The organism is Streptomyces sp. NBC_01296 (assembly GCF_035984415.1).
Taxonomy (GTDB): Bacteria; Actinomycetota; Actinomycetes; order Streptomycetales; family Streptomycetaceae; genus Streptomyces.
The window spans coordinates 1-114,160 of sequence record NZ_CP130721.1 but is presented as its reverse complement, the minus strand read 5'-3'; the positions used below and the strand labels follow the sequence as shown (position 1 = coordinate 114,160).

Genomic DNA, 114,160 nt, shown 5'->3' with positions numbered 1-114,160 from the left:
CCGCCTCGCCGCGCAGGACCTTCGCCACCGACCAGCCGGTCCAGGGCGCGAGCGCGGCGTCACACTCCTCGACGGCCTTACGGAACACCTCGCTCTGCTCGAGCAGTTCGCGGCCCATGCCGGGCCACTGCGAGCCCTGGCCGGGGAAGACGAAGACGGCGCTGCCGCGCTCGCGGGCGGTCGCGGAGGTCAGGCAGGGGTGGGGCCGGCCCTCGGCGAGTGCGCGGAGCGCCTCGGCGGCCTCCCGGGGTCCGGCCGCGACGACCGCGGCGCGGAACTCCATCGGGGTGCGGTGCAGGGCGGCGGTACGCAGGACGTCCGGCCAGTGGGCTTCGGGGTGCTCGGTGATCCAGCGGGCCCAGCGGGCGGCCTGTGCGCGCAGCGCGGCGGCGTCGGAGCCGGAGACGAGCAGCGGGCGGGGGACGGCGGACCAGGGGGTCTGCGCCGTCGTCGCGGCCGGAGCCGCCGCGGGTTCGGGGGTCTCGGCGGGCGCCTCGGCCGGGGCTTCCTCGACGATGACGTGGGCGTTGGTGCCGCTGATGCCGAACGAGGAGACGCCGGCCCGGCGCACCCGCTCGCCGCGCTGCCACGGCGTGTTCGCCTGCAGGAGCCGCAGGCCGCTGCTGTCCCAGGCGACGTGCGGGCTGGCCTCGGCGGCGTGCAGGGTGGCGGGCAGCTCCTCGTGCTGGAGCGCCAGGATCATCTTCATCACGCCGACGACGCCGGCGGCGGCCTGGGTGTGGCCGAGGTTCGACTTGGACGAGCCGAGCCACACGGGCTGTGCGGCGTCCCGCCCGGGTCCGAAGACCTCGGCCAGCGCGCCGGCCTCGATACGGTCGCCGAGCGGGGTGCCGGTGCCGTGGGCGTCGATCGCGTCGATGTCGGCGGGGGTCAGGCGGCAGGAGGCGAGCGCGTCGCGGATCACGCGCTGCTGCGCGGGCCCGTTGGGAGCGGTCAGGCCCTGGCTGCGGCCGTCCTGGTTGACGGCGGAACCGCGGACCACGGCGAGGACCCGGTCGCCGTCGCGGCGTGCGGCCGAGAGCTTCTTCAGGACGAGGATGCCGACGCCCTCGGACCAGATCGCGCCGTCGGCCCCGGCGGAGAAGCTCTTGCAGCGGCCGTCCGGGGCCATCGCGCCGAGGCGGCTGGACTCGACGAACATGGCGGGCGAGCTCATCACGGTGACGCCGCCGGCCAGGGCCAGTTCGCAGTCGCCGCCGCGCAGGGCCGCGACCGCCGAGTGGATGGCGACCAGCGAGGAGGAGCAGGCGGTGTCGATGGTCAGGGCCGGGCCCTGGAGGCCGAGGGCGTAGCTGATGCGGCCGGAGACCACGCTGCCGGAGATGCCGGTGCCCTGGTAGCCGTCGAGGACCTCCAGGGGAGCGTTGCCGGTGTCGTAGTCGGAGCGCATGGCGCCCAGGTAGACGCCGGTGCGGCTGCCGGCCAGCGCGTCGGGGCGCAGGCCGGCCCGCTCCAGGGCCTCCCAGGAGGCCTCCAGGACCAGCCGCTGCTGCGGGTCCATGGAGACGGCCTCACGGCGGGAGATGCCGAAGAAGTCGGCGTCGAACTCCTCGAGCCCGTCGAGGAATCCGCCTTCCTGCGCGTAGCTCTTGCCGACCGCCGCGGGGTCGGCGTCGTACAGGTCGAGACCGGCCCACCGCGCCGGTAGCGGGCCGATGGCATCGCGGCCGCCGGCCAGCAGCTCCCAGTACTCCTCGGGCGTGGTGACTCCGCCGGGAAGCCGGCAGGCCATGGCGATGACCGCCACCGGCTCGTGCCGCTCGTTCTCCAGCTCGGCGTTGCGCTGCTGCAGCTGGATCACTGCAGCCATGGCCCGCCGAAGCCGGTCCTCGTTCGCCTGGGCGCTCATGTTGGCCATCCGTCTCGTTCTGTGGCGCTGCTGGGAAGGGTCTCGAGGGGGGGCGGGTCAGCCCCCGAGGGTGACGTCCATGTACGGGGGGAACTCCGGGATCCGGGAGAAGTCGTTCTCCAGGACCGAGATGTCGCCCTTCTTGGCGATCTCGCGGAAGCCGGCAAACTTGTAGGTGATGTACATGGTCCGGTTGCGGTCGGTCGGCACGAACTCGGCGCGCAGCCGCACCCCGGCCCGGTGGGCCTCGCGGATCAGGTGGCCGAGCAGCACGGAGCCGACGCCGCGGGACATGACCCGGCAGGACATCAGCAGCAGCTTGACGGTCCACACGCCCTCGCCGCGCTCGACGAGGGAGAGGCCGATCTTGCCGTAGGTGCCGTACTTGTCCTCGAGACCGGCGACCAGCAGGTCGTGGTCCGCGGAGCGGCGGAACGCGTCCAGCTCCTCGTACGAGTACGTGTAGCCCGTGGCGTTGAGCTGGTTCGTACGGACCGTCAGCTCCTCGGCGCGCTGGAGGTCGCGCTCCTCGGCGGGGCTGATGGTGAAGCTCATGCCGAGCGAGGCGAGAAACTCCTCGGAGGTGCCCTCGTGGGACTCCTCGGCGGCGTTGCGCTGTGCGTCGGCGCGGTAGAGGTGGCGGCGTTCGCGGGAGTCCGCGGTGACGAACCGGGGGTGCATCTCGGGGAGCTGCGGGATGTCCGCGGCGTCGAGGGCGTCGATGCAGCGCACCTGCGGGTGGGCGAAGGCGACCTCGTCGCGCTCGAAGGGCTGGTCGTCGACGAAGGCGAGGGTGTCGATGCCGATGTTGACGGCCTTGGCGACGGCCTGCACGGAGTCGGACTTGTTGCCCCAGTTGATCTGGGGGTAGAGGAAGTACTCGGCGATGCCGAACTCCGTCAGCTTGGCCATGGCCGCGTCGTGGTCGTTGCGGCTGGCGATGGAGTGCAGGATGCCGCGCTCGTCCAGGACGCGCAGGGTCTCCACGACCTCGGGGCGCAGGGTGACCTCGGCGTCCTCGAGGAGGACGCCGTCCCAGACGGTGTTGTCGAGGTCCCACACCACGCACTTGACTGTGGTCACGACGGGGGTCTCGGTGGTCGTCGTCATCGGTCACTCACTTCCACGGTCTGCGGCGAGGGGGTGCGGCGGAGCAGGGCGCGCTCCTGGAAGGCGTACTCGGCGAGGCCCACCTGGTGGAGCTGGGAGCTGCCCTCGATGACCTCCATGACCTTGGTGTCGCCGAGGAGCCGCTGTACGGGGTAGTCGGGGCCGCAGCCGTTGGCGCCGTGGATCTGCACGGCGTCGGTGGCGGCGCGGGCGGCGGCAGAGGAGGCGAAGTACTTGGCCGTCGAGGTGGCGGCGAGCGCCCCGGGGTCGCGTGCGTCGCGCAGCCGGCCCGCCTCCAGGCACAGCAGCCGGGCGGCCCGGGAAGAGGTGTACATGTCGGTGATCATGCGGCGGACCAGCTGGTGCTCCCGGATGGGGACGCCGAACTGGACGCGGTCCGCCGCGTAGTCGGTGGCGGCCTCGAGGCAGGCGTCGAGGATGCCGACGCAGCCCCAGCCGACGGTGTACCGGCCGAGGTCGAGGGCCGCGCCGGTCACGTGCGAGACGCCGAGGCCCGGCCGGGCCAGCAGGTTCGCGCCGGGGACGCGGCAGTGGTCGAAGTACACGTTCGCGGTCATCGAGGCGCGGATGCCGATCATGTCCTCGATCAGCTCGGTGCGCAGGCCGGGGGTGTCCCGTTCGACGAGCAGGGCGGTGGGTCCCTGCTCGCTGCGGCCGACGACGAGGAACAGGTCGGCGCTCTCGCCGTACGTGATCCACTTCTTGTGTCCGTCGAGGATCCAGTCGTCGCCGTCCGGGGTGATCCGGGTGGTGACGGAGGAGGCGTCGCTGCCGGTGCCCGGCTCGGACACGGCGAGCGCGCCGATGCGCTCTCCGCGGGCGAGCCGGGGCAGCCAGGTGTCCTTCTGGGCGCGGGTGCCCCAGCGGGCGACGGCGTGCGCCACCATCGTGTGGACGGTGAGCAGACTGCGCAGCGAGGAGCAGGCGCGGCCGAGCTCCGCGGCCAGCAGTCCGAGCGTCACCGCGTCGCAGCCTCCGCCGCCGTACTCGGCCGGGACCGGCAGCCCGAGCAGGCCCTCGTCGGCGAGCAGCCGGATGGCCTCGGGAGGGGTGCGCTGGGCGCGGTGCCGGGCATCCGCGTACGGGGCGACACGGAGGTCGGCGAAGGCCCGGAACTCCTTCTGGGCCTGCGCCTGCTCCGCGGTGAGCGTCGTCGTCATCTGGGGTCGGCTCCGCTCGCGCTACGGGGCGACCGGCGCGGCCAGCTTGCGGCTGACGAACGCGTCGAGTGCGTTGATGGAGCGGAAGTACTCCAGCTCCAGGTCCTCGTTCTCGACGGTGATGCCGAACTCGTGCTCCACGAAGGAGACGAGCTGCATCGCGAACATCGAGCTGACGAAGCTGAGCTCGAAGATGTCCTGGTCGTCCTTGAGGTCCTGCACCGGGATGAAGCGGGAGAGGTACTCCGCGATCCTGGCCTTGTTGTCCGTGCTCATCTCGATCCGTCCTGTCGTCTTCGGTGCGGTGTACGGCTCGGTCAGCGGTACGTGTGGAATCCCTGGCCGCTCTTCCGGCCGAGCAGGCCGGCGGCGACCATCTTCTTGAGCAGGGGCGCCGGCCGGTACTTGTCGTCGTTGAAGCTCTCGTAGAGCACTTCGACGGATTTCAGGATGGTGTCGAGACCGATGAGGTCGGCGGTCTCCAGAGGGCCCATCTTGTGGTCGAAGCAGGTCTTGAAGATGCGGTCGACGTCGGCTGCGGGGGCCACGCCGTCCTGGACCAGGAAGACGGCCTCGTTGATGGTGAGCATCAGGACGCGGTTGGAGACGAACCCCGGCACGTCCTCGACGACGATGCACTCCTTGCCCAGCTCGGCCAGGAAGCGGCGTGCGGTGTCGATGGTCTCGGGGGTGGTGTGGTAGCCGCGGATGACCTCGACCATCGGCTTGAGCGGCACCGGGTTCATGAAGTGCATGCCGACGACGCGCTCGGGACGGCTGGTGACCGAGCCGACGCGGGTGATGGAGATGGCCGAGGTGTTGACGGCGAAGACGACCTCGGGCCGGCAGATCCGGTCGAGCTCCTTGTAGACCTTCTCCTTGATCGCCCATTCCTCGGTCACGTTCTCGACGACGAAGTCCGCCTTGGCGAGCTGCTCGTAGTCGGTCGTGAACTCGATCTTCTCGAAGATCTCGGCGGGGTCGACCGCGGCCTTGCGGTTGAACATCGCGAACGCGCGGAGGCTGTTGCGGAGCTCCTTGCGGGCGTTGTCGAGGATCTCCTCGGAGAGGTCGACCAGAACGACGCGGTGGCCGGTCTGGGCGAGGTTCTGTGCGACTCCGACGCCCATGACGCCGGCTCCGACGACTCCTGCTGTCGTGAATTCCATGACTGGTCGACTCCGTTAGCGTGCGCCGCGTACGGCGTAGATGTTGTAGATGTCCGTGCCGGCGTAGAGCTCGTCCTGTTCGGCCTCGGCGTGGAACCCGCGGCTCTCCAGGAGCGCGACCAGACGGGCCACCTCACCGTCGGCGTCGTGCGCCTCCAGCACCATCTGCTGGATCTTGGGCCAGTCCTCGTCGGCGATGCCGTCGATGACCTGGCGCTCGCTCTTCTGCACGTCGATCTTGATGAGGTCGATGCGCTCGATGTTCTGCTCGCGGATGATCGCGCTCAGCGGGCGCAGCCTGGCGGTGAACTCGATCGCCTCGAAGCGCACGTCCATCAGCTCTTCGGTGTACCCGGCGAGCTCGTCGGCCGCCTCGTCCCCGCCGGCCTCGCGCTGGTTCGCGATGATGGTGCGCAGGTTGTGCTTCTCCTCCGCCTCGTCCGGGTGGAACGAGGACATGCCGGAGCTGCGGGGGTAGAAGGTGAGGTTCGCCTCGGACTCCTCGTCGGAAATGCCGATGTTGAACAGCGTGGCGTCGGCGCCGTGCTCGGCGACGTTGCGGCCCAGGAGCTCGAACAGCGGCGGGGCCGGCTCGAACGTGTAGATCTTCACGTTCTTGGCCTCGTAGTGCGCGAAGAGCGTGAAGAGGCCGATGTTGCCGCCGACGTCGACGACGGTGGCGCCGTCGGAGAGGGTGATCCCGTTCTTGCCGTAGACGCGGTGGTCGAAAATGTCCTCGTAGAAGTGGCGGGTCTCCGCCTCGTTCTGGTGGGAGACCATCATGCCGTTGGGCAGCTCGAAGCGGGCGAGCGAGCTGCCGGTGTGCGAGGAGCCCGAGGTGTCGCCGTCCAGCTCGGCCTGCGGGTCGCGGCCGGCGCGCAGCGCGTCGATGGCCTTCGCCATCCGGGCCAGCGTCGCCCATTCGTACACCTGGCGCAGGGTCGGCTCGGTACCGAAGGCGCGGGTGATGCGCAGGATCAGGCGGGTGGCCAGCAGCGAGTTGCCGCCGAGCTCGAAGAAGGAGACGTCCCGGGGGAGTTCCTCGGTCTTCAGCAGCCGGGCCCACAGGGCGTGCAGCTCCTGCTCGGTGGCGCTCGGCCCGTCCTCGGCGGCGGGCGCCAGGGCGCCGGCCGGGGCGGCGCCGTCGACCGCGAGGGCCTCGGCGGGGAAGGCCGTCCAGTCCACCGCGCCGCCGGCCAGCCACAGCCGGCCGAGCGCCTTGAGGGCGACGGAGGTGTCGGAGCGGCGCTCCAGCGGGTGGCGCATCGAGGCGACGACGGTACCGGTGCCGGCTCCGCGGACCTCGGCGGCCAGGCTGCTCAGCGTCTGGCCGGGGCCGGCCTCGAGCAGGGCGTGGTCCGCGCCGATGGCGCGCAGGCCGTCGGCGAAGCGGACCGGGCTGACCAGGTGGCGGGCCCAGTAGCCGGGGTCGGTGGCCTGCTCGTCGGTGATGAGCTGCCCGGTGACGTTCGAGATGTACGGGATGCTCGGGCGCTTGAGGGTCAGCGTCCTCGCGAGCTCGGTGACCTGGTCCGCGATCGGCTCCATCATGGTGGAGTGGAAGGCGTGCGTGGTGGTCACGCGGCGGTTGATGACGTCGCGGGCGCGCAGCGAGGCCTCCAGCGCCGCGATGTCCTCCTCCGGTCCCGCGACCACGCAGAACGAGTCCCCGTTGACGGCGGACAGGGAGAGGTTCGGTCCGAGCTCGGCGGACACGTCCGGCTCCGGCAGCATGACGGCGAGCATCGCGCCCTGCGGCAGCGTGTCGATGAGCGCGGCGCGCCGGGCGACCAGGGTCAGGGCGTCCTTGAGGGAGAGCACGCCGGCCAGCGTCGCGGCGACGTACTCGCCGAGGCTGTAGCCGGTCAGGACGGCGGGGCGGGCGCCCCAGCTGCGCCACAGGCCGGCGAGCGCGTACTCGATGACGAAGAGGACGGGCTGCGCCAGCTTCGTGGCGTTCAGCCGGCGCTCCTCGGCGCTGACGGGTGCACTGTCGCGGCCGAGCATGCGGCGCAGGTCCATGGCCGGGGCCCGGTCCGCGTCGGCGGTCTCGTCGGCGGTGGCCGGGAAGACGACCTCGCGGATGTCCAGGCCGAGTTCGGGGGCCAGCAGCTCGGCGCAGCGGTCGACCTCGGCGCGGAAGACCGGGAAGTCGCGGTACAGGTCGCGGCCCATGCCGAGGTAGTGGTCACCCAGGCCCGGGAAGAGGAAGGCCAGCGGCGCCTCGGTGGCGTCCTGCTCCTTGGCGCCCAGCTCGACCGGGCCCTCGGGGCCGGTCAGCACGGCGCCGCGGTGCGTCGCGGAGCCCGCGCCGACGGTGCGGCGGGTCACCGGGGAGGCGGCCGCGGGGGCACCGGCGGGGGCGTTCTTGAGTGCGGCGAGACCGGCGTCAAGGGAGGCGCCGTTGGCCCCGCTGACCAGGGCGAGGTGCCACGGGAGCGGACCGGCCGGCGGACCGGCCGCTTCGTGCCTCTCCTCGGCGATGATCGTGTTGGGGGTCATACCTCTCCTTGGGTGTGTCGGAAGTTCCTGCGCGGCCCGTGTGGGGCCGGGGCTGTGGTCAGGGCGTCGCTGGGGGACGCACGCAAAGCAACCCCGGTCTGGAGGACCGGGGCTGCACATGTGTGGAGGAGAGCCCGCGTGCCGCCCTGGTGTGTCCGAGGGTTCCGTCGCCGTTCAGCCTGGTCAGAGCTGCTTGAGCGGAGCCGGAGCAGCGGTGGACACGACGGGTCAGGCCGCCCGGGCTCCGTCCCGGCTCTGCTCCCCGGTGGCGGACTCGGCATGTGCCTTGGCGAGATTGAGGGTCGCCGTGCTGTTGCGGCCGAGCGCTTCACGGACGTAGCGGCGGCATTCGGCGATCCCGGCCTGGGGACCCAGGACGCGGGTGATGTTCTCCTCGCGCAGCACGACGCTGTGCTGCGAGGTGACGGTCACGCCGGTCTCGTCCTCGACGAGCGACCACTCGCCGGTGTGCGCCGACATCAGCAGGGGCGTCGCCGTCTGCTTGTAGACGATGCGGCGGGCGTGCGGGAAGCAGACCCGGACCGACTCGGTCGTGTGGGAGCTGCCGTCGGCGGTCAGGGTGTCCATGGACATCACCTGGACGCCCGGCTCCGGCTCGGTGACGTCGAGGCGGGAGACGTGCGGGACCAGCGTCGGCCAGTCCTGGACGCGGTGGAGGAAGGAGTAGACGCGCTCGGCCGGGCCCTCGACGCGCACGGAGTCCTCGAAGGACATCACGAGGTCGTCGAGGCGCTCCCAGCCCTCGGCGAGCTGCTTGATGTTGCCGAGCTCGGCCCGGCTGTTGGTGTCGGTGGCGCGCTCGACCCACGCGACGTTCTCGGCGTTGTCGCCGGCGACCGTGAAGTCGTGCAGCAGGACCAGCCGGCAGGAGGCGGCACCGCGCGGCTCGACGATCCAGGTGCCGCCCATCGACTCCAGCGGGGAGGCCGGGACCTCCTGGCGGAATGCGATGCGGCGCTGCGCCACGTCCAGGGTGCGCTTCGAGGTCCAGGACTTGATCCGGCCGTTGGCGGTGGCCCACATGCGCAGCCGCTCGTGCGTCCCGTCGAACTCCAGGCGTTCGACGTGGACGTTGGGCGGGAAGTACAGCGGCCACTGGACAGCGTCGGAGATCAGGCCGTAGACCACCCCGGCGGGTGCGGCGACGGTGACGTCGTGCGTCGTGCGGTGCACACGCTCAGCGGACATCGTGGGGAATCCCTGCTTTCCGGATCAGAAGTTGCCGAGGCCGCCGCAGACGTTGAGCGCCTGCGAGGTGATGGACGAGGCCACGTCGGTGGTCAGGTAGCCGACCAGGCCGGCCACCTCCTCGGGGGTGGAGTAGCGGCCGAGCGGGATCTTCGCGGTGAACTTCTGCTTGATCTGCTCCTCGGAGGTGTCGTACGCGGCCGCGTAGCCGGAGCGCACGCGCTGGGCCATCGGGGTCTCGACGTATCCGGGGCAGACCGCGTTGACGGTGATGCCGGTGGGGGCGAGCTCGTTGCCGAGCGCCTTGGTGAAGCCGACGACACCGTGCTTGGAGGCCGAGTAGGGGGCGCCCAGCACCACGCCCTGCTTGCCGGCGGTGGAGGCGATGTTGATGATCCGCCCGTAGGAGGCGCCCTCGAGCCCGCCGTACTTGAGCACCTCGCGGGTCAGCAGGAAGACGCTGTTCAGGTTGGTGTCGATGACGTCGTACCAGAGCTCGTCCGTGAGGTCGGCGGTCGGGCCGCCGCCGCTGCGGCCGGCGTTGTTCACGAGGATCGAGACGGGGCCGAAGGCCTCGACCGCGGCGGCGACCAGCGCCTTGACGGATGCGGGGTCACGGACGTCTGCGGCGGAACCCTCGACCTCGAGGCCTTCGGCCCGCAGGTCCTCCACGGTCTGCTTGACCTGCTGCTCGGTGCGGGCGCAGAGGAAGACGCGGTGGCCGCGGCGGGCGAGGTCGCGGACCACGGCCAGTCCGATCCCGCTCGTGCCCCCGGTGACCAGGGCCACTGGCTTCGTCTCTGGCTTCATCGGTGTACCTCCAGAACGGCATTGATGTCCTGACCATGTCCCGCTCACCTCGACGGCCGCACGAACGCGACTCGAGAACCGGCAGGGGCCGGTCCGGCGACGGGTTCGAGGGGTCTTCGAAGCCCGCTCGACCCGGAGGGACGAAGGTGGCGCCATCCACCAGAACGGAGCACTCCATGACCCTCCAGGCCGGCACGGGACCACAGGCGGCCGCGGCCTTCGGTGCCCTGTACGCCGAGGTCCAGCAGTTCTACGCCCACCAGATGCAGCTGCTGGACCTCGGTGAGTCGCAGCGCTGGGCCGAGACGTTCACCGAGGACGCCGTCTTCGACGTGCCGACGCTGCCGCAGCCGGTGCGCGGACGGGCGGGCCTGGTCACGGCGACCAGCCGCAGCGCCGCGCAGCTGGCCGAGGCCGGCCAGCGCCACCGGCACTTCATGGGCATGTTCGACGTCTGCGAGCGCCCGGACGGCGCCGTCGGCGTCCGTTCGTACGCGATCGTCTACGCCTCGCAGATCGGCGGCGAGTCCCGGGTGCACCGCGTGTGCGTCTGCGAGGACGTGCTGGTCCGTGTCGAGGGCGCCCTGCGGGTCGCGACCCGCCGTGTCACCCGCGACGACCTGGTCTGACCGGGCGGGCACGGCCCACAGACGGGCCGGAGCCGCCGCTACGGCTCCGGCCCGTCCGGCGCTCCCGTGGCGCGGGACGGTGGCCAGACGGATCCCATCAGGCAGAACGGGGCCGCGCCCGTTCCCGCCGGTGACCGGGCCCGCGTTGTTCAGGCACCGGCCGCCGTCGCTCTGGACGCAGGCGTACACCCCGTCCGCGATCTCGGTGGTGGCGTCCGCCACGGCGGCGGCCTCCGCCTGCAGCCGGGAAGCGTCCGTATCAACGCGTCGATCGCCGCGGCCGAGCGGAAGAACTACGGGTCCAGGACGAACTCGTCGGTGTTGATGTGGTGTTCGTCCTCCAGCCACATGATCACCTTGAGCAGGGCGAGGCTGTCGACGGCGCCCGCCGCCGGGAAGCCGAAGTCCGCGTCCAGCTCGTCGGCGGAAACGTCCGGCAGGAACTCGCGGAGCATGAACTCTCTGATGGCCGTGCGGGTGGGCCGGTCGTCGGCCGGGAGGCTCAGGCGGTGACGCGGACGGAGAGCGCCCGGTTGACGAGCTCGAGGTACTTCCGGGGGGTCTCGGCCTCGTCCATGGCCTCCTCGTCGAGCGTGATGTCGTACTCGCGCTCGATGAGCCCGGTGGTCTGCAGGAGCGCCAGCGAGTCGTAGCCGAGCTCGAAGAAGAGCATGTCGAGGACGTCTGCGCCGTCCAGGTCCACGCCCTCGTCTTCGCCGGCGCACTCGCGCAGCAGGCGGGTCAGGTCGGTCAGCTCCATGTGCTCCATCGGGATCTCCTCTTGGCGGTTCACGGTGTCGGGGGAAGAAGGCGGGGCTCGCCGGATCAGGCTGCGCGGACCACGGCGGCGGCGTTGAAGCCGCCCCGTCCGCGGGCCAGCACCAGGGCGTTGCGCAGCGTGGTCCCGGTCCGCGGGACGTCGGTGACCAGGTCGATCGGGCAGTCGTCGGCGGGGGTCGCGGTGCCGGTGGTCGGCGGGATCACCTGGTCCCGCAGGCTGAAGAGGGCGGCCGCGAGGTCGAGGGAGGCGCCGCCGGACAGCAGGCGTCCGGTCATCGTCTTGGGGGCGGTGACCGGTACCCCGTGCGGCCCGAACAAGGCGGTGATCGCCTCGGCTTCGGCGCGGTCGGCGGCGCGTTCGCCCGCGGCGTCGGCGAAGACGACGTCGATGTCGCCGGGGGCCAGGCCCGCGTCGGCCAGCGCGAGCCGGGCGGCGTCGGCGAGGCGGGGGGTGTCCGGGCCGTCGAAGGTGGCCGCGTAGCCGGCGAAGGAGCCGTAGACGCGGGCGCCGCGCTCGCGGGCCGCCCCGGCGTCCTCCAGGACGAGCAGGGCACCGCCCTCGCCCACGATGTGGCCCGAGGCGTCGGCGTCGAAGGGGAGATAGGCGCGGGCCGGGTCCGCGACGGGGCTCATCCCGCCGTCGGCGAGGTGCGCGGCCCAGCCCCAGGGGCAGATCCCGGCGTCGACGGCGCCGGTGACCATCAGGGTGGCGCCCTTGCGCAGCTGGCGCCGGGCCTGTGCGACGGCGTCCAGGCCGCCCGCGCCCTCGGTGACGATGACGCCGCTGGGGCCGCGCAGCCCGTGCCGGATAGAGATCTGGCCCGAGTTGACGGCGTAGAACCAGGCGAAGGACTGGTATGCGCTGACGTACTGGCCGCCCTTGCTCCACAGGGCTTCCAGTTCGCGCTGGCCGAACTCGAAGCCGCCCGCCGAGGAGGCGGTCACCACGCCCGCGCCGAACTCGGGCAGCTGCGCGGGGTCGGCGCCCGCGTCGTCGAGGGCCTCCTTGGCGGCGGCGAGCGAGAGCCGGGTGACGCGGTCGGTCTGCGGCAGCAGCCGGCTGGGGACGTGGTCCGCGTCGACGAAGCCGGGGACCTCGCCGGCCAGGCGTACGGGGTAGCCGCTCGCGTCGAAGCGGCTCACCGGGCGGATGCCGCTCTCGCCGCGCAGCACGGCGTCCCACCAGGCCTGGGCGCCCAGTCCGTTGGGGGCGGTGACGCCGACGCCGGTGAAGACGGCGGTGGCGGTCTTCACGGCGGCGCCGGACTGGTCGAGTGTGGCGGCGGTCATGCTGCTTCTTTCAGACTCGGGCGGTTGAGGACCATGGCGCTCTGGAAGCCGCCGAAGCCGCTGCCGACGCTGATCACGGCGTCGGTGCGCTGTTCGCGGGCCGTGAGCGGGGTGTAGTCCAGGTCGCAGTCCGGGTCCGCCTCGTGCAGGTTCGCGGTGGGCGGCACGGTGTTGTGCGCGATGGCCAGGGCGCTGGCGGCCACTTCCAGGGCGCCGATGGCCCCAAGCGAGTGCCCGATCATCGACTTGATGGAGCTGACGGGCACCTCGTAGGCGCGCTGTCCCAGGCTCCGCTTGAAGGCCGCCGTCTCGTGCTTGTCGTTCTGCTTGGTGCCCGAGCCGTGGGCGCTGATGTAGTCGACGGCGGACGCGTCGAGGCGGGCCTCGGCGAGCGCGGCGGTGATGGCCTCGGCCATCTCGGCGCCGTCGGGGCGCAGTCCGGTCATGTGGTACGCGTTGCTGCGGCTGGCGAAACCGGAGATCTCGGCATAGATCCGGGCGCCGCGGCGGCGGGCCCTCTCCAGTTCCTCGACGACCAGGACGGCCGAGCCCTCGCCGAGGACGAACCCGTTGCGGGTGCGGTCGAAGGGGCGCGAGGCGGTCGCCGGGTCGTCGTTGCGGGTCGAGGTGGCGCGGATCGCGTCGAAGCAGGCCACGGTGATCGGGGAGATCGGCGCCTCGGTGGCGCCGGTGACCATCACGTCGGCGGTGCCCTCGCGGACCAGGTCGACGGCGTGTCCGATGGCGTCGAGGCCGGAGGTGCAGCCGGTGGAGACGAGCGAGACCGGCCCCTGTGCGCCGCTGTCGCGGGCGACTTCGGCGGCCAGCGAGCTGGGGGTGAAGTAGTCGTACAGGTGGGAGACGGCCCGGGTGTGGTCCACGTTCCAGAGCCGCCCCGTGTCGCTGACGGCCGCGTACTCGTTGTCGAGGCCGCTGGTGCAGCCCACGGCGCTGCCGAGGCTGACACCGGTGCGCAGCGGGTCGATCCCGTCGGCGACGCCGCTGTCGGCGATCGCCTCTCGGGCGCCGGTCAGCGCGAAGAGGGCTGCGCGGTCGAGGCGGGCGGCCTCCTCGGCACCGAACCCGTGGGCGTCGGGTCGGAAGTCGACCTCGGCGGCGATGCGCGAGCGGAAGGAGGACGCGTCGAACAGGGTGATGGCCCGGGTGGCCGTACGTCCGGCCGTGAGCAGCTCCCAGTACGCCTTGGTGCCCACTCCTCCTGGGGCGACGACCCCGATACCGGTGATGACCACCCGTCTCATCGATTGTCCCTCACTGTTTTCCTCCGGACCTGTGGCCCGCGGGCTCGCACCGCAGAACGGCTTCCGTGGTGCGAGCCTCCCCGCTCCGTCTGGAGCACCGCTAGAAGATCCGTCCACGGGGCGTCAGCCGGACACTCCTCCCCAGCGCATCAGAGCGGTACCCACCGTCATTCCGCCGCCGAAGCCGGCGAGCAGGACCAGGTCCCCCTCGGCCGGGCCGCCGTCGGCACGGACGGCGTGGTCCAGGGCGAGCGGGATGGAGGCGGCGCCGGTGTTGCCGTGCCGCTCGACGGGCAGGTGGAGGACGGCCCGGGTCAGGCCGAGCGATCCGGCCAGGGAACGCAGCATCTCCCCGTTGGCCTGGTGGGGGACGAAGTGCGCGATCTCGTCCGGGTGCACGTCGAAGGCGGTCAGCGTCTGCGCGATCGCGCCGGGCAGTTCCCGTACGACGAACTCCCGTACGTCGCGGCCGCGCATGGTGAACCAGTGGTCACCGCGGGCCACGGTCTTGGGCGTGGCCGGCATCCGGCTGCCGCCCGCGGTGACCCCGATCAGGTCGTGCAGCCGGCCGTCGGTGCGCAGGCCGGTACCGAGCAGCCCGTACCCCTCCTGCACCGGGCCGAGGACCACCGCCCCCGCGCCGTCGCCGAACAGCGGGGCGGTCCTGCGGTCGGCGGGGTCGATGATGCGGGAGTAGACGTCGGCCCCGATGATCAGGGCGCGCCGGCGCCGGCCGTCGGCCTCGGGCGCGGCGAGCAGCCGGGCGCCGGTGTGCAGGGCGACGGCGAAGCCGCTGCACACGGCGTTCACGTCGAAGGCCGCCGCCCGGTAGGCGCCGAGCCGGTGCTGGACCAGGGCGGCCGTGGCGGGCTGGGAGTGGTCGGGGGTCGAGGTGGCGACCACGATCCAGGCGAGGTCCTCGGGGGCGGTGCCCGAGTTCTCGAGTGCCCGGACCGCGGCCTCGGCCGCCAGGTCGGAGGCGGCCTCGTGCGGGGCCGCGTACCGGCGTTCGCGGATGCCCGTCTTGCGCTCGATCCAGGCGGGGGTGACTCCGGTACGGGCGGCGATCGTCTCGTTGGGCACGATCCGCTCGGGCAGGTAGGAGCCGGTGCCGAGGATGCCGATGGGGCCGAGGACCGGCGAGTGGACGCTCACGCGGCCACCGCTGAGGGGTGCGGGAGGCGGTCGGTGACGATGGCGGCGACCTCGTCGAGCCGGTCGGCCAGGAAGAAGTGGCCGCCCGGCAGCACGTGCAGCTCGAAGTCGCCGTCGGTGTGCTCGCGCCAGAAGTCCGCCTTCGCGGGGGCGCACATGTGGTCGTCGTCGCCGGTGAGTGCCGTGACGGAGGTGCGCAGCGGCGGCCCCGGCCGGTGGTGGTGGGTGCGCACGGCCTGGTAGTCGGCGCGCAGGGCGGGCAGGAACATCAGCTGCACCTCGGGGTCGTCGAGCAGCCCGGCAGAGGTGGCATCCAGGGCCCGCAGCTCCTCGATGATCTCCTCGTCGGTGAGCGGCAGCCAGTCGTCGGCGCGGTCCCGGCAGGGAGCCTGGCGGCCGGAGACGAACAGGGCGGCCGGGCCGGGGCCCGCCGACTCGGTGCGCCGGGCCACCTCGAAGGCGAGCATGGCGCCCATGCTGTGCCCGAACAGTGCGTACGGACGCCCGTCCTGCCGGGCGAGCACGGCTTCGGCGATCCGGTCGGCGAGCCGCGCCAGATCCGTCTCGTTGGGTTCGGTGCGGCGGTCCTGGCGGCCCGGGTACTGGACGGCGTGCACGTCCACCGCGGGCGAGAGCGCCGCGGCCATGGGGACGAAGAAACTGGCGGACCCGCCCGCGTGCGGCAGGGCGAACAGCCGCACCGGCGCTTGGGGGGCCGGCCGGAAGTTCCTGAACCAGGGGGTGGCGCCGGTCGCTTGCGTCATTGTCTCTCCTCGCTCGGCTCGCTCCACCCGGCGCTCCTTCGGCCGTTCTCCGGCCGTCCCCGAGCAGAGCTCCAACCCCAGCCTGCGGGCGGCGGGGCCTGCGCCGGATCCCCTGGCACACCCCTGACCGGGCGGGCGGGGAGTAGGGGTGCAACTGGGGTGCCCGGCGGAGCGTGAGCTTTCTACGTTTGGCTGAGGCGCTCCTCGACTTCAAGGGACATCACGTGGACGAGATCATCAGTGCTCTTCTCTCCGAGGACGCGACACCCGGTGACTTCCGGCACCTTCGGCTGCCGGAGAGCTACCGCGGCAACGTGGTCCGCAAGGAAGACACCGGCATGTTCGACGGCATGGCGACGGCGGACAAGGACCCCCGCAAGTCACTGCACCTCCAGGACGTGCCGACCCCCGAGCCGGGGCCGGGCGAGGCCCTGATCGCGGTGATGGCCAGCTCCATCAACTACAACACGGTGTGGTCGTCGATCTTCGAACCGCTTGCGACCTTCGGCTTCCTGGAGCGCTACGGCCGGCTCAGCGAGCTGACGAAGCGTCACGACCTGCCGTACCACGTGCTCGGGTCCGACCTGTGCGGCGTGGTCCTGCGCACCGGCCCCGGCGTGAACCGCTGGCAGGTCGGCGACCGGGTGGTGGCCCACTGCCTGTCCGTGGAGCTGGAGTCGGCCGACGGGCACGGGGACACGATGCTCGACCCAGAGCAGCGGATCTGGGGCTTCGAGACCAACTTCGGCGGCCTGGCTGAGTTCGCCCTCGTCAAGTCGAACCAGCTGATGCCCAAGCCCGAGCACCTGACCTGGGAGGAGGCCGCCTCCCCGGGCCTGGTCAACTCCACGGCGTACCGGCAGCTCGTCTCCCGCAACGGCGCGGGGATGAAGCAGGGCGACAACGTGCTGATCTGGGGCGCGGGCGGCGGTCTCGGCTCGTACGCCACCCAGCTGGCCCTGGCCGGCGGCGCCAACCCGATCTGCGTGGTGTCCAGTCCGCAGAAAGCCGACATCTGCCGCTCCATGGGCGCCGAGGCGATCATCGACCGCACGGCGGAAGGCTTCCGGTTCTGGAAGGACGAGCACACCCAGGACCCGCGGGAATGGAAGCGCTTCGGCTCGCGCATCCGCGAGCTGACCGGCGGCGAGGACGTGGACATCGTCTTCGAGCACCCGGGCCGCGAGACCTTCGGCGCCTCCGTGTACGTGGCCCGCAAGGGCGGAACGATCGTCACCTGCGCCTCGACCTCCGGGTACCGGCACGAGTTCGACAACCGCTACCTGTGGATGTCGCTCAAGCGGATCGTCGGCTCGCACTTCGCCAACTACCGCGAGGCCTGGGAGGCCAACCGCCTGATCGCCAAGGGCAAGATCCACCCCACGCTCTCGAAGGTCTACTCCCTGGAGGAGACCGGCCAGGCCGCCTACGAGGTCCACCAGAACCACCACCACGGCAAGGTGGGCGTGCTCGCGCTCGCCCCCGGCGAGGGCCTGGGCGTGCGCAAGCACGAGCTGCGCGCCCGGCACCTCGACGCCATCAACAGGTTCCGTACCGAGGAGGCCGGCCAGTGACCACCGAGCACACGGAGACCGCCCCCACGACCGTCGGAACGCTCGGCATCGTCGGGCTGGGCACGGTCGGCGAGGCGCTGCTGCACCTCGCGCACGACGCAGGGCTCGAGGTCATCGCGGTCGACACCGACCTGGACGCGCTGGACCGAGCTGCCTGCCGGCTCAAGGCCGCGGCCCAGGCACGGGCACACGACCGGGGCGAGGGGCAGGGCGGCCCGCAGCGGGCCGCCGTCACCCTGACCGGCGACCCGGCCGCCCTGTCCGGGGCACAGCTGGTGATCGAGGCCGTCACCGAGGACGCGGACGTCAAGACGGCGGTGCTGCGCGAGATCACCGCCCGGTGCGCGCCGGACGTCCCCGTGCTGACCACCACCACCACGCTTTCGGTGCCCCGGCTGGCCATCGCCTCCGGCCGCCCCGAATCCCTCGCCGGGCTGCGGTTCCTCGCCCCGCCCGCCCCCGGCGGGCCCGTGGCCCCGGTACGCCCCCCGCTGGCCTCGCCCGGGACGGCGGCCGCGCTCTACGCCCTGGTCGCGGCGCTCGGACTGCGCCCGGTGGCGATCGCCGCCCGTCCGGCCGCGGACGCGGACGACCTGGTGCTGGCCTACCTCAACCGGGCGGCGATCCTCTGCGACGAGGGCTACGCGAGCGCCGGGGATATCGACACCGCCATGCGGCTGGGCTGCGGACTGCCGCGGGGTCCCCTCGAAACGCTGGACCTCATGGGCATCGACTCGGTGCACTCCGCGCTGCTCTCCCGCTGGCGGCGCACCGGCGACTGTGCGTTCGAACCCTCGCCGCTGCTCAGCCGGATGGTCACGGCCGGCCTGCTGGGCCGCAAGAACGGCGAGGGCTTCGCCCGGTACGACGAGCAGGGCGCCGTCGTCGCCCCCGCCGGCCGGGACGCCGGTGCGGGCACGCCCCGGCCCGTCACCCGGGTCGGCGTGGTCGGCTCGGGCGCCATGGCCTGCGGCATCGCCGAGGTCGTGGCCGTGGCCGGGCTGCCCACCGTACTCGTCGCGCGCGGCGCGGAGCAGGCCGCGCGGGCCCTGGCGAACGTCGGCGACTCGCTGACCCGCCGGGTGCGGCGGGGCCGGATCACTCCCGCAGAGCGGGAGGCCGCGCTCGGCCGCCTGGAGACCTCCGTGGACCTCGCGGTCCTCGGCGGCTGCGAGGTGGTCGTGGAGGCGATCGTCGAGGATCTCGACGCGAAGCAGGCACTGTTCGGCCGTCTCGGGGAGGTCTGCGCCCCGGGCACCGTCCTGGCCACCAGCACCTCGAGCCTGTCCGTCGCCGCCTGTGCCCGGGCGGCCGGCCGGCCCGCCGACGTGATCGGCCTGCACTTCTTCAACCCGGCCCCGGTGATGCGGCTGGTGGAGCTGGTGCACACGCCCGAGGCGCACGAGGACGTGCTGGCCACGGCCCGGCAGCTCTGCCGCGACCTGGGCAAGACCGCCGTGGAGTGCCCGGACCGCACCGGGTTCATCGTCAACCGGCTGCTGTTCCCGTACCTCGGGGACGCGCTGGCGCTGCTGGAGGACGCCGACACGGACATCGCGGCGACGGACGCGGCCGTCGAGCAGGGCCACGGCTACCCGATGGGGCCGTTCGCCCTGCTGGACACGATCGGCCTCGACGTCTCCCTCGCCATCCAGGAGCGGCTCTTCGACGACTTCCGGCTGCCGGAACTGACCCCGTCCACCGCACTGGCCGAGCTGGTCGCGGCGGGTGCCCTGGGCCGCAAGAACAAGCGGGGGTTCCGTACGCACGAACGCCGCGCCTGACACCCCGCCGGCCGGGGTGGCGGCGGTCGCCGCTCAGCGGGCGCTCAACCGCACGGGACGGGGCCGAGCAGGGCGGCCAGGTCCGTGCGGGAGGTGAGCCGGAGTTTGCGGTAGACCTTCGTCAGGTGCTGCTCCACCGTGCTCGCGGTCACGAACAGCCGGCTCGCGATGTGCTGGTTGGTGCAGCCCTGCGCCGCGAGCACCGCCACCCGCCGTTCGGCCCGGCTGAGCACCCCGATGGGGTCCGGCGCCGCCCCGCCCGCGCCGGCCCCGCGCGCCTGCGCCGCGGGGGTGCTCCAGTCCAGGGCCGTGCCCGGGGCGATGTCCCAGCCGGCCAGCAGGTCCCGGCAGGCGTGCAGATCGCCGAGGGCGGCCACCGGCTGCCCCGCGGCGAGCCGGAACCGGCCGCGGGCGAGCAGGTAGTGGGCGGCCGCTCGGGTGCGGAACATCGCCTCCGGCACCGGCGTGCGCAGCAGCCGGGCCGCCCGCTCGTGGTCGCCGAGCCCGGTGGCAGCGAGCACCGCGGCGGACAGCGGCATGCCCAGCGCCACGCCCCAGGCCTCGGGCGCCAGCAGGCCCAGCGCCCGCTCCGCCGCCTCCGAAGCCTCCGCGTGCCGGCCCAGCCGGGCCTGCACCACGGCCGTGGCCGCCGCCGTCACGGCCCGGCGGGCCGGGGTGTCCAGGGCGCCCGGCACCGGCTGTGTCTCCCGCAGCAGTGCCTGCCACTGCTCGGCCCGGTCGCTCTCCCCCAGGTACAGCAGGGCGCACAGCGCCGCCGCGACGCCGGGCGCCGGGTGCTGGCGCGAGGCCACGGCCCGCGCGGCCCGTTCCCCGACCGCCGGGTCCTGCGGCAGGCCCGGTCGGGGGTAGGCGTACTGCTCCGGGGCCCTCAGCCGCGCCGCCTCCTCCGCGGCTCCGGCCTCGCCGAGGGTCTGCAGGGCGCGGGAGGCCGCGTCGGGACGGCCGTGCCACAGCAGCAGCCCGAGCGGAACGCCGGCCCGCACCGGGTCGAACCGGCCGGCGCACAGGTCCTGTTCGAGCGCCGGCAGATGGCGGACCACTGCTGCCGGGTCGCTCTCCCATTCGGCCGCGGCCAGCGAGCCGAGCAGGGCGGCCCTGCGCGCCGGGTCCGGGCACCTGTCGTGCGCGGCGGCGAGGAAGCCCGCGGCGGGCCTGGGCCGTCCGGCCCGCAGGGCGTGTTCCGCGGCCTCGGCGAGGACGTCGACGGCCCACGGTCCTGCGGAGGCCGGGTCCGCCGGATCGGTCGCGACCAGGTGCCGGGCGACGGTCTCGGCGCCGGCGCCCTCGGCACGCAGCAGCGCGACGGCCTCGCCGTGCAGCCGGGCGCATTCGCGCGGCGGCAGTTCCTCCAGTACGGCGGCCCGCGCCGCCTCGTTCCGGAACCGCCCGGAGGCGAGCAGTCCGGTGTCGGCCAGCGAATCCATCAGCGGTCCCACGGCCCGTTCGTGGACGCCGAGCAGCCGGGCGACGACGGTCAGGGTGGCGGAGCGGCCGAGTACGGCGAGCGCCCGGGCCGTGTCCCGGGTCCCGTCGGCGCGCAGGCAGCCGGTGACGGCCCGTTTGAAGGCGGTGCCGGCGACCGGGCGGGCCGAGCGCAGCGGGCCGAACTGGAGCCGGTCCTCGGCCAGGGCGTGCAGCAGCCGGGGGTTGCCGCCGGTGGCCCCGTGCCAGGCGGGGGCGAGCCGCCGGGCCTCGGCCCGCTCCATGGCGCCGCCGTACGGTGCGTGCAGGAACGCTTCGACGGCGTCCTCGTCGAGGGTGGTCAGCGCGACGGCCAGGCACCGCGGATGGCGGACGAGTTCGGCGACCGGCAGCGCGGAGCCCGCCGGATGCGGTGCCGGGTAGGGGGAGCCTGCGCCGAGCAGCATGATGCGGGCGGCGCCGATCCGGCCGCACAGGTAGAGCAGACAGCGTGCCGAGAGCTCGTCGGTGTACTCGATGTCGTCGACGGCGACGACGACCGGCGCGGCGGCGGACAGCCCGACGAGGACGTCCCGTACCGCTCGCAGGGCGTCGGCGGGTTCGGGTTCGGGACCGGTGAATCCGGGCACGGCGCTCAGCAGCTGACCGGCGACCCCGAGCGGCAGGCCCTGCTCGGCGGGGGAGGCGGACGCGTGCAGGACGACGGCACCGGCTCGCGCGGCCTCGTCGCCGAAGGCCCGGATCAGCGCGGTCTTCCCCGTGCCGGGGCTGCCGGTGACAAGGGCGGCGCCGCCCTCGCCGCGCCGGGTCGCCGCCAGCAGTCCGCGGAGCATGGCGAGCTCTCCGTCCCGCCGCACCAGTTCCAGCGGCCTCGGCATCATCGGCCCTCCCCCTGCCCTCGTTCCCGGGAAGTCTGCCGGGGCGCGGGGAAGAGCCGCTGGTGGCGGGCCTGAGGCTCGCTGGAGCGGCCGGGGACGGGCAGGGCGGCGGCCCGGGGCGGCCCGGCGGGGATTCGCCGCGCCGGACGAGCCGCGGGCCGAACCGGGCGCGGACGCCGCGGGGCAGCAGCACTGTGGCGGCCCTGCGGTCCACCGGCGGCCCGGGAACGGCCGCGGCCGCGCACGCCGGGCGTGATGCGCCGGGTGCGGGCGCGGAAACGAAGGAGCCGGGACGGGTGATCCCCGTCCCGGCTCCCCGGTTTTGTGCCCGCCGGATTCCCTCCCCGTCCTACATGGGGAGGTTCCCGTGCTTGCGGCTGGGCTGCGGCGCGTTCTTGGCGTGCAGCATCCCGAGCGTGGCGATCAGCCGGGACCGGGTTTCGGCCGGGTCGACGACATCGTCCACCAGGCCGCGCTCCGCCGCGTAGTACGGATGCATCAGCTCCGACTGGTACTCCTTGATCTTCTGCGCCCGGGTCGCCTCCGGATCTGCGGAGGCGGCGATCTCCCGGCGGAAGATGACGTTCGCCGCACCCTCCGCGCCCATGACCGCGATCTCGTTCGACGGCCAGGCCAGCGCGACGTCCGCGCCGATCGACCGCGAGTCCATCACGATGTACGCACCGCCGTACGCCTTGCGCAGGACCAGGCTGATCCGCGGCACCGTGGCGTTGCAGTAGGCGTACAGGAGCTTCGCACCGTGGCGGATGATCCCCTGGTGTTCCTGGTCCACGCCCGGCAGGAAACCCGGCACGTCGATCAGGGTGACCAGCGGGATGGAGAACGCGTCGCAGAACTGCACGAACCGCGCGGCCTTCTCCGAGGCCTCGATGTCCAGGACGCCGGCCAGGTGCGCGGGCTGGTTCGCCACCAGGCCCACGAGGCGGCCGCCGAGTCGCGCCAGCGCGCACACGACGTTCTGCGCCCACTGGCCGTGGACCTCGAAGTAGTCGCCGTGGTCGACGATCTCCTCGATGACGTCGCGGATGTCGTAGCCCTGCGTCGGACGGGACGGGACCAGGTCCAGCAGCGCGTCGTTGCGGCGGTCCGCCGGGTCCTCGAGGTCGCCGGCCGGGGCCAGTTCGCGGTTGTTGGACGGCAGCAGGGACAGCAGGTGCCGGACGTCCTCCAGGCAGCTGCGTTCGTCGTCGTGGACGAACGAGGCGACGCCGGACACGGCCCCGTGGCTGTCCGCGCCGCCGAGGTGTTCCATGGTCACCGCTTCGCCGGTGACGGCCTGGACCACGTCCGGGCCCGTGATGAACATCTGTGAGGTGCCGCGGACCATGAAGACGAAGTCCGTCAGCGCCGGCGAGTACGCGGCGCCGCCGGCGCACGGTCCCAGGATCACCGAGATCTGCGGGATCACACCCGAGTTGCGGACGTTGCGGCGGAAGATGCCGCCGTATCCGGCGAGCGCCGTCACCCCTTCCTGGATGCGGGCGCCGGCGCCGTCGCACAGGCCCACGATCGGGGCGCCCGCGGCCTCCGCCAGGTCCATCAGCTTGTGGATCTTCTCGGCGTGCGCCTCGCCGAGCGCGCCGCCGAAGATGCGGAAGTCGTGCGCGTAGGCGAAGACCGTGCGGCCGTGGACCCGGCCCCAGCCCGTCACGACGCCGTCGGTGTAGGGCTTCTTGTCCTCCAGGCCGAAGCCGGTCGCACGGTGCCTGCGCAGTCCTTCGACCTCGCAGAACGAGCCGTCGTCGAAGAGTAGTCCGATCCGCTCGCGAGCCGTCAGTTTGCCCTTGGCGTGCTGCGCCGCCGTCTCCCGTTCGCCGGGCCCGGCGACCGCCAGGGCCCGTATCGCCGCGAGTTCGGTGGCGCACTCTCGCAGACTCTCCAACTGACTCTCCTCGGCGTTCTCAGGCGGCCCATTTCAGACATCCCAGCATCGAACCGGGCCCTCAAGCCCGGCTCGAATGCGGGTGTCCGCCGCGAGGAGCGGTCAGTAGCGGTAGTGGTCCGGCTTGTACGGGCCCTCGATCTTGACGCCGATGTAGTCGGCCTGCTCGGGGCGGAGCGTGGTGAGCTTGACGCCGAGGGCGTCGAGGTGGAGGCGGGCGACCTTCTCGTCGAGGTGCTTGGGCAGCACGTAGACGTCGGTCGGGTACTCCTGCGGCTTGGTGAAGAGCTCGATCTGCGCCAGGGTCTGGTCCGCGAACGAGTTCGACATCACGAACGACGGGTGGCCGGTCGCGTTGCCCAGGTTCAGCAGACGGCCCTCGGAGAGCACGATCAGGACCTTGCCGTCGGGGAACTTCCAGGTGTGGACCTGCGGCTTGACCTCGTCCTTGACGATGCCCTCGATCTTGGCCAGGCCGGCCATGTCGATCTCGTTGTCGAAGTGGCCGATGTTGCCCACGATCGCCTGGTGCTTCATCTTGTCCATGTCCGAGGCCATGATGATGTCCTTGTTGCCCGTGGTCGTGATGAAGATGTCCGCCGTCTCGACGACGTCATCCAGCGTCGCGACCTGGAATCCGTCCATCGCCGCCTGCAGCGCGCAGATCGGGTCGATCTCGGTGACGATGACGCGCGCACCCTGGCCGCGCAGCGACTCGGCGCAGCCCTTGCCGACGTCGCCGTAGCCGAACACGACCGCGACCTTGCCGCCGATGAGGACGTCGGTGGCGCGGTTGATGCCGTCGATGAGCGAGTGGCGGCAGCCGTACTTGTTGTCGAACTTCGACTTCGTCACGGCGTCGTTCACGTTGATCGCCGGGAACAGCAGCGCGCCCTCGGACATCATCTCGTACAGGCGGTGGACACCCGTGGTGGTCTCCTCGGTGACACCGCGGATCTCGGACGCGAGCTTGACCCAGTCGATGCCGCTGCGCTGCAGCAGGCCTAGGACGACGGCCAGTTCCTCGTTCTCGGCGGTGGACGGGTCCGGGACGGAACCGGCCTTCTGGTACTCGACACCCTTGTGGACCAGGAGGGTGGCGTCCCCGCCGTCGTCCAGGATCATGTTGGGGCCGTCGGCACCGGGCCAGGTCAGCGCCTGCTCCGTGCACCACCAGTACTCCTCCAGCGTCTCGCCCTTCCAGGCGAAGACGGGGACGCCGGCGGCGGCGATGGCGGCGGCCGCGTGGTCCTGCGTGGAGAAGATGTTGCAGGAGACCCAGCGGACCTCCGCACCGAGGGCGACCAGGGTCTCGATCAGGACGGCCGTCTGCACGGTCATGTGCAGGGAGCCGGTGATACGGGCGCCGGCCAGCGGCTGGGCCTCGGCGTACTCCCGGCGGATCGACATCAGGCCGGGCATCTCGTGCTCGGCCAGGGTGATCTCCTTGCGGCCGAATTCCGCGAGGCCGATGTCGGCGACCTTGAAGTCGGTGAAATCGGCAGGGGTCTTGCTGGTCATGGTGACTCCGTTGGTGGATGGAGGGCTAGGGGGTGTCTGACGGAGGTCTGTGGGGACGCCGCGGACCTCCGTCAGACACCCCTAGACGCCCAGGTTCTGGTGGATCTCGAGCGTCGCGGTGGAGCGGTTGAGGGTGATGTAGTGGAGGCCGGGGGCCCCTTCAGCCAGCAGGCGTTCGGCCATCGCGGTCGCGTACTCGACGCCCACCCGGTGTCCGTCGGCCGGGTCGTCCTGCGCGGCCTCCAGACGGCCGGCCAGAGCGGCCGGGAAGCGGGCGTTGCTCAGTGCGGCGAAACGCTGGATCTGACGGAAGTCGGTCGCCGGCATGATCTCGGGAATGATCGGGGTCAGGCAGCCCACCGCGGCCAGCCGGTCACGCAGCCGCAGGTAGTCATTGACGTGGAAGAACATCTGCGTGATCGCGTAGTCCGCGCCCGCCTTGCACTTGGCGGCGAAGTGGCGGATGTCGTCGGTCCATCCGGGGGAGCGGGGGTGCCGTTCGGGGAACGCGGCCACGCCCACGCTGAAGTCGCCCAGCTGCCGGATCATGCTGACCAGCTCGTGGGCGTGCGCGAAGCCCTGCGGATGCGGGGTCCAGGCGCCCTTCGGGTCGCCCGGCGGGTCCCCGCGCAGGGCGAGGACGTCCCGGATCCCGGCGTCTGCGTACTGCCCGATGATGTGGCGCAGCTCGGCCCGGGAGTGGCCGACCGCCGTCAGGTGCGCGACCGGGCGCAGGGTCGTCTCGGCCGCGATCTTCTTGGTGACCTCGACGGTGCGGTCGCGGGAGGAGCCGCCGGCCCCGTAGGTGACGGACACGAACGAGGGGGCGAACGCCTCGATCCGGCGGATCGCGTTCCACAGGGTGCGCTCGCCCGCCTCGGTCTTGGGAGGGAAGAACTCGAACGAGTACGAGCGCCGGCCGGTGGCCAGCAGCTCGCGCACGCCGGGGCGCGTGGCGGGCTTGAGGCGGACGAGGGTCGGGCGTTCTGCGACGACGGCTGCCAAGGGATCGTTCCTTCCGGTGTCAGCGTGCGTTGAAGTACGTGGCCGCGGGATGGTGGATGACGAGCGCGTCGGTGGACTGCTCCGGGTGGAGCTGGAACTCCTCGGAGAGGTGGACGCCGATCCGTTCCGGCCGGAGGAGGTCGGCGATCTTGGCGCGGTCCTCCAGGTCGGGGCAGGCGGGGTAGCCGAGGGAGTAGCGGCAGCCTTGGTACTCGGTGCGGAACATGCCGTCCATGGAGGCCGGGTCGGACCCGGCGATGCCCAGTTCGCCACGGACGCGGGCGTGCCAGTACTCGGCGAGGGCCTCGGCCAGCTGAACGGAGAGGCCGTGCAGTTCCATGTACTCCCGGTAGGCGTCGGCGGCGAAGAGCCGGGCCGTCTCCTCCCCGATGCGGCTTCCGACGGTGACCACTTGGAGGCCGACCACGTCGGTCTCGCCGGACTCCTCCGGGCGGAAGAAGTCGGCGAGGCACAGGCGGCGGCCGCGGCGCTGGCGCGGGAAGGTGAAGCGGGTCCGCTCTCCGCCGAACTCGTCGAGGATGATCAGGTCCTCGCCCTTGGACACGCACGGGAAGTAGCCGTGCACGACGGCCGCTTCGAGCAGCCCGTCGGTGTGCAGCCGGTCGAGCCAGGCGCGCAGCCGGGGCCGACCGTCGGTTTCGATCGTCTCGGCGTCCTTCAGGCCCCACTGGCCCTTGAACAGGGCGCCCTCGTCCAGCCAGGAGGAGTAGTCCTTGAGCGGGATGCCCTTGACGACGCGGGTGCCCCAGAACGGCGGGACCGGGACCGGGTTGTCGACGGCGACGTCGGAACGGCCGCCCTCCTCGGGTTCCGCCACCAGGAGAGGTGTGTCCCGCTTGGGCACGCGGCGCTGCTTCAGGGGCGGGAGCTCGGCTCCGGGTACTCCGCGCTTGACCCCCATCAGGGCGTCCATGAGGCGCAGGCCTTCGAAGGCGTCGCGGGCGTAGCGGACTTCGCCCTCGTAGATCTCGTGGAGGTCCTGTTCGACGTAGGCGCGGGTCAGGGCGGCACCGCCGAGGATGACCGGGTAGTCGGCCGCCAGCTTGCGCTGGTTGAGCTCCTCCAGGTTCTCCTTCATGATCACGGTCGACTTCACGAGCAGGCCGGACATGCCGATGACGTCGGCCTTGTGCTCCTGCGCGGCCTCCAGGATCGCGGAGACCGGCTGCTTGATGCCGATGTTGACGACGTTGTACCCGTTGTTGGTGAGGATGATGTCGACGAGGTTCTTGCCGATGTCGTGGACGTCTCCGCGGACGGTGGCGAGGACGATGGTGCCCTTGCCCTCGTCGTCGGTCTTCTCCATGTGCGGTTCGAGGAAGGCGACCGCCGTCTTCATGACCTCGGCGGACTGCAGGACGAACGGCAGCTGCATCTGGCCGGAGCCGAACAGTTCACCGACGACCTTCATGCCCTCCAGCAGGGTGTCGTTGACGATGTCCAGGGCCGGACGGGTCTGCAGGGCCTCGTCGAGGTCGGCCTCCAGGCCGTTCTTCTCACCGTCGATGATCCGGCGCTGGAGCCGCTCGTCGAGGGGCAGCGCCATGAGCTCCTCTGCGCGGCCGGCCTTCAGCGACTTGGTGTTGACGCCCTCGAAGAGGGCCATCAGCTTCTGCAGCGGGTCGTAGCCCTCGGCGCGGCGGTCGTAGATCAGGTCGAGGGCGGTGCCGACCTGCTCGTCGTCGAACCGGGCGATGGGCAGGATCTTCGATGCGTGGACGATCGCCGAGTCCAGGCCCGCCTTGACGCACTCGTCGAGGAAGACCGAGTTCAGCAGCACGCGGGCGGCCGGGTTCAGGCCGAAGGAGATGTTCGACAGGCCGAGCGTGGTCTGGACGTCGGGGTGGCGGCGCTTGAGCTCGCGGATCGCCTCGATCGTGGCGGTGCCGTCGCCCCGGGACTCCTCCTGACCGGTGCAGATCGTGAAGGTCAGGGTGTCGATGAGGATGTCCGACTCGTTGATGCCCCAGTTGCCGGTCAGGTCGTCGATCAGCCGTTCGGCGATGGCGACCTTGTGCTCGGCGGTGCGGGCCTGGCCCTCCTCGTCGATGGTGAGCGCGATCAGCGCGGCGCCGTGCTCCTGGGCCAGCCGGGTGACCTTGGCGAAACGGGACTCCGGGCCGTCGCCGTCCTCGTAGTTGACGGAGTTGATGACGGCGCGGCCGCCGAGCTTCTCCAGGCCGGCCTGGAGAACGGGAACCTCGGTGGAGTCCAGGACGATCGGCAGCGTCGAGGCCGTCGCGAACCGGCCGGCGAGCTCCTTCATGTCGGCGACGCCGTCGCGGCCCACGTAGTCCACGCAGAGGTCGAGCATGTGCGCGCCCTCGCGGATCTGGTCGCGGGCCATCTCGACGCAGTCGTCCCAGCGGGCCTCGAGCATGGCCTCGCGGAACTTCTTCGACCCGTTCGCGTTCGTCCGCTCGCCGATCGCCATGTACGCGGTGTCCTGGCGGAACGGGACCGTCTGGTAGAGGGAGGACGCGCCGGGCTCCGGCCGGGGCTCGCGGACGGCCGGGCTCAGGGCGCGGACCCGCTCGACGACCTGGCGCAGGTGCTCCGGGGTCGTACCGCAGCAGCCGCCGACGAGGGAGAGCCCGTACTCGCGGACGAAGGTCTCCTGGGCGTCGGCGAGCTCCGGGGCGGACAGCGGGTAGTGGGCGCCGTTCTTGCCGAGGACGGGCAGGCCGGCGTTCGGCATGCAGGAGAGCGGGATGCGCGAGTGCCGCGCCAGGTAGCGCAGGTGCTCGCTCATCTCGGCGGGGCCGGTGGCGCAGTTCAGGCCGATCATGTCGATGCCGAGCGGCTCCAGCGCGGTGAGCGCGGCGCCGATCTCGGAGCCCAGCAGCATGGTGCCGGTGGTCTCGACGGTCACGGAGCAGATCAGCGGGACGGAGACGCCGAGCGCCTCCATCGCGCGCCGGGCGCCGATGATCGAGGACTTGGTCTGCAGGAGGTCCTGGGTGGTCTCCACGAGCAGGGCGTCGGCCCCGCCGGAGATCAGGCCCTCGGCGTTGACCTGGTAGGCGTCGCGGATCGTCGCGTAGTCGATGTGTCCGAGGGTGGGCAGCTTGGTGCCGGGGCCCATGGAGCCGAGGACCCAGCGCTGCTGCCCGCTCTTCGCGGTGTACTCGTCGGCGACCTCGCGGGCGATCCGGGCGCCGGACTCCGACAGCTCGAAATTGCGTTCGGGGATGTCGTACTCGGCGAGTGCCGCGAAGTTCGCACCGAAGGTGTTGGTCTCGACGCAGTCCACGCCCACCGCGAAGTACGCGTCGTGCACCGTGCGCACGATGTCGGGGCGGGTGACGTTGAGGACCTCGTTGCAGCCCTCCAGCTGCTGGAAGTCCTCCATCGAAGGGTCCTGCGCCTGGAGCATCGTTCCCATGGCTCCGTCGGCGACGACCACGCGGGTCGCGAGCGCCTCTCGGAGGGCATCGGCCCTGGTCTGGCTCACGTCAGCTTCCTCAGTGCCGGGCCCAGCAGCCGGGCCGATGCGGGTCCGTACACCGATGCGACCGTCTCCAGCAGCCCCGCGCCGTCGGCCTCGTAGTCCTGCGGGCCCACGGTCTGGAGGACCAGGGCCGCCATCGCGCAGCCCAGCTGTGCGGCCGTCTCCAGCGGGAGCTGCCAGCTGACGGCGGCGAGGAAGCCGGACCGGAAGGCGTCGCCGACGCCCGTCGGGTCCTCGGTGCGGACGCCGGGGACGGCCGGCACGGTCAGCGCGGGCTCGCCCTTGCTCTGGATCCGGACGCCGTCGGCTCCCAGGGTGGTCACCCAGGTGCCGACCCGGTCGAGGATGTCCTGCTCGTCCCAGCCGGTGCGCTCGCGCAGCAGCGCGGACTCGTACGCGTTGGTGAACAGCCAGCGTGCACCCGTCACCAGCTCCCGCACCTCGTCGCCGTCGAGGCGGGCGAGCTGCTGGGAGGGGTCGGCGGCGAACTCGATGCCCAGTTGCCGGCACTGGCGGGTGTGGCGGACCATCGCGGCGGGGTCGTTGGGCGACACCAGCACCAGGTCGACGGGAGCGTCACCCGGGCCGGCGAGGGACCGCAGGTCGATCTCGACCGCCTCCGTCATGGCCCCGGCGTAGAAGGACGCGATCTGGTTGGCGTCCTGGTCGGTCATGCACATGAAGCGGGCGGTCTGGCAGGTGCCGGAGACGTACACCCCACTGGTGTCGACCCCGTGGTCCTTGAGCCAGACCTCGTACTCGTGGAAGTCCACGCCCACCGCCCCGGCGAGGACCGGGGCGAGGCCCAGCCCGCCGAGCCCGTAGGCGATGTTCGCCGCCACCCCGCCCCGCCGCACCTCGAGGGAGTCCACGAGGAAGGACAGCGAGACGTGTTCCAGCTGGTCGGGGAGCAGCTGGTCGACGAACCGGCCCGGGAAGGCCATGAGGTGATCCGTTGCGATGGATCCAGTCACCGCGATACGCACGTGGTCTCCTGATCGGGAGTGCGGCCGGTGTCCCGCTGTCGGCGGGGGCGGCGTGGGTGGCGGTCTTCAGGTGGGGTCAGCGAGCGACCGCTGCCTTGAGCTGATCGGCGCGGTCGGTGTGCTCCCAGGTGAAGTCCGGGAGCTCGCGGCCGAAGTGGCCGTAGGCGGCGGTCTGGGCGTAGATCGGGCGCAGCAGGTCCAGGTCGCGGATGATGGCGGCCGGGCGGAGGTCGAAGACCTCGGCGATGGCGCTCTCGATGAGCTCGGCGGCGACGGTGTGGGTGCCGAAGGTCTCGACGAAGAGCCCGACGGGCTCGGCCTTGCCGATGGCGTACGCGACCTGGACCTCGCAGCGCGAGGCGAGGCCGGCGGCGACCACGTTCTTGGCGACCCAGCGCATCGCGTACGCGGCGGAGCGGTCGACCTTGGACGGGTCCTTGCCGGAGAAGGCGCCGCCGCCGTGGCGGGCCATGCCGCCGTACGTGTCGATGATGATCTTGCGGCCGGTCAGGCCGGCGTCGCCCATCGGGCCGCCGATCTCGAAGCGGCCGGTCGGGTTGACCAGGAGGCGGTAGCCCCCGGTGTCGAGCTTGATGCCGTCCTCGGCCAGCTGGGCCAGGACGTACTCGACGACGTGCTCGCGGATGTCGGGGGTGAGCAGGCCCTCGAGGTCGATGTCGGAGGCGTGCTGCGAGGAGACGACGACCGTGTCGAGGCGGACGGCCTTGTCGCCGTCGTACTCGATGGTGACCTGGGTCTTGCCGTCGGGGCGCAGGTACGGGATGGTCCCGTTCTTGCGGACCTCGGACAGGCGGCGCGAGAGCCGGTGCGCGATGTGGATCGGGAGCGGCATGAGCTCGGGGGTCTCGTCGGAGGCGTAGCCGAACATGAGGCCCTGGTCGCCGGCGCCCTGCTGGTCGAGCTCGTCCTCCTTCTCGCCTTCGACCCGCTTCTCGTACGCGGTGTCGACGCCCTGCGCGATGTCCGGGGACTGCGCGCCGATGGAGATGGAGACACCGCACGAGGCTCCGTCGAAGCCCTTGGCGGAGGAGTCGTAGCCGATCTCGAGGATCTTGTCGCGGACGAGCTGCGCGATCGGCGCGTAGGCCTTCGTCGTCACCTCACCGGCGATGTGGACGAGACCGGTGGTGATGAGGGTCTCGACGGCGACGCGGGAGGTCGGGTCCTCACGCAGCAGCGCGTCGAGGATCGTGTCGCTGATCTGGTCAGCGATCTTGTCGGGGTGACCCTCGGTGACGGATTCCGAGGTGAACAGGCGGCGTGACATGGTGCTCCAGGTTGGTAGGGGCCGCTGGGCGCACGGCTGAGCGGCGGTGGAAGGCCACTGACGTCAGAAGGTGTGCCACTGAACGGCGAACAGGACGGATCCGCAGGTCAGCGGCTCATCCGCGCCTTGCGGTCGCGGAGGTGAGCGCCCGGGTGAGGGAGTCGGCGGAGTCCGGGCGGCCGTCGGGGGATCCGGCGACCGCGACGAGGGGCGGGTACCAGCCGTGTGCGGCGATCCGCTCGGCAATCTCGCAGGCGAGGGCACCCGCCCCCGAGAAGCCGCCCAGTACGAGGGGCTCCCCGGTCGCGAGCACGGGGCGCAGGGCGGTCAGGAAGTCGGCGGCGTCGGCGGGCGCGGACAGGGTGGCCAGTGCCTCCGGCCCGGGGTGCAGGCCGGCGACCCGGTCATAGCAGTCCTTCGGCGCACCGGACGGCGGGACCAGGCAGATCGTGCCGGCTCCCGGGTGGGCGCCCTCGCGCAGCATGCGCAGGGTGCCGGACGGCCGGATGGTCACCGGCGGCACCCGGGCTCCGGAGAGCAGGCCGAGTGCCTCCGCGACGGTGGTGGACGCGTCGGCGAGGAAGGGGAGTTCGCGCAGCAGCCCGGCGGTCTGGGAAAGGATCAGCGCGGCCGCGTCGTCGGAGAGCCGGGTGCGGTCGTGTACGGCAGTCAGCACCAGGGAGCCGTCCGCCTCGTGGTGGGCGGTGAGGGTGAAGGGCACGCCGGTGAGCGGGCCGACGGCCTCGGGCGGGTCCACCCGGACGCCCCCGGCGGCGAGCTCCTCGCGCTGCGCGGCTTCGCGGTGGACGGGGGAACCGGGCCGAATCCCGCCCGCGTCGACCGGAGGCTCGAAGACGATGAGGGTTTCAGTGACCCGCCCGGCGGACGGGGCATCCGCCCAGGCCTGGATCTGCCCGGCCGAGACCCACTCGTAGGCCGCGGCGTCCAGTGCCTGACCGGTCAGCTCGGCCAGCAGCCGGGGCACGGTGACGGCCGGGTCGACGACGAGGTGCACGGGCAGCGGGTTGCGCAGCGGGGCCGGCAGCCCTTCCACGCCTTCGAGGAGGATGCCGCGCCCCGAGACGGTGACGGCGAAGGCGACGGAGCGCGGTGTCGCGTCGAGGTCGGCGGCCGGCCGGTAGAGCTGGAGCGCCCAGGCGGCGTGCAGTGCGGTGCTCTCGGTGGCACCCCACAGGGCGGCCCAGTCCCGCAGTCGGACGGCCTCGAAGGCGGTGAGGACCTGCCGGGTCCGGCCGTGGCCCAGCTGGCCGGTGGTCCGGGCCGCCGGCCGGGCGGGAAGCGTCGCGGCATCGGGCGGCGGCGCGGCCTGCGACCAGAACGCGCGGGCGGCCCCCAGGTCCTGGTCGGACAGCCAGTGCAGGTGGTCGCGTACGTCGGGCCGGCGCTGCCCTCCGGGCACCCGGCCGTCGGCGAGGTAGGCGCGGTAGAACGCGGCGAGCAGGATGCGGATGCTGCGTCGGTCCAGCAGCGCCTGGTGATAGGTGATCAGGACCCGGGTGGAGGGGTCGGCGCCGTCCGTGGCCTGCGGTCCGTCCAGCAGGGCGATGCGCAGCGGCCCGGGGTGGCGCAGGTCGAAGGGGCGGGCGCGCTCGGTGGCCAGCAGGGCGTACCAGTCGGTGGAGCCGTGTTCGTGGCGCCGGACCTCCGGGACGGCATGCGGATGTACGACGATCTGCGGGCCGGCGTCCCGCACGGGCCGGGCGAGGGCGGCGCGCAGCACCGCCTCGCGGTCGGCGAGGGACTGCCAGGCCGCGGTGAACCGCTCGGTGTCCAGGGGCCCTTGCCACCGCCAGTGCAGCTGGCCGACGTGCAGCCCGGTGCCGGGGCGCGCCAGCGCGTCGAGCAGGACGTCCCGCTGGAGCGGGGCGGCGGGGACGGGGACCGCGGACGCCTCGGCCACGGATCCGCCCGGTCCGGACGTCTGCCCGTGCGGCTGCCGTTCGGGACGTTCGGGGGCGCGTCGGGGGTCGAAGACCGGGCCCTGCACCGGCGCCGCAAGGGCTCGGCCGGCCGCGGCCTGCACGGGTTCGGGCGCGGTGGCGCCGGCTTCGTCGAGCGGGCCGGCGGGTGCCCCGTACGCAGCGCCCCCGAGCGGGTGCCCTGCCAGCAGGTCCGCGAGGGAGCCGGCGGGATACGGCGGCGGCGGAAGCTGCAGGGTGTGGTGGGTCTCGGTGTGCCGCCGCAGCGTCGGGGCGCACGGCGGCAGCGCGGCGAGCGCCTCCTCCAGGGCCCGGGGGGTGAGAGGGCCGTACAGGTCGAGCGCGGGCGGCGGGCCGGGAGCGACGATCACCGTCATGGTCAGGGCCATCTGCTCCCTCCTCGGGCGGCTGCGTGCGGGCATGGAAAGGTGCACGAGTATGCGGGCAGCGGCCACGTGGCGCTGACACGACGCTGACACGGGCTGCTCATCCCGTTCATACGCCCGCCAGGCCTTCCTCGACCGCCCCCATGAAACCCTCGTCGAGCATGGTGTGGACGGCGGTGTCGCGGGCGGTGTCAAGGCCGGTGTCGTGGCAGGCCGTGCTCACGAGATAGCTGCCGCCGAGCACCGGGTACGTCGCGAAGGCCCATTCGCCCCGGGAGGCCGGGGAGCCGTCGGGTGCGAGCAGCCCGCCGCTCTCCAGGCCGAAGCCGAAAGCGGTGAAGCCGAGCCGCAGTCCCTGCCCGAGCGCCTTGGTGTAGGCCTCCTTCAGGGTCCACAGCCGCAGCAGTTCGGAGCCCTGGCGGTCCCCCGCCATCCGCGTGAGTTCGGCGTGTTCGGTGGGGGTGCACATCTGCTCGTGGAAGAGCTCGAAGGACATCTTGCGGCCGGCGGCTTCCGTGTCGACGCCGATCCGTCCGGTGCGGCTGACACCGACCACGATCAGGTCGTCGGTGTGGCTGAGGCTGACGTCGATCTGGTCGAATCCGCGGATGTACGGCCTTCCACCGATTTTGTACGCGAGGTCGAGCGCGACCGGTTCCGTCCTCAAGGCCGCGGCGGCCGTGTACTTCAGCACCATCCGGGAGGCGACGAAGCGGTAGCGCATCGCCGCGTCCTGCGTACGCCGGTAGCGCTGCCAGTCCCGGCCGAGCAGGGGGCGCAGCTCCGCGTCCGAGACGGCCGCGGTCAGCCATTCGCCCCAGGTTGCGAACACGACGGCGCTGCCGTCGCGTTCGAGGTTCGTGTACACCTCCTCCCAGGGCCCGCGGGGGCCGGAGACGTGGATGGGCGGCGCGATGGTCCGCTCGCCCGGTGCGGACTGGTCCGGCATGGAAGGGGCCCCTCTCTGGGCGCGTACGGTCAGCACCGGGGAGGCGGTTTCGGTGGTCATCAGGCGAGCTCGCTGCCGTCGAGGTCGCAGCTGCGGCCCGCCCGGTACCGGCGGACGAGTTCGTCCAGCACCTGCTGGCGCACACTGTCGGGCAGATCGGGCACGGTGATGCCGAGCCGTCCGGCGAGCCGGGACAGCGCGAGGATCGCCCAGGCCGGGTCGGCGAGGAAGGCGTCGGCGCCGTCCTGTCCCTCCCAGATGCCGAGCACGGCGGCTGCGGCCTGGATCAGGGAGTACCGGTCGCTGAGGATCACGACGGCGGGGTCCATGAGCGCGGCCCGGTCGGCGGGCAGCGCCGCGCACTGGGCGCGCAGTGCCCGCAGCTCGTTGACGAAGCCCTCGGCGAGGTCGCTGAGCAGGGCCATCTGGCCGCCGACTCCGCGACTGCCGGCCAGGCGCCCGGCCGCGCCGATGAGCGAGGCGGACAGGAAGTCCCCTCCGCTGGCGATGCCCAGCAGCCGGTAGTCGAGCACGGGCAGGGTCGCCCCGCTGCGGAACAGCTCGGGCGGCGGCTCCTCGCTCAGGAACCAGGAGCGCTCGGCGAGGCTGCGCAGCTGGGGGACGATCACGGCGTGGCAGGTGGCGTTGCCGGTGTGGCCGAGGCCTGCGACCGGCAGGTCGCGCACGAGCTTGTCGAGGGATCCGTACCGCGGGCTGCCGTGTTCGTAGCCGTGGGCGCCGAGGACGGTGGAGAGCTCCTCCAAGTCCTCGCGCAGCAGGTCCGGGACCACGTACTTGACCGCCGCGGCCAGGATGTGGGCGCGCTCGGGCAGCAGGCTGAGCGCGCGCAGCGCGACGGTGGCCATGGCGTCGCAGGCCAGGACGTCGGCGAAGACCCCGGCGAGCGGCTTGTGCCAGCGCCGGGCCACCGGTCCGGTGCGCCCGGTGGAGGCGGCGTGCACGGCCGAGCGCAGCACGGTGTCGGCCGCCGCGACGGCGACGCCCGGGATGAGGCAGCGGTTGACCTGGAAGGTGCGCAGCGCCAGGGTCACGCCTTCGCCGGGGCGTCCGACGAGTGCGTCGTCCGGGACCGGGCAGTGGGTGAACTCGAGGCCGGAGAAGAGTCCTCCGCGCATGCCGGGGGTGGGGATCCTGGGCAGTTTGCGGACGCTTTCGGCGTCCAGCGCCGCGGGGTCCAGGAGCAGGACGGAGTGGCTGCGCGGACCGCGCTCGGGCGCGGTGCGGGCGTAGACGACGTACGCGTCCGCCCGCGCCGCGTTCATGATCACGTCCTTGCGGCCGTCGAGCGTGTAGCCGCCGCCCTCGCGCGGGGTGGCGACGAGTTCGTCGCGCAGGATGGCATTGGCGTGGGCGACCTCGTGGTGGACGATCGAGGCCCGGCCGCCGCCGAGCATCAGCTGCGCGGTCCGCTCGCGCTGGCGCGCACTGCCCGCGGCCCAGACGGCGGCACTCGCGAAGAGCGAGGTGATGCCGAAGCCGAAGCCGAGGGCCAGGTCGCGGCGGAAGACCGGGCGCAGCACCTTCGCCAGCAGGTCGGCGCGGGTGAGGCGGCCGCCGAACTCGGCGGGGACGAACTCGGCGGCGAGCCCGGTCCCGGTCAGCAGCTGCTCGGTCTCGGCCGGCGGTTCGCCGCGGGAGTCCGCGGCGCACAGCGCTGCGATCCCGTGCGGGTTGGCGGGGCTCTGCGGGTCGCCGAGGAGCGCCTCCAGCCGGGCCGCGCGGCGCAGCGCCGCCGCCTCGTGGGAGGCGGCGGCGGTGGCGGGCGTGGCCGCGGAGGTGTCCGGGGCGGGCAGGGAGGTGGTCATCACGGTGTTGATCAACTCCCGGTTCAGAGGGTTCGAATGGCGGATTCCGCACGCCGCTTGGCAAGGTTGAGGACGGTGCTGCTCTGCGCGCCGAGCAGTTCCCGTACGTATGTACGGGCCTCGGCGATGCCGGTGCCCCGGCCGAGGACCGGCTCGATGGCCTCCTCGCGCAGCAGCACGTTGTGCTGGGCGACGGCCGTGACGCCCGTCTCGTCGGGGATCACCGACCATTCCCCGGTGTGCGCCTCCAGCAGGACCGGCGCAGCGGTCTGCTTGTGGACGATCCGCAAGGCGTGCGGGAAGCAGATGCGGACCGCTTCCGTGGTCTGCGCCGGGCCGGTGCCGGACACCGTGTCCATGCGGACGACCTGGACGCCGGTCTGTTCCTCGGCGACGTCGGCGCGCAGGACGTGCGGGACGCGTCCGGGCCAGTCGGCGATGCCGTACAGGAAGTCGTAGACGAGCTCGGCCGGGCCCTTCACCCGTACGGACTCCTCGAAGGACAGCAGCAGGGCGTCCAGCCGGGTCCAGCGCTCGGCGCTCTCCTTCAGCCGAGCCAGCTCGGCGCGGCTGTTGGTGTCAGTGGCACGCTCCACCCACTGAACGTCCTCGGGCCGGTCCCCGGCCACGGTGAACTCGTGGTCCAGGGTCAGCCGGGAGCTGTCGGCGCCCAGCGCCTCCACCGTCCAGCGACCCCCCAGGGAGGCGGCCGGACCGGCCGGGACCTCCTGGTGGAAGTCGATGCGGCGGGCCCGGGCGTCCAGGGTGCGCTGCGACAGCCAGGACTTGACCGTCCCGTTGGCGGTGACCCACATCTGGAACCGGTCCCGGATCCCGTCGAAGTCCAGCCGTTCGACGTGGATGCTCGGCGGTACGAACAGCGGCCACTGAGTGGTGTCCGCGATCAGTCCGTAGACCACGCCTGCCGGAGCCGCCACGTCCACCGCGTACGTACTGCGATGCACTCGCTCACCCGTCATCGGCCCTACCTCTCTTGCCCTTGCTCTCGAGACTGCCGGGATCCGCCGGAGAACCGCTTGAACACTTCTCGATCCCTCCAGGCCTTCTCGAGGAGCGCGCTTCCGGGACCCGGGAGCGACGCGGGGCCGTCGCTGTCCCGTGGGGACGGGCGACGGCCCCGGTCCTGATGCGGTGCGCCGGCCCCATTCCTGCGACCGCGTGACCCGGGCGGGGGGACGGCCGGATCGCGCGGCCGGCGGGGTACGGCGGTGTCCGCGGTCCACAGGCTCTTCCGGTCTGCCGGAGGCTGGGCGGAGACCCGGTCGAAGTCCCTTCGAGGCGGCGCCCGCCGCCCCCGGTCCCGGGTTTCGCCGAGCCGCCCCGCCCGGCACCCTGGGAGCCGGTTCATCACCAGCAGCGAGCGGAGAATTCATGAACGGGAACAGCGGCGACCCGGAGTGGTTCCGGGTTTTCAGTCCGGCCCCCGACGCGGCGGTGCGCCTGCTCTGCCTGCCGCACGCCGGCGGCTCCGCCAGCTTCTACTTCCCCCTCGCCAAGGCCCTGGCGCCCGCGGTGGAGGTGCTGGCCGTGCAGTATCCCGGCCGTCAGGACCGGCGCACGGAGCCGCTGATCGCCGACATACCGACGCTGGCCGACCTGATCACCGAGGGGCTGGCGGCATACCGGGACAAGCCCCTGGCGATCTTCGGGCACAGCATGGGCGCCGTGACCGGATTCGAGGTCACCCGGCGCCTGGAGGCGCAGGGCAACGGGCCCGTCGAACTGTTCATCTCGGGTCGCCGGGCCCCGTCGACCAGCCGCAGCGAGCGCTTGCACCTGGCGGGTGACGCCGAGCTGGTCGCCGAGATCAAGTCCCACAACGCGGCGGGCAGCGAGCTGCTCGACGACCCGGAGATGCGGTCGATGCTGCTGCCGACGATCCGCGGGGACTACCGGGCGGTGGAGACGCACGTCTACCAGCCGGGCGCGAGCGTCGGCTGCCCGGTCACGGCGTTCACCGGCGACAGCGACCCCAAGGTCACCGTCGACGAGGCGCTGGCCTGGGAGGGCCACACCACGGGCACCTTCCACTCGCAGGTCTTCACCGGCGGGCACTTCTACCTGAGCGACCACCAGGACGCGGTCCTGCGCACGGTGTCCGCGCGGCTGGCCGCACTCGTCGGCGTCTGACCGCGGCACCCGCGACACCCGCGCACCCAGGCCCCTGTGCCGCTCCGGGCACCCAGGCCGCCCGGGCCGGCTCAGCGCACCCCGGCAGCCGCCGGCTGCGGGGTCGGCACCGCGTCGCGCACGGCAGGGGCGGCCTTCAGCCCCAGCGGGGACAGGGCCCGCCGCAGCGCCTCGCCGGTCAGCGAGGCACCGCTGGCGGCGTAGTAGCCGTCGGGACGGATCAGCACCCAGCTGCCGGGCACCAGGCCCAGCGCCTGGCGCAGCCGCCCGTTCGGGTCGGCCAGCGGTCCGGGGCCCTCGCCGGGCCCGGCGCCGACCGTGCGCACCGACAGCCAGGGGGCGTGCTCGGCGGCGGCACCGGCGGCCGTCGTACGGGCCGCGCCGGGACCGCCCGCGGCGTACAGCAGCGACCAGCGGGTGTCGCGCAGCTCCGCCCGGAGCGCGTCGGTGCCCGGGTCGCCGGGGAAGCGGGCGGCAGCGGCGGCGGCACGGCCGCCCGCCGGGGTCACCGCGCCGAGGTCCGGGGTGGTCAGCGAGCTCTCCGGGTAGGCCAGGCGCAGCCCGGAGATGCCGCCGAGCACCTTGCGCTGGATGGCCCGGCGCAGCGGCGGGACGTTGCGTACGACGCTGAAGACGACCGGCAGCATCAGCCCGGCCATGGCGTTCTTGAACTGGACCAGGAAGGTGGCCTTGCGGGTGCTGTCGAGCAGCGCCTTGCCGACCGGCACGCGCTCCTCGCCGTACGTGGAGAGCAGTTCACGCCCGGCCCGGCCGTGCGCGACCTGGGCGAGCTTCCACGCCAGGTTGTACGCCTCCTGCACACCGGTGTTCATGCCCTGGCCGGAGGCGGGGCTGTGCACGTGTGCGGCGTCGCCGGCCACGAAGCAGCGGCCGTCGTGCATCCGCGGCACCATGCGCTGCTGGAAGGTGAAGACGGAGGACCACTGCGGCTCGCCCACACTCACGGGCTGCCCGAGCCCGGCGCTCAGCTTGGCGCCGAATCGGCTCGCGGGGCTGCCCCCATCGGCGCCGCCGGGCGCGGTGTCCAGCAGGCGCCAGTACCCCTCGGCGCTGTACGGCACCATCATCAGCGCCTGCCGGCCCGTGTGCACCCAGTAGATGCTGTCCTGCACGACGCCGGTGGTCAGGTGTGCGTCGGCGAGCTCCCAGGTTTCGCTGGACTCGCCGATCAGCGGCAGCCCCAGCTGCTTGCGGACCGTGCTGTGGCCGCCGTCGCAGCCGACCAGCCAGGGGACCTCGTACTCCTCGCGGGTCCCGTCAGCCCGCTCCAGCCGGGCCCGTACCCCGGTGCGGTCCTGTTCGAGGTCCGTGAGCCGGACCCCCCATTCGATGCGGACGCCGAGCCGGGCCACGGCCTCGCGCAGCACCTCCTCGGTGCGGGTCTGCTCGATGATCACCGTGTACGGGTAACGGGTGGGCATGGAGGCGTAGTCGGCCTCCAACCGGACCAGCTTGCGCCCGCGCGCGAACATCGTGAACGCGGCGTTGCGGCGTCCGGCCTCGATCACCGGGTCCACGACGCCCATCTGATCGAAGGTCTCCAGGGTGCGCGGGTGCACCGCCACCGCACGGCTGGTGCGCGCGGGTCCCTCGGCTCCGTCGATCAGCCGCACCCGCAGGCCCCGGCGGGCCAGTTCGTGGGCGGCCGTCAGGCCCACCGGCCCGGCGCCGACGACCAGCACACGGGCCTCGTGGGTGTCGCCGTGTCGGGTCGGCTTGTCGGCAAAGGTCACCACGGTGCTCGCTCCTCGGGTTGCGGGTGGGGTGGTACGGGAGGGCTGCCGGTCAGGCGGCGGCTTCGGCGGCGGCGCGCTCGTGGATGCTGCGGCGCAGGCCGCGGCGCTCCGGCTTGCCGACAGGGGTACGGGGCACGGCGTCGATGACCTCGACCCGGCGGATCTGCTCGAATGGCGCGAGCCGATCGTTGGCCTGCACCACGATCGAGTCGAGTACGTCGAGCAGCCCCGGGGCGGTCGGCTCGCACAGCACGATCCCGGCCCACACCCGGGCCCCGTGGACGGGGTCGGGCCAGCCCACGACGACGCATTCGGCGACGCGGGGGTCGTCGGCGATGATCCGCTCGACGGCGGTCGGGGAGACGAGTTCGTTGTCGTACTTGAAGACGTCGCCGAGCCGGTCCACCAGGAACAGGATCCCGTCCGGGTTGAGGTAGCCGATGTCCCCGGTGGAGAACCAGCCCCCGGCGTCCACCGGTCCCGGGCCGTCGTCGCCGAGGTATCCGGTCATCACCTGCGGCCCACGGATCTGGACCTCACCGGTGCTGTACACGTCGACCGGAACCCGGGAGGCGAGGTCGACGACCCGGCACTCGGTGCCCGGTACGGGGCCGCCGACCGAGCCGGTCAGCGGGTGCCGGGGGTCCTGGCTGTGGGCCAGCGGGGAGAGTTCGGCCATCCCGTAGCCCTGGACGACGGGGACGCCGAGCCAGTCCTGCAGCTGCCGGGTGGCGGCGGGGGACAGCGCGGTGCCGCCCGAGAGGACGGCCGTGAGCCGCAGCCCGGTTGGCGGTACGGGCCGGCCGTCGCCCTGCTCCCCGTCGGGGCGTACGGCGGCCGCGAGCCGGTGCAGCCGGGCCGGCAGCCCGTAGAAGTGCGTGGCCCCGCTGCCGGCGGCCAGGCGCAGTGCGGCCAGGGGGTCCGGGTCAGCGCACAGCACCTGGTGCGCGCCCGAGTACACGGCCGAGTTGAGGTGCATGGTGTGGTATAGCGGCAGGTGGTTCAGGGTCACGCTGTCGCTGCCGAGGCCGTGCGCGTGGGCGATCTGGGCGGCGTTGGCCACCAGGTTGCGGTGGCTGAGCCGGACCCCGCGGGGCAGGCCGGTCGTGCCCGTCGTGAACTGGATGCAGGCGTCGGCGTCCAGGTCGGTGGTGCCGCTGCCCAGTCCGGCGGGTCCCTGCGCGGTCGCGGGCACCCGGTCCAGGGCGACGGCCAGCGGCACGGTGTCCGCCGGAACCACCCCGTCGGGCGCGTCCGTCACGACGATCTCGGCGAGGTCCGGCAACCGCTCCTGCGCCTTGACGAGCAGTTCGGCCGTCTCCCCGGGCACCAGGGCCACCTCGACCCGGGCCGTGGCGCAGACATGGACCAGACCCGCCTCCTTGATCAGCGGGTTGACCAGGACGACCGTATTGCCGCTGCGGACGGTGCCGTAGTAGACGGCGGCGAACTCCGCGTCCAGCACGTTGGCGACGCCGACGCGGGCGCCCCGGCGGCCGAGCCGGTGCTCCAGGTAGGTCGCGTACCGGTCGGCCCTGTCGTCGAGTTCGGCGAAGGTGACCGAGCCGGAGGCCGTGCGGACGGCGCAGCCGCCCGGGTCACGGACGGCGGCGCGGCGCAGCAGGGCGTCCAGCGGGAGTTCTGGATACGTGAAACGCGGCACGGCTCTGTCCTCACTGGTCGGGCGGGGGCTGGCGGTCGGGCGGTGTGGGCGTGGGGCGGAAGCGGCTCCTGCGCACTACGGCGTCGGCGGCTGTGGTCGCCTATCACCCTGCGCACCGCCACTTGAAGGAAGTTCGAAGGGTGCTCAAGCCCCGCCACAGGACCGGCCGGGATGCTGCACGGGCGGTGGCCGAATGCACGGGCGCCACACTGGGGTTGGACGGGCGCTCGAGAAAACCGGCCGGTGTTTGCTGCCCGCCTGCGGTACCGGGCCAGGAGGCCCGCCCGCCGGTGGTGCTGGGGGCACTGCGGCTGACCGGACCCCTGGACGTACCGGCCCTGGCGGGGGCGTGGCAGGCGGTCGGGGAGCGGCACGAGATCCTGCGCGGCGGAGGGCTACGGGGACGAGAGCACCGAGTACTGGCTGCTCCGGCTCAACGGCGCGGAGCCAGCCTTGCTGCCCCGGGACCTGACCGCGCCGGGCGGCGCCGAGCGCACCCCAGGCACGGGGCGGTAGCTGTCGTTCCCGCTGCCGCAGGAGCTGTTCGCCAAGGTCGCGGAGGCCGCCCGGCAGGCACCGTGCGAGCGTGCCGGTGGTCGGCCTGGCCGCCTTCCAGCCGTCCGCGGGCCCGCTTCCGCTGACGGCCCGCACGGCCGGTCGACACCCCGGCGTCCCGACACCCCGGCGCCCGGCGGCCGGTGCGCCGCCGGCGTCGCGGCGGTCGGACGCCCGCCCGAAAGGCGGGCCGCGCACCGGCAGGACCGGTCTGCGGCACGGTCTGACCGGCCGGAGCCCGCCTGACCGGTCCGGACCGGTCAGGCGGGCTCCGGCCGGGTGAGCACCAGCGCGCTCTGGAACCCGCCGAAGCCGCTGCCGAGGGCGAGCACCGAACTCATGTGCTGCTCCCGGGCGGTGCCGGGGACGTAGTCGAGGTCGCACTCCGGGTCCGGCACCCGCAGGTGCGCGGTCGGCGGAACCGTCGCGTGCTCGATCGTCAGGGCCCCGGCGGCGGCCTGGAACGCTCCGATCGCGCCGAGGGGGTATCCGGTCATCGAGCTGATCGCGCTGACAGGTACGTGATAGGCGTGCCGGCCGAGCGCCCGCTTGATGGCGGCGGTCTCGTGCCGGTCGCTCTGCCGGGTGCCCGAGCCGTGCGCGCTGACGCTTTCGACTTCGGACGGGGCCATCCGGGCCTCCTCGAGCGCGGCGCCGATGGCCTCGGCCAGCTCCGCCCCGTCGGCGCTCAGCCCGGTCATGTGCGCGGCACCGGACCGGCTCGCGTACCCCGCGATCTCGGCGTAGATCTGTGCCCCGCGGCGGCGGGCCCGCTCGCGCTCCTCCAGGACCAGGACGCCCGCGCCCTCGCCGAGGACGAACCCGTCGCGGGTCCGGTCGAAGGGCCGCGCGGCGCTCGCTGGCTCGGCGTTGCGCCGCGAGGTGATCCGGATGCTGTCGCAGCAGGCCATGGTGACCGGGGAGATCGGAGCCTCGGCGGCCCCGGCGAGCACGACGTCGGCGCTGCCCTCCCGGATCAGGTCGGCACCGTGGCCGAGGGAGTCGAGGCCGGCCGTGCAGCCGCCGGCGAGGAGTGACACGGGCCCTTGCGCACCTGCGTCCCGGGCGACCTCGGCGGCCAGTGAGGCCGGCACGAAGTAGTCGTAGAGCTGGGGCACGGCCCGGGTGGGATCGACGAGCCAGCGGGCGCCGACATGGCTGGCCACGGCGTACTCCAGGCTGAGTTCGGCGGCGCAGCCGAGCGCGGTGCCGAGGGCGACCCCCGTGCGCACCGGGTCCAGGAACGGCGCGGCCCCGCTGTCGGCGAGCGCCTCGCGGGCTCCGGCCAGTGCCAGCTGTGCGACGCGGGCGAGTTCGGCGCCGTGCCGGTCGCTCAGCCCGTGCTCGCGGGGGTCGAAGTCGATTTCGGCTGCGACGCGCGAGCGCATCGGCCGGGCGTCGAAAGAGGTGACGGCGCGGGTGGCGGAGCGCCCGGACGTCAGCAGCGACCAGAAGCCCTTCGTGCCGCCACCGCCCGGGGCGACCACCCCGATGCCGGTGATGACGACCCGCCTCACCGGCCGGCCCGCCCCACGATCCGGCAGGCCCGCCCGAGCAGCTGCGGCAGTTCGCCGCCGCGTACGAAGAAGTGTCCGCCGGGCACGGTGCGCGATGCGAACCGCTCGGTGGTCCAGTCGCGCCAGCCCTCGAGCAGGGCGGCGGGCCCGACCGGGTCCTCGCTGCCGGAGACGGCCAGCAGGGGTACGGGCACCGGCCCGCCGGTGGACGGATCCAGGGCGGCGGCCCGCAGCCCGGCGGCCAGGCGCAGGTCGTCGCGCAGCACGGGGAAGACGAAGCGGTGGAACACGCTGGGGTCTGTGCCGGGCGGCACCGCGTCGAAACTCTCCAGGATGCGCAGGAGTTCGCCGTCGGGGGCGTCTGCCACGGAGGCCAGCCCTCCGGGTGCGTCGGGCGGCGGGCAGCCGCCGACGGCCAGCAGCGCGGGCAGCGGCAGTCCCTTCGCGTGCAGCGCGCAGGTGAGCGTGTAGGCGACCAGCGCGCCGAGACTGTGCCCGTACAGGACGTACGGGGTGTCCGGCTGCTCGCCGATCAGCCCGGCCAGGTCCTCCAGCAGTGCCTCGCGGGTGGTCAGGCGGGCCTCACGGCGCCGTCCGTCACGGCCTGGCAGCAGGTGGGGATCAGGGGTGACTCCCGGGCCCAGCAGTTCATTCCAGCGGTGGAAGGCCGAGGTACCGGCTCCGGCATGCGCGAAGCACACCAGCCGCACGCCCTGTTCCCGTGCCATGCCCTGTCCTTCCTCGCCCTTCGTAACCACCCCACCCTGACCACCCCCGCTCGAGGAGCGCTCGAGCGCGCCCGGGATCCCGGTCATGCCGCCGCGGACCGTGGCCAACGGCCACGGTCCGCGAGGTCGCACGGCATCTCAGGCCGCGTAGAGATCGAACGTAGAGCCCCGTCGCGGGCCCGCCACCACGTCCAGTGCCGGATCGACCGTCAGCATCGCCTGGTGGAGGCGCTGGAGCTGCGGCGAGGGTTCGACACCGAGGTCCTCGATGAGGCGCATCCGCAGCCGTCGGTAGACGTCGAGCGCGGTGGCCTGGCGGCCGCTGCGGTACAGCGCCACCATCGCCTGCGAGTGCAGCCCCTCGTGCTGCGGGTGCCGGGCGATCAGTTCGGTGAGCTCGGCGAGGACCTCGGTGTGCCGCCCCAGGCGCAGGTCCACGTCGATGCGCCGTTCGACGGTCACCAGCCGGCTCTCCTCCAGCCGCATGGTCTCGATCTCAAGGATCGGTCCCACGCGCACGTCGACGAGCGCCGGGCCCTGCCAGAGCGCGAGCGCCTGGGCCAGCTTGGAGGCCGCCCGTTCGTCGTCGCCGTCCTCGAACGCGCTCTGCCCGCCGGCGACGAGCCGGTCGTATTCGTGGACGTCCACGCTCTCCGGGGGGATCTGGAGCAGATAGCCGCCGTGCCGCGTGGCCAGGACCTCCTTGGCCCCTCCCGGGTCGCCCGGTCCCATGGCCGTACCGAGCCTTCTGCGCAACTGCAGTATGTAGGTCTGCAAGGTGGTGAGCGCGCTCTGCGGCAGGTCGGTGCCCCAGACTTCCTCCATCAGGGTCGGTACGGGCATCACCCGCCCCGGGTAGAGCGCGAGCAACGCCAGTATCTGGCGCGGCTTGCCGGCCGTCGGAACAATCGAGCCCCCGTTGACTTCGGCACTCAACGGACCCAGAACCTGAATCTTCACGGTTTCCTCCGCATTTCGTCGAGTTCCCATCGATTTTCAGCCTTCGACTCCGGCACGGTAGCGGGGTCTAGGGCGGTGTCCCCGAATTCTTGAGCAAGGGTCGAGCGACCCTCCGTCCCACATGGTTGCAGGCTGAATACAAGGTGGTAGATTCCGCTCAGGGGATTAAAACCGGCACATTGTTCTTTCGCCCGCCGGTCTTCGTGCCTTTCCCCAGGTCCCACCGGATCGCCGGGAGGAGACACCATGGATTTCGGCGCACACGACGCATTCGGCGCACGCCGCGCCCGAAGCACGGACGGCGACACCGGGGTGGACTTCCGCATCCTGGGCCCGGTGGAGGTGTTCGACCGGCGTACGGGCGCGCACATCGTGCCCTCCGGCGCCAAGCAGCGGGCACTGCTCGGCGCCCTGGTGGTCCGGGCAGGCATCGTGCTGTCCGCGGAGCGGCTCATCCACGAGCTGTGGGGCGACCGGCCGCCCGTGAGCGCGGCCAACGCGCTGCAGGCCCATGTGGCCCGGCTGCGCCGGCTGCTGCAGGGCGGGGCCCCGGACACGGGCGGCCACGAGTGGATCGCCACCCGCTCGATGGGCTACCTGCTGCGGCCGGGCCGGGCCACCACCGACGCCCAGCGCTTCCACCGGCTGTCCGCCGAGGGCCGGTCGGCGCTCGGCTCCGACCCCGTGCACGCGGCCGAACTGCTGCGCGGGGCCCTCGCCCTGTGGCGCGGCCCGGCGCTCGAGGGCAGTACGCAGGGACCCATCTGCACGGTGGAGGCGGACCGGCTGGAGGAGCTTCGGCTGACCACGCTGGAAACGCTGCACGACGCGAATCTGCGCAGCGGGCGGCACGCCGAGATCACCCGGGACCTGGAGCGGCTGACGGCCAGCCACCCCATGCGCGAGCGGCTCTACGACCTCCAGATGCTGGCCCTGTACCGGTGCGGCCGGCAGACGGAGGCGCTGGGCGTCTACGAGCGGGCCCGCCGGCGGCTGGCGGACGAGCTCGGCGTCGAGCCCGGCCCGGCCCTGCGCGAGCGGATGGAGGCGATCCTGCACCACGCGCCGTCCCTCGCGGTCCCCCGGCCCGCACTGCCCGTCCCGCCGGCCCCGTCTGTCCTGCTGGCCCCGTCTGTCCTGCTGGCCCCGTCTGTCCCGCTGGCCCCGCTCGCCCCGGCCGCCTCGCCGGACCCTCATGCGGCACTGCTCGAACTCGGCCGTGAGATCGCCCGGCTCGGCGACCGGATCGAGTCGCTCAGCCGGGAGCAGGAGGAGCTGATCCGGCGTTTCAACCTGCTGGCCGCCGTGCCGGTGCCGGGCGGGCAGCTCGTCTGACCCTCACGGGCGTCCGTACGCGAAGACCGGTGCACGAGGACCCGTACGCGAAGACCCCCTGCCAGCTGCTTCTGCGGCAGGGGGTCTTCGCGTCGGCTCAGGCGAGGCACTCCGAGGGGCGGCCGTGGTACGCGGTCATTTCCTGGAAGAGGGCTCCGACGTCCAGCGGCGATCCCTCGGGCAGGCCTTGTTCCTCGGCGTATCCGCGGTGGAGGTTGGGCAGCAGGCGCTCGGTGTCCAGCAGGTCGGCGTAGGGGCCGAGGTCGGTGGCGCGGGCCAGCTCGAGCGGGGTCGCGCCGGCCGCGGCGCCCTCCTGGGCCAGGCGCTGGATCCAGCGCAGGTAGGCCTCGCTGGCGTCGAGGAGCTCCGGACCGCCGACCGGGCCGTGGCCGGGGACGACCGTGGTGGCGCCCAGTGCGCGCAGCCGGTCCAGCGCGCGCAGCGAGCCCGCCACGGAGCCCATGACGCAGAACGGCGTGACCCCGTTCATCACGAGGTCGCCGGTGAACAGCACGCGCTGGTCGGGCAGCCAGACGATCGTGTCGTCGGTGGTGTGGGCCGCCGGGCCGATGTGCACGAGCTCGGCCCGGATACCGCCCACGTGGAGCGTCGTGCGGTCCCGGAAGGTCAGTTCGGGCGGGGTGATCTCGATGTCGCCCCAGCAGACGTCCGGCCACAGCCCGGCCATGTGCAGCCCTGCCGCCTGGACCATGGCCCGGGTCCGCTCGTGGCCGATGGTCAGGGCCTCGGGGAAGACGAAGTTGCCGTAGGTGTGGTCGCCGTGGAAGTGCGTGTTGACCACGGCGCGCGGCGGCCGCGGGGCCAGGCGCAGCGCGGCCCGGCGCAGCTGCCGGGCCCGGCTCTCGGTGGCGGCGGTGTCGACGAGCGCGCTGTGGCCGCCGTCGGTGAGGATGCCGGCGTTGTTCAGGCACCAGCCGCCCTCGGGCTGCACGTACGCGTGGACGCCCTCGGCCACCTCGATGACGGCGCTCTTGGCGTCCACGGGCCACCTCTTTCTACGAAGATCCGGAATAGGAATTCTCGGTCTCCGCGCCACCGCCCCGCTCGATTCTCCCTTGATTTCCCGTTGATATCCCGTCGGATTCCGGACTCCGGTTCATTTCCCTCCACCCGTCTCGATCGAATGTCGAGCGGATTTCCAAGGAAACCATTTCCGCCGCCCCCGATGCGTCACGCGGGCCGCGGGTCCTTCAGACCCCGGCGGGTTCCGGCAGGACCAGGCGGCGGGGCGCGGCGCGCCCCCACGGAAATCCGTGGTGCAGATGGACGGCCGGCGGCCGGGTGTCGTCGACCTCGACCGCCACCGCCGCCAGCACGTCGGGCACCGGCTCGACCTCCAGGAACCGCCAGCGCGCCGCCGCGTCCTCGGCGGGCGGCCGGAAGGACAGCACGCCCCGGTCCTCGGCCAGGGTGAACACGAAGGAGTCGAAGGGCAGGCCGAGTCCCAGCCCGCGGGCCTTGGAGTACGCCTCCTTCAGCGTCCACAGGCGCAGGACGCGCCGGTCGCGCGGCCGCCCGGGGGCGGCGCGGGCGATCCACTCCTGCTCCTCGCGGGAGAACGTCGCGATGATGCTCTCCAGACCGCGCTCACCGCGGTCGAGCCGCTCGACGTCGACTCCGATGCGCAGGCCCCGGGAGACGCCCAGCAGGTTGTAGGCGTTGGCGTGCGAGAGGTTGAAGTCCAGCGTGTCGGCGCCGCGCGGCAGGCCTCCGGCGGGCGTCTGGAGGAACGGCCGCCCGCGCGAGGAGCGCCAGATGATCGCCTCGGCCTCGGGGATGCCGGTCTCCAGAGCCAGCACCCGGCGCACCAGGGCGTGGGCGACGAGGTACTGGCGGCGGTCGCGTTCGAAGAGGAAGCGGCCGGCCACCTGCTGCTCGTTCTCGTCGAGCCAGTGCGAGGCCAGGGTGGCGGCGATCCCGGGCGCGAGGTCCTCGTTGGGGCAGAACCACAGGTTGACCGGGGCCGGCTCGTTCTCCCCCTGCCCCGCCGGGTCGAAGGACAGCGTGGTCATGCCGAACCCTCCTCGCCGCCCAGCCACAGCGGTATGCGCAGGAACGCGGATGCGGGCAGCGGTACGGCCACGGTGGCTTCCCCGTGGGCCGGTTCGAGCGCGGTCCAGTCGACGTCGAGCCCGGCCAGCCACAGGCCGCGGAGCTGGTGCAGGTGCCCGGCCTGCCAGAGCGCGGCAAGGTACCCGTCCGTCTCCGCTACGCCGCCCAGCCCCAGCGGGTCGGCGCCGCCGTCCCGCAGATCGGCGCAGGGAGCACCCTCCCGTACGAACCGCTCAAGGACCCGCACCAGTTCGCCGGTGTCGGCGACGACGGCCGCGAACCGGCAGTCCATGGCGGCCCGGCCGGTGCGCAGGGCGCGGGCGAGCGCCCCGAGCGGGGGCAGCGGGCCCGGTCCGCCGAGCAGCTCGGCGAACCGCCGTGCGGTGGCGGCCAGATGGGCGGGCGTGGGGGCGGACAGCACGAACAGCTCGTCGGCCGCGGGAGCCCGGTCCGCCGCCGATCCGGCGGCCGGGGCGGGTACGTACTCCTCCAGGACCACCTGCGCGTCCGCGCCGCCGGCGCCCCGCACACCGACACAGATCCGGCGGGGCGCGCTCTCCCCGGCCTCCCCGCTGCCCCATGCCTCTGCCTCGCCTCGCCCGGGGCCGGGTACCAGGATCCGGTGGCGCAGCTGGAGCACGGCCCGGGTCAGGGCGGCGGCCCCGGTCGCGGGGCCCGCGTCGCCGACGAGGGCGCGTACGGATCCGGCGTCCTCGCGGACCGCAACGGCCGAAGCATCCACCGCGGCCGCGCGCAGGGCTTCGCGCAGCACCCGCTGCGCGGGGGCGTCCGCCGGGGCCGCGGGCTGCGTACCGCGATCGGCGCAGGACGCGCGCAGGGCCGCGGCGGCGCGCGCGGCGGCTCCCTTGCGCGCGTCGGCGGCCCGGGACCTGCGGCCGGGGCCGGCTGCCGAAGGGTCGGGGGCGGTGTGGCCGACCGCGCTGCCGCGGACCACACAGTGGACACTGTCCCCGTCGGCCAGGGCCCGCTCCAGGGGCTTGAGCAGCAGCGCGCCGACGCCTTCGCCCGCGCCGGGGAGCCGGCTGGACGGGTGCAGCAGCAGCCGGACCCCGCCGACGAGCGCGGCGGCACATTCCCCGCGGTGCAGGGCGGCGACGGCGAGATGGAGGGCGACGAGCACGGAGGACTCGGCGGTGTCGACCGACTGGCTGGGGCCGGTCAGGCCGAGCAGGGCGGAAAGCCGGTTGGGCAGGCTCCACTGGCCGCCCGCGGGCATCGGGCGGGGCCGCTCGGGCGTCCACGTCCGGGCCGCGAGCAGCAGGTAGTCACCGCTGCCGGCGCCGGTGAACACCCCGACGCTGCGCGGCGTCCCGTCGCGCGCGGTCAGGGCGTCCAGGCGGCCGCCGGTGCAGCCGGCGTCCTCGAGGGCCTCCCACGCGGTCTCCAGGAACAGCCGCTCCTGGGGGTCGATCAGGGCGGCCTCGTGCGCGTCGATCCCGAAGAACTCCGGGTCGAAGTCCTGCACGCGCTCCAGGTAGTGGCCCCGCTCGTCGCCGGGCCGGCCGACCGGCGGCTCGGAGGCGCTGTCGTGCCCGCCGCGCGCGTTCCGCCAGAAGGAGGCGAGGTCGGGGGCGCCCGGGTAGCGGCCGGCCATCCCGACGACCGCGATCGGCCCGGCGCCCGGCCCCGCGGGCGCGAGGGGCTCTGCGGGCGCGGAATCCGCGCTGCGGCCGGGAGCCGGGTGCGCTGCGGCCGGGGAGGGCTCTTCGGCGTCCTGCTCCGGCCAGGCGTCCGGCAGTGTGAAGACCACGGGTCCCGAACCGGTGGCACCGCCGGCGGCGCCGGACAGCAGAGCGGCCACCTGGGCCCGGTCCAGATGGCCGTTCTTGAACCGGGTCAGGACTTCCTTCTCGTCCATCTGGACGTGCTCCTTCTAGGGGGTGTCTTGTGGATCAGGCCGGATCAGGGAGCGGCGTCCGGTGCCGTGGATCGCAAGGCCGAGGAGGGAGCCAATGCGGTGGGGGTACCTCCCAGCGGTAGCTGGGGGACATTGGCGACCGACGAGAACGCGGCGAGGCGCGGCACCGGACGCCGCCCGCCCGGTCTGATCCACAAGACACCCCCCCCAGGGGGTGTCCGGCGGGTCGGGGTCGGATGGGCCGGATCGTCTGGTGCCGTGGACGGCGAGGCGGAGGAGGAGGCGACGCGGCGGGGCGCCTCCCGGCGGTGGCCGGGGAACGTCGGCGAGCGACGACGACGCGGCACGGCGCGGTGCCGGACGAGCCGGGCCGGGCCCTGGTCCGCCGGACATCCCCTGGGGGTGGAGCTCCTTCAGCCGCGGCGGGCGAGCAGCAGGAGTGCCTCGTCCACGGTGAGCCGGTCGTCGCGGATCGCGTCCAGCAGGACGTCGAGATCGCCGCCCGGCAGCGGCCGTGCGGCAGGGCCAGCGGCGGCGGGAGCGGCGGACGCCGGCCCGGTGGCCGCCGGGCGGAACGCCGGCTCCGGCGCCTGGGCAGAGCTCCTGGGGGCCGCCGGGGCAGGGGCGAGGTCCTGCGCGGCCGCGCCGGTGCGGGCCGCGATGTATGCGGCCATGGCTGCGAGGTTGGGGTGCTCGTAGAGCAGCACCGACCGCTCCTGGAGACCGAAGGTGCGGTTGACGACGGCGATGAACTCCGCGCCCACGATCGAGTCCACACCGAGCACGTTGAACGCGGCGGTGGTGTCGATGTCCCAGGGGTCGCAGCACAGGATCCCGGCGAGCTGCTCCCGCAGCACCTCCGCGATCCGGGTCGCCGCCGCGGCCGGCGGCACCTGCCGCTCGAGGCCCGTGGCCGGGGCCGGGGCGGCAGCGGCGGGGCGGGGGGCAGCGGCAGCAGCCGCGACCGCCGCCGCGGAGACGGCGTAGGGAACGGGGGCGGAGACGGGCGCGGCGGCCGCGCTGCGCGCCGCCCGCGCGACCTCGCGTGCGAAGGAGGCCGGCGTCGGGAAGTCGTACAGGTCGGTCGCCAGCACCCGCAGCCCGTACCGGGTGTTGACCACGGCGACGAACTCCACGACCAGCAGGGAGTCGAGCCCCATGGACTGGAAGGTCTGCTCGGGGTCGATCTTCTCCGGCTTGACCCGCAGCACGTCACCGAGCACCCCGATGAGGTCCGTCAGTACGTCCGCAGGATGTTCATTCGTCATCGCAGGCTCCTCCAAGTCGTCGGTGGCACACGGTCACGCGGTGCTGCCCGAGAACACCGGCCGGGACCGGCGGGCCGTGGGTTCGTCCGGGGCGCCGACCAAGGCGTCGCCCACGAGGCGGGGCGCGGGATCGGTACCCGGCATCCCGACGCGGAAGTTCTTCTCCGCGCCCTCGGGCACCAGGCAGGGCAGCAGCAGCGACCACACCCCGGCCACCCGGCGCTGGAGCTCGGCGTACGGCATTCCGGTGCCGGCCAGCGACTCGATCCCGCAGCTCGCCGCGGCGACCAGCGACTCGATGCTCTCCCAGCGGCCCTCGGCGCGCAGTTCACCCGCGTCGCGGGCCTGGCGCAGCAGTCCGCAGACCTCTGCGAGCCAGATCCGGTGGAAGTCGGTGGCGAGCGCGGGCAGTCCCGCGCATTCCTTGGTGATGCGGAAGCTGGCCGGGATCGCCGGCTCCTCGCGCAGGTTGAGCGCGAGCCAGTGCGTCGTGCTGATCAGCGTCTGGAGCGGAGAGAGACCGGATGCGCGCAGTTCGCGCACCGACTCGTGCAGCAGCTCGCAGCCTCGCCGCTGGACCGCCTCCGCCAGTTCGTCTTTGGAGGCGAAGTGGAAGTACAGCGCCCCCTTGGTCACTCCGGCGAACGCGGCGATCTCGCCGAGCGTCGCGTTCGCATAGCCGTTGCGGTGGAACATCTCGGCCCCCGCATGGACGAGCTTCCTGCGGGTCCGCTCCGACCTGTCCTGCATCACGCTGCCTCCTCGGCCCGTGGTCCGGGCGCGCGTCCGGCCCGGCGAGCCGATCGCGGCCGCGTTCCTCGTATCGCGTACGGCCATCTCAGCCCACGCGTACGAGTCGCTCGCTGTTCGTGTCCGTGGCCACCGGACTCTCGGGGCTGGCCATCAGGATCGAGCGCTGCAGCCGGCGCAGGGCGGCCGACGGCTCGAGCCCGAGTTCGCGCACCAGGGTGGCGCGCAGCCGCTGGTAGACGTCGAGGGCCTCGCCTCGGCGGCCAGAGCGGTGCAGGGCCAGCATGAACTGGCCGTGCAGGTTCTCGTGGGTGCGGTACCGACTGGCCAGCACGGTCAGCTCGGCGAGCAGCTCGCGGTGCCGCCCGAGCCGCAGATCGGCCTCGATGCGCTGGTCGAGCGCGCAGAGCCGGGTCTCCTCGAGCCGCCGCGCCTCCATGTCCAGCTGGATCCCGCCGTGCACGTCGGCGAAGGCCGGCCCCGACCACAGGGCCAGCGCCTCGCGCAGCTGCCGGGCCGCGCCCGGGAAGTCGCCCGCGTCCATCGCCCGGTAGCCGATGCCGGCGAGCCGGTCGAACTCGCGGACGTCGCTGGTGCCGCCGCCGCTGTTGAGCAGGTAGCCGCCGGGCAGCGTGACGAGCACGTCCTTGGCGGTGCGTCGACCTGCGGCGCCCGCGACACCTTCGCCGCCTTCCGCGGCGGCCGCGCCCTGCTCCAGTGCACTCGCGATGAGGGCCCGCAGCTGCAGCACGTAGGTCTGCAGCGTGGTGCGTGCGCTGCGCGGCGGTGCACCCGCCCACAGCTCCTCGATCAGAGCCGACACCGGGACGACCTGATCGGCATGGAGCGCGAGCAGCGCCAGCACCTGTCGCGGCTTGGGGGCTGTCGGCGTTACGGAGACTCCATGCTCCCGAACCGCCAGTGTGCCCAGTACTTCGATGTCCACGCGTACTCCCCTGTCCGTGGATGAGCCTCACTCAGTAAAAAACAGGACTGGCGGTTTGTCAATATGAAACCGACCGTGCTGTTTTTATTTCTTAGCTCACCTAACGAACCCTCAAGCATCGCCTTGACCTGCATAAATACAGGACAGGCCGCAGCGGGTCCGCCCCATGAGTCGCTCCATCTCCCCTCTAGGGCTGACCGAGAGGCGAGTCAAACAAACTAAGAGGTCTGGAACATGGGGAAGCCCCGGTCTTCGTGCGCATCCACGAAGACCGGGGCTCAGGGGCAACTACAGCGGGCCGGTCCCCTTGGAGTCGAGGTCCGCGAGAAGGGCCGCCGACACGACCGTCGGCAGCAGCAGGCGCCAGAACCGGGTGATGGTGGAGGCCGAAAGCCACGCCGCCTCCCGCGCCCCCAGCACCTCGAACCCCACGGTGGCGGCCACGACAGCGCTCACCACGTCCGAAGCAGTGACATCCGGGCGCAACTCACCCTCGGAGTCGGCCTGTCTGAGCGTCTCCGCGACCCAGCGCCGCCACCACTCGCGCAGGTCGATATGCGGCGGGCGGGACATCTCACCGCTCAGCTCGAACCCGGCCCGCAGCACCACGTCCCCGCGCAGCGCAGTCGCCAGCCGATGGGTCACGTCGACCAGGAGCTGTATACGGCTTGCCCCGAGCGGGAGCCCGGCTTCGGTGACGGCCAGCAGCCGGGCCAGCGCCGCCTCCTCGACCGCGTCGGTCAGCGCGGCCTTGCTGGTGAAGTGGTGGTGCAGCGCGCCGTTGCTCACCCCGGCCAGCGTACTGATCGCGGTGAGTGACGCCACCGCGAACCCCTCCCGGTCGAAGATCTCGGCCGCGGACCGGATCAGGGTGTCGCGCGTTCGCACCGCGCGTTCCTGTTTGACCATCAACTACTCCGTCACTGCAAGGGGTTGCCACGCCTGCGGAGGGCAGGCGGCCAGGGAAGCTGCGACGAAGCCGGCCGGGGAGCTGGACTCGCCGGCGCCCCCGGCACCACCGCTCACAGTCACACCAGGCCGCTCCCCACGATGCAGCGAGCCCCACTACCCGAGAGTCTAACAAACCGCTTGCGCGGTTTTAATAGTATTGCGGAGCTGAACGCATCACTACCGGCAGCGGTGCGCCGAGTTCAGACAGGTGTATGCGAACGGGCTGCGCCGACGACACGCCCGACCCGGGCGACACATGACACACAGGCAAGATCTTCATCACGATCAACGGACCGTTCCACCACGTGCGACAGACGGATCGTGAAGCAGGACGGGACGGCAACGGCTCTACAGCCTGGCTGAGAACAAGCGGGACACCAGGGCCGCGATCAGGCCCCTCCGCCGCCGCACAGGGATCTGCGATAGGTGCCGGGGGTGGTGGTTTCCGACCACGCTCCGCCCCCTGCGGGGCCGTCCACCGGCAGATGACTCCACCCATTCGGCATACGATCCGACTTCAACAAACCGCTAGTGCGGTTTCTGTGCACGGTCGAAGGACGCCCGTCGAATCCACGGGGAGAAGGAGCGGCGAAGGCTCCCTGCCTACCGTCCGGACACAACAGAAAGGCTCCGCGGCCGAGTTCGCCGCGGAGCCTGTGGCTCTGTCCGGTACGCCGTGTCCGGCACCCGCTCAAGCCTGGCGCAGCACCACCGGCAGAGCCGCATAGCCGTTCAGTATGAAGGTGGGCAGCGGCTCCAGGTCCTGTTCCGGGCAGCCGAGGGCCACGTCCGGGTAGCGGTCGAAGAACGCCGCGAGGGCGGTGGTGGCCTCCAGTACGGCCAGTGGGGCGCCCAGGCAGCGGTGCACGCCGTGGCCGAATCCGAAGGTGTCGCGGTCGGTGCGCAGCAGATCGAACTCCGCGGCGTCCGCCCCGTACCGCTCCGGGTCGCGGCCGCCGCCCGCGAAGGAGACGAGGATGGCGTCGCCCTGCCGGATCTTGACCCCGTCCAGGTCGATGTCCTCCACCGCGAAGCGCATGGGCGAGTAGCTCACGGGGCCGTGGACCCGCAGCGTCTCGGCGACCACGTCCTCCCAGCCGGCCCGGCCCTCCCGTACGTGCGCCAGCTGCCCGGGATGGGACAGCAGCGCGCCCAGGGCGTTGGTGATCAGCCCGGACGTGGTGTCCTGGCCCGCCGCGATCAGCAGGAAAAGGGAGCCGAGCAATTCGGCCTCGGTGAGCGCGTCGCCGTTGTCCCGGGCCTCGATCAGCGAGGACGTCAGGTCGTCGCCTGGATCGGCCCGCTTGGCCGCCACGTGCTCGGCCAGCAGCCCGAAGGCCGTCATGCGCGCGGCTTCCATCTCGTCCGCCGAGACCGTCGTGCTGAACACGGTGTGCAGGGCGGCCGCCAGCGCCTCCCGCCCGGCGCCCCGCTCGACTCCGAACAGCTCGCATATCACCCGCAGGGGCAGCAGTTCCGCGAACGCGGAACGCAGGTCGACGGGCTGGCCGGCCGGCACGGAGTCCAGTCCGTCGAGCAGCTCGGCGGTCAGCTCCTCGACCCGGGGCCGCAGGGCCGCGGACCGCCGCGCCGTGAACGCCCCTGCGACAAGGCGGCGCAGCCGACTGTGTTCCTGGCCGTAGGCGAACAGCATGTTCTCGTTGGCCACCCAGGGATAGAGCGGCCACTCGGGCGTTATTCGCCCGTCGATGAACTCCGGCCAGTGCCGTCGGGCGTCCTTGGAGACCCGCGGGTCGAGCAGCAGGCGCTCGACGTGCTGCTGGCCCACCACGGCCCAGGCGCGGACCCCGCCCGGGAGCTCCACCTCGACCGCCGGTGCCTGCTTCCGGAGCATCGCGACCTCACCCGCGATGTCCCGCCCCGCCACGTCCAGCGCGTACGGGCAAGCAGCCATGTCCATCTGTGCACTCCATTCGGTTGGTCGTTGCGTTTCCGTGCGCCATCACACTCACGCGCACCGAGGAGAACATCGCGCCCCCTCCCCCGTTCCGTTCGACGGCGCTAGGCCGCCTCGGACGCCGCCTCGGCCTTCGCGGCGCGCAGCCTGACGGCCGCTTCGTACACGCGCTCCGCGCGGTCCGCGGCGAAGTCGAGGCGCACCAGCACCCCGGGCATGGCGATCGCGGTCAGCAGCGTCCGCATCAGGTCGGTCACCCGTTCCACCATGTCCGCGTGCCCGGTCATGATCTTCGAGAGAACCTGGACGCCGGTGAAGCTGCCGGTGAACATCTTGGCGGTGGCCTCGATGTCGACGTGCGGAAGGAGTTCCCCGCACTCCTTCGCACGGGTGAGCAGCGCCGTATTGTGGTCGTTCCAGCCCTGCATGGGGATGCGGCGGTCCAGGCCGTCGACCGGGGTGCCCTGGTCCACAGTGAGCCGCACGCTCCCCCGTACCAATGGGTCGCCCTTGTGCAGCAGGTGGGCGAGGACCAGTGCCTCGTCCAAGCTCTGCTGCAGGAACAGTTCCGACTCCGGTACCGGCGGCAGGGCTCCCACCTGCCCGGCCAGCACTGCCTGGGCGAGCTCTTCCTTCGAGGTGAAGTGGAAGTAGAGCGCTCCCTTGGTCACCCCGGATTTCTTGAGCACTTCGGAGATCGTCGCGGACTCGTAGCCGACCTCGTCGAACAGCTCCGCCGCCGCGACCAGGATCTTCTGCCGTGTACGAATGGCTCGCTCTTGCCGCGCCATACATCCTCCGCTACCACTCGGGACAAGAACAAACCGCCAGGTTTGCACTCTCCCCCGTGCTCACGCGGCGTGTTCACCGCGCTACCGTCCGATATCACCCCTGGTCAGCCGAAATGCCAACCAAGCCATCCTCGACTATATCCGCCTTCCGAGAAAAAAACCAGGGCACCGGTTTTTCATGTCAGGTCTTGAAAACAAAACCGGTTAGTTCGTATCTTTGGGCTCTGCGTAACTTGTACTTCGGTTCCTAACGGGGGGATGGTCCGATGTTGGCACTGACGCGTGAGTATGCGGAGACCTATCGACGCAGCGGGAATGGTGTGGTTGACCGCCACCCCGCCCCGATCAGCGTTTTGCCTGCTCAGCGGGGCTCGACCAAGCCTCGCCCCAGATCTGCCACCCAAGAGCTGACCCACCTGCTCTTCGACCGCGACGACCGCGAGCGGGTCCACGGGGGCTGGCGGCGACTCCTCGCCGGCAAGGCCTTCTCCTACCTTCCGGAGCTGACTCCGGACGAGCGGACGGCGGTTTCCTACGAGCGTCTGCGTCTGGTCAACAGCACGGTCGACGATCCGGCGGCGCTGGCGCACGACGCCCGGCTGCTGGCCGGGCTCCACGAGTGGACCGGGTTCGTGGACGGGGGCCTGTGCACCATGGCGAGCATCCACTACAACCTCTTCATGGGGAGCCTGCTCGACCACGATTTCTACGGACGGGAACTGTCCGCCTTCACCTCGATGCAGCGCATCGGGACCTTCCTGTGCACCGAGCTGGCACACGGCAACGATGTCGCCTCACTGCAGACCGTCGCCGTCTTCGACCGGGCGACGGACGGCTTCATCCTGAACACACCCAATCCGGGTGCGCGCAAGTTCATGCCCAACACCAGCCTCATCGGCGGTCCGAAGAGCGCCGTGGTCGCGGCTCGGCTCCTGGTCGACGGCGAGGACCAGGGCATCTTCCTGTTCCTGACCCCGCTGAGCGACCACGCCGGGCACCTGCCCGGGGTCACCGTCCGCCAGCTGCCGCACCGCACGGGAACGCCGGTCGACCACTGCCTCACGTCCTTCGACCACGTATGGCTGCCGCGTGAGGCCATGCTGGAGGCCGACCACGGCCGGCTGGACGAGGACGGCACGCTGACCAGCGCGCTGGGAAACCGGCGCAAGCGCTTCCTGCGCTCCGTCAACCGCGTCACCGCGGGCAAGCTCTGCATGAGCGCCGGCACGTTGGGCATGGCACGGGCCGCGCTGGCCATAGCGGTGCGCTATGCGCACCACCGGCACGTCGGCGGCCCGAAGACCGGCCAACGCATCCCGGTAGTCCGCCACCGCAGCCACCACGGCCGGCTGCTGCACTCCCTCGCGAACGCCTACGCCATGACCTTTCTGCACCGGACGGTGATGGACCGCTTCGTCGCGCACCAGGAAGCGGAGCGTGAAGAGGTGGAGCGCCTGGTCGCCGTCGCCAAGGGCTGGATCACCTGGCAGGCGCGGGAGATCACGACCGAGTCCCGCGAACGGTGCGGCGCGCAGGGTCTGTTCCCCGCCAACAGGATCTCGGACCTGCCCGGGAACATCGAGGGCGGGATCACTGCAGAGGGCGACAACCTGGTGATATGGGTGAAGGCCGCCGCCGAGATGGTCTTCGGGCACCAGGTGGGCCCCATCAGCTCGGACACCCGGCCGGCCGCCGAACGCGACCTGACGGACCTGCGCTTCCTGCGCGACTTGCTCGCCTCCGTCGAACGGACCTGGCAGGCACGCGCCCGCATCGCACTGCGCCAGGGCCCCTCCGGGGACCCGGTCGGCCGCTGGAACGAGTCCTCCGGCGCCGCGCTGGAGATGGTCTCGGCCCATGCAAGCAGGCTGGCGGCCGACGCCTTCCTAGAGGCGGCGGGGCAGGCGACCGACCCCACGACCCGCAAGCTGCTCTCGAACCTGTGCAGGCTGTTCCTGCTCCAGCAGCTGCGCCAGCACACCGGTGACCTGCTCGCAGAGCAGCGGCTGACGGTGCAGCACGTACTCGGTCTGCACCAGACGATCGACGCAGTCCTCGCGGAGCTCGCCCCGCACATGATGACGCTCGTGGACGCCTTCGACCTGCCGGACGAGTACCTCGCCGAGGTCCCCATCGCCAACGCGGGCTACCTCGACCACTACCAGGAGAGCGCCGCCTTCTGACCCGGCCGCCGCGAGTCGCGCCGCCGACTCGCCGCTCGCGGCGCACGGGTGTCAGTGAAGGGAACGGGACGGCGCTGCCTCATGGGGTGACTGCGTCCGCGTCGGCCCGATCAGGACGATCACGAAGCGAACCACCCCGTACCGCGCACCTTCCCCGACCACCTTGTGCAGTTCCCTGTCGTCCAGTGCGAAGACGAGCCCCCTGCCCCGCCGCGGGCGGCACCGTCTGGCCGGTCTACGGCCGCAGTTCGCGCATCGCCGAGGACATGGGGCCGCCCTCCGAGCGCTCGGTCTTGCGGCCCTTGATGCCCGGCCCCAGCGTCCGGGCGTCCACGGCCTCGGCCGGCGCCCCCCGCGCGTACAGCCCGTCGGGGGCGGTGTCCCGGTCGTGCGGAAGCAGCCAGAACACCCGCCGCCGGAAGGTGCCGGAGGAGCGCGACGGCTTGGCCTTCGGCCCCAGCAGGGCGTACCCGACCATCCGGCCGTCGCGGTGGTACGCGGGCCTGCCCCGCCGCGTCGGCAGCCGGTCGAGGCTCTGGCGGACGTAGTCGAGCCGGCTGATGTCCTCGAGCCAGACGAGGTCCACTTCGTGGACGATCTCGTCCTCTGCGATGAGGGCGCTCATGCTGTCTCCTCGTCCGCGAGCAGGCCGATGCCCGGGTAGTACTTGCGCTGGTTGGACAGGATCATCTCCTTGGGCGACGCCAGCCCCACCACCTCGCGGACGCGTGCCGCGAAGGCCCGGGAAGAGATCGCCGGGGCCCCCTCATTCTGGCACCAGCTCCTGTAGGCCGCGTAGAGCCGGGCCTGCTCCGCCCGCAGGTCGGGTTCGAGCCGGCAGGTCTCGCCGATGAAGCGCCCGGTGTGGTCCTCGGTCTCGGCGTACGCCGTGGTCGCGATGCGGACCCGCTCGGGGCCCGTGAGGTCCTTGTCGCCGCCGAGGTACCGACGGGCCCCCTCTATCAGCCAGTTGAGGATGCCCGGACCCTCCTGGGTGACGAGGATGTCCGCCAGGTTGTCGATCTTGCGGTCGTCGGAGACGACCCGCTCGAACGGGATCAGCCGCATGCGCCGCCAGAACGCGAAGCCGCCGGTGCCCACTTCGGGGCGGTGGTTGCCGAGCAGCCACAGCTTGTGCGTCGGCTCGAAGCTGAAGAAGTCCTGCCGCATCCGGCGCGCCTTGATGCGGTCGCCGCCGGTGAGCAGCTTGACGCGGGCCTCGTCGAAACGGTCGCCCGGCTTGACCTCGCTGCACACGATCACCCGTCGGCCGTGCAGCTCCGCGAGGTCGGTCGGGTGGCCCTCGTACGGGCGGGCCATCAGGAACCCGGGGGGCGCCGCGTCCGCGTAGTCGCCGAGCAGCTTCATCAGGACGTCCAGCAGTACGGACTTGCCGTTCTTGCCGGAGCCGAACAGGAACGGCATGACCTGCGCACCCACGTCGCCGGTGACGGAGTAGCCGAGGAGCAGTTGCAGGAAGTCGATCATCTGCGCACCTTCGGCCCCCTCGCCGAAGGTGTCGGTCAGGAAGCGATTCCAGCGCGGGGTGGGCATCGGCCGGGGCGCCGCCGAGGTGGAGCGCGAGTGGAAGTCTTTCGTGGGCTCGGCAAGGCGTATGTGCCCGGTGCGTAGGTCCACGACGCCCGCGGGGGTGCACAGCGCGTACGGGTCGGCGTCCAGCCGGGCCGCGTTGAGCACCATGCCCGGGGCGGACTTCGCCTGGGTGAGCATCGCGTTCATCCCGCTGGTGCTGAGCGCACGGCGGCGGTGCTGCTGCAGCGCGGCCGAGGTGTGGATCCCGCGGGGGTCGGCGGCGGCGATGCTCTCCGCCAGGTCCCCGGCGGCCCATACGACCGTGTCGTCCTCGTCGATCTGCCAGCGGGTGCCGTCCCACCGGAACCAGCCGATGCCGGGGACGTGGCGGTAGTCGTTGTTGTAGAGCTTGACGAACAGTTTGGCGTTGCCACGGTCGCTGAGCGTGTCGGGCAGCAGTCCGTCCGCCGTCGCCTCGCCGGCGGACGCCGCGATGCCGGCGGCGCCCGCGTGGGAGCCCCGGGCATCGCCGAACTCCATGGTCTCCACGGACTCCTGGGGAGCCGGGACGGGCTGCGCGAGGATCTGCGCGGCGACGGCCTGCACGTCGAAGCCGGACAGCATGCTGTCGTTCTCCACGCTCACACGCGGCCTCCGAGCGCCAGCGGGCGCGCCAGACCCGCGCCGATGCCGCCGCTGATGATGGCGCTGCACCGACGCTGCTGCCCGGGGCGGGCCCGCTCGGCCATCTCCTGCAGGGCGCGGGCGGCCTCGGCCCCGGTGACGTACCCCGCGGCGACCAGTCCGCCCGCCGTGTAAGCGGCGCGGTTCAGCTTCTCGGAGAACGCCGCCCCCTCGGGTACGGCTGCGCAGGCGGCGACCTCGGCGAGGACCCCCGCCAGGACCCGCTCCGAAGCCCCGCGTTCGCCGCCCGCGGCGATGACGGCCTGCCGGGCGCGCGGCGGCACGGGCCGGGGCCCGGACACCGCCGGGGACGAGGGCGCCGACGGCAGGTGCCCGGTGCGCTCCAGCTCCCGGGCGAGCCAGCCCGGCAGCGGCGCGGGCACGCGCGTGGCCCCCACGGGCCGGTAGACGCCCGCCGGGGTCACGGTCCCCGGAGCCACGATGTACCCCCCGTGCGCCCGTACGTCGACCTGCCAGGCCAGGGCCCGGCTGCCGCCCGATCCCGCGGAGCACTGCCAGCGGTGGCCTCCGGCGTTGCGGTACCACACGTGCAGGCCCCCGGAGGGCGTGCGCACGCGCAGGGTCGACTCGTCGTCCGCCGGACTGGCGGCGCCCCGCAGCGCCGCCAGCACGCCCAGGGTGTGGAAGCCGTTGGCCAGCCCGGTCAGGTCGACCGTGTCGGATATCCCGACACCGGGCAGCAGCCGTTCACGGTCGGGGAGTTCGCGCGCGTGCGCGTCGATGTCGATGACGACCAGGCCTGCGGGGCCGGTGGCGACACCGACCCCGAGCTCGGGGCGGGCACCCCACCACTGCTCGATCCGTTCGAAGTCGAGCGTGGCTGCATGGAATCCATGGCACCAGCGGCCCGCCCGGAGACAGTCGCACGCCCCCCGGTTGTGGCCCGGGGCGCGGCACCCGTCGCAGTTGCCCACCGGCGTCTTGCGGCCCGAGGCAAGGGGGTGAACCGGCCACCCCTGACGCGCACACCATCTGGCAGTCGTCAAAGGCCGCGATGCGACCGTTGCAGCTCTGGTGAACTGCCGTGGGTCGCTGCGCGAAACCCGCAGCTCAGCTGCCATTCACTTCCCCCATCAGCGACTGAAGCGACTCAACGCCCAAAATCAGATTAGCGAAACCCCTGAGGGACGAGAGGCAGATGAGCCAGAACAGGTGTGCGTGTCCACAGGGGGCCCCAGCGACCGAGCGACTGAACGGTCAGCTACCGAATCTCTTTCAGTCGCTCGCCGAGCAGCTCACAGAACACCAGGTCACAGGCCTGCGCAAGACTGAACAGCGACCGAAGCGACTCAAGTCGCCTATATATGACGCACACGCGCACACACGCGCACGCACGCCAATGTCTCCATATACCTGAGCCTTCAGTCGCTTCAGTCGCTGCCGCATCCACATCAGCCCTCTGACCTGCACCTTTCCCCAACCGCTTGCAGCGACCCAGCGATCGTTCAGTCGCTCCCCTTCAGTCGCTGCCCCCGCACCCGCCCCTTCCGGGCTGCTCGAGCCCGCCTGGGCCGGGGGTCTAGCAGGAAGCAAGCGACTTGGGTCAAGGCCTCGTGGCGAGCAGGGACCGGAGCTTCTCCGCGTAGGCCCTGGGGTGCGTGGTGTTCCCGTTGTGCCCGCCGGGGAAGGTCTGTATCTCGGCGCCCAGAAGGTCCGCCAGTTCGGTGGCGCACCGCCGGTCGAACACCCTGGCCGGCGTGTCGGCGCCGACCGCGGGGACGATCCGGGTCTGCGTGCGGGTCAGTTCGGCCGGGTCGAGGGTGTCCTCGATGACCGCCGACAGGTCGTGCTCGATGAAGTAGCCGAAGTTGACCCGCCGCTGGTCGTCGATCGGCTGCGGGGTCAGGCCCGGCTCGGCGTCCTGCCGGGAGGGGTCTATGCCCACCACCCGGGCCATCTCCGGAAACACCCCGCTGAGCCCGCTCGCCCGGTACAGCTCCTGCAGCCCGGCGAGCTCCGCCTCGTGACGGTCCCGCAGCTGCGCCGGCAGCAGCCGCGGGGCCACCGGCTCGTGAGCCACCAGGGTGCTCAGCTGTCCCGGATACCGCGCGGCCACATGCAGCCCGATCAGGGCGCCCATGCTGCACCCCAGCATCAGGGCGGGCTCGTCGGTGACGACCGCCAGCAGCCGGTGCACGTCCTCGGCGTGCTCCGCGAGCGACGTGGTCCGCCCGGGCTCCTCGAGCCGGCTGCGGGAGAGACCGCGGCGGTCGTAGGTCAGGACCCTGAAGGTGTCGGTGAGATGGGGAACCATGTCGACGGTGCGGCCGGCATCCCCCTCCCCGCTCTGCGCGATGAATGGATGGAATCGAACTGTTCCTGCTGGGCCGCGCCCTGATGAAGCTCGGTGAGGAAGCCCTGCCCGAACCCCCCGGCGGATCGGGCCAGTACGCGGGCAGCACCCGCTCCGTGGTCATCGTCGCCGGGGACATCGCCGCGCACCCCGACACCACCGTCGGCGAGACGGCCCAGCGCACCGGGCTGCCCCAGAGCCAGGTCTCCACCGCCGTCGCCCGCCTCCGCGAGGCCGGTTCGGTCCGGACGGCCCCTGACCCCGCCGACCGCCGCCGCACGCTGGTCCGCCCGGCCACGACGGTCTCCGACCGCGTGGCCGCTGTCCGGGCCGCGGGCTCCTCCAAGGTCGAGGAAGCCCTCGCGAAGGCCCTCGGCAGCACCGCGGCAGCCCGGCTCCCGGAGGTGACCGAGGCCCTGGAGCTCCTGGCCCGCCACCTGGTCCGGGAACCCCGCTAGCCCGGCCCCGGCCCCGGCCCCGGCCCCGGGCTCAGGCCCCGCGCCCTCAGCCGGCCTGCGGGCCGAACTCCCCCGTCAGCAGGAGCTTCTTCTGCGGCTTGCCCATCGCGTTGCGCGGAACCGCCGGCACGAACCGCACCTCGCGCGGCCGCTTGTGCACGGACAGGTGCGCGGCGACGAACTCCGTGAGCTCGGCGCCGCTCACGCCCTCCGCGACGACGAAGGCGACGATCCGCTGCCCCAGGTCCGCATCCGGCACCCCCACCACCGCGGCCTCGCTGACCTTGGGGTGGTCCAGCAGCGCGTTCTCGATCTCCCCGGCGCCGATCCGGTAGCCGCCCGACTTGATCATGTCGATGGAGGCCCGCCCCACGATCCGGTGCACCCCGTCCGCCTCGTCCACGGCCGCGATGTCGCCCGTACGGAACCACCCGTCCTCGGTGTACGCGGCCGCCGTGGCCTCCGGACGCCCCAGGTATCCCGCGAACAACGTCGGCCCGGTCAGCTGGAGTTCCCCGATCTCGGCGCCCGGCTCGGCCGCGACCCGGGTCCGTATCCCCGGGAGCGGGGTGCCGACCGTACCGGGGCGGACCTCGCCGCCCGCACGCCCGCTGACGGTGATCAGCGTCTCCGTCATCCCGTACCGCTCCACGGGCCGCAGCCCGGTCAGCCGCTCCAGGTCCCGGAAGACCGGCGCGGGCAGCGCGGCGCTGCCCGAAACCAGCAGCCGGGCCCCGGACAGCGCGGCCGCCGCCTCCGGAGCCCCGGCGATGCGGGACCACACGGTCGGCACCCCGAAGTACAGGCTCCCGCCCGCCGCCGCATACGCCTCGGGCGTCGGCCGCCCGGTGTGCACGAGGCGGCTGCCGGTGCGCAGGGCCCCGAGCACGCCGAGCACGAGCCCGTGCACGTGGAACAGCGGCAGACCGTGCACCAGCGTGTCCTCGGCGCTCCACTGCCAGGCTTCGGCGAGCGCGTCCAGGTCGGCGGCGAGCGCCGCGCCGGTCAGCACCACGCCCTTGGGCGCGCCCGTGGTCCCGGAGGTGTACAGCACCAGCGCCGGGTCCTCCGGCGCGGCGGCGGGCCCGTTCCAGTCGGAGCGGCGGGCGAAGTCCACGTCCACGAGCACCGCCCCGGAGTCCCGCAGGATGTGCTCGCGCTCGGCGGGCCCGGCATCGGGCGGCAGCGGTACGAACGGCACCCCGGCCAGCAGCCCGCCGACCATGGCGGCGACGGTCTCCAGGGAGGCAGTCGCGGTCACCGCGAAGGCCTTCGCCCCGGCCACGTCGGCGGCCACCGCGCGCGCGGCGCCCAGCAGCTCCTCGTACGAGGCGGTCCGCCCCGCAACGCCGATCGCGTCCTTCCGGTCGCCGTACACCCCGTCCAAAGCGGTCAGCACGGTCACGTCCCCCTCGGTGTTCTCATCGCCTGGTCGGCCCCAGGCTACGGCCCGGGTCCCGCCCACCGGGCAACACCGGCCCGCCTGCGCTCGAGGCGGAGTCGAAGCCCGCTCCCGCCCGCCCAGCGGCGCCGCGCCGCGCCACACCACCCGCGCGGCGCCCCGTAAGGGGCCCGGGGCCGGAGCCCCGGGCCCCTTACGGTCAGATGACGCCCTGCGCCAGCATCGCGTCCGCGACCCGCTCGAACCCGGCGATGTTCGCGCCGGTGACGTAGTCGCCCGGGGCCCCGTACCGCTCTGCGGTCTCGTACGCGACGGCGTGGATCGAGCGCATGATGCCCGCGAGCTCCTCCTCGACCCGCTGCGCGCTCCAGGCCACCCGCCCGGCGTTCTGGCTCATCTCGAGGGCGCTGACGGCGACCCCGCCCGCGTTGGCCGCCTTGCCGGGCCCGAACGCGACCCCGGCCTCCTGCAGGATCCGTACGGCCTCGGGAGTGGTCGGCATGTTGGCGCCCTCGGAGACCGCCTTGACCCCGCCCGCGACGAGCGTACGGGCGTCCTGCGCGTCCAGTTCGTTCTGCGTGGCGGAGGGGAAGGCGACGTCCGCCGGCACCTCCCAGACCCGCCCGCCGGGCACGAACCGCGCCGAGGACCCGCGCCGGGCCGCGTACTCGCTCACGCGCCCGCGCTCGACCTCCTTGATCTGCTTGAGCAGCGCGAGGTCGATGCCCTTGTCGTCGACGACGTAGCCCTTCGAGTCCGAGCACGTCAGCGGGTTCGCGCCGAGCTGCTGGAGCTTCTCGATCGTGTACAGCGCGACATTGCCGGAGCCGGAGACCACCGCGGTCAGCCCGTCCAGCGACTCGCCCCGGACCTTCAGCATCTCGGCGGCGAACAGCACGCTGCCGTAGCCGGTCGCCTGCGGACGGATCGCGGAGCCGCCCCAGCCCTGGCCCTTGCCTGTCAGGACGCCGGCCTCCCAGCGGTTGGTGATGCGCCGGTACTGGCCGAAGAGGTAGCCGATCTCGCGGCCGCCGACGCCGATGTCCCCGGCAGGCACGTCGGTGTGCTCGCCGATGTGCCGGTGCAGCTCGGTCATGAAGGACTGGCAGAAGCGCATGACCTCGGCGTCCGACCTGCCGTGCGGGTCGAAGTCGCTGCCGCCCTTGCCGCCGCCGATGCCCAGGCCGGTCAGGGCGTTCTTGAAGATCTGCTCGAAGCCCAGGAACTTCACCACGCCGATGTCCACCGACGGGTGGAAGCGCAGGCCGCCCTTGTACGGGCCGAGCGCACTGTTGAACTCGACGCGGTAGCCGCGGTTGACGTGGACGCGGCCCCGGTCGTCCTGCCACGGGACGCGGAAGAGGATCTGCCGCTCGGGTTCCGTGAGCCGCTCCACCAGGGCCACGGCCGGGTCGGCGTACTCGGGCCGGGCGGCGAAGACGGGGGCCAGGGTCTCGAGGACCTCCCGTACCGCCTGGTGGAACTCGGGCTGCGCGGGGTTGCGGCGCTCGATCTCGGCCCGCAGGTCTTCCAGCCTGTCCTTCGAGTCCTTCACGTGTGTCCCTCCAGGGAGTGCGCGGTGCGTAGACGACGGCAGGTGCATGGTGTCCGCGGGACCGCGCGTACCGGACGCCTCCGAGCAGAGCGCGCTCCGGACACGCCTTTTCGGAAAAATGTTTCCGAAAAACGGCCCCGGCCCCCGGCGGAGGCTACCGCCCAGAGAGTCGTTCCGGGGAGGGCTTCCGTTCCCCGGACGGCGGACATCCCCGCGAATCCCCCGCGACACGCGGCCGCACTGCCCCTACCATCGGCAGCCTTGACGATTCGATGACCCGTGCATGACCGCGAACAGACCATGCGCAGGCCGCGTACGGACCACGAGCAGCGCCGAGCAGACCGCCAACAGGGGGAAACCGACGTGGACATCGCAGGGCTCGTCTCACTCATCGCCGCGACGATCACGACGGGCCTGATGGCGGGCCTGTTCTTCGCCTTCGACGTCTCGGTGATGCCGGCGCTGGGACGCTCGGACGACCGGACGTTCATCGCGGTCATGCAGCGCATCAACGTCGCCATCGTCAACGGCTGGTTCATGATCGGCTTCCTCGGCTCCCTGCTGTTCACGGGCCTCGCGCTCGCCCTGCACCTCGCCTCCGGGGCAGCCGGGGCGGCGCCGCCGCTGATCGGTGCGCTCGTCGCGTACGCCCTCCAGCTCGGTGTCACCGGCCGGGTCAACATCCCGCTCAACAACGCCCTGGACCAGGCCGGCCCCGTCGAGCGCATCGCCGATCCGGCCGCCGTCCGGCAGGCCTTCGCGTCGCGCTGGGTGCCGGCCAACCGCTGGCGGACGCTGCTGTGCACGATCGCCCTGGGCTGCCTGGCCTGGGCCCTCGTACTGCACGGCCGCCTCTGACGCCGTCGCGGCTCAGCGCGCGGCGGCCCGCCCGTACTGCACCAGCGCCCGCGCGAGGGCCGTCAGGGCCGCCGTGCAGAGCAGGGTGCGGATGATGTTCGTGGTCACCCAGGTCCCCTTGAACTTCTCCACGATCGAGAAGTCGGTCAGCTTCGCCGCGTCGCCCGCGTCGGCGAGCTCGTTGTTCAGCGGGATGTTCACGGTGAAGGTGATCACCAGCATGACGAGGTAGAGGGCGGCCGCCGCCCCCACCCACACCGCGACCCCCCGCCGGCCCTTGCGGTACTCGAGGACCGCCGAGGCGACGGCGACGAGCAGGGCCATCACGAAGACGGTGCCGAACAGCCCGTTCCCGTCGATGACCGCGTTGAAGTTCTGCATCGCGGTGACGTACGTCCGCTCGTCGCCCCGCGCCAGCCCCGGCATCACCGAGACGTCGAAGGCGAAGAACAGGCCCGCCATCAGGCCCACGAGCACGGTCGAGACCATGAGCCAGACGGTCGCTATCCGGTTGCGGCCACCTGCTGTGTTCGTCTGCGTCTGCACGAGAGGCTCCCCTCTGGTTGGTCCGGTCGATCCGGGCGTACTGCCACGGGTTCTGATCTCGTCTCGAAATTTCCGGTGCCTGCGCAGGACACGCCCTCGGTAGGGTGCGGCCATGAGCACCTCCGCACTCCGCCTGGAGCCGGTCACCGCAGCCAACTTCGACGCGGTGTGCGCGATACGGGTACGCCCCGACCAGGCCCACCTCGTCTCCCCCGTGGTCAAGTCCCTGGCCGAGGCCTACGTCCACGGGGAAACCGCCTGGCCGCGCGCCGTCGTCGACGGCGACGAGGTCGTCGGCTTCGTCATGGCCTTCGTCGACATCGCCTGGGCCCCGGAGCGGGACCCCGCCGACATCCGCTCGGGCATCTGGCGCCTGAACGTCGATGCCGCCCACCAGGCCAAGGGCTACGGCCGCTTCGCGGTCCGGGCCGTCGCCGCCGAGCTCCGGCGCCGCGGCGCCGACCGCGCGTACGTCACCTGGGAGCCCGGCCCCGGCACCCCCGAGCCGTTCTACCTGGGCCTCGGCTTCCGCCTCACCGGCGAGGCGAGCGGCAGCCAGACCGTCGGCGTACTGGACCTCCCGCCCGCCTAAGCCGTGTCCGGCAGGACCACCGTGCGCGGGGGCCCCGCGGCCGGCGGCCCGGCGGCCGGGGCGCCGGCCCCCGTACGGAACTCCTGCGGGCTGACCCCGCGGACCCGCTTGAAGGCCGTCGACAGAGCGAACGCCGAGCTGTAGCCCACCCGTCGGGCCACCGTCGCCACCGTGGCGTCCGGCTCCCGCAGCAGATCGGCCGCCAGGGCCAGGCGCCACCCCGTCAGGTAGGCCATCGGCGGCTCCCCGACCAGCTCCGCGAACCGCCGCGCCAGCGAGGCCCGGGAGACCCCGGCCTTCTGCGCGAGCTCCTCCACCGTCCAGCCGTGGGCCGGGTTCTCGTGCAGCAGCCGCAGCGCCCGCCCGACCACCGGATCGCCCTGCGCCCGGTACCAGCCCGGGGCCCCCGATCCGGGGTCCGCGAGCCACGTACGCAGCACCCCGATCAGCAGCAGGTCCAACAGCCGGTCCAGGACGAGCTCCTGGCCCGGGTCGTCCCGGGAGATCTCCGAGGCGAGCAGCCCGATCAGGGTGGCGTCCGCGGCCGCCGCCGGTCGGACCAGCACCGTCGGCAGCGCGCCCAGCAGCCGGCGGCCAATCTCGCTCGGCGCCTGGTAGGTGCCGCTCAGCATCACCGCCGACCCGGCGTCCTGGAACTCCGCGCCCCAGGTCCGCACCCCCAGCGCCATGGACTCGCTGACGTCCTCGCCCGCCTGCGTGCTGCACCGCTGGTCCGGGTCCACCGTGATCTGCACCGGCGTTCCCGGGGCGTCCGCCAGCGTGTACGGCTCGGGCCCCCGTACGACGGCCACGTCCCCGGGGCCGATCAGCACGGGCGTGCCCCCGTCGGGGAGCAGCCAGCCCGCCCCGTGCACCATCGTGACCACCGACAGCGGGGCCCTGTCCTCGATCCGCACCGCCCACGGCGGGTTGAAAACGGACTTGAGGAGGAAGGCGCCCCGGGCTTTGGGTCCTTCGAGGAGGCCGCTCAGCGTGTCCATGGGCCCATCCTCTCCCGGCGCCCTGCCCCGCGACAGGGACTCAGACGTCCCAGACACCGGTCGCCGCCGCGTCACGGGCGAACTCGGCGAAGTCCTTCGGCTTCCGGCCGAGCACCTCCTCCACCCCGTCCACCAGATGCGCGTTGCGCCCGTCCAGGATCAGCGTGAACAGGTCGGCGAACTCCTCCGGCAGGCCGTGCTCGCGGAGCACCGCCCGGTACGCCTCCTGGGAGACGGGGACGTACGTGATCGTGCGCCCCGTCGCCTTCGACAGCTCGGCGGCGACGTCGGTGAAGCTGATCAGCCGCGGTCCGGACAGCTCGTACGTCCCGCCGATGTGCCGGTCGTCGCCCAGCGCGGCCACCACCACGTCGGCGATGTCGTCGGCGTCGACGAAGGCCTCCACGGCGTCGGCGGTCGGCAGGGCGATCTCCCCGGCCCGTACGGGCTCCAGGAAGAAGCTCTCGTCGAAGTTCTGGTTGAACCAGCTGGACCTGACGACCGTCCAGTCGGCGCCGGACGCCTTCAGGCTCTCCTCGGCGCGCTGCGCGGCCTCCTCGCCCCTGCCGGACAGCAGGACCAGGCGGCGCGCCCCGGCGGCCACGGCCGCCTGCGAGAACGCGCCGATCTGCTCGGCGGCCCCCGGGAAGGCCAGGTCGGGGTAGTAGGTCACGTACACCCGGTCGACGCCCTCCAGCGCCGGGCCCCAGGTGACGGGGGCGTTCCAGTCGAAAGCAGGGGCTCCGGTACGGGAGCCGATCCGGACCGGGCGGCCCTGGAGCCGGAGCTTCTCGGCGACGCGCCGGCCGGTCTTGCCGTTGCCCCCGATGACGAGGACGGCGGGGTCGGCGGAGTTCGTGTGCTGCGGTGTCCGTGTCATGGCTCCAGTCAAGCCCGGCGCCGCGAGACGGAACATCGCCGAAAAGCTCAGCTCCATACGCGTACGTCCACGCCCTGCCCCCGCACACGGCGGCGCAGCCCCTCAGGCTCGGGCCCGCCCCGCGTCCTCGCCGAGGGTGTGCGCGACGAGGGCGTTGGCGTGGCCGTGCCCCAGTCCGTGCTCGGTCTTGAGCCAGGAGACGAGCTCCATGTGCTTGCTCAGCGGAGAGGACCGGATCAGGTCCTTCCATTGCGCGACGGGACGTCCGTACTTCTTCTCGATCGAAGGGAAGTAGCTGGCGGGGCCCTTCACCGGCTCGCTCATCTCTGCGGTGCTCCTGTCCGTACGTCGTGCGTGCTTCGCCGTCACAGAGGTAGACGCCGGCCCCGCCCGAAACTCATCGCCCGCAGCCAAAGATCTCGGAAAAGTCACCGGAACAACGATCCGCACAGCCATGCGACGTTCACCCGTATGGCCGATCGCGCCACCTCAACTATGGTCGAGATCAACTCATGTGATCACATGGCGGTATGACCCCCACGAGGACGCTCTACCTGCTCTGCTCCGCCGCCCCGCCCGTATTCGACGTGGCCCACGTCGTCGAGGACGCCCAGTCCCGCGGCTGGGACGTCTGTCTCGGCCTCACCCCGACCGCCGCGCACTGGCTCGCCGGAAGCCTCGACGGCCTTGCCGCCCTGACCGGTCACCCCGTGCGCTGGCAGTACAAGCTCCCCGGCGAGCCCGACGTATGGCCGGCCGCCGACGCCATCCTCTTCGCCCCGGCGACCTTCAACTCCCTCAACTCCTGGGCCCTCGGCCTCACCGACCGCTTCGCCATCGGCGTCGCCGCCGAGGCGATCGGCAAGGGCACCCCCGTCGTCACCATGCCCTGCACGAATGCCGCCCTCGCCGTGCACCCCCAGTTCGACCAGTCCCTGGCCACCCTGCGCGGCGCCGGCGTCACCGTCCTCTACGGCGAGGACGGCTTCGTCCCCGGCCCGGCCGGCCCCGACGCCCCGTCCCATTTCCCGTGGCCGGTGGCCCTCACCGCCCTGGACGCCGTGACCGCCCCGCGCATCCCCTGAGGGCGGCGGCTACTCCCCCGTCACGCCGTCGATCGCCTCGCGCAGCAGGTCTGCATGCCCGTTGTGCCGGGCGTACTCCTCGATCATGTGGGCCAGGATGTAGTGCAGCGAGTACGCCTCGTCGCCGTAGTGCCCCGTCACATCGAGCGACCCGGCGGCGTCCACGATCGCCCGGGAGCGCGCGCACGTCTCCTCCCAGACCTTGAGCGACTCGGCCGGGTCCGCGTCCTCGACGTGGAAGTCCGTCCACTCCCCGGCCTCGTTCTTCGGAAAGTAGCCGCGTACGTCCTCGTCGTTCAGGACGTTGCGGAACCAGCTCCGCTCGACCTCCGCCAGGTGCCGGACCAACCCGAGCAGGGACAGCCCGGACGGCGCGACGGCCTTGCGCCGCAACTGCTCGTCCGTCAGCCCCGCGCACTTCATCATCAGGGTGTCCCGCTGCCACTGCAGAACGCTGGTCAGGGTGGCGCGCTCGTCACCCACCAGCACGGGCCGGGTCCGCTGTTCGTCGATCATCAGGCGATGATCACAGCCGTACGCCGCCCCGCACGCGCCATTTCACATGCCGGACCTCACCTCCCGGACCTCACCTCCCGGACCGCAGCCCCCGGAAGAAGGCCCGGATGTCCCCGACCAGCAGCTCCGGCACCTCCATCGCGGGGAAGTGCCCGCCCCGTTCGTACGAGGTCCAGCGCACGACGGAGTCGGTGTGCGCGGCGATGTGCCGCAGCGGAACGAAATTGTCGCGGGGGAAGTCGGCCAACGCGGTCGGCGTGGCCGACACCTCGGGGGGCAGTCCGTAGTAGTCCGCATGCGCGCGCTCGTAGTAGATCCGCGCGGCGGACCCGGCGGTCCCCGTCAGCCAGTACAGCATCACGTTGGTCAGCATCTGGTCCCGGTCGATCGGGCACCCAGGATCACTCCACTCGGCGAACTTCTCCCCGATCCAGGCGAGCAGCCCGACCGGCGAGTCGTTCAGTCCGTACGCGAGGGTCTGCGGCCGGGTCGCCTGGATGTCGGCGTACCCCTGCCGCTCCCGCGCCCAGACCCGGTACCGCTCCCACGAAGCCAGCGTCCGCTCCCGCTCCGCCTCACTCAGCCCGGCCAGTTCCTCGGCCCCGGGCTTCTCGGTCGCCCCGCCGCCGGGCAACAGGTTCAGGTGCACCCCCACCACGTTCCCCGGCCTGATCCTCCCGAGCTCCCGCGACACGGCGGCCCCCCAGTCCCCGCCCTGCACCCCGTACTCCGCGTACCCGAGCCGCTCCATCAGCACCCCGAAGGCCCGCGCGACCCGCTTGAACTCCCAGCCGGTCTCCCGGGTCGGCCCGGACAGGCCGAAGCCCGGTATGTGGGGCAACACCAGATGAAAGGCATCGGCGGGATCCCCACCGTGCGCCCGCGGATCGGTCAGCGGCCCGGCCACCCGCTGGAACTCGACGAAGGATCCGGGCCAGCCATGGGTCATCAGCAGAGGCGTGGCATCCGGCTCGGGCGAGCGCACGTGCGCGAAGTGCACCTGAGCCCCATCGATGACGGTGGTGTACTGCGGCCACTCGTTCAACCGCGCCTCGGCGGCCCGCCAGTCGTACCCGGTACGCCAGTACCGCACGAGCTCCTGCAACTCCCCGAGCGGCATCCCGTAAGCCCGCCCCACCCCCGGCAACTCATCGGGCCACCGCACCCGATCCAGCCGCTCGGCCAGGTCCTCGAGCTCCCGCTCGGCCACATCAACCCGAAACGCGTGCGCCCACTCCCCAAGATCACTCATGCGGGCAGGTTAGGGGGTGCCTGACCACCGTTAACGCCGTTAATGCCGAAGGCCCACCCGGGCGGGAGCATTAACGCCGTTAACGCCGGCAACCCGACCTGTCCCAGCGAGGACCGTTGCGCCGGACGCCTGCCGGGGCCCGGACCATTAACGGCGTTAACGCCCCGGGCACCAGCCGGACGGACCGTTAACGGCGTTAACGCCGGGCGCCAACCCGGCGGCAGACCGTTGACGGCGTTAACGCCGTTAACGCCGTTAACGCCGAAGGCCGACCGCCCCCTTGGCCTCCCGCTCCCGCAACGCCCGTACCACCGGCCCGGTGACCGCCGTCGTCACCAACGCCATCAGCACCAGCGCCGTGAACAGCTCCGCCCCGATCACCCCGAGCCCGAGCGCCACGTTCAGCACCACCAGCTCCGTCACCCCGCCCACCACCATGCAGTGCCGCCGCCCAGCAGCCCCACGTCCGTCTTCAGCCCGCTCCCGACGAAGAACAGCGGCAGCAGCACAGACACCGCGAACTCCCGCATCCGCTCCGCCGCCGCCTCGCCCCGAACAGCGCGTGCACCCCCATCGCAACGAACCGCCCGACACTTCCGGCGGTCGCGGCGTTAACGCCGTTAACGCCCGCCGGAAGAAATCTCCCCCAGCCGGTCACACTCCCGCCCGCCCATCCGTCAGTGCAGTGAAGACAACGAAGCGAAGCCGACCACGCAGCAACCGCACCCACCCACGGGAGACCGCAATGACCGCACGCATGGGAAACCCCGCCCTCGTCGTCCCCGGTGCCATGGCCGGCCTGACGGCCATTGGCAAGGCCGTCGTCGCCACCGGCGTCAGCGAGCGCACCCTCGAGCTCGCCCACATCCGGGCCAGCCAGATCAACGCCTGCGGCGTATGCCTCGACATGCACCCCCGGATCGCGAAGAAACTCGGCGAGACCGACGAGCGGATCCACGCGATCGCCGGCTGGCGCGACACTCCTTACTTCACTGATGCCGAGCGCGCCGCCCTCGCCCTGGCGGAGGCCGTGACCCGCGTCGCAGACCGCAGCAACGCGGTCCCGGACGAGGTCTACGACGAGGCGGCGAAGCACTACGACGAGCAGCAGCTCGCCGCCCTCATCCTCTCCATCTCCACGGTCAACATCTGGAACCGCCTCAACCTGGCCACCCGCCAGCAGGCCGGCACCCCCTGGTCCTGATCCCGTGGTCCTGCCCCCGCCCTTGCCGACCGTTAACGGCGTTAACGCCGTTAACGGTCTCCGAGGCGGCCCGTCCTCCCAAAAAGTAATAGTTAAAACCACCCCAGGACCCTACAAACCATCACTCGCCCTCCCCTAAAAAGTACTTGTCGACTGGTTTTCTTTGCCGCCGCCCCACTAGATTGACCTTGTACGAGCCTCCGCCGCAGCGACGACCACAGCTCGCACCCCGGCAACAGACACCAACCGCCAAGCACCAGCGGGCGGCAAGCGGCAGGGAGACCACATGGCAAGGGCCCGCCAGGAACGCGCCGAGATCACCCGGCAGGCGATCCTCGACGGTGCGGCCATCGCCTTCGACCGCTTCGGCTTCGGCGGCGCCAGCCTCAGCGACGTGGTCAAGCACGCCGGGGTCACCAAGGGCGCCCTGTACTTCCACTTCCAGTCCAAGGAAGCCCTCGCCCGCGCCCTGATGGACGAGCAGTTCCAGGTCGCCGCAGGCGTCCCCGCGGTCGAGGAACCGGGTCTGCAGACCGTCATCGACCTGACGCACCAGATGGCATACGGACTGCGCGCGAACGTCCGCATCCGCGCCGGCATCCGCCTGGTCATCGAGTTCGGCTCCTTCACCAACCCGGACCCGACCCCGTACAACGCCTGGATCGACACCGCCCACGGCTGCCTGAAGCCGGCCCAGGAGCGCGGCGACATCCTCCCGTCGCTCGACGTGTACGACCTCTCGACGCTCCTCGTCGGATCGTTCACCGGAATCCAGGTCACCTCGCACGTCCGCACCGGCCGCGGAGACCTGCACACCCGGGTCGTCGACCTGTGGCACTTCCTGCTCCCGGGGATCGTGCCCGCGCACCGCATCCCCCACTTCGACCCGGCGGGCTCGCCCGCCTGCCGGGCCGAACTCGGTCTGCCTGCCCCGGAGTCCTCCGCGGTTCCGGTCGGCTGACGACGTATCCAGGGCGGCCTCGCACACGCCGTGGCGAACCACGGGGGTGCTCGCTACGGCGTGTGCGAGGCCGCCCTGTCGCGTACCCGGATCCGGCCGCGACACCCGCGCCCCCACCTGCGCCTCACCCGCGCTCACACCCACATCGTTAGCAAAACCCAAGCGTGGCGCCCACATCCGCCCGCGAACGTTAGTAAAGTCCCTCTCATGACTTCGCCCTCGTCTCAGAGCGACCGAGAGAAGGTCGTCTCCAAGCTCCCCCCGTGGCTCCGCCAGGAGTTGAAAATCCGCACCGCCCAGCTGCGGATCGACATCCAGGACGCCGTTCACCAGGGGATCGCCCACTGGAGCGCCCTCGCCTCCGCCCCCTCCCCCGTCGACACCTCGGGCGCCGAATCGTTCTCCACCTGGCTGCCCGCCGGCCAGTGGGAGTCCTTCCGCGCCGGCTCCAAGGACCGCGGTGTCTCCCTCATCCAGGGGCTGGCCCAAGCGGTCCGCCTCTGGCTGGAGATGAACCCGGCGCCCACGGTCAAGCGGCCCTCCGTCGTACGCCGCATCGTCGTGTGCAACCAGAAGGGCGGCGTCGGCAAGACCGCCATCACCGCCGGTACCGCCGAGGCCCTCGCCGAGGACCCGGAGACCCTCCACCCGGTCCGCATCGCCCGCCAGCTGGCCCGCGCCGCGGCGTCCGACGAGGGCAGGCAGGGCGAGCAGCCCCACCCCGAGACGACCCCCCTGGACCTGGAGGACCTCCCGGGCCTCGGCATGCGCGTCCTGCTGATCGACTTCGACCCCCAGGGCCACCTCACCAAGCAGCTCGGCCAGCAGCCGCTGCCCATCGGCGGCGACAGCCTCACCTGCCACATGGCCGGCGAGGCCAAGGGCCCCCTCGCCGACCTGATCGTCCCCATCCCGGACCAGCGCTTCGGCAACCGCCTCCACCTCCTGCCCGCCTGCACGGACGCCTTCCTCCTCGACGTCCGCCTCTCCACGGTCCGCGCCCGCGAGGCAGCCCTCGAACGCGCCCTGGGCCCCGTCGAATCCGACTACGACGTCATCCTCATCGACTGCCCGCCGAGCCTCGGCCTCAGCATGGACGCCGCCATCTACTACGGGCGCCGCCGCGACACCGAACAGCCGGGCGCCTCCGGCGCGCTGATCGTCGTACAGGCGGAGGACTCGTCGGCCGACGCGTACGACCTCCTCACCTCCCAGATCAACGACCTGCGCGACGACCTCAGCCTCGACATCGACTACCTCGGCCTCGTCGTCAACCTCTACGACGGCCGCCGCGGCTACATCGCGACCTCCTCCCTCCAGGCGTGGATGGACATAAAGGATCCGCGCGTCGTCGCCGTCGTACCGGACCTCAAGGAACAGCGCGAAGCCGTCCGCGTGAAGCAGCCCCTCTTCGTCTACTCGCCCAAGGGCGACCAGGCGATCGCCATGCGCGCCCTCGCTAGGGAGATCTCATGAGCAAGGCCGACAAGCTCGGAGTCTCGGCATCCTTCGCGCGGGCCCAGCCCGTCGGCGTCAGCTCCCGCCGCGCGGCGATCGCGGAGGCCACCGGCGCCCCCACCTCCGGGATGGTCCCGCCGTCCGAGGTCCCCATCGAGGCGCTCGCCCACAACCCGTTCAACCTCCGCGAGGACCTCACCGAACTCGAGGAGCTGGCCCAGTCCCTCGTCTCCCGCGGCCAGCTCCAGCCCCTCGCGGTCGCGACCCGCATGGCCTTCATGGAGGCGCACCCGGGCCAGACCGACGGGCTGGGGCGCGCCCCGTACGTGGTGATCGACGGCAACCGGCGCCTCGCGGCGGCCCAGCTGGCCGGCCTGAAGACCATGCACATCCACGTGAACGACGCCCTGTCCGCCTCCGCGGCGGACATCCTCGAGTCTGCCCTGATCGCCAACGTCCACCGGGTGGACGTCGCCCCCATGGACCAGGCCCGCGCCCTCCAGGAACTCGTCGACGTCCACGGCTCTCAAGCCCAGGTCGCCAAGCGCCTGGGCAAGACGGCGGCCTGGGTCTCCCAGCGCCTGACCCTGCTGAACCTCACTCCGAGCCTCCAGGAGAAGGTCGACACGGGCGAGCTCAAGGTCGAACCGGCCCGCCGCATCGGCCGCCTCCCCCAGGAGCACCAGGAGGCCGCGGCGGACGAGACCCTCAACACGGTCGCCCCTCCCCGCCAACGCGCCCACCCGACGCCGACCGTTAACGCCGTTAACGCCGTTAACGCTCCCCCTTCGCCCCCCTCTCCCCCAGCACCCCCGACGCCCTCGACACCGCGGATCACGATCGCGACGGACACCCCGGAAACGATCGCGGACGCCCTGACGGCCCACCTCACCCCGGACGACCTCAAGGCCGTCACCGAGCTCCTGCTGCTGCGACTCTGAGCCAGGCATCCGAGGCAACACCCACGACGGGGGCGCTGACGGCATTAACGCCGTTAACGCCCCCACGTGCGTTTCGTGTGCGTTCGATCGTGCGATTCGCATAGGCTGCCCTTGGAGGTACCAATGCCCAACGAACAAGAGAGCCTCTTCGCAGCGGTCGACGCCCTGCTCGAAGAAGCAGCCGCCCAGGACCCGCTCCCGCACCCGGACGAGCGCAAGCGCCTGCGCGAAGCCGCCGGCCTGAGCCAGGACCAGATCGCCAAGGCGCTCTCCGTCCGCCGCGAAACGGTCACCTCCTGGGAAACGGGCCGCACGGCCCCCCGCCCTCCCAAACGCGCCGCGTACGCCCGCCTCCTGGAGGGCCTCTCCACCCTCCACCCCGTTGACGCCGTTAACGCCGTTAACGCCGTTAACGCCGAAGCCCCCGGGGACACCCCCACTCCGGCCCCGAGCATTAACGCCGTTAACGCCACCCCGCCCCCGGCGACCATTAACGGCGTTAACGCCACCCCGCTCGCCATCAACGCCACCGCCGCCCCGGCACCCACCATTAACGCCGTTAACGCTGCTGCCCCGACCGCACCCGTTAACGCCGTTAACGCCCCCGCCGACGCCGAGCCCCGGGCCAATCCGGCAGCCCCGGGGTCCGGGGCGGAGCCCCGGTTCCGGGAAGGGGCGGGTAGGGGAACAGCCCCGCAGGGCCCCACCCCGACGCCCCCCACCGTTAACGGCGTTAACGCCGTTAACGCCGAGCCCCCGGAGGCGGCCCAGGAGGCGGCCCCCGCGCCGACCGTTAACGCCGTTAACGCCGATCCCTCGGCAGCACCCGCCACCCCGGCCCCGTCGGCGGAACCGACCCCGACCGTTAACGGCGTTAACGCCGTTAACGCCCGCCCCCCGGCCACACCCCGGCGGCCCCGCCCCACCCCCCTGGAAGGGAACGGCCCCCTCGCCGTCCTCACCGGCACCGGCCAGGCCCACACCACCGCCGGCCTCGTCCTCGACCACCCCACCACCGGCGGCCTCCCGGCCATCCTCACCTGGGCCCTCGGCCCCGACGCCGGCCTCCGCGCCCCCCGCCTCCACCGCAACGGCAAGGACGGCGACCCCCTTCTCGTCCTCACCGCCCCCGCGCTCGAGCTCCTCGGCCTCCCCCTCGCCCTCGAGGACCGCCGCGGCCTGCGCCTCCCGGACAACCACCCGGTCATCAAGCAGCTCACCAAGGCCAAGTGGCAGCTGACCCGCCGCGGCTTCGGTCCCTGGCCCCGCATCTACCGCCCCGCCACCCCCTCCACCGGCCGCCAGTGCGTCCAGCTCGCGATCCTGCCGTGGGGTGCCCTCGACCCCCGCGCCTGGGGCGAGGGCACCCCCGACCTCCCCGCCCCGGAACTCGCGGAGCTCCTCACCACCTACGCCTCCCGCGTCCTCACCCCCCGCGGCTCCACCGCCGTCACCGGCCTCGAACTCATGACGGCCCTGCGCCCGCCCACCCGTGCCGCGAAGGACGAAGCGACCAACACCTGGGTCTCGGCCCCGGTCCCCGGCTCGCTCACCCGCCCCGTCGACCCGGCTCCCCCGGAGGCCCCCGACGAGCACCCGGTGGTCGCCGCCCTCTACCCCCGCTCCCACCAGCGCACCCCGGCCGAGGTCCTCGACGAGGAGGCGTACGACTGGATCCGCGACCCGGAGCTCCTCACCGACGCCGAGTGCACCCGCACCCACGCCGTCGGCATCGACGTGAACATGGCCTTCGCCGCGGCGGCCAACCGGCTCCCCGTCGGGCTCGGCCCCGCCACCCACCGCACCGGCCCCCGCTTCGACCCGAAGCTGCCCGGCTGCTGGCTGGCGGACCTCTCCTCCATCGCCCTCGACCCCCGCCTCCCCAGCCCGTTCACCCCGCACGGCCGACCCCCCACCGGCCCGGCCTGGTACGCGACCCCGACCCTCGCCTACGCCCAGGAGCTCGGCCACGACGTGCACCCGACCGAGGGCTGGCTCCGCCTCGATCACGGCCCGTACCTCGACGCCTGGTACACCCGGCTCCGCGACGCCTACATGGCCACGATGGCGGACCTCGGCGTCACCTCGACGCTCCCCGAGCCCGAGTTCCTGACGGCGATGGCAGAACTTCAGCAGCACTCCGACCCGGTCCTGAAGCCGGTCCTCTCGGCCATCAAGTCCACCGTCAAGGGCGGAATCGGCAAGCTCCGTGAACGCCCCCAGGGCGCCGGCTACCGCCCGGGCGAAGCCTGGCCCGCCCTCGAACGCCCCACCTGGCGCCCCGACATCCGCGCCGCCGTCATCTCCACGGCCCGCGTCAACATGCACCGCAAGATGAACAAGCTCGCCACGGCCGCCGGCCAGTACCCCATCGCCGTCCTCTCCGACTGCGCGGTATACCTCTCCGACGGCCCCAGCCCCCTCGACTTCCTCCCCCGCACCCCCGAAGGCAAGCCCCTGCCCGGCGGCTTCCGCCTCGGCGTCAGCCCTGGCATGGTCAAGCACGAGGGCACCCAGCCCCTCCTCTGGGCCGTGCAGATGCTCGACGAGAACCACAATCCCGCGCGCCACATCAAGGGCCACGACGCGGCAGCCGACGGAGAGTAGTCCATGACCCAGATCGACGACAGCCTGACCCGCGCGGACGAACTGCACTTCACCCGCCACGTCCCCAAGTCGGCGGGCGCCCAGATGCGCTTCCTCGTCAAGCAGCTCAAATCCACCCGGGAGACGGCCCGCCTGCTCGGCATCTCCCAGCGCACGGTCGAGCGTTACGTCAAGGACCAGATCAAGCAGCCCAAGCCGGCGCTCGCCGGCCGCCTCGAGTCCGAGGTACGCCGCCGCTGGCAGCCCCTGGTCCGCAAGCGTGCCCGCGACAGGGCCGCCTCGACCACCGGCCTGGTCATCGAGACCCGCGCCCGCTTCGGTTTCACCGCCGCCCCCGGCACCACCGACGACGGCCGCATGCGCCGCATCACCCAGCACCTGCCCCCGGAGTACGCGGCCCGCCTCTTCAGCGCCCAGGCAGCCGGCGCCGCCGAGTCCCGGCTCCAGCAGATCGCGGCCGAAGCCCTCCAGGAGATGTACTTCAAGGACAACGGCTCCCGCGCCACGGGCCTCTTGGTCGAGTTCACCGACATCGACTACGTCGACTTCGCCTTCTGAAACCCCGGCCGGAGGGACCGAAGGGACCAGAGGGACTGAATTTCGCCATTACCTGAAGCGTTTTCCAGCCATCGCGTCCGGAAGACGGAAGGGTCTGAAGGGACCAGAGGGACCGGAGGGACTGAATCCGCCAACTGCCGGCATCAGACGAAAGCCGGCATCAGGCAACCGTCGGCGTGGACAGCCCTCGCTGCGACCGCGCGGTCTTCCGGCCGACCTGCCGGGGTTCGATCGTCCGCGGATCCACGGCCTCGCCCGGCGCGCCCTCCCGGTACAGGCCTTCGGGCTCCGCGTCGCGGTCGTGCGGCAGCAGGTAGAAGACGCGCCGCTTCTGCAGGCCGCTGTCGGGGTCCGCTTCCGCCGTGTCGCCGAGCTCGGTGAAGCCGATCATGCGCCCGTCACGGTGGTAGCGCGGCTTCCCCCGGCGCCGGGGGGTCTTGTCCAGGGCCTGGCGCACGTAATCGAGCTCTTCAGGGTCCTCCAGCCACACCACTTTGTCCTCGTGGGCGAGATCGCTTGAAGTCAGTAGCGAGCTCATGGCCTGGATCCTTCCTCGTTCACGTAGGCCCTTCCAGGCCCCTTGTTCCGCCACGCCGCGAGCGGCGTCGAAGCCGGTATCCGGCAGGCCCCCGAGGGCCGCCGCCGGCTGGTGGATCTGTTCATCGTCCTTGTCCATCGTAGGCGTGCCCGCCCCCGGGCGGTGGCACACGTAGGCCTTTCACGGCGCGCTTGCCCTGTTCGCCTCGCGCGGGTTCTGCGTTTCGTCGGCCAGGAGCGCCAGGCCGGGGTAGAACTTCTGCCCGTTCGAGCGGAGCATCTCATTGGGCGAGGCGACGCCGACCTCGGCTCGAATACGTGTGGCGAACGCGCGGGTCGTGGCGGGACGAAGGCCCTCGCCGTCGAGACACCACGCACTGTACGCGCGGTACAGCGCTCCCTGCTCCACCTTCAGATCACGGGGCTCGGGCAGCTCCGCCCCGGTGGTGCAGCACTCGGCCAGGAACCGCCCGATGTGGTCCTCGGTGGTGGCGTACGCCTGCGTGGCGGTACGGACCACGCTGGGCCCGGTCAGGGCCGGCTTGGTGGCGAGATAGGCCTTGGCCCCCTGGATCATCCAGTGGAGGATGCCCGGACCCTCCTCCTGTACGAGCGCCTCCGCCAGGTTGTCGATCTTGCGGTGGTCGGGGACGACCTTCTCGAACGGGATCAGCCGGATCCGGCGCCAGAAGGCATGGCCGCCCGTGCCGACCTCCGGACGGTGGTTGCCCAGCAGCCACAGCTTGTGGGTCGGCTCGAAGCTGAAGAAGTCCTGCCGCATCCGCCGCGCCTTGAGCCGGTCGCCGCCGGTCAGCAGCTTGACCCGTGCCTCGTCGAACTTGTCGTGCGGTTTGAGCTCGCTGCAGACGAACAGGCGGCGGCCGTGCAGTTCCGTCAACTCGGTCGAGTGCTCGTTGAACTTCCCGCGCTCCATCAGGAACCCGGGCGGGGCCACGTCCGCGTAGTCCCCGAGGATCTTGATGACGACGTCGAGGAGCGCCGACTTGCCGTTGGCGCCGACGCCGTAGAGGAAGGGCAGCACCTGGCCGCCGACGTCGCCGGTGATGGAGTAGCCGAGCAGGAGATGAAGAAAGTTGATCATCTCCTTGCCCTTGTCGTCGTCGCCGAAGGTCTGGTTCAGGAAGGCGTGGAACCGGGGCGTGGGCATGGCCTCGGGGGCCAGGTAAGTGGCGCGCGAGTGCAGGTCCCGGGTCGGATCCGGCTTGTGCAGGTCACCGGTGCGCAGGTCCACGACGCCCGCGGGGGTGCACAGCGCGTACTTGTCGCCGTCCAGGACGTCCGGGTCCAGGGCGAGTTCGGGGGAGGCCTTGGCCTGCGTGAGCATCGCCTTCACGCCCGAGGTGGACATGGCGCGCTTGCGGTGCTGCGACAGCTCCCGGTCGGTGAAGACACCCCGGGAGTCGTGCGTGGGCAGTTCCTCCGCCATGTCCCCGGCGGCCCAGATCGCGGCCTTCTCCCCGCCGGTGCGCTTCCACCGGTACTCGTCCCACACGTACCAGCCCAGTCCCTCCACGTGCCGGAACCGGTTGTGGTGGAGATGGGCGAAGAGCTTCGCGTTGCCGCGGTCGCTGAGGTTCTGCAGCAGCCCCGTCGCGACGAAATCGGCTCCGCCGCCCCCGGCCGCCGGAGCCCCGCTCTGCTGGGCCGGCAGCCGCCTGCCGCGCGCGGCGGCAGCGGTGTCGGTGCTCTCGGGCGCGAACGCAGCAAGCTGTTCCGCCGCTGCCTGGGCGTTGAACCCCGTGCTTCCGGCGCTGCTCATGGGCGTTCCTTGGGAGGGATCGGTCGGCCGCTTCCGGCACGGAGCCCCGCTTCGACGATGAGGACGTTGCGGCGCGTCTGGTGGGGTCGGGCGTGGTCCGCGGCCTCGAGGAGCAGCCGGCGGCATTCCCCGGCGGCGAGGTGACCCCCCGCGGCGAGCCCTCCGGCGGTGAAGGCGGCCCGGTTGAGCTTCTCGCTGAAGGCCGTTCCGGCCGGGCTGGCCCCGCAGGCCCGTACCTCCTCCAGGAGCCCCGCAAGAGCCCGCTGCCCGCCCTGCAGGGACCCGCGGCCACGCGAACCCCGTACAGGCCCTCCAGGGGCCGCTACGGGCTCCACAGGGGCCGTGTCGATGCCATGGCCGGTGCGTACGAGTTCGGCGGTCAGCCACAGCGGCAGGGCCGCGGGCAGCCGCGCACCGGGCAGCGCCTCGTACACGCCGGCGGCCGTACGCGTCGTGGGCGCCACGATGTAGCCGCCGACGGCACGTACGTCGACCTGCCAGGCCAGCGCGACCTTCGAGCTCGATCCGCTGGAACACCGCAGGCGCGGGCCGCCCTTGGGCAGCCGGTACCAGATGTGCATCCCTCCGGAAGGCGTGCGCACCCGCAGGGTCGACGTGTCTTCGCAAGGGTTGGGCCGGGACCGGTACGCGGCCAGCAGCGCCAAGGTGTCGTAGCCGCTGCCGAGTCCGGTCAGGTCGACGCGCTCGTCGATGGGGATGCCGGGCAGCAGCCGCTCCCTGGCGGGCACGTCATCGGCATCGGCATGTGCATCGACGTCGATGACGACGAGCCCGGCAGGCCCGCAGGAGACCCCGATCCCGAACTCGGGCTCGGCCGCCCACCAGTCCCGCAGCGTAGGGAGGTCGGTGGTGGCCGCATGGAACCCGTGGCACCAGCGTCCCCGGGAACGGCAGGTGCAGTCCTGCGGAGAATGCAGACCGCCCCGGCAGTCGGGGCAGTTCGGAGCAGGCGTCTTGGTCCCTGGAGCCAGTGGATGGACCGGATACCCGCGCAGGGCCATCCAGGTCGCCACGTCCAGTGCCGTCCCGCCACTCACGCCCTGGGGCAGGTTCTGGGAATAGACGGGCACTGGCTCTTCCTTGACGCGTGTTCAGGGACGGTTCCTCCTGTCCCGGGCTGCTCTCCGAGGTGCTCGTCCGACCTGCACATCAGGGACCAGAGGGACTGAAGATTCACTATCGCGGAGCGTACCGCAGACATCGCGCAGGCTCCGCCCGATAAAACCGCTGTATTGAGAGTTCAGTCCCTTCAGTCCCTCAGTCCCTGAAGTTCTACCCCAGTTCGTCCGCAAAAGTTCCCCGATCCACCCCGGTGCACGCCCGGGCGTGTCGTGGCGCGAACCCCCCGTCGGCAAGTGCCACTCCACCCCACCTCCACCAGGGCCCGAGGGTCCCTCGGTAAGCCGTCCCTCCCCGCCCGGAAGCTGACGGCCCTATCGACGACCCCACCCGGGTGCCGGCGCACCCAGGTACTGAACGGTCCCTGGCCCGGTTCAGTCCCTCCCGGTTCAGTCCCTCGAGAAACCTGCAGGTCAGAGCGGTGGAGCCAGAATCTCAGGGACTGAAGGGACTCAGAATCACTACTTCCAGGCTTTATGTGCGTGTGTGTATGCGCGGGCGTAAGAAAGAGCAGGTAGAGGTACCCATGTTCATATCTGGCTCATAACTAGAGAATTGAGTCCCTTCGGTCCCTGTGCCCGCGAGCCCGAGCCCCTGACCTGCAGGTTTATGCAGTGACTGAAGGGACAGGGACCGAAGGGTCCGAACCGGCCTTCAGCCCCTCGGCGGGGGAGGGAGTACCGAGGGAGGGGTCGCGCCCCCCGGCACGGAACGCCACGAGGGACCGAACCCCGACCCGGCCCCAGATCCGGCCCAGTCCCTGGGACCCCCACCCTCCCCGTTTCCAGGGCGGCCGTGCCCGGAAAGCCGCCGGCCCCGTCGCACGGGTGCGCCGGGGCCGGTCGATGACGTCGTGACGCGCGGGCCTTCATGGAGGGGTCGTCGAAGACGACCGTCCGCGACGGCCGGGCGCCTCATACGAGAGCCATGTGCTCCCGGTACCAGTCGGCCGCCTCGTCCAGGCGGGCCAGCGGCCCCGGCCCGGGCGGGCAGCCGGCGGCCTCCCAAATCCCGGCGCTGTCGTACCAGTGGTCCTGCGCGAGCAGCCAGAACTGACGCGGGCTCAACCGGGAACCGGAAGCCGCCAGCCGCTCCAGGCACTCCGCCTCGGGGAGGTCCCGCTCCACCGGAGGCACGATCTCCCGCCCGGCGAGCGCCCGCACCAGAGCGCTCGTGCGCACCGGCTCCGGATGACTGGCGTGCCACACGGTTCCCCCGTCCGGGCCGTACCCGAGCGCGAGGCGGGCGATGAGGTTGGCCAGATCGCCGACCGCGACCAGGGACAGCAGAGCCCGCCCGCCTCCCCACAGCGCCCCGGTGGCTTCGAGGAGTTCTCCCAGCCCCGGTACGACCCAGCGGTCTCCGGGGCCGATCACCAGACCGGGACGGAGCACCACCGCCCCCGCGGCCAGTGCCGGCGCCTCGCCCGCCAGACGCGTCCGGCTGGTGGCTGAAACGGGCGCCGGAACGACACCGTCCACAGGGATGCCGCGGTGTGGTCCGCAGCCGTAGACGGCCGAGGTGGACAGGTGCACGATCCGTCCGACACCGGCCCGGCGGGCCTCGTCCATCAGCGCCGCGGTTCCCTCGGTGTTGACGGCGGCGCACTGCCGTTCGTCGGAGCCGATCAGCGAAGCCAGGTGGACCAGGACGTCCGCTCCCTCACAGCTGTCGCGCAGCGACCCGGGGTCGGACAGGTCTGCTCGGACCCATTCGTCGGCAAGGCCGCCCTCCCGGGGGTCCCGACGGCCCACCACCCTCAGCCGCAGCGCGGCGGACTCCGGCTCTTCGCACCGGATCCGGGCGAGTGCGGACAGGACCGCCGCTCCTATGAAGCCGGTGACGCCGGTGATCACCACCTGGCGAGGCACGGCCCGCTGCGGGCGACGCGGCTCGGTCATCAGTACACCGTTCATCTCGAAAAGCCGGACGGCCGGGATCATACGTCCAGGAGATCCGTAGGATTAGTTGGCAATCAGTCAGACAATCGGCCACGAGCTCACTCGGACCGGGTCCAGAACGGCGCGAACCTTGACGTACTCCTCTGCACCCCGGCCCCCCGCTCCGGAGCAGCAGCCGCGGGCACAGAGCGCCGACGGACCGCTGGCGGGCAGGACGGCACTGGTCACCGGTGCCAGCCGCGGCATCGGCCGTGGCATCGCCGAACGTCTGGCCTCCGACGGCGCGCTCGTGGTGGTCCACTACGGACAGGACGGTGCAGCGGCCCATGACGTCGTGACCTCCATACGGGCCGCCGGAGGCCGGGCTTTCGCCCTCCGGACCCGGCTGGGCGTCACCGGCGACGCCCAGGCGCTCTACGCCGCCCTCGACTCCGAACTGGCCGGGCGCGGCCTCGAGCCCGGGATGGACATCCTCGTCAACAACGCCGGCGTCAGCGGCTCGGCGCGGATCCACGAGGTCACCCCGGAGCTGATCGACAAGATCTTCTCCGTCAACGTCAACGCGCTCCTCTTCATCGTCCAGGAAGGCCTCACCCGCATGCGGGAGGGAGGCCGGATCATCAACATCTCCTCCGTCGCCACCCGGATCGCCTACCCGAAGTCCGTCGTGTACTCCATGAGCAAGGGCGCGGTCGACACGCTCACCCTGGTGCTCGCCAAGGAGCTCGGGCCCCGCGGCATCACGGTCAACACGGTCTCCCCGGGCTTCGTCGCGACCGACATGAACGCCAAACTCCGCACCACTCCCGAGGATGCCGCGAACCTGGCCCGGATGTCCGTCTTCGAACGCATCGGCGAGCCCTCCGACGTCGCCTCCATCGTCGCTTTCCTCGCCTCGCCCGATGCCGGATGGATCACCGGCCAACGCTTCGACGCATCAGGCGGCTCGCAACTCTGACGGGCTCCACGCGGTGGCCCGGCCGAGGCAGAGGCCTTCGCGGCGCAACCACCGGGGGAGTGGAGCGGGCCGGGTACCGGAGCGGCGCCACGGACGTCCGTGGCCGCGCTGCGGGGAACACGGCGACGAGCCACTTCGTTGCCTTGGGGCCCACTGCTTCCGACCGAACCCAGGGGTACTGTGCCGAAGACCTTGTCCACTCCCGCCGTCCCCTCCCTCCCGCCCCTGGTCACCCAGGCCGAGCGCCTGATCGAGCTGGGGGTGCACCGGCTCGCGGGGATGCCCGCCGACGAACTGCGCGCATGGGCCGAGGAAGCCGAAGGCCGATCCGGCGACGCCCTGCTCGCAGTGCACCCGGACCGCGCCCCCGCCTCCGCCCTCGCCCCGCTGCTCCGCCGCGACGGCAAGCCCGGCTTCGTCGTCACCGACATGCCCGACGTCGACCGCTTCGTCCCGGCCGACGGCATCGAGCCACCCGGCACGCCCCTCTACCTCCTCACCGGCCTCGATCGCGGTGACCACATGGCCAACTGGAGCCCGGAGGAGGCACTGCCCGCCCTCACGGAGCAGGACCGCACCCCGCTGCTCCTCACCGAGGGCATCCACTGGGTGCTCCAGCAACCGGCAGCCCTGGAACGCAACCACTGCTTCATGACCATCGGCTCCCGGCTGCACAAGGCGAACGGCGCCCTGGACGCCCGCACCCCGGCGATCTGGATCAGCAACGGCACGGGCCGGGACGGCCGCGAGCGTCGCAACGCCCCGAAGGTCGGCTGGTGCTGGTGGGGCAACCGCCACACCTGGCTGGGTTTCGCCTCCACCACGGCCCGCAAGGCGTAGGGGGTGTCCGCAAAGTCCTGCCTGGCCCGTTGCCGTGCCGGCCGGTCCGGGACTTGCCCTGGACCTCGCTCCAGGTCGTAGCGTCGACGGCATGACCCGCACTGAGCAGCATCCGATCGGCTCGCCCTTCACCGCCAACAGCACAGCCGCGGACGTCATGGCTGGTCTCGACCTCTCCGGCACGAGCGCCGTCGTGACCAGGGGCTACTCCGGACTCGGCCTGGAAACCACCCGGGCCCTCACGGCCGCCGGGGCCCACGTCATCGTTCCGGCACGCCGACCCGAAATCGCGCCTGCGAGCTCTATAGCGGAGATGCCGCTTCAGGAACGATCGAACGCGGATGGGTGGACGCACACGGCAACGTGATCGGCGCCGACTTCAAGACGCCCTCCCAGGGCGACGCCACCGGTGTGTGGGCAGCCACGTCCCCACTCCTCGACGACCGCGGCGGACTCTACTTCGAAGACTGCGACGTCGCACGTGTGTCTCCGGCCCCAACACGCCGATGGACGACGGCGGCGTCCGCGAGTACGCCATCAACCCCGACTCGGCCGCACGGCTCTGGGAGCTGTCCGTCACCGCGACGGGCGCCACCCCGATGGACCGATGAACCCGCGCCGGTTGGGGCCGGAAGTACCGTGCGCGCGGCGGGCCAGGACCTCTCCCGGGGCCGTGTCAGCTGCGGCTGGCGTCGATGACGCAGAACCGGTTGCCGTCGGGGTCGGCGAGCACGACGAAGTCAGGGTCCTGCGGGTACAGGTCCCACTCCACCCGCTGAGCACCCAAGGACACCAGCCGATCCACCTCGGCGGCCTGCTCGGCGGCGTCGTCCGCGTACAGGTCCAGGTGGACCCGCGGATGCTCCTGAACCGGTGTCTCACTCAGCCCGAGCGCCAGTTGGACCCCGGCCCCCGCTGCCGGCATCAACACGACCCAGTCCTCTTCGATCTCCCCGCGCGGCAGATACCCCAGAGCCTCCGTCCAGAAAGCGGCCGCACGCGGCACATCCGAGACACCCAGCACCACAGATCTGATCGTCAGCACGCACCCATCCTGCCGGACGCACCGCGCAGTCGTTCCTGTCGGAGACCTTCAGACGTCCGACCTGACCGCTTGATGCAGCGAGCCGAGCTCGAACGCTCACCGCGAGCAGGTCGGTCAGCTCGAGGACCGTCTGGACGAGATACGTGAGGAAGCGGATCGGTGTGCTGCGGGAGTTCCAGCCCGACCATGTCCGCCGCCCCGGGCTCGCAGGGCGTGCTGTGCACGAGTGAGGGCGGCGTACGCCGACGTGCTGTCGGGTACGCCGCCCTCAGGGTGGACGGGGGCGGCTGCGGGAGGCAGACCGCGCGCTCACGTCGCCTACTTGGGGTCGCGCTTGAACTGCGCCGTGGACCAGCGGTAACCGAGTGCGATGAGGGCGACGGACCAGCCGAGGGCGAGCCAGCCGTTGTTGCCGATCTCGGTGCCGAGCAGCAGGCCGCGCAGGGTCTCGATGGCCGGCGTGAAGGGCTGGTACTCGGCGATGGGCTGGAACCAGCCCGGCATCGAGTCGATGGGCGTGAACGCGCTGGAGATGAGGGGCAGGAGGATCAGCGGCATGGCGCTGTTGCTGGCCGCCTCGGCGTTGGGGCTGGCCATGCCCATGCCGACCGCGATCCAGGTGAGCGCCAGGGCGTAGAGGGCGATGAGGCCGAAGGCCGCCAGCCACTCCAGGACGGAGGCGTCGGTGGAGCGGAAGCCGATGGCCACGCCGACGAGGCCGACGAGGACCACGCTGGCGATCGACTGCAGGACGCTGCCGACGACGTGCCCGATGAGGACGGAGCTGCGGTGGATCGCCATCGTCCGGAAGCGGGCGATGATGCCCTCGGACATGTCGGTGGAGACGGACACCGCGGCGCCGACGACGGTGCTGCCGATGGTCATCAGCAGGATGCCCGGCACGATGTAGGCGATGTACTCGTCGCGACCGCCGCCGCCGATGCCGCCGCTCATCGCGCCACCGAAGATGTAGACGAAGAGCAGCAGCAGCATGACCGGGGTCATCAGCAGGTTCAGCGTCAGCGAGGGGTAGCGGCGCGCGTGCAGCAGGTTGCGGCGCAGCATCGTGGACGAGTCGCGCAGGGCGAGGGAGAGGGAGCTCATCGGACGGCCTCCTTGGCCTCGGTGGTCTGGCTGGGCACGGTGGCGCCGGTGAGGGCGAAGAACACGTCGTCGAGGTCGGGGGTGTGGACGGTGAGCTCGTCCGCCTCGATGCCGGCGGCGTCCAGCCGGTCCAAGACGGAGCGCAGGTCGCGCTGGCTGCCGTCGCTGGGGATCTGCAGCGCCAGCGCCTCGTCATCACGGGCGACCTCGCCCAGCACAGCGGCGGCGGCCTGGTAGGCGGCCGGGTCGGAGAACCGCAGCTTCACGTGTCCGCCGGGGATGAGCCGCTTGAGCTCTTCCGCGGTGCCTTCGGCTGCGATCTTGCCGTTGTTGAGGACGGCGATGCGGTCGGCGAGCTGGTCCGCCTCCTCGAGGTACTGGGTGGTGAGGAAGACGGTGACGCCGCCGGTGACGAGTTCGCGGATGATCTGCCACATGTTGTGGCGGGAGCGCGGGTCGAGTCCGGTGGTGGGTTCGTCGAGGAAGATGATGCGCGGGTTGCCGACCAGGGTCATGGCGATGTCGAGGCGCCGCTTCATGCCGCCGGAGTAGCTGGCTGCGGGCTTCTTGGCGGCCTCCACCAGGTCGAAGCGCTCGAGCAGTTCGGCGGCGACCCGCCGCCCCTCGCTCTTGGAGAGGTGGTGGAGGTCGGCCATGAGGAGCATGTTCTCCTCGCCGGTGATCAGGCCGTCGACGGCGGAGAACTGCCCGGTGACACCGATCGCGGCACGCACGGCCTGCGGATCGGCGGCCAGGTCGTGGCCGCCGACGCGGATCTCACCGGCGTCCGGGGTGATCAGAGTCGAGAGGATCTTGACGGCGGTGGTCTTCCCGGCGCCGTTCGGCCCGAGGAGGGAGAAGATCGTCCCCTCCGGAACGTTCAGGTCGATGCCGTCCAGCACGCTCTTGTCGCCGTAGGACTTGCGCAGCTCGTTCGCCGCGATGGCCAGGTTGGTCATGGTGGGGTGCTCCCTTTAGAGGCTGCGGGCGGTGATGTTGCCGTAAGAGGTGCTGGCGTGGATGTTCAGGTCCGGGGTGCCGCCGGTGTTCTGGAGCGAGTTGTTGATCCGGCCGTAGGTGGTGCCGGCGTCCAGAGCGGCGGAGACTCCGCGGGCGGCAACGACCGTGATCTCGCCGGCCTCGGTGCGCAGCGTGACCGTGCCGCGCATGGCCTCGGCGATCTGGAGGTCGCCCTTCTTGGTGCTGATCTGCGCGTCCCCGCCCAGACGGCCGAGCGAGACATCACCCGACATCAGGGTCAGACGGGCGCTCGCGGCCTCGTCGATCTTGACCGTGGCCTGCGCGCCCTCGAAGGAGACGTCGCCGAGGCGTCCGACGCCGCGGAGTTCGGCGCTGGCAGCCTTCGCCTCGACACGCGAGCCGGCGGGCAGCTGGACCGTCACCTCCACCGACCCGGACGAGCCGAGGATCCGGTTCTTGGCCGGTGCGGCCTCGATGCGCAGGACGCCGTCGGTGTAGGTGACGGTGATCTCCTCGGCGGCCTTCACGTCACGGCTCTTGGAGGCGTTGGCGGGCAGGATCTCGACGGTGGTGTTGTCCCGGTCGGCGGCGATGAACCGGATGTGTCCGGAGGGGATGTCGAGGACGGTGGAGATCGGGGCGGGGGTGTCGAACTTCTGCATGGTTCTCTCCTGTTTATGTAGCGCGCTCTCTCGGCCCGCTGTTTCTGATGATGGAAAAGCTACGTTGCATTCACAGATCTGGCAACACGTTCGTTGCGCAAAATCGCCATCAGTGCAGGTAGAGGCCGAGAATTCATTGCAATGAGCTGAAATCTAATGCAACGCGCCCCACCCCACACGTTGCAATGAATTGCGGGTGAACGCTATACTGGCGCCCTCGAGACGCCCTTGAGCCACGACAGACCGCGAAGGAGCCCGCGATGCCGGGAGGCAGACTCACCCAGCAGGAACGCCAGCAGATCGCGCTGGGACTGGCCGACGGCCTCGCCTACGCGGAGATCGCCAGGCGTCTGGACCGTCCGACGTCGACGGTCACGCGTGAGGTGATGCGCAACGGCGGCCCCGGCGGCTACCGCGCGGACCTGGCCCACCGGGCCACCGAACACCGCGCACACCGCCGCAAGCAGGCCGCGCCCCGCGACCCGAAGGCGCCCGCGCAGACCCACGGCCGCGACGCCGAGGCGGTGCGCGCGTACGAGGAGACGTTCACCACCGTCCTCATGCAGGCGGGCACGCCCAAGATGATGGCCCGGGTGCTGTCCTGCCTCTACATCACCGATGCAGGCAGCCTCACCGCGACCGAACTCGTCGAGCGCCTCCAGGTCAGCCCCGCGTCCATCTCCAAGGCGATCGCCTTCCTCGAGGGCCAGGGCCTGGTCCGCCGGGAACGCGACGAACGCCGCCGCGAGCGGTACGTCGTCGACAACGACGTCTGGTACCAGTCCATGATGGCCAGCGCCCGCGGCACCGCCCAGCTTGCCGAGACCGCACGGCAGGGCGTCGGCATCCTCGGCCCCGGCACCCTGGCCGCCACCCGCCTCGAGAACATCGCCCGCTTCGTCGACTTCGTCTCCGAAAGCATCGCCCGCGCAGCCGAACAGGCCCGCGAAGTCCTCTACACGAAACCCGAATCATCCTCGGAAACCACCACCTGAGCCACAACGCGTCCGCCGAAGGTGACGCGACGGCGCTAGAGCGGCCGGCGCGGCTGCGGGACGGTGGCGGCGGCCCGGGACGGCCGACCGAGCCGTACTGCGACTCCGGGCGAGTACAGAACGCTGACCGGGGCCTCCCGCGGTGTCGGGAGGCCGGCCGAGGCGAGCAGGTTCTCTTCGCACGCGAGCAGTTCCGCCCGGTACAGCGGCCAGCGCGGGTGGTCGTTGGGCAGATACGCCGCTCCGCTGGAGAAGGCGTTGTGCATGCCCCACCGGGCGGTGAGGAAGTGCTCCAGCTCGGTGGGCTCCTCGATCCGCTCGCCCCTGGCCACCGTGATGCGGCTGTGCGCGCCGCGCGGGCCGGGCCAGCGGCGGGAACTGGCGTAGTGGACGGTGTCGCCGTCGGTGCGGACGCTCATCCGGGACCACAGGTAGGGCAGCCGGAAGCCGACCCGCCCCATCACGACCGGGAGCAGCCGCGACGCATCCATCGACCGGAACACGACACCGCGCCGCCCGTGCGCGTCGACCGAGTACAGGCGCACGTTGGTCTCGGGGAACGATCCGAAGTACGGCACTCCACGCAGCCGCAGCCAGCCGACCCGGTGCATCCGGAAGGCCACGAGGCCTACGTAACCGACCCCGTCGTGCGTATCGGGCACGGTCCCGCTCGGCAGCAGCGGAGCCACGACCTCCGGGTCGACGGCCCAGTGGATGAAGGCGAGATCGAGCCACTCCTGGGTGAGGAGCGGGCTGTGTATGCGGACGGGGGCGTCGGGCGTCACGGGCGGCGGCTGCACGGCGCCAGAATGCCAGAGCGGCCACGCTCGGCCTTCAAGCGGCAGAGCCGGGCCCGTTGTACGTGGAGTGGGCGGGATCGGCGGCGCGGCCGCGCGCCACGTGATCCGACGCCTCAGGAGCTCGCGCGGCTCACCGACCAGCGGTGCACCCGGTCGCCGTCGTGCGTGAGCCAGGTGCCGTCCCCCAGCGAGGTGACGTCCTCGCCCACCGGCGCCGGGTAGCCCGGCCGGCCGAGCGGACGCAGCGTGTCCGCGTCCAGCAGCCAGTGCCGCGTCTGCGGTGCCCCGCCCGCCGGATGCACCGGGCCCTGGACCAGCACACGGCGCCCGTCGAGGACCTCGGCCGACAAGAATTCGTCGTTCTCCGGGTCGACGGACAGCTCCGCCAGGTCCAGCAGCGCCGCCTGCTGCCCGGAACCGAGGTCGTACGCAGCCGGCTCGTCGCGGCGGTCGTCATCGGGGAACAGGTGCTCGGCGTACCGCTGCGTCAGCACCCCGGAGCCCGGCAGGAATCCCGCCACCGCCCGCATCCACGTGCCGCCGAGGATCCGCAGACCGTGGGCGCCCGGGGCTCGGCCCACCAGGTCGACCAGCTGTGCCAGGCGGTCCAACAGGACACCACGACGGCGCCGCCGTCCGGACGCCAAGACTGCACCGCGGCCGACGCCGGCGACCTGATCTGCCGCCGACCCAGCACCTCACCGGTCGCCGCCTCCAAGAGCAGCAGGTCGTCCCAGGTGTAGTTGCGGTCCGGCTCCAAGTCGTACACCAGGGCCGCCTTTTCCTTGTCGGGCTCCAGCGCCGGTACGACGACGCTCACCAGCCGTCCGTCCGGGCTGACGGCCGGGCGGAGTGCGTCCGGGCGGCCCGTGCCACGGGGCGTGGGGGAGCACCCAGCGCAAGCCGCCGCCGGGCCCAGCGCCCGCACCGACGCCACTTCGGCCACCACGCATCCGCCGTCGGGCGTGGGAACCGCCCGCTCCTGCTCCTCGGTCCGCGCAGCGGCCGTCGGGCCTCCGGTCCCGCCCGCGAGGAAGTCCTCGCGGGCGTGGACCTCCACCAGCCCGGGCGTGCGGACGAGGAGCCGCCCTCCGGCGACTGCCTCGAGAAGAAACGGCCTACGCGGCCGTCGTGCGGCCCGCCGCCGCCTCGATGACCTCGTCCAGTACATCGCGGGAGCGGACCAGATCGCCGATCATCCGGTCGATCCGCTCCCGCTCCGTGGCCAGTTCGGCCACCAGCGCCGGGGTGGCGCGCACCGACGGGCCGCCGTCCTCGTCCCGCATGCAGGGCAGGATCTGCGCGATCTTCGCGCTGTGCAGGCCGGCCGCGTAGAGCTCCTGGATCCGGATGACCCGGTCGACCGCCCGCTCGGGGAAGTCCCGGTGGCCGCCGGGCGTCCGGTCCGAAGCCAGCAGGCCCTGCTCCTCGTAGTAGCGCAGGGAACGTTCACCGACCCCGGTGCGCGCAGCCAGTTCGCCGATCCGCATGCCCCACCCCAGCTCTTGAATCTGACATCAATGTCAGCTTTTACGGTACCGGCATGACGCAGACACAGCACGGTCCCGCCGCATCCCGCTTCTTCGAATCCGCCCGCCTCGGCAGCCTGGAACTGCCCAACCGCCTGGTGATGGCCCCGCTGACCCGCAACCGCGCCGGAGCCGACGGAGTCCCCGGCGAACTCATGGCCACGTACTACGCGCAGCGCGCCTCGGCCGGCCTGATCATCGCCGAGGCCAGCACCCCGAACGCCGTCGGGCAGACCTACCCGCACATCCCCGGCATCCACACGCCGACGCAGATCGCCGGCTGGCGCCGGGTCACCGAGGCCGTGCGGGCCGCCGGTGGCGGGGGGATGTTCCTCCAACTCCAGCACGGCGGCCGGGTCGGCCACCCCGAGACCAGCGGGTACGTGCCGCTCGCCCCGTCCGCGGTGGCGTTCCCCGAGCAGCTGCACACCCCCGGCGGTCTCCGGGACGGCGTCGTACCGCGCGAGATGACCGCCGAGGACATCCGGTCCACGATCGCCGACTTCGCGAGCGCGGCCCGTGGCGCCGTCGAGGCGGGCTTCGCCGGGGTGGAGGTGCACTCCGCCAACGGCCACCTCCTGCACCAGTTCCTCTCCCGCAACACCAACCGCCGTACCGACGAATGGGGCGGCTCCGTCGAGAACCGCATCCGCTTCACCGTCGAGGTGGTCCGGGCCGTCGCAGCGGCCATCGGCCCGGAGCGGGTCGGCGTACGCATCTCGCCCGGAGTGAGCGTCAACGGGATCGAGGAGGGCGACACCGAGGAGATCTACCCGGCACTGGTCAAGGCCCTGGCCGACCTGACGCCGGCCTACCTGCACCAGGTCCACGCCGACCCCGACCGGCCCGGCTTCGCCCAGATCCGCCGCGACTGGCCCGGCACCCTGATCGCCAACCCGGCGCTGTCCCGCGAGGAGGTCGCGGCCGACGGCGGCAAGAGTCGGGCCGAACGCCTGCTGTCCGAGGGCGCCGACCTCGTGTCGCTCGGCCGAGGCTTCCTCGCCAACCCCGACTTCGTGGAACGGCTGCGCACGGACGCGCCGCTCAACGAGCTCCGTCCGGAGTTCCTGATGCACGTACAGGGCCCGGAGGGCTACACCGACTACCCCGTGCTCGGCGCCTAGGCCGGGTCCGGGTCCGGGAGCTGGATCCGGGCGGCGTGATGGGCTTTCTCGTCGGCGTCGGCGAGCCAGAAGTACAGCGGCGGCAGGACCAGTTCGAGGACGGTCAGCGCCACCTGGAATTTGTGCGGCCATCCGTACAAGGCGAGCGACAGCAGGCGCCCGGCCGCCCCCAGCAGGAATACTCCGGCCAGCCACCGGATCGCGCTCGCCGGGATCGGCGACTGGCGGGCCGCCCAGATCCAGGCGAGTCCGTAGCCCGCGAACGTTGCGCCCAGGAACCGGCCGAGGCTGTCGACGGTCACCCCGGCCGAGCCCGCGCCGGGTATCGCCGCGTTCCCGAGCAGCACGTGTCCGAGCCCGATCGCCACGCACGAGACGCCCATCGCCACCACGAGCCACTTCAGAGTCCTGGCCATGCCCCGACCTCCCACCACCGGTAAGTAGACGTGTGTCTACCAGTAGGCGCCACTAGTAGACGCGTGTCAAGTAAGATGCGTTGCATGCCTCCCCGCCGACGGCTCGGTCCCGACGAACGCCGCGCCCAGCTCCTCTCCGTCGGCGCGCAGCTCTTCGCGCAGCACCCCTACGAGGAGGTACTGATGGAAGACGTCGCCGAGCGGGCCGGAGTCTCCCGCGCCCTGCTCTACCGCCACTTCGCCGGCAAGCAGGAGCTCTTCGCGGCCGTCTACCGGCAGGCGTCCGACCGGCTGCTGGAAAAGGTCCCCCTCGACCGGCCCGGCGACATGCTCGGCCAGCTCGAAGAAGGGCTCGACGTCCACCTCGACTACTTCATCGCCCACCGCAACACCGTCCTCGCGGCGAACCGCGTCCTCGCGGGCGACCCGGTAGTCCAGACGATCATCGACAGCGAGCTGGACGTCCTGCGGGCCAGACTCCTCGACGTCCTCCCGCTCGCGGACGACTCCGCCCGGGCAGCCGTGGCAGCCGTCCTCAAGAGCTGGTTGGTGTTCGTCCGGGTGCTCTGTCTGGACTGGCTCACCGCGCAGACCTGTACGCGCACGGTTCTGCGCGACACCTGCGTCGGCGCCCTGCTCGGAGCCCTCCGCCCGTTCCTCGAGGATTCCCGCACCGAGGCGGACGGCCCCTGACCCCTGACTGCGCTCACCCTCGCCCTACGCGTCGGCGAGGGGCCGACGATCGGGCACGGGCACGGACGCGGTGGCCGGCTGCCGCCTCATCCGGGGCTCCTGGCATCGAACACGCGCGGCATGAGCGGTTCAGTTGGCCGGACGGGCCAACTACACCGCTCAGGCACACCCGTTGCCGACCCCACTCCTCCTTGCGGCTGACCCCCATTCCCCTGCGCTGAGCGCCGACATGGCTTCGTCATCGGGGGTGGCGGGTGGAGCGCGGAGAGCTGATCGCGGGACGGTACGAGTTGGAGAAGCGGCTCGGGCGGGGCGGGACTCCAGCACGATCAGCAACAGCCTTGACGGCGCGGGACCATCCCGGAGTGTCTAAACTTTGACGCTGCAAGGGGTGGTGTTCTACTCCCTGCTATGACGACTGTGACGAAGCTTCTGCCTGCCGCTGTCATCGACGAGACAGCCCAGCTGCTGACCGAGCACTACGTTTTCCCGGAGATAGCCGAGCAGCTCGCCGGCCTGCTGCAACAACGCCTCGCCGAGGGCGCCTATGACGTGGACGGCGCAGAGGAACTGGCCCGTCTGGTCACCGCGGACCTGCAGTCCGTCAACGGCGACCGGCACCTGAGACTGAAGCACCACACCGACCCGGTCCCCCCGAAGCGGGGGGCGGCAACCCTCGAGGCCATGCGCCGGGACTTCGACACCTCGCTCGGCGGTGCGCCCCGGGTCCAGTTGCTCGACGGAGGGGTCGCCGTTGTGGAGCTGGCACCGATGCTGTTTCCGCTGGAGTGGGCCGCCGAACCGCTGGGCGCCGCGCTCACCCTGGCCTCCCGCGCCCAGGCCCTGATCGTGGACCTGCGTGCCAACCGAGGCGGCGACCCGGACACGGTCGCCTTCGTCTGCAGTTACCTCCTGGACGAGCGCACCCATCTCAACACCATGTCCTGGCGTGGCGGAGAGCGCAGTGAGCAGTCCTGGAGCCTCCCGCACGTTCCCGGCGCCCGCTTCGGCGGCAGCAAGCCGTTGTACGTGCTGACCAGCGACACCAGCTTCTCCGCCGCTGAGGAGCTGGCGTACGACCTCCAGCAGCTCGGCCGCGCCGTAGTTGTCGGTGAGCGTACTCGCGGCGGCGCACATCCGTGCCAGGGCTGGACGGTGCACCCACACCTGGAAGCCACCATCCCGTTCGGCCGCGCCATCAACCCCGTCTCCGGCACGAACTGGGAAGGCACCGGCGTGCAGCCGAACGTCCCTTGCGCTGCTGCTGACTCCCTCGACCGCGCTCACGAGCTGGCCCTCGCCCGACTGGCAAGCTGACCCAGCCCAGCCCAGCCCAGCCCAGCCCAGCCCAGCCCAGCCCAGCCCAGCCCAGCCCAGCCCAGCCCAGCCCAGCCCAGCCCAGCCCAGCTCACCGACAGCACTCTGCGCAGCGCATCCGCCCATCCACGCAGCGGCTCACTTCGGCGGCGGAGGCCCCGTCTCCGCGCCTTTGATCACGTTGTGAGCACAGTCGACGAACCATGTCACCCCACGGGGTGACCAGTTCCCCTTCCAGGTCCCCCTCGACGGGCAGATGCTTGTGATCGCCCTCCCCCGCCGCATTGCGGTGGGGGAGGGCGGCCGCTTGCCGAACACGTCGTGGGCACGCCGCGCCGTCCGGAAGGAGGACAGCCGCCCTGGCCCGCTCGGTGTCTGCGAGGCGGTGAACTCACCGCTGGTGTCCCTGCCCCTGGGACGGCAGTGGCTCCTGCGGTCCCTCCGACCGGCACGTCCCGCTCGGCTGCCCGGACTGGGCCGCGGTGCGCCTCGACGCGGCCGTGCCGCCTTCGGCCAGGTGGTGAGGCTTGGCCGGGTGGCCCCGGTCGGCTCGGCTCGGCGGAGTTCGCCCGCCCCGTCGTGCGCGATCAGCTCGCCCCGGCCGATCACCACGAGGTGCTCGGAGGTGTTCTCCATCTCGCTCATCAGATGGCTGGAGACGAGCACCGTGCGTCCCTCGGCGGCCAGGTTCCGAAACAGCCCGCGTACCCATCGCACGCCCTCCGGGTCCAGGCCGTTGACCGGTTCGTCGAACATCAGCACCGGCGGGTCACCGTCCAGGAGTCCCGGCACAAGCTGGCCCGCGACATCTGCCACGGCAAGAAGGGCACCATCCACCAGGCGTACCGGGACGGGATGGAGGACCAGCTCGGCTCACTCGGCCTGGTCCTGAACGCCGTGGTTCTCTGGACCACCCGGTGCATCGACGCCGCGGTCACCCAGCTCCGCGCCGAGGGCCACGGGATCCGCGACGAGGACATCGCGCGGCTGTCCCCGCTCAAGCACAAGAACCTCAACGTCCTGGGCCGCTATAGCTTCACCGCCTCCATCCCGGTCGGCGGCGGCCTGCGTCCGTTGCGCGATCCGGACACAGTCGGACTCGACGATGACGACGAGGGGACGGAGGACTAGCTGTTGCGGCTCACGAGGTCGTTGCCGATGGTTGACGCGGTGTTGCTTACCGCTGTGTCCATGTGGGTGTCCAAGTCTCGCTGTCGGGGCGGTCGGGCTGTGTGGAGCTGAGGTAGTTGCGGAGTGTGGTGAGTGCGGGGTGTGGGCTATCGCGGCGCCAGATCAGTGAGTGCGGGTAGACGGGCGTCGGGTCGGTCACCGGGATACGGCGCAGGCCGTGGTCGGCGGGCCAGATGAGGCGGGTGTGCTCGCCCATGAAGGTGGCCAGGGCCGGGGTGTCGGCGATGGTGTCGAGGAGCGCGTCGGAGCCGAAGTTGGGGCCGGTCGCCTCGATGGTGAGGCCGAACTCGGCGACGAGGTCTTCGTAGTAGGCGGCCCACTCGGTGCCGGGTGCGATGCCGGGCATCCAGATCCGGTGCCCGGCGAGCTGAGCGAGGGTCACTGACCGGGCGCGCGCCAGTCCGTGGGCAGGGCCGGTGAGCAGCTGGAGTGGCTCGTCGAGCACCCGGACGGACTCGATGTCCTCGGGAAGGGGCCGGCCGGGCGCGGCGACGGCGCGGAAGGACGCGTCAATCGCACCGGACCGGATGGCGGCGACGGCCGTGTCGATGTCGAACAGCATCAGCACGTCGAGGTCGATTTCGGGGTGTGCGCGGTGGAAGCCGCGCATCAAGCCCGACGCCGCGCCGCGCGAGTTGATCACGTCGACGCGCAGCGGCCGGTGGCCGGTGAGCACGGACGCGACCGCGCGCTCGGCGACACGCAGCAGCTCGCGCGCGTGGGGTAGGAACGCCTGCCCATCGATGGTGAGCTCGGCGCCGCGCGCCGCGCGGATGAAGAGCCTCACACCGAGGTTCTTCTCCAATACGGCGATGCGCTTGGAGACGGCCTGCTGGGTGATCGACAGGTCGGCGGCGGCTTCCTGGAACTGGCCCGCGTCTGCGACGGCGACGAAGGTACGTACGGCTTCGAGATCCACGCGAAGCACGTTAATGCACAACGCATGGTTGTGGAACGCTGACGGATTGGTTGTTTGACCTGGTGCTGTCCTGCTCGCTTAGCTCTCACTGGTCAACGTCAGTTTGTTCAGGTGAGACATCAAGGGGGCGCTGAACATGGTGGGCAGGAGACCTTTGGGCCAGCAGTTCGGGTGGCTGTGGGCGGCGTATGGGGTCAGTACGTTCGGCACGCGGCTCGCGTTCGACGCGTTCGCTCTGATCGCGATCCTCGTGCTGCACGCCGGGCCGATCCAGGTGTCGGTGCTGGCAGCCACGGGGCTTGCGGTGGGGGCCGCGGTAGCGGTGCCGCTCGGACCGTGGGTGGAGTTTCGCCGCAAGCGGCCGGTGATGGTCGCGATGGACCTGACCCGGTTCGTGGCGCTGATGAGTGTCCCCGCCGCGTACGCACTCGGTCTGCTCAGTTTCGCCCAGCTGCTGGTGGTGTCCGTCGTCGTGGGCGCGGCCGACATCGCCTTCAGCGCGGCCAGTGGCGCGTACCTGAAGGCGCTCGTGCCGGCGGAGGACCTGCTCGTCGCGAACGGGCGGTTGGAGTCCACGAACTGGACCGCCACTGTGCTCGGACCGCCGGCCGGCACGGCCGCGATCGGGCTGTTCGGACCGGTGACGACCGTGATGGCCGATGCGGTCAGCTATCTGCTCTCGGCCGTGGGGATCCGTGTGATCGGCGGCAGCGAGCCGCGCCCTGTGCGCACCGGCGCCGAGAGGGCGCGGCTCCGCCCCGGCGATCTGCTCGAAGGGTGGCGGTTCATCCTGGCCCACCCGGCACTGCGTCCCATGTTCTTCAACACGGTCCTGGTCAGCGGCCTGATCATGGCAACCCTGCCGCTGCTCGCCGTGCTCATGCTCGGCCCGCTCGGGTTCGCCCCCTGGCAGTACGGCCTCGCGTTCGGCCTGCCCTGCGTCGGCGGCATCATCGGCGCACGGCTGGCCCGGCGGCTCGTCTCCCGGTTCGGACGGCACAGGGTCATGCTCACCGCCGGGACGCTGCGGGCGTGCTGGTCGATCGGTCTGGCCTTCGTCCGGCCGGACGTGGTCGGGCTCGTGCTGGTCATCGTGGTCGAGTTCGGACTGATCACCTGCATGGGCGTGTTCAATCCGGTGTTCGCCACCTACCGGCTCGACCGGACACCGACGGACCGGATCGCCCGCACCCTGTCGGCGTGGTCGGTGACCAGCAAGGCAACTGTCGCGGCCATGACCGGGCTGTGGGGCCTGCTGGCCGGCATTACCGGCCCCCGCACCGCGATCGCCGTCGCCGGTCTTCTCATGCTGATCACCCCCTTCCTGCTTCCGCGGCATGACCACACACCGCACCACGAGCAGGATCTGGTCCGGAGCCCAATGTGACACACCGCAACTCGCCACCCGTCCGAAAGCAGGCTGCGGCTGGTCCGCCGATGCGCGTCCCGTCCAATCACTGGCTGCCCATGAGCAACTCGGTGGCGCGCCAGCTGCACTGCCGGACGTTCTGGTCACAGCCGCAGGCGCAATGCCCCTGCTCGACCTCCGTCTGAAGCCACCGGTCGGCATGACGCCGACCAGCACCATCAGCAAGGAGAACACTCGCGTGAGCACTGCCCCCGCGCTCGATCCCGCGCGCACCGCCCTACTCGTCATGGACTACCAGCCCGCGACCCTGGCCCTACTGCCCGAGGGCTGGGACCGCGAAGCCCTGCTGGCCCGCATGGAAGGTGCCATCGCCGACATCCGCGCCAATGGCGGCACCATCGCCTACGTCCGCGTCGGCTTCACCGAGGCCGACTGGGACGCGATCCCGGCCACCAGCAAGTCCTTTGCCCCACTGGCCCAGCACCGCCTCATGCACCACGAGGACCCTGCCACCGCCGTCCACGAGCGCCTGGCGCCCCAGGACGGCGACATCATCGTGCGGAAGATCCGCTACGGCGGCATGTCCACCACCGATCTCGACGAGCAGCTACGCGAGCGCGAGATCACCACTCTGGTCGTTTCCGGCTTCAGTACCAGCGGCGTCGTCCTGTCTACCGTCATCGACGCGGCCGACCGCGACTACCAGCTCTACGTCCTGTCCGACGGCGTCGCCGACCCTGACACCGAAGTCCACAACATCCTGCTCCATCGCGTCTTCCCCCCACGGGCCCACATCATCGACACCACAGAATTGCGCACCCTGCTCCGGGCTGACTGACTCGAACCGCCGAGCCAATCCCACCCACGGCCGCCGCACCCGCCCAGGACCGGCCCACGCCCACGCGAATGACCAGGTCGGGCAGCGGCACCGACCCGGAGCTGATGGAACGGCTCACCCGGCAGGTGCTCGACGGGACGAACGACCAGGTGCTGGAGTTGCTCGCCCCGCCGACGGGAACGCCCAGCGCCCGGGGAAGCCGCCGCCCAACGCCCGGCTCACAACCATGATCAAGTGCTTAGCGTTACTGACTGTTCCGCTGGTCCCCAGGGCCGTGCCCGCGGACTACAAGGCCTTCATGCCCGTGTACGGGCCGGGGACCCTCGACGGGTTCGTGATCGGCAGCGAGTGTGCGAAGTGGTATCGCACCAACGGGACCTTCACCGACTTCCTGATGCGCTGCTTCGACTGCCTCGACCGGGCGCCGTTCACGGACCGGTCCTGGCCCGCGGCCGGCGCTCGCTACGAACCCTTCGACAGCCAGGTGCCGAAGTAGGCAAGCGAGCCAGCAGTCGGCCAGATGGGCCATCCATGGCGCTCCTCACCCCTGCGGTCGGTGCGCCATGATCAGCTCGAATTCCTCCAGGCTCAGCAACCTGGCGTTCAGCTTCTTGAGGGACGCGCCGCGGATCGCCGACTGCGGCCCCCGCGTCGCGGCCAGCGCGGCCTTGTCGCGGAACAGCGCGCCGACGTGCGCGCGCCCCGCAGCAGCGTTCAGGAAGAGCGTTGCGCTGACTGCACCGTCCAGGGCCTCCAGCTGGGGACGGCCCAGCTCCTCGAACGTCTGCCGGTACGCGGGCGCGTCGGACGGGTCGAACTCCACGTACCCGGTCCGAATCCACATGCCCGGCGCCACCTTGGGCGCGGGCGTGTACGACACGGCCTCCCAGTCGTCGACGGTCACGGTGTCTGCGAAGGGCGCCAGCAGCTCCAGACGGCGCTCGCGCAGCCGCGTATCGCTCTCCGCCCGAGCGCTCTCGCTCTCCCACCACGAGCCCATGAGGATCTTGCCGATCTCCCCGTCCGCGAACAGCCCGAAGCGGTGGTAGCCGGGGTTCTGGATGAGCAGTCCGGGCGCCTCGCTGCGGAGCGCGTCGAGCACACCCTCGAGCTTGGCCGGGTCGCCGGTGGCGTAGGTGGTGCGCACGTACCAGGTTTGCATGGCTCGTCCTGTCGGAGGGAGGCTCCCGCGGCGGGGGCGCGCGGCTCCCCTCCATGCGAAGCCGAACCGAGCCGGTCCGCGACGCGAGTGGCCCATTCGGTGGTGGCACGGGGTGGGCTGGTCGCACTCCTGGAGCGCAGCCGTGCGAAGAACGCCACCACCTCCTGGTGTGGCTCGCCGGACAGCTGCTCCACTCCCCGACCCTGCGGGCATGCGTGCCTTCGGTGGTAGGCCCAGCCGAGCGGGCCGCCTACGCCGGGCAGCTGCGCAAGGAGGTCTCCGAGGCGCCCCACCCCCACGTCGTCGCCGAGTTGGCCGCCTCCCTGGATGCCCGCGACCCCGGACGCCCGGCCCCGTCCCTCCCGTACACAGGCGACGCCCCTGACGCCCGGGACCTGATCCTGGCCCTCACGACCGCCCGGGCCGCGGTCGAGGCCGCCGACGGAGCCGTGGTGCTGCCCGCCGCCGGACACGTACGGGAGTTCCACCCATGCGTCCGGCCCGCACTGGAGGCCCTGATGTCCGGCGCCCGCCCGACCCTGGGCGACCTCGCCGAACCGCTCAGGCCTCACCGTCGAACAGGTCGCGGGCCTCGCCACGGAGCTGGTATCCAGGGACGCGGCCGCCGTCTCCCACCCGCCCCACAGAGCAAGCCAGTTCAGATGTCACCCGATCGTGCGGCAGACCCCTATGGACGCTCTGCTCGTCGCGCCCCAGGCCGCCCTGCACGACAGCGTCACCACTGCAAGTGACCTGCCTACGGGCGATCCAGGGCCGAGGTATAGGGGCCCCGGCCGGTGTGGTACATCGGTGACCGGACTGCTGTGGGTGCGCCCGGCCGCACACACACGGACCCCCGAGATGTCAAGTGCGCTTGCGGTTGCGGCGGCGTATGGGGCAGGCTGGGCGTATGACTGAAACCCGCCGACCGACCCGGGTTGCTCTCGACGCGGACGAGGCCCTGGAGCTGGACCGTCTGGCCCGAATGGTGGACGAGCGTGGTCGGGCCTTGGACGAGGCCCGTACCGCACTCGCCGAGGCGGCTGGGCGGATTGCAGCCCGCTACGACCGGGGCGGGCCGGCTGCGGTCGCGGCCCGGGTGGGCTGGTCCCGCCAGCACGTCTCGACGCTGGCCGCCGCCCACCGCCGCGGGACCACCGCCGACGACGTGGAGGCGGCATGAGCACCGCGGCAGAGCAGCCTCAGGCAGGCAGCGTGCCGCAGCCGGCCGCGACCGCGGAAGACCTGCGCGCGGCACTGGCACGTATCGCCCCCGACGCCGTGCCGACGTTCGATGCCGAACGCGCCACTGCGGTCGCCCGGGCCCGAGAACAGGTCAGCTCTGCCCCGATGCGCCGGTTCCTGCGCCAGTGGGCCCTGTACGTCGCCATCGAACGCCACCCCGAGACGGCCGCCCGTCTGCGTCTGCTCGAAGACCGCGCGGCTCGCGTCACCGACCCGGACGAGGCTCGGGCGATCGCCTCCGAGATCGGCCACATCCTCGACAAGGCCGCCGCCGAGGCCGGCGTCCCCCACGGCGGAGCCCGGTGACCGCCTGGAGGTGGGAGTACGACCCCAACGCCGACGAAGTCATCAAGGGCCTGCCCGCCCACATCACGGCCGAAGTCGAGCGACTGGCCGACGAGCTCGTCGCCCTCGCCGACGTCGGGGTCGACGTCACGGACATCGGCGAAGGAGGCCGCAAAGGTGTCCCTGGAGGTCTGCGCCGCATCCCCCTCCTGGACGACGGTTGGTTCTACGCCCTGCCGCTGCCCCGCATGCAGCTGATCGCGATCGTCCGCGTGATCCCGCCCTACACCGACTTTTAGCCGGCCCCAGGACTCCCGCCGTGCGCGGGCCGGGTGCGCGCAGAGAGGCCGGCTTCCCAAGATGGCCCGGCGCCCTCAAACAGAGCATGCCTGAAGCGGATGCACCGTGACGTGCCGTCGACGATCAGCTCTGCTCTTCGGGAGGACCGGCGAGATCGGCCTTCGGCTGCCCAGTGGCTTGCGGGGGCACCGCGATGTAGACGCCGTCGGCCTGACGCAGTGTGCCGCTCGACTCGATCGCCCCCGTCAGGAATTTACCCCGTGGCGGTGCTGCTGTACGCGGCGCTGGGCAGCGGGCGCCCTGCCGGGCGGCGACACCGACAGCGGCCCTGGCCGTCCTCGCCCTGCTGGCGGCCGCACCGCTCGCCCGGGCCCCACGGCGGCCCGCCGCCGTACTGGCGCTCCTGCTGGCCGAAGCCGCCGCGGCATCCGCTCTCGGGCTGCGCGCCGAGCAGATCTGGCCCCTGTACCCCGCCACCACTCTGCTGGTCGCCGCCGTAGCGGCCGCCCGGACCCCGCGCACCGGGTGCGCCGCAGCCCTCACCGCCCTCGCCGTCCAGGAGACCGTCCTTCAGGTGGACCTCTTCCGGGACGGCGGACGCTCCCGCGTGTTCGCGCCGGGCTTCCTCGGCCTGACGGCCTGTCTGGCCCTCCTGGTCCTGCTGGCCTGGTCCGCCGGCGCGTACGTGCGACAGCGCCGCGCGTACGGCGAAGCCCTACGCGCGCACGCCGCAGCACAGGCGGTCACGGCAGAGCGGCTGCGGATCGCCCGCGAACTCCACGACATGGCCGCCCTCAGCATCGGGGTCGTCGCCATCCAGGCCGGGGCCGCGCGACGGATCCTGGACAGCGAGCCGGAGCGGGCCCGCGACGCCCTCAGCACCATCGAGAGCACCAGCCGCGACACGCTGCGCGGCCTGCGCAGCATGCTCGGCCTGCTCCGCCGGACGGACCCGCAACCGCCACCCGTGGCGGCGACGCACCACTCGCGGGACTTGCCGACCTCGACCGTCTGGTCGCGGCGACGGCGCACGCCGGGGTCCACGTGGAGATACACCGCCGGGGCGTACCCCGCGCACTGCCCGAGGCCGTCGACAGGTCCGCGTTCCGGGTCGTCCAGGAGTCGGTGACCAACGTCGTACGCCACGCGGGCGCCCGGCACTGCCGGGTGACACTCGTGTGGCGGCAGCGCCAGATGTCCGTCGAGATCGTCGACGAGGGCTGTGCCGGCGGGCGCGACGTCCCCGGAGCCGCCCACGCCGCCGGAGCCGGATACGGCATCCAGGGGATGCGGGAGCGGGTCGCCCTGCTCTACGGGACCTTCGACGCGGGCCCGCAGACCGGGGGCGGCTTCCGTGTCGCTGCAGTCTTCCCGCTGCCACTCGATCCGCCGGACCGGCTGGAGCTGACAGGCCGGCCGGACCCGATGGTTCTCACCGGCCTCGACGATGCTGACCGTCTGGCCGGATCGGGCAGTCCTTCCCGTCCCGGTGAGGCGGCCTCATGACGATTCGCGTCCTCCTCGCCGACGACCAGCCTCTGGTCCGTGCCGGTTTGCGGCTGGTCGTCGACGCGACCCCCGGCCTCGCCGTCGTCGGCGAGGCGGCGACCGGTACTCAGGCCGTCGCCCTGGCCAGGGAACTGGCCCCCGATGTCGTCGTCATGGACATCCGGATGCCCGGCGTGGACGGCATCGAGGCGACCCGGATGATCACCGTCGAATCCCCGGAGGTCCGGGTCATCGTCCTGACCACCTTCGACACCGACACCCACGTCCACGCCTCGCTGCAGGCCGGGGCCAGCGGTTTCCTCGTCAAGGACACCGACCTCGACGGATTCCTCGGCGCTCTGCGCGTCGTCGCGGCCGGCGACGCACTGATCGCGCCCGCCATCACGCGCCGCCTGATTGCTGAGTTCGCCGGACGCCCGGGCACCGCCCCCACCTACGCTCCGCCGGCACCGGACCTTGCCGGGCTCACCGCACGAGAACACGAAATGCTCACCCTCGTCGGGCGCGGCCTGTCCAACGTCGAGATCGCCGACCACCTCGGCATCGGCCCGGGCACCGTCAAGACGCATGTCAGGAACCTGCTTGCCGAACTAGGCGCCCGGGACCGGGTTCACCTGGTCATTGCCGCGTACGACGCGGGTCTGGTCGCCCCTGCACGCTGACCTCCGGACGCCGCCCCCAGTCCTCATTCGGGTGCGGCCGCCGCGGCTGAATGACCCACCACGCCCCCACCCGCCCCACCGCCCGCGCGGTGCGTCACGAGCTCTTTACTGCAGCAAGGTCGGCGCCGCCCTGATTGCACCGCCCGGCCCGCGCATGCCCGGCGACGTCGTGTTCCATCTTCTGAGCGCCTGGCGCACCGCCCGAGTCCAGGACCCGCGAGACGAGCCCGGCCCCGGGCGAAGAAGCGCCGGCCGCCGGACTCCACGGCGAAGATCGGTGCGGGCCCGGGGCTTGGGCGAGCCCACGGCCAAACCCTGCGCGGGCTCCGCGAATTGCACGGGCTGGCTGTGCAACGCCGGCATGACCCGGCACAGCGGCTTCTCGACGTCCTGCCGGCTCAGCCGACTCCGGCGACTCACTAGACTCCCCCGGCGCGCGGGCGCCCCAGCGGCCATACGTATGATCTCGCTTTCTCCCCAGAGCGAAGGTCGATGAACCAGCGATGCCACCCCGTAAAACCCCTGGAAAGTACGCCGGTTGGATCGCCACTGCAGTCGCGGTGGTCCTCTCGGTTCCCGTAATCGGTTCCCCCGCTCAGGCGGCCCCCGGAGACCCGGCGACCGCGTCTTCCTTCAACCTCAAGTCCGGACCGGACCTCAGCGGTCACGTGGCCGATCTGAAGGCGGCGTTGCCCACGCAGGGCGTTCAGGACCTGCTTGACCAGGGCAACCGGGTCGCGCGGACGGGCGCGTCCTGCACCACGGACCCGTTCGGCTCGGGCGACGACGGCAAGGTGCTGGCTCCCGCCAGGAAGCTCTGCTGGGATCCCGGCGACTCCGCCACCGAGGAATGGATACCCCAGGGCATGACCGGCGTCTCGGACGCCCAGACCGACGAGCTGTGGGGCTCCCGCAAGCCACTGGTCACCGCCTGGTACGACAAGGTCGGCAGCAAGGGCGTGCGGCTGTCGTTCCTCGACCCCGAGACCGCGATACCGGGCGACCCCGACGGACGCCGGTACCGTCACGTCCTCCTGGTGGAGCCGTACTACAACAGCAACAACCACATCTCCTACAAGGCCGTCGACGTCCACGCGGGCGGCATCGCCTGGTACAAGTACTACCTCTACGTCGCGGACACCATGAACGGTCTGCGGGTCTTCGACATGCGTTCCATCCTGGACCTCAACCCGGACCAGAACGCATCGGTGGACGACACCACGCTGGACGGACTGAAGAGCAACGTCCGGGACGAAACCCAGATCGGCCGGCAGAACAACGTCTACTACAGCCACACGTACCGGTATGTGATGCCGCAGGTGGCCTCGTACAAGTTCGTCAGCGCCCAGGGCAATTCCTCCGCGGGTACCTGTGTGGCCACCGGAGCGCCGAAGGCGTCCTACATCTCCATCGACCGCAGCAACACCGCCGCTCCGGCTCTGATCATGGGCGAGTACTGCGACTCCGACGACACGCACCCCGAAAAGGGCCGGATCGGCACACTGCCGATCGACGACGGCACCGGCCTTCTCAAGTCGACCATGGGCGTGGTCAGCGCGACGGGCGCGTTCTACCTGCCCCGCGACCTCACCCAGGGCGCGGCACGCTACGACGGCATGTACTACTTCAACCGCAGTTGGACCACCCACAGCGGCAGCCTGCGCCGGGCGACCGTCTCCGGCGGCCGTCTGGTGGACTACGGCGCCAACATCACCAACGCGGTCGGTCCCGAGGACCTGTCCTTCGAGCACGGGCAGAGCGTGCCGGGGGGCGGTACGCAATACCTCTGGTCGCTGACCGAACACCGCACGGACACCACGGACCCGACCTGCACGGACCCCGGCTCCCCATGCGGCCGAGTGATCTACGCGCACCGGGTTACCGACATTCTGGCCCGGCCCTAACCCGCGCCTCACCCACCGCCGCGGCCGCCGACACGTAGGCGGCCCCGGCGGTGTCCGGCGAGGGCCGGGCAGTCCTTTCGCGGTGGTCGTCGCCTTCAGCGTGTACAGCCGCAACACCACGTAGTTTTCGCGCCCAGCGCGGCCGACCCAGCGTTGGTTCGGCTGGCCGTCGACAGTGACCACACCATGTCCTACCGCCTGCAGGGCGCGGCGCCGGTCGCCCCTTCGACCTCAGGATCGACGGCGACATACAAGGCAGTGGTTCCTTGCCACGAGCACCTTCCCGTTGGCGACCGCCGCGCTGCACCGTGTGAATGGGTGAGTTGGTGGCACTGGTTGTTGTCAGCAGGGACTCGGGGTCGGCCGGGCCGGCCTCCTGCCGTTGACTATTCCCCGGACCAAACCCACGCCCTAGACTGCGACCGCTCCAGGACTTGGCGATCATCGGGAGGGCGTGCGAGATGAAACGGGTACTGATCAGCGCATTCGCGGCCGTGGTGTTAGTCGTGTCCGGGGGGAGTGTCGCCACTGCTTCCGACGGTGCTCCGCCGCGCACGACGCATGGCCCTTGCCAGTACACACAGACCCCGGACGAGCCGCCGGCGCGCCCTGTTCCGCTGCCGCCTGACCCGCGGCGCACCCCCAGTCGTGGCACGGTTGATATGGCTGTTCCGACCAGCCAGGGCCCGCTCCCGCTGCACTTGGACCGGGCCAAGGCGCCGTGCACGGTCCAGAGTTTCCTGCACCTGGCACGGCATGGGTTCTACGACCGTACGGTGTGCCACCGTCTGACGGCGTATCCGACGCTGAAGGTCTTGCAGTGCGGCGACCCGACCGGTAGCGGTGAGGGCGGGCCCGGGTACAAGTACAAGGACGAGCTGCCGGTGGACCTGCCGCCGGCACCGACCGATCCGACCGGCGCGCGCCGCCTGTACGGGCGCGGCCTGCTGGCGATGGCCAACGCCGGGCCGGACACGAACGGCTCACAGTTCTTCGTCGTCTACGGCGATTCCGCGCTGCGACCGAACTACACGGTGTTCGGCACGGTCGGCCCCGACGGCCTGGCAACACTCGACAAAACCGCCGCCGGAGGAATCGAGCCGACCGCTGAGGACCCGGCCCCGGTCGACGGCACACCCGTGTTGCGGACCGAGCTGCTCCGCGTCCGGCCGTCCTGCCAGCATTGACGCACCGCGACGTGGCCACGTCCTCGATGAGCGTGCCGGGCGCCTGTGGCCGCCCCAGGCGGACCATGCTGACCGGGTGAAGCGTCTGGGTACGGAAGCGGAGGGCTCCGGACCTTGTGCACAGTTGCGACGCTGCATGTGGTTGTCCGTCAGGCCGCATGGGCTGTCCGGTCACTCGATCGCTCGTTCTGCGCGGGTGTGGGAGGCCTCTGGGGACAGGCTGGTGCGGTGGAGCTGGTGTCATCTGAATGAGTTGATCCGGACAGCGAGATGCGGCGTAGCACACTGAACTGCGCAGTTCCGGGTGCGTTGGCCGTCTGACCTGTGAAGTCTTGCGCTTGGGGCCTGGTTGCGCAGGTTGATTGAGTGCTGCGCAGTTTCAGCGATCCTCGATGCCCACGCTTCCTTGCCCGGCTCCCAGACCATAGTGGGGCCTAGATCCAGTATCTATCTCTGATAAGAAATGATGCAGGTGCTGGCGCATGCGGGCTGCGGGTACGCCGTCAGAGCTCTCTTTTGGGCGGGAGGTGTTGGCTGCATGGTGGCGAGGTTTGACCCGTGTACGTCATGTTGAGATCGTTTAGGTGACTACTTGTTCACGCGGAACTTGAAGGAGCACTATGCGCGCCAGCGTCGCACGACGTCTCTCCACTTTGGCTTTGGGGATCGGGTTGACCCTCTCGGGGACCGCCTTCGCGGCTTCCCCTGCCTCTGCCGCCGCGATCACGTGCCAGACGACTGGCGGGGACCTCTATGTCACTGCCACGTCGGCTCCGGTTCGGACTGCTTACTACGAGACCGGGCGAGTCGTCGACACCGTCCACCGGGCAGACAGGCTTTACTTCACCCAGTGGTGCAAGAATTCCAAGGGCAACCTTTGGTACTGGGTGGACAAGACCTATGGGGTGAAGGACGGCTGGATCTACTCCGGCAACGTGTCGCGTATCTGAACCGGCGCTGCTGGCGGGGGCCCGCGTCAGCGGGCCCCCGGGTCCTGGGGGCGGAGCCGGAAGGACACCGGGGTGGGGGAGCGGAGCGGACCCGCCCAACGGGCCGCAGGCTCGGACCCCGTGAAACGGGGTCACTCTGGCCTGCGGAGCAGGCCGTTCGGGGTGGAGCGAAGCGGAACCCCGAACCAGTCCGGAGCGAAGCGCAGGACACCGGCCCGAAGGGCCGGCCCTAGAGACCCGCTTCGCGGGTCCGCCGCCAGCGCAGCGAGGCGGTTCTCTCCTGAGCGCGCAGCGCTCAGGT

The 114,160-nt window shown here is 71.8% G+C and carries 101 protein-coding genes and 3 pseudogenes (1 of these 104 cut by a window edge); 37 read left to right on the top strand and 67 right to left on the bottom strand.

Annotated features, from left to right (window positions below):
* The 8 genes from OG299_RS41005 to fabG all read right to left on the bottom strand — a co-directional run.
* Window positions 1-1,870, bottom strand: partial view of a non-ribosomal peptide synthetase/type I polyketide synthase gene (locus OG299_RS41005; protein ID WP_327364780.1) — the start only. It extends 9,917 nt beyond the left edge of the window; 1,870 of the gene's 11,787 nt are visible here — the first part of the coding sequence; it begins with the start codon at window positions 1,868-1,870; its stop codon lies off the left edge, out of view.
* Between the two features lie 57 nt (window positions 1,871-1,927).
* The gene (locus OG299_RS41000) at window positions 1,928-2,980 is read right to left on the bottom strand and encodes an HAD-IIIC family phosphatase (protein WP_327364779.1); all 1,053 of its coding nucleotides are present in this window, start codon (window positions 2,978-2,980) and stop codon (window positions 1,928-1,930) included.
* A complete protein-coding gene (locus OG299_RS40995) occupies window positions 2,977-4,161 on the bottom strand; it encodes an acyl-CoA dehydrogenase family protein (protein WP_327364778.1) in 1,185 nt (394 codons plus the stop codon). Before OG299_RS40995 ends, OG299_RS41000 begins: the two co-directional genes overlap by 4 nt.
* Before the next feature lie 21 nt (window positions 4,162-4,182).
* A complete protein-coding gene (locus OG299_RS40990) occupies window positions 4,183-4,437 on the bottom strand; it encodes an acyl carrier protein (RefSeq protein WP_327364777.1) in 255 nt (84 codons plus the stop codon).
* 41 nt (window positions 4,438-4,478) lie between these two features.
* On the bottom strand, window positions 4,479-5,330 hold the full coding sequence (locus tag OG299_RS40985; RefSeq protein WP_327364776.1) for a 3-hydroxyacyl-CoA dehydrogenase family protein: 852 nt from the start codon (window positions 5,328-5,330) through the stop codon (window positions 4,479-4,481).
* 15 nt (window positions 5,331-5,345) lie between these two features.
* Window positions 5,346-7,832, bottom strand: a complete 2,487-nt coding sequence (locus OG299_RS40980; RefSeq protein ID WP_327364775.1) for an FkbM family methyltransferase — start codon at window positions 7,830-7,832, stop codon at window positions 5,346-5,348.
* Between the two features lie 228 nt (window positions 7,833-8,060).
* Window positions 8,061-9,041, bottom strand: a complete 981-nt coding sequence (locus OG299_RS40975; protein ID WP_327364774.1) for an aromatase/cyclase — start codon at window positions 9,039-9,041, stop codon at window positions 8,061-8,063.
* A 24-nt stretch (window positions 9,042-9,065) separates the two neighbouring features.
* Window positions 9,066-9,851, bottom strand: a complete 786-nt coding sequence (gene fabG, locus OG299_RS40970) for a 3-oxoacyl-ACP reductase FabG (RefSeq protein ID WP_327364773.1) — start codon at window positions 9,849-9,851, stop codon at window positions 9,066-9,068.
* 176 nt (window positions 9,852-10,027) lie between these two features.
* On the opposite strand from fabG, the gene OG299_RS40965 reads away from it, so the two are divergent.
* Complete coding sequence (locus tag OG299_RS40965; RefSeq protein WP_327364772.1) at window positions 10,028-10,480, top strand: nuclear transport factor 2 family protein; 453 nt, start codon at window positions 10,028-10,030, stop codon at window positions 10,478-10,480.
* 293 nt (window positions 10,481-10,773) lie between these two features.
* Here OG299_RS40965 and OG299_RS40960 read toward each other — a convergent pair whose 3' ends face one another.
* The 6 genes from OG299_RS40960 to OG299_RS40935 form a co-directional block, all read right to left on the bottom strand.
* Window positions 10,774-10,935 (bottom strand): hypothetical protein, encoded by a 162-nt coding sequence (locus OG299_RS40960; RefSeq protein WP_327364771.1) that lies wholly within the window; start codon window positions 10,933-10,935, stop codon window positions 10,774-10,776.
* A gap of 47 nt (window positions 10,936-10,982) precedes the next feature.
* Window positions 10,983-11,249: an acyl carrier protein gene (locus tag OG299_RS40955; protein WP_327364770.1), complete on the bottom strand. Its 267-nt coding sequence runs from the start codon at window positions 11,247-11,249 to the stop codon at window positions 10,983-10,985.
* 56 nt (window positions 11,250-11,305) lie between these two features.
* Window positions 11,306-12,550, bottom strand: coding sequence for a ketosynthase chain-length factor (locus OG299_RS40950; protein ID WP_327364769.1), 1,245 nt, complete (start codon window positions 12,548-12,550; stop codon window positions 11,306-11,308).
* Window positions 12,547-13,812 (bottom strand): beta-ketoacyl-[acyl-carrier-protein] synthase family protein, encoded by a 1,266-nt coding sequence (locus OG299_RS40945; protein WP_327364768.1) that lies wholly within the window; start codon window positions 13,810-13,812, stop codon window positions 12,547-12,549. Before OG299_RS40945 ends, OG299_RS40950 begins: the two co-directional genes overlap by 4 nt.
* A 123-nt stretch (window positions 13,813-13,935) precedes the next feature.
* Window positions 13,936-14,967 carry a 3-oxoacyl-ACP synthase III family protein gene (locus tag OG299_RS40940; RefSeq protein ID WP_327364767.1) on the bottom strand — a complete coding sequence of 344 codons (1,032 nt, stop codon included), beginning with the start codon at window positions 14,965-14,967 and terminating at the stop codon, window positions 13,936-13,938.
* Window positions 14,964-15,731: a thioesterase II family protein gene (locus OG299_RS40935; RefSeq protein WP_327364766.1), complete on the bottom strand. Its 768-nt coding sequence runs from the start codon at window positions 15,729-15,731 to the stop codon at window positions 14,964-14,966. The genes OG299_RS40940 and OG299_RS40935 overlap by 4 nt, the downstream gene beginning before the upstream one ends.
* Before the next feature lie 224 nt (window positions 15,732-15,955).
* Here OG299_RS40935 and ccrA point away from each other — a divergent pair, with 224 nt between their 5' ends.
* Together ccrA and OG299_RS40925 are read left to right on the top strand one after the other, a co-directional pair.
* Window positions 15,956-17,305 (top strand): crotonyl-CoA carboxylase/reductase, encoded by a 1,350-nt coding sequence (gene ccrA, locus OG299_RS40930; protein ID WP_327364998.1) that lies wholly within the window; start codon window positions 15,956-15,958, stop codon window positions 17,303-17,305.
* Entirely contained in the window at window positions 17,302-19,089 is a 1,788-nt protein-coding gene (locus tag OG299_RS40925) for a 3-hydroxyacyl-CoA dehydrogenase family protein (RefSeq protein WP_327364765.1), read from the top strand. Before ccrA ends, OG299_RS40925 begins: the two co-directional genes overlap by 4 nt.
* A gap of 44 nt (window positions 19,090-19,133) precedes the next feature.
* Here OG299_RS40925 and OG299_RS40920 read toward each other — a convergent pair whose 3' ends face one another.
* From OG299_RS40920 to OG299_RS40870, 11 genes are all read right to left on the bottom strand, one after another.
* Window positions 19,134-21,413: a helix-turn-helix transcriptional regulator gene (locus OG299_RS40920; protein WP_327364764.1), complete on the bottom strand. Its 2,280-nt coding sequence runs from the start codon at window positions 21,411-21,413 to the stop codon at window positions 19,134-19,136.
* A 346-nt stretch (window positions 21,414-21,759) separates the two neighbouring features.
* A complete protein-coding gene (locus OG299_RS40915) occupies window positions 21,760-23,313 on the bottom strand; it encodes an acyl-CoA carboxylase subunit beta (protein WP_327364763.1) in 1,554 nt (517 codons plus the stop codon).
* Between the two features lie 102 nt (window positions 23,314-23,415).
* The gene (gene ahcY, locus OG299_RS40910) at window positions 23,416-24,834 is read right to left on the bottom strand and encodes an adenosylhomocysteinase (RefSeq protein ID WP_327364762.1); all 1,419 of its coding nucleotides are present in this window, start codon (window positions 24,832-24,834) and stop codon (window positions 23,416-23,418) included.
* Window positions 24,835-24,915: 81 nt separating this feature from the next.
* Entirely contained in the window at window positions 24,916-25,776 is an 861-nt protein-coding gene (gene metF / locus OG299_RS40905) for a methylenetetrahydrofolate reductase [NAD(P)H] (RefSeq protein ID WP_327364997.1), read from the bottom strand.
* A gap of 82 nt (window positions 25,777-25,858) precedes the next feature.
* Entirely contained in the window at window positions 25,859-29,353 is a 3,495-nt protein-coding gene (gene metH, locus OG299_RS40900; protein WP_442817622.1) for a methionine synthase, read from the bottom strand.
* Complete coding sequence (locus OG299_RS40895; RefSeq protein WP_327364760.1) at window positions 29,311-30,297, bottom strand: carbohydrate kinase family protein; 987 nt, start codon at window positions 30,295-30,297, stop codon at window positions 29,311-29,313. Before OG299_RS40895 ends, metH begins: the two co-directional genes overlap by 43 nt.
* A gap of 76 nt (window positions 30,298-30,373) precedes the next feature.
* Window positions 30,374-31,585 carry a methionine adenosyltransferase gene (metK, locus tag OG299_RS40890; protein WP_327364759.1) on the bottom strand — a complete coding sequence of 404 codons (1,212 nt, stop codon included), beginning with the start codon at window positions 31,583-31,585 and terminating at the stop codon, window positions 30,374-30,376.
* A gap of 115 nt (window positions 31,586-31,700) precedes the next feature.
* On the bottom strand, window positions 31,701-33,914 hold the full coding sequence (locus OG299_RS40885; RefSeq protein ID WP_327364758.1) for a condensation domain-containing protein: 2,214 nt from the start codon (window positions 33,912-33,914) through the stop codon (window positions 31,701-31,703).
* 106 nt (window positions 33,915-34,020) lie between these two features.
* Entirely contained in the window at window positions 34,021-34,920 is a 900-nt protein-coding gene (locus OG299_RS40880) for a 4'-phosphopantetheinyl transferase family protein (protein WP_327364757.1), read from the bottom strand.
* Window positions 34,920-36,686 carry an acyl-CoA dehydrogenase family protein gene (locus OG299_RS40875; protein ID WP_327364756.1) on the bottom strand — a complete coding sequence of 589 codons (1,767 nt, stop codon included), beginning with the start codon at window positions 36,684-36,686 and terminating at the stop codon, window positions 34,920-34,922. Before OG299_RS40875 ends, OG299_RS40880 begins: the two co-directional genes overlap by 1 nt.
* A 23-nt stretch (window positions 36,687-36,709) precedes the next feature.
* Window positions 36,710-37,666 carry an aromatase/cyclase gene (locus tag OG299_RS40870; protein ID WP_327364755.1) on the bottom strand — a complete coding sequence of 319 codons (957 nt, stop codon included), beginning with the start codon at window positions 37,664-37,666 and terminating at the stop codon, window positions 36,710-36,712.
* 412 nt (window positions 37,667-38,078) lie between these two features.
* Here OG299_RS40870 and OG299_RS40865 point away from each other — a divergent pair, with 412 nt between their 5' ends.
* A complete protein-coding gene (locus OG299_RS40865; RefSeq protein ID WP_327364754.1) occupies window positions 38,079-38,837 on the top strand; it encodes a thioesterase II family protein in 759 nt (252 codons plus the stop codon).
* Window positions 38,838-38,908: 71 nt separating this feature from the next.
* Here the strand turns inward: OG299_RS40865 and OG299_RS40860 are convergent, their stop codons facing one another.
* The 5 genes from OG299_RS40860 to OG299_RS40840 form a co-directional block, all read right to left on the bottom strand.
* Complete coding sequence (locus OG299_RS40860) at window positions 38,909-40,594, bottom strand: FAD-dependent oxidoreductase (protein ID WP_327364753.1); 1,686 nt, start codon at window positions 40,592-40,594, stop codon at window positions 38,909-38,911.
* Between the two features lie 49 nt (window positions 40,595-40,643).
* Complete coding sequence (locus OG299_RS40855; RefSeq protein WP_327364752.1) at window positions 40,644-42,257, bottom strand: class I adenylate-forming enzyme family protein; 1,614 nt, start codon at window positions 42,255-42,257, stop codon at window positions 40,644-40,646.
* An 815-nt stretch (window positions 42,258-43,072) separates the two neighbouring features.
* Entirely contained in the window at window positions 43,073-44,329 is a 1,257-nt protein-coding gene (locus tag OG299_RS40850; RefSeq protein WP_327364751.1) for a beta-ketoacyl-[acyl-carrier-protein] synthase family protein, read from the bottom strand.
* Window positions 44,326-45,057, bottom strand: a complete 732-nt coding sequence (locus OG299_RS40845) for a thioesterase II family protein (RefSeq protein WP_327364750.1) — start codon at window positions 45,055-45,057, stop codon at window positions 44,326-44,328. Before OG299_RS40845 ends, OG299_RS40850 begins: the two co-directional genes overlap by 4 nt.
* A gap of 138 nt (window positions 45,058-45,195) precedes the next feature.
* Window positions 45,196-46,017: an AfsR/SARP family transcriptional regulator gene (locus OG299_RS40840; protein WP_327364749.1), complete on the bottom strand. Its 822-nt coding sequence runs from the start codon at window positions 46,015-46,017 to the stop codon at window positions 45,196-45,198.
* 246 nt (window positions 46,018-46,263) lie between these two features.
* Here OG299_RS40840 and OG299_RS40835 point away from each other — a divergent pair, with 246 nt between their 5' ends.
* Window positions 46,264-47,352 carry an AfsR/SARP family transcriptional regulator gene (locus OG299_RS40835; protein ID WP_327364748.1) on the top strand — a complete coding sequence of 363 codons (1,089 nt, stop codon included), beginning with the start codon at window positions 46,264-46,266 and terminating at the stop codon, window positions 47,350-47,352.
* 97 nt (window positions 47,353-47,449) lie between these two features.
* Here OG299_RS40835 and OG299_RS40830 read toward each other — a convergent pair whose 3' ends face one another.
* From OG299_RS40830 to OG299_RS40790, 9 genes are all read right to left on the bottom strand, one after another.
* Window positions 47,450-48,355: an MBL fold metallo-hydrolase gene (locus OG299_RS40830; protein WP_327364747.1), complete on the bottom strand. Its 906-nt coding sequence runs from the start codon at window positions 48,353-48,355 to the stop codon at window positions 47,450-47,452.
* 208 nt (window positions 48,356-48,563) lie between these two features.
* Window positions 48,564-49,385, bottom strand: coding sequence for a 4'-phosphopantetheinyl transferase family protein (locus OG299_RS40825; protein WP_327364746.1), 822 nt, complete (start codon window positions 49,383-49,385; stop codon window positions 48,564-48,566).
* Complete coding sequence (locus tag OG299_RS40820) at window positions 49,382-51,304, bottom strand: beta-ketoacyl [acyl carrier protein] synthase domain-containing protein (RefSeq protein WP_327364745.1); 1,923 nt, start codon at window positions 51,302-51,304, stop codon at window positions 49,382-49,384. The genes OG299_RS40825 and OG299_RS40820 overlap by 4 nt, the downstream gene beginning before the upstream one ends.
* 413 nt (window positions 51,305-51,717) lie before the next feature.
* On the bottom strand, window positions 51,718-52,572 hold the full coding sequence (locus OG299_RS40815) for a phosphopantetheine-binding protein (protein ID WP_327364744.1): 855 nt from the start codon (window positions 52,570-52,572) through the stop codon (window positions 51,718-51,720).
* A gap of 33 nt (window positions 52,573-52,605) precedes the next feature.
* Window positions 52,606-53,322: a ScbR family autoregulator-binding transcription factor gene (locus tag OG299_RS40810; RefSeq protein WP_266636683.1), complete on the bottom strand. Its 717-nt coding sequence runs from the start codon at window positions 53,320-53,322 to the stop codon at window positions 52,606-52,608.
* Window positions 53,323-53,410: 88 nt separating this feature from the next.
* Complete coding sequence (locus tag OG299_RS40805) at window positions 53,411-54,268, bottom strand: AfsR/SARP family transcriptional regulator (RefSeq protein WP_327364743.1); 858 nt, start codon at window positions 54,266-54,268, stop codon at window positions 53,411-53,413.
* A gap of 288 nt (window positions 54,269-54,556) precedes the next feature.
* Window positions 54,557-55,156, bottom strand: a complete 600-nt coding sequence (locus OG299_RS40800) for a ScbR family autoregulator-binding transcription factor (RefSeq protein ID WP_327364742.1) — start codon at window positions 55,154-55,156, stop codon at window positions 54,557-54,559.
* A gap of 754 nt (window positions 55,157-55,910) precedes the next feature.
* A complete protein-coding gene (locus OG299_RS40795; protein ID WP_327364741.1) occupies window positions 55,911-57,140 on the bottom strand; it encodes a cytochrome P450 family protein in 1,230 nt (409 codons plus the stop codon).
* 101 nt (window positions 57,141-57,241) lie between these two features.
* Window positions 57,242-57,928: a ScbR family autoregulator-binding transcription factor gene (locus tag OG299_RS40790; RefSeq protein ID WP_327364740.1), complete on the bottom strand. Its 687-nt coding sequence runs from the start codon at window positions 57,926-57,928 to the stop codon at window positions 57,242-57,244.
* 353 nt (window positions 57,929-58,281) lie between these two features.
* Here OG299_RS40790 and OG299_RS40785 point away from each other — a divergent pair, with 353 nt between their 5' ends.
* Window positions 58,282-60,111: an acyl-CoA dehydrogenase family protein gene (locus tag OG299_RS40785; protein WP_327364739.1), complete on the top strand. Its 1,830-nt coding sequence runs from the start codon at window positions 58,282-58,284 to the stop codon at window positions 60,109-60,111.
* Window positions 60,112-60,346: 235 nt separating this feature from the next.
* Here the strand turns inward: OG299_RS40785 and OG299_RS40780 are convergent, their stop codons facing one another.
* From OG299_RS40780 to OG299_RS40765, 4 genes are all read right to left on the bottom strand, one after another.
* Entirely contained in the window at window positions 60,347-60,736 is a 390-nt protein-coding gene (locus OG299_RS40780; RefSeq protein ID WP_327364738.1) for a DUF6009 family protein, read from the bottom strand.
* Window positions 60,733-62,184 (bottom strand): DNA primase family protein, encoded by a 1,452-nt coding sequence (locus OG299_RS40775; RefSeq protein ID WP_442817621.1) that lies wholly within the window; start codon window positions 62,182-62,184, stop codon window positions 60,733-60,735. Before OG299_RS40775 ends, OG299_RS40780 begins: the two co-directional genes overlap by 4 nt.
* Before the next feature lie 101 nt (window positions 62,185-62,285).
* Complete coding sequence (locus OG299_RS40770) at window positions 62,286-63,410, bottom strand: bifunctional DNA primase/polymerase (protein ID WP_327364737.1); 1,125 nt, start codon at window positions 63,408-63,410, stop codon at window positions 62,286-62,288.
* A 482-nt stretch (window positions 63,411-63,892) separates the two neighbouring features.
* Window positions 63,893-64,603, bottom strand: a complete 711-nt coding sequence (locus tag OG299_RS40765; protein WP_327364736.1) for an alpha/beta fold hydrolase — start codon at window positions 64,601-64,603, stop codon at window positions 63,893-63,895.
* 44 nt (window positions 64,604-64,647) lie between these two features.
* On the opposite strand from OG299_RS40765, the gene OG299_RS40760 reads away from it, so the two are divergent.
* On the top strand, window positions 64,648-65,100 hold the full coding sequence (locus tag OG299_RS40760) for a MarR family transcriptional regulator (protein ID WP_327364735.1): 453 nt from the start codon (window positions 64,648-64,650) through the stop codon (window positions 65,098-65,100).
* 46 nt (window positions 65,101-65,146) lie between these two features.
* Here the strand turns inward: OG299_RS40760 and OG299_RS40755 are convergent, their stop codons facing one another.
* Complete coding sequence (locus tag OG299_RS40755; RefSeq protein ID WP_266636700.1) at window positions 65,147-66,499, bottom strand: AMP-binding protein; 1,353 nt, start codon at window positions 66,497-66,499, stop codon at window positions 65,147-65,149.
* 202 nt (window positions 66,500-66,701) lie between these two features.
* Window positions 66,702-68,105 (bottom strand): NADP-specific glutamate dehydrogenase, encoded by a 1,404-nt coding sequence (gdhA, locus tag OG299_RS40750; protein WP_327364734.1) that lies wholly within the window; start codon window positions 68,103-68,105, stop codon window positions 66,702-66,704.
* A gap of 231 nt (window positions 68,106-68,336) precedes the next feature.
* On the opposite strand from gdhA, the gene OG299_RS40745 reads away from it, so the two are divergent.
* On the top strand, window positions 68,337-68,915 hold the full coding sequence (locus OG299_RS40745) for an anthrone oxygenase family protein (protein WP_327364733.1): 579 nt from the start codon (window positions 68,337-68,339) through the stop codon (window positions 68,913-68,915).
* A gap of 12 nt (window positions 68,916-68,927) precedes the next feature.
* On the opposite strand, the gene OG299_RS40740 is transcribed toward OG299_RS40745, so the two are convergent.
* A complete protein-coding gene (locus OG299_RS40740) occupies window positions 68,928-69,461 on the bottom strand; it encodes an anthrone oxygenase family protein (protein WP_327364732.1) in 534 nt (177 codons plus the stop codon).
* A gap of 112 nt (window positions 69,462-69,573) precedes the next feature.
* Here OG299_RS40740 and OG299_RS40735 point away from each other — a divergent pair, with 112 nt between their 5' ends.
* Window positions 69,574-70,053: a GNAT family N-acetyltransferase gene (locus OG299_RS40735; RefSeq protein ID WP_327364731.1), complete on the top strand. Its 480-nt coding sequence runs from the start codon at window positions 69,574-69,576 to the stop codon at window positions 70,051-70,053.
* Here OG299_RS40735 and OG299_RS40730 read toward each other — a convergent pair.
* The 3 genes from OG299_RS40730 to OG299_RS40720 all read right to left on the bottom strand — a co-directional run bounded on the left by OG299_RS40730 (window position 70,050) and on the right by OG299_RS40720 (window position 72,258).
* Entirely contained in the window at window positions 70,050-71,054 is a 1,005-nt protein-coding gene (locus OG299_RS40730) for an AraC family transcriptional regulator (protein WP_266636704.1), read from the bottom strand. The genes OG299_RS40735 and OG299_RS40730 overlap by 4 nt on opposite strands.
* Before the next feature lie 40 nt (window positions 71,055-71,094).
* Window positions 71,095-71,934, bottom strand: coding sequence for an NmrA family NAD(P)-binding protein (locus tag OG299_RS40725; RefSeq protein ID WP_327364730.1), 840 nt, complete (start codon window positions 71,932-71,934; stop codon window positions 71,095-71,097).
* 102 nt (window positions 71,935-72,036) lie between these two features.
* Window positions 72,037-72,258, bottom strand: coding sequence for a DUF4287 domain-containing protein (locus OG299_RS40720; RefSeq protein WP_327364729.1), 222 nt, complete (start codon window positions 72,256-72,258; stop codon window positions 72,037-72,039).
* Window positions 72,259-72,464: 206 nt separating this feature from the next.
* Here OG299_RS40720 and OG299_RS40715 point away from each other — a divergent pair, with 206 nt between their 5' ends.
* Complete coding sequence (locus OG299_RS40715) at window positions 72,465-73,019, top strand: flavoprotein (protein ID WP_266636710.1); 555 nt, start codon at window positions 72,465-72,467, stop codon at window positions 73,017-73,019.
* 9 nt (window positions 73,020-73,028) lie between these two features.
* Here the strand turns inward: OG299_RS40715 and OG299_RS40710 are convergent, their stop codons facing one another.
* The 3 genes from OG299_RS40710 to OG299_RS40700 all read right to left on the bottom strand — a co-directional run bounded on the left by OG299_RS40710 (window position 73,029) and on the right by OG299_RS40700 (window position 75,210).
* Window positions 73,029-73,535 carry a DinB family protein gene (locus tag OG299_RS40710; protein ID WP_327364728.1) on the bottom strand — a complete coding sequence of 169 codons (507 nt, stop codon included), beginning with the start codon at window positions 73,533-73,535 and terminating at the stop codon, window positions 73,029-73,031.
* A gap of 70 nt (window positions 73,536-73,605) precedes the next feature.
* Complete coding sequence (locus OG299_RS40705; RefSeq protein WP_327364727.1) at window positions 73,606-74,787, bottom strand: epoxide hydrolase family protein; 1,182 nt, start codon at window positions 74,785-74,787, stop codon at window positions 73,606-73,608.
* 255 nt (window positions 74,788-75,042) lie between these two features.
* Window positions 75,043-75,210: a hypothetical protein gene (locus OG299_RS40700; protein WP_327364726.1), complete on the bottom strand. Its 168-nt coding sequence runs from the start codon at window positions 75,208-75,210 to the stop codon at window positions 75,043-75,045.
* 322 nt (window positions 75,211-75,532) lie between these two features.
* Between OG299_RS40700 and OG299_RS40695 the strand changes: the two genes are divergently transcribed.
* The 6 genes from OG299_RS40695 (at window position 75,533) to tpg (ending at window position 82,516) form a co-directional block, all read left to right on the top strand.
* Window positions 75,533-75,991, top strand: a complete 459-nt coding sequence (locus OG299_RS40695; RefSeq protein WP_266636715.1) for a carboxymuconolactone decarboxylase family protein — start codon at window positions 75,533-75,535, stop codon at window positions 75,989-75,991.
* A gap of 286 nt (window positions 75,992-76,277) precedes the next feature.
* Window positions 76,278-76,952 carry a ScbR family autoregulator-binding transcription factor gene (locus OG299_RS40690; RefSeq protein WP_266636716.1) on the top strand — a complete coding sequence of 225 codons (675 nt, stop codon included), beginning with the start codon at window positions 76,278-76,280 and terminating at the stop codon, window positions 76,950-76,952.
* 207 nt (window positions 76,953-77,159) lie between these two features.
* The gene (locus OG299_RS40685) at window positions 77,160-78,428 is read left to right on the top strand and encodes a ParA family protein (RefSeq protein ID WP_266636717.1); all 1,269 of its coding nucleotides are present in this window, start codon (window positions 77,160-77,162) and stop codon (window positions 78,426-78,428) included.
* Window positions 78,425-79,351, top strand: coding sequence for a ParB/RepB/Spo0J family partition protein (locus OG299_RS40680; RefSeq protein WP_266636718.1), 927 nt, complete (start codon window positions 78,425-78,427; stop codon window positions 79,349-79,351). The genes OG299_RS40685 and OG299_RS40680 overlap by 4 nt, the downstream gene beginning before the upstream one ends.
* Before the next feature lie 123 nt (window positions 79,352-79,474).
* Window positions 79,475-81,958, top strand: coding sequence for a telomere-associated protein Tap (gene tap, locus OG299_RS40675; RefSeq protein WP_327364725.1), 2,484 nt, complete (start codon window positions 79,475-79,477; stop codon window positions 81,956-81,958).
* A 3-nt stretch (window positions 81,959-81,961) separates the two neighbouring features.
* Window positions 81,962-82,516, top strand: a complete 555-nt coding sequence (gene tpg, locus OG299_RS40670) for a telomere-protecting terminal protein Tpg (protein ID WP_266636721.1) — start codon at window positions 81,962-81,964, stop codon at window positions 82,514-82,516.
* A 160-nt stretch (window positions 82,517-82,676) separates the two neighbouring features.
* Here tpg and OG299_RS40665 read toward each other — a convergent pair whose 3' ends face one another.
* The 4 genes from OG299_RS40665 to OG299_RS40650 form a co-directional block, all read right to left on the bottom strand.
* Window positions 82,677-83,054: a DUF6009 family protein gene (locus tag OG299_RS40665; RefSeq protein WP_266636822.1), complete on the bottom strand. Its 378-nt coding sequence runs from the start codon at window positions 83,052-83,054 to the stop codon at window positions 82,677-82,679.
* A gap of 180 nt (window positions 83,055-83,234) precedes the next feature.
* Entirely contained in the window at window positions 83,235-84,833 is a 1,599-nt protein-coding gene (locus OG299_RS40660; protein WP_327364724.1) for a DNA primase family protein, read from the bottom strand.
* Window positions 84,830-85,924: a bifunctional DNA primase/polymerase gene (locus OG299_RS40655; protein WP_442817615.1), complete on the bottom strand. Its 1,095-nt coding sequence runs from the start codon at window positions 85,922-85,924 to the stop codon at window positions 84,830-84,832. Before OG299_RS40655 ends, OG299_RS40660 begins: the two co-directional genes overlap by 4 nt.
* A gap of 963 nt (window positions 85,925-86,887) precedes the next feature.
* Window positions 86,888-87,874 (bottom strand): NAD-dependent epimerase/dehydratase family protein, encoded by a 987-nt coding sequence (locus OG299_RS40650; RefSeq protein WP_266636725.1) that lies wholly within the window; start codon window positions 87,872-87,874, stop codon window positions 86,888-86,890.
* 202 nt (window positions 87,875-88,076) lie between these two features.
* On the opposite strand from OG299_RS40650, the gene OG299_RS40645 reads away from it, so the two are divergent.
* The 3 genes and pseudogenes from OG299_RS40645 to OG299_RS40635 all read left to right on the top strand — a co-directional run bounded on the left by OG299_RS40645 (window position 88,077) and on the right by OG299_RS40635 (window position 90,283).
* A complete protein-coding gene (locus OG299_RS40645) occupies window positions 88,077-88,832 on the top strand; it encodes an SDR family oxidoreductase (protein WP_266636824.1) in 756 nt (251 codons plus the stop codon).
* A 180-nt stretch (window positions 88,833-89,012) separates the two neighbouring features.
* Entirely contained in the window at window positions 89,013-89,672 is a 660-nt protein-coding gene (locus OG299_RS40640; RefSeq protein ID WP_327364723.1) for a DUF5701 family protein, read from the top strand.
* Between the two features lie 91 nt (window positions 89,673-89,763).
* Window positions 89,764-90,283: pseudogene (locus OG299_RS40635) on the top strand (hypothetical protein).
* 65 nt (window positions 90,284-90,348) lie between these two features.
* On the opposite strand, the gene OG299_RS40630 reads toward OG299_RS40635, so the two are convergent.
* From OG299_RS40630 to OG299_RS40615, 4 genes are all read right to left on the bottom strand, one after another.
* Window positions 90,349-90,717: a VOC family protein gene (locus OG299_RS40630; RefSeq protein WP_327364722.1), complete on the bottom strand. Its 369-nt coding sequence runs from the start codon at window positions 90,715-90,717 to the stop codon at window positions 90,349-90,351.
* 318 nt (window positions 90,718-91,035) lie between these two features.
* Window positions 91,036-91,821 carry an ABC transporter permease gene (locus OG299_RS40625; RefSeq protein WP_266636733.1) on the bottom strand — a complete coding sequence of 262 codons (786 nt, stop codon included), beginning with the start codon at window positions 91,819-91,821 and terminating at the stop codon, window positions 91,036-91,038.
* Window positions 91,818-92,780 carry an ATP-binding cassette domain-containing protein gene (locus OG299_RS40620; protein WP_442817614.1) on the bottom strand — a complete coding sequence of 321 codons (963 nt, stop codon included), beginning with the start codon at window positions 92,778-92,780 and terminating at the stop codon, window positions 91,818-91,820. Before OG299_RS40620 ends, OG299_RS40625 begins: the two co-directional genes overlap by 4 nt.
* Before the next feature lie 15 nt (window positions 92,781-92,795).
* Window positions 92,796-93,464 (bottom strand): DUF4097 family beta strand repeat-containing protein, encoded by a 669-nt coding sequence (locus OG299_RS40615; RefSeq protein WP_327364721.1) that lies wholly within the window; start codon window positions 93,462-93,464, stop codon window positions 92,796-92,798.
* A gap of 260 nt (window positions 93,465-93,724) precedes the next feature.
* On the opposite strand from OG299_RS40615, the gene OG299_RS40610 reads away from it, so the two are divergent.
* The gene (locus OG299_RS40610) at window positions 93,725-94,459 is read left to right on the top strand and encodes a GbsR/MarR family transcriptional regulator (RefSeq protein ID WP_327364720.1); all 735 of its coding nucleotides are present in this window, start codon (window positions 93,725-93,727) and stop codon (window positions 94,457-94,459) included.
* A 35-nt stretch (window positions 94,460-94,494) separates the two neighbouring features.
* Here the strand turns inward: OG299_RS40610 and OG299_RS40605 are convergent, their stop codons facing one another.
* From OG299_RS40605 to OG299_RS40595, 3 genes are all read right to left on the bottom strand, one after another.
* Entirely contained in the window at window positions 94,495-95,259 is a 765-nt protein-coding gene (locus OG299_RS40605; protein WP_327364719.1) for a YqjF family protein, read from the bottom strand.
* Between the two features lie 113 nt (window positions 95,260-95,372).
* Window positions 95,373-95,870, bottom strand: coding sequence for a hypothetical protein (locus tag OG299_RS40600; RefSeq protein ID WP_327364718.1), 498 nt, complete (start codon window positions 95,868-95,870; stop codon window positions 95,373-95,375).
* 507 nt (window positions 95,871-96,377) lie between these two features.
* On the bottom strand, window positions 96,378-96,749 hold the full coding sequence (locus OG299_RS40595) for a MerR family transcriptional regulator (protein ID WP_266636743.1): 372 nt from the start codon (window positions 96,747-96,749) through the stop codon (window positions 96,378-96,380).
* Between the two features lie 53 nt (window positions 96,750-96,802).
* On the opposite strand from OG299_RS40595, the gene OG299_RS40590 reads away from it, so the two are divergent.
* Window positions 96,803-97,912, top strand: a complete 1,110-nt coding sequence (locus tag OG299_RS40590; protein ID WP_327364717.1) for an alkene reductase — start codon at window positions 96,803-96,805, stop codon at window positions 97,910-97,912.
* On the opposite strand, the gene OG299_RS40585 is transcribed toward OG299_RS40590, so the two are convergent.
* A complete protein-coding gene (locus OG299_RS40585) occupies window positions 97,909-98,328 on the bottom strand; it encodes a DUF4345 domain-containing protein (RefSeq protein WP_327364716.1) in 420 nt (139 codons plus the stop codon). The genes OG299_RS40590 and OG299_RS40585 overlap by 4 nt on opposite strands.
* Window positions 98,329-98,412: 84 nt before the next feature.
* Between OG299_RS40585 and OG299_RS40580 the strand changes: the two genes are divergently transcribed.
* Both OG299_RS40580 and OG299_RS40575 read left to right on the top strand, forming a co-directional pair.
* Window positions 98,413-99,021, top strand: a complete 609-nt coding sequence (locus OG299_RS40580) for a TetR/AcrR family transcriptional regulator (protein WP_327364715.1) — start codon at window positions 98,413-98,415, stop codon at window positions 99,019-99,021.
* A gap of 411 nt (window positions 99,022-99,432) precedes the next feature.
* Window positions 99,433-100,338: a S41 family peptidase gene (locus OG299_RS40575; protein ID WP_266636752.1), complete on the top strand. Its 906-nt coding sequence runs from the start codon at window positions 99,433-99,435 to the stop codon at window positions 100,336-100,338.
* A 582-nt stretch (window positions 100,339-100,920) separates the two neighbouring features.
* Here OG299_RS40575 and OG299_RS40570 read toward each other — a convergent pair.
* Window positions 100,921-101,118, bottom strand: a pseudogene (locus OG299_RS40570) (AAA family ATPase); the annotation flags it as partial.
* Between OG299_RS40570 and OG299_RS40565 the strand changes: the two are divergent.
* A pseudogene (locus tag OG299_RS40565) lies at window positions 101,104-101,469 on the top strand (Tn3 family transposase); the annotation flags it as partial. The pseudogenes OG299_RS40570 and OG299_RS40565 sit on opposite strands and share 15 nt — an antisense overlap.
* A 46-nt stretch (window positions 101,470-101,515) precedes the next feature.
* On the opposite strand, the gene OG299_RS40560 reads toward OG299_RS40565, so the two are convergent.
* Window positions 101,516-102,448: a LysR family transcriptional regulator gene (locus tag OG299_RS40560; RefSeq protein ID WP_327364714.1), complete on the bottom strand. Its 933-nt coding sequence runs from the start codon at window positions 102,446-102,448 to the stop codon at window positions 101,516-101,518.
* Between the two features lie 136 nt (window positions 102,449-102,584).
* Between OG299_RS40560 and OG299_RS40555 the strand changes: the two genes are divergently transcribed.
* From OG299_RS40555 to OG299_RS40540, 4 genes are all read left to right on the top strand, one after another.
* Window positions 102,585-103,835 (top strand): MFS transporter, encoded by a 1,251-nt coding sequence (locus OG299_RS40555; protein WP_327364713.1) that lies wholly within the window; start codon window positions 102,585-102,587, stop codon window positions 103,833-103,835.
* A 220-nt stretch (window positions 103,836-104,055) separates the two neighbouring features.
* Window positions 104,056-104,655, top strand: coding sequence for a cysteine hydrolase family protein (locus tag OG299_RS40550; RefSeq protein ID WP_266636758.1), 600 nt, complete (start codon window positions 104,056-104,058; stop codon window positions 104,653-104,655).
* 68 nt (window positions 104,656-104,723) lie between these two features.
* Entirely contained in the window at window positions 104,724-104,885 is a 162-nt protein-coding gene (locus OG299_RS40545; RefSeq protein WP_327364712.1) for a hypothetical protein, read from the top strand.
* 68 nt (window positions 104,886-104,953) lie between these two features.
* Complete coding sequence (locus OG299_RS40540; RefSeq protein ID WP_327364711.1) at window positions 104,954-105,151, top strand: hypothetical protein; 198 nt, start codon at window positions 104,954-104,956, stop codon at window positions 105,149-105,151.
* Between the two features lie 45 nt (window positions 105,152-105,196).
* Here the strand turns inward: OG299_RS40540 and OG299_RS40535 are convergent, their stop codons facing one another.
* Window positions 105,197-105,817 (bottom strand): hypothetical protein, encoded by a 621-nt coding sequence (locus OG299_RS40535; protein WP_327364710.1) that lies wholly within the window; start codon window positions 105,815-105,817, stop codon window positions 105,197-105,199.
* Window positions 105,818-106,727: 910 nt separating this feature from the next.
* On the opposite strand from OG299_RS40535, the gene OG299_RS40530 reads away from it, so the two are divergent.
* The 9 genes from OG299_RS40530 to OG299_RS40490 all read left to right on the top strand — a co-directional run bounded on the left by OG299_RS40530 (window position 106,728) and on the right by OG299_RS40490 (window position 113,859).
* Window positions 106,728-107,000 (top strand): hypothetical protein, encoded by a 273-nt coding sequence (locus tag OG299_RS40530; RefSeq protein WP_327364709.1) that lies wholly within the window; start codon window positions 106,728-106,730, stop codon window positions 106,998-107,000.
* Window positions 106,997-107,368 carry a DUF6247 family protein gene (locus OG299_RS40525; RefSeq protein ID WP_266636767.1) on the top strand — a complete coding sequence of 124 codons (372 nt, stop codon included), beginning with the start codon at window positions 106,997-106,999 and terminating at the stop codon, window positions 107,366-107,368. Before OG299_RS40530 ends, OG299_RS40525 begins: the two co-directional genes overlap by 4 nt.
* Window positions 107,365-107,646 (top strand): hypothetical protein, encoded by a 282-nt coding sequence (locus OG299_RS40520; RefSeq protein WP_266636769.1) that lies wholly within the window; start codon window positions 107,365-107,367, stop codon window positions 107,644-107,646. The genes OG299_RS40525 and OG299_RS40520 overlap by 4 nt, the downstream gene beginning before the upstream one ends.
* Window positions 107,647-107,867: 221 nt before the next feature.
* Window positions 107,868-108,776: a histidine kinase dimerization/phosphoacceptor domain-containing protein gene (locus OG299_RS40515; protein WP_327364708.1), complete on the top strand. Its 909-nt coding sequence runs from the start codon at window positions 107,868-107,870 to the stop codon at window positions 108,774-108,776.
* Window positions 108,773-109,153, top strand: coding sequence for a sensor histidine kinase (locus tag OG299_RS40510; RefSeq protein ID WP_327364707.1), 381 nt, complete (start codon window positions 108,773-108,775; stop codon window positions 109,151-109,153). Before OG299_RS40515 ends, OG299_RS40510 begins: the two co-directional genes overlap by 4 nt.
* Entirely contained in the window at window positions 109,150-109,818 is a 669-nt protein-coding gene (locus OG299_RS40505; protein ID WP_327364706.1) for a response regulator, read from the top strand. The genes OG299_RS40510 and OG299_RS40505 overlap by 4 nt, the downstream gene beginning before the upstream one ends.
* A 668-nt stretch (window positions 109,819-110,486) precedes the next feature.
* Window positions 110,487-111,722: a hypothetical protein gene (locus OG299_RS40500; RefSeq protein ID WP_327364705.1), complete on the top strand. Its 1,236-nt coding sequence runs from the start codon at window positions 110,487-110,489 to the stop codon at window positions 111,720-111,722.
* A gap of 461 nt (window positions 111,723-112,183) precedes the next feature.
* A complete protein-coding gene (locus OG299_RS40495; RefSeq protein ID WP_327364704.1) occupies window positions 112,184-112,909 on the top strand; it encodes a peptidylprolyl isomerase in 726 nt (241 codons plus the stop codon).
* A 620-nt stretch (window positions 112,910-113,529) separates the two neighbouring features.
* Complete coding sequence (locus OG299_RS40490; RefSeq protein WP_327364703.1) at window positions 113,530-113,859, top strand: hypothetical protein; 330 nt, start codon at window positions 113,530-113,532, stop codon at window positions 113,857-113,859.
* Window positions 113,860-114,160 lie beyond the last annotated feature (301 nt).

Bases quoted from the DNA above. Each gene is read 5' to 3' on its own strand.
- OG299_RS40995 (WP_327364778.1), bottom strand. From the start codon at position 4,161: ATGACGACGACGCTCACCGCGGAGCAGGCGCAGGCCCAGAAGGAGTTC.
- OG299_RS40540 (WP_327364711.1), top strand. From the start codon at position 104,954: ATGCCCGTGTACGGGCCGGGGACCCTCGACGGGTTCGTGATCGGCAGC.
- OG299_RS40765 (WP_327364736.1), bottom strand. From the start codon at position 64,603: ATGGTTCCCCATCTCACCGACACCTTCAGGGTCCTGACCTACGACCGC.
- OG299_RS40880 (WP_327364757.1), bottom strand. From the start codon at position 34,920: ATGACCACCGAAACCGCCTCCCCGGTGCTGACCGTACGCGCCCAGAGA.
- OG299_RS40920 (WP_327364764.1), bottom strand. From the start codon at position 21,413: ATGATGCCGAGGCCGCTGGAACTGGTGCGGCGGGACGGAGAGCTCGCC.
- OG299_RS40725 (WP_327364730.1), bottom strand. From the start codon at position 71,934: ATGACACGGACACCGCAGCACACGAACTCCGCCGACCCCGCCGTCCTC.
- OG299_RS40580 (WP_327364715.1), top strand. From the start codon at position 98,413: ATGCCTCCCCGCCGACGGCTCGGTCCCGACGAACGCCGCGCCCAGCTC.
- OG299_RS40505 (WP_327364706.1), top strand. From the start codon at position 109,150: ATGACGATTCGCGTCCTCCTCGCCGACGACCAGCCTCTGGTCCGTGCC.
- OG299_RS40585 (WP_327364716.1), bottom strand. From the start codon at position 98,328: ATGGCCAGGACTCTGAAGTGGCTCGTGGTGGCGATGGGCGTCTCGTGC.
- OG299_RS40525 (WP_266636767.1), top strand. From the start codon at position 106,997: ATGAGCACCGCGGCAGAGCAGCCTCAGGCAGGCAGCGTGCCGCAGCCG.
- OG299_RS40845 (WP_327364750.1), bottom strand. From the start codon at position 45,057: ATGGCACGGGAACAGGGCGTGCGGCTGGTGTGCTTCGCGCATGCCGGA.
- OG299_RS40780 (WP_327364738.1), bottom strand. From the start codon at position 60,736: ATGAGCGCCCTCATCGCAGAGGACGAGATCGTCCACGAAGTGGACCTC.
- OG299_RS40775 (WP_442817621.1), bottom strand. From the start codon at position 62,184: ATGGAGTTCGGCGATGCCCGGGGCTCCCACGCGGGCGCCGCCGGCATC.
- tpg (WP_266636721.1), top strand. From the start codon at position 81,962: ATGACCCAGATCGACGACAGCCTGACCCGCGCGGACGAACTGCACTTC.
- OG299_RS40945 (WP_327364768.1), bottom strand. From the start codon at position 13,812: ATGAGACGGGTGGTCATCACCGGTATCGGGGTCGTCGCCCCAGGAGGA.
- OG299_RS40610 (WP_327364720.1), top strand. From the start codon at position 93,725: ATGCCGGGAGGCAGACTCACCCAGCAGGAACGCCAGCAGATCGCGCTG.
- OG299_RS40685 (WP_266636717.1), top strand. From the start codon at position 77,160: ATGACTTCGCCCTCGTCTCAGAGCGACCGAGAGAAGGTCGTCTCCAAG.
- OG299_RS40835 (WP_327364748.1), top strand. From the start codon at position 46,264: ATGGATTTCGGCGCACACGACGCATTCGGCGCACGCCGCGCCCGAAGC.
- OG299_RS40495 (WP_327364704.1), top strand. From the start codon at position 112,184: ATGAAACGGGTACTGATCAGCGCATTCGCGGCCGTGGTGTTAGTCGTG.
- OG299_RS40870 (WP_327364755.1), bottom strand. From the start codon at position 37,666: ATGACGGGTGAGCGAGTGCATCGCAGTACGTACGCGGTGGACGTGGCG.
- OG299_RS40490 (WP_327364703.1), top strand. From the start codon at position 113,530: ATGCGCGCCAGCGTCGCACGACGTCTCTCCACTTTGGCTTTGGGGATC.
- OG299_RS40695 (WP_266636715.1), top strand. From the start codon at position 75,533: ATGACCGCACGCATGGGAAACCCCGCCCTCGTCGTCCCCGGTGCCATG.
- OG299_RS40715 (WP_266636710.1), top strand. From the start codon at position 72,465: ATGACCCCCACGAGGACGCTCTACCTGCTCTGCTCCGCCGCCCCGCCC.
- OG299_RS40955 (WP_327364770.1), bottom strand. From the start codon at position 11,249: ATGGAGCACATGGAGCTGACCGACCTGACCCGCCTGCTGCGCGAGTGC.
- OG299_RS40575 (WP_266636752.1), top strand. From the start codon at position 99,433: ATGACGACTGTGACGAAGCTTCTGCCTGCCGCTGTCATCGACGAGACA.
- OG299_RS40875 (WP_327364756.1), bottom strand. From the start codon at position 36,686: ATGACCACCTCCCTGCCCGCCCCGGACACCTCCGCGGCCACGCCCGCC.
- tap (WP_327364725.1), top strand. From the start codon at position 79,475: ATGCCCAACGAACAAGAGAGCCTCTTCGCAGCGGTCGACGCCCTGCTC.
- OG299_RS40690 (WP_266636716.1), top strand. From the start codon at position 76,278: ATGGCAAGGGCCCGCCAGGAACGCGCCGAGATCACCCGGCAGGCGATC.
- OG299_RS40720 (WP_327364729.1), bottom strand. From the start codon at position 72,258: ATGAGCGAGCCGGTGAAGGGCCCCGCCAGCTACTTCCCTTCGATCGAG.
- OG299_RS40820 (WP_327364745.1), bottom strand. From the start codon at position 51,304: ATGGACGAGAAGGAAGTCCTGACCCGGTTCAAGAACGGCCATCTGGAC.
- OG299_RS40535 (WP_327364710.1), bottom strand. From the start codon at position 105,817: ATGCAAACCTGGTACGTGCGCACCACCTACGCCACCGGCGACCCGGCC.
- gdhA (WP_327364734.1), bottom strand. From the start codon at position 68,105: ATGCACCTGCCGTCGTCTACGCACCGCGCACTCCCTGGAGGGACACAC.
- OG299_RS40530 (WP_327364709.1), top strand. From the start codon at position 106,728: ATGACTGAAACCCGCCGACCGACCCGGGTTGCTCTCGACGCGGACGAG.
- OG299_RS40935 (WP_327364766.1), bottom strand. From the start codon at position 15,731: ATGACGCAAGCGACCGGCGCCACCCCCTGGTTCAGGAACTTCCGGCCG.
- OG299_RS40965 (WP_327364772.1), top strand. From the start codon at position 10,028: ATGACCCTCCAGGCCGGCACGGGACCACAGGCGGCCGCGGCCTTCGGT.
- OG299_RS40705 (WP_327364727.1), bottom strand. From the start codon at position 74,787: ATGAGTGATCTTGGGGAGTGGGCGCACGCGTTTCGGGTTGATGTGGCC.
- OG299_RS40590 (WP_327364717.1), top strand. From the start codon at position 96,803: ATGACGCAGACACAGCACGGTCCCGCCGCATCCCGCTTCTTCGAATCC.
- OG299_RS40825 (WP_327364746.1), bottom strand. From the start codon at position 49,385: ATGACCACGCTGTCCTTCGACCCGGCGGGGCAGGGGGAGAACGAGCCG.
- OG299_RS40625 (WP_266636733.1), bottom strand. From the start codon at position 91,821: ATGAGCTCCCTCTCCCTCGCCCTGCGCGACTCGTCCACGATGCTGCGC.
- OG299_RS40865 (WP_327364754.1), top strand. From the start codon at position 38,079: ATGAACGGGAACAGCGGCGACCCGGAGTGGTTCCGGGTTTTCAGTCCG.
- OG299_RS40885 (WP_327364758.1), bottom strand. From the start codon at position 33,914: ATGGCCCTGACCATGACGGTGATCGTCGCTCCCGGCCCGCCGCCCGCG.
- OG299_RS40735 (WP_327364731.1), top strand. From the start codon at position 69,574: ATGAGCACCTCCGCACTCCGCCTGGAGCCGGTCACCGCAGCCAACTTC.
- ahcY (WP_327364762.1), bottom strand. From the start codon at position 24,834: ATGACCAGCAAGACCCCTGCCGATTTCACCGACTTCAAGGTCGCCGAC.
- OG299_RS41000 (WP_327364779.1), bottom strand. From the start codon at position 2,980: ATGACGACGACCACCGAGACCCCCGTCGTGACCACAGTCAAGTGCGTG.
- OG299_RS40790 (WP_327364740.1), bottom strand. From the start codon at position 57,928: ATGGCGCGGCAAGAGCGAGCCATTCGTACACGGCAGAAGATCCTGGTC.
- OG299_RS40795 (WP_327364741.1), bottom strand. From the start codon at position 57,140: ATGGACATGGCTGCTTGCCCGTACGCGCTGGACGTGGCGGGGCGGGAC.
- OG299_RS40975 (WP_327364774.1), bottom strand. From the start codon at position 9,041: ATGTCCGCTGAGCGTGTGCACCGCACGACGCACGACGTCACCGTCGCC.
- OG299_RS40555 (WP_327364713.1), top strand. From the start codon at position 102,585: ATGGTGGGCAGGAGACCTTTGGGCCAGCAGTTCGGGTGGCTGTGGGCG.
- OG299_RS40960 (WP_327364771.1), bottom strand. From the start codon at position 10,935: ATGCTCCGCGAGTTCCTGCCGGACGTTTCCGCCGACGAGCTGGACGCG.
- OG299_RS40545 (WP_327364712.1), top strand. From the start codon at position 104,724: ATGACCAGGTCGGGCAGCGGCACCGACCCGGAGCTGATGGAACGGCTC.
- OG299_RS40950 (WP_327364769.1), bottom strand. From the start codon at position 12,550: ATGACCGCCGCCACACTCGACCAGTCCGGCGCCGCCGTGAAGACCGCC.
- OG299_RS40815 (WP_327364744.1), bottom strand. From the start codon at position 52,572: ATGACGAATGAACATCCTGCGGACGTACTGACGGACCTCATCGGGGTG.
- OG299_RS40595 (WP_266636743.1), bottom strand. From the start codon at position 96,749: ATGCGGATCGGCGAACTGGCTGCGCGCACCGGGGTCGGTGAACGTTCC.
- OG299_RS40710 (WP_327364728.1), bottom strand. From the start codon at position 73,535: ATGATCGACGAACAGCGGACCCGGCCCGTGCTGGTGGGTGACGAGCGC.
- fabG (WP_327364773.1), bottom strand. From the start codon at position 9,851: ATGAAGCCAGAGACGAAGCCAGTGGCCCTGGTCACCGGGGGCACGAGC.
- metK (WP_327364759.1), bottom strand. From the start codon at position 31,585: ATGTCACGCCGCCTGTTCACCTCGGAATCCGTCACCGAGGGTCACCCC.
- OG299_RS40985 (WP_327364776.1), bottom strand. From the start codon at position 5,330: ATGGAATTCACGACAGCAGGAGTCGTCGGAGCCGGCGTCATGGGCGTC.
- OG299_RS40730 (WP_266636704.1), bottom strand. From the start codon at position 71,054: ATGGACACGCTGAGCGGCCTCCTCGAAGGACCCAAAGCCCGGGGCGCC.
- OG299_RS40680 (WP_266636718.1), top strand. From the start codon at position 78,425: ATGAGCAAGGCCGACAAGCTCGGAGTCTCGGCATCCTTCGCGCGGGCC.
- OG299_RS40770 (WP_327364737.1), bottom strand. From the start codon at position 63,410: ATGGCAGCTGAGCTGCGGGTTTCGCGCAGCGACCCACGGCAGTTCACC.
- OG299_RS40620 (WP_442817614.1), bottom strand. From the start codon at position 92,780: ATGACCAACCTGGCCATCGCGGCGAACGAGCTGCGCAAGTCCTACGGC.
- OG299_RS40760 (WP_327364735.1), top strand. From the start codon at position 64,648: ATGGATGGAATCGAACTGTTCCTGCTGGGCCGCGCCCTGATGAAGCTC.
- OG299_RS40660 (WP_327364724.1), bottom strand. From the start codon at position 84,833: ATGAGCAGCGCCGGAAGCACGGGGTTCAACGCCCAGGCAGCGGCGGAA.
- OG299_RS40990 (WP_327364777.1), bottom strand. From the start codon at position 4,437: ATGAGCACGGACAACAAGGCCAGGATCGCGGAGTACCTCTCCCGCTTC.
- OG299_RS40980 (WP_327364775.1), bottom strand. From the start codon at position 7,832: ATGACCCCCAACACGATCATCGCCGAGGAGAGGCACGAAGCGGCCGGT.
- OG299_RS40650 (WP_266636725.1), bottom strand. From the start codon at position 87,874: ATGACCGAGCCGCGTCGCCCGCAGCGGGCCGTGCCTCGCCAGGTGGTG.
- OG299_RS40615 (WP_327364721.1), bottom strand. From the start codon at position 93,464: ATGCAGAAGTTCGACACCCCCGCCCCGATCTCCACCGTCCTCGACATC.
- OG299_RS40810 (WP_266636683.1), bottom strand. From the start codon at position 53,322: ATGCAGGACAGGTCGGAGCGGACCCGCAGGAAGCTCGTCCATGCGGGG.
- OG299_RS40665 (WP_266636822.1), bottom strand. From the start codon at position 83,054: ATGAGCTCGCTACTGACTTCAAGCGATCTCGCCCACGAGGACAAAGTG.